The 98,691-nt window shown below is 70.6% G+C and carries 96 protein-coding genes; 61 read left to right on the top strand and 35 right to left on the bottom strand.

The genetic code is table 11. The annotated features are described in order from the left end of the window. The first annotated feature begins 202 nt into the window (after nt 1–202). Complete coding sequence (gene hutH, locus ACFWYM_RS34965; RefSeq protein WP_384846491.1) at nt 203–1,750, top strand: histidine ammonia-lyase; 1,548 nt, start codon at nt 203–205, stop codon at nt 1,748–1,750. Between the two features lie 232 nt (nt 1,751–1,982). Here hutH and ACFWYM_RS34960 read toward each other — a convergent pair whose 3' ends face one another. Then, complete coding sequence (locus ACFWYM_RS34960; RefSeq protein WP_384846479.1) at nt 1,983–3,458, bottom strand: APC family permease; 1,476 nt, start codon at nt 3,456–3,458, stop codon at nt 1,983–1,985. A 109-nt stretch (nt 3,459–3,567) separates the two neighbouring features. Here ACFWYM_RS34960 and ACFWYM_RS34955 point away from each other — a divergent pair, with 109 nt between their 5' ends. Then, nucleotides 3,568–4,755, top strand: a complete 1,188-nt coding sequence (locus ACFWYM_RS34955) for an ROK family protein (RefSeq protein ID WP_384846477.1) — start codon at nt 3,568–3,570, stop codon at nt 4,753–4,755. A gap of 157 nt (nt 4,756–4,912) precedes the next feature. Then, the gene (locus tag ACFWYM_RS34950; RefSeq protein ID WP_384846475.1) at nt 4,913–5,683 is read left to right on the top strand and encodes a hypothetical protein; all 771 of its coding nucleotides are present in this window, start codon (nt 4,913–4,915) and stop codon (nt 5,681–5,683) included. 52 nt (nt 5,684–5,735) lie between these two features. Here the strand turns inward: ACFWYM_RS34950 and ACFWYM_RS34945 are convergent, their stop codons facing one another. Continuing rightward, a complete protein-coding gene (locus ACFWYM_RS34945) occupies nt 5,736–6,068 on the bottom strand; it encodes a DUF3515 family protein (protein WP_384846473.1) in 333 nt (110 codons plus the stop codon). A 25-nt stretch (nt 6,069–6,093) separates the two neighbouring features. Then, nucleotides 6,094–6,489 (bottom strand): hypothetical protein, encoded by a 396-nt coding sequence (locus ACFWYM_RS34940; protein WP_384846489.1) that lies wholly within the window; start codon nt 6,487–6,489, stop codon nt 6,094–6,096. Nucleotides 6,490–6,593: 104 nt separating this feature from the next. Here ACFWYM_RS34940 and ACFWYM_RS34935 point away from each other — a divergent pair, with 104 nt between their 5' ends. The 5 genes from ACFWYM_RS34935 to ACFWYM_RS34915 all read left to right on the top strand — a co-directional run bounded on the left by ACFWYM_RS34935 (nt 6,594) and on the right by ACFWYM_RS34915 (nt 16,464). Next, nucleotides 6,594–7,013 (top strand): hypothetical protein, encoded by a 420-nt coding sequence (locus tag ACFWYM_RS34935; RefSeq protein WP_384846471.1) that lies wholly within the window; start codon nt 6,594–6,596, stop codon nt 7,011–7,013. 210 nt (nt 7,014–7,223) lie between these two features. Beyond that, complete coding sequence (locus tag ACFWYM_RS34930) at nt 7,224–8,492, top strand: Ig-like domain-containing protein (RefSeq protein ID WP_384846469.1); 1,269 nt, start codon at nt 7,224–7,226, stop codon at nt 8,490–8,492. A 163-nt stretch (nt 8,493–8,655) separates the two neighbouring features. After that, nucleotides 8,656–9,345: an ABC transporter ATP-binding protein gene (locus ACFWYM_RS34925; RefSeq protein WP_384846467.1), complete on the top strand. Its 690-nt coding sequence runs from the start codon at nt 8,656–8,658 to the stop codon at nt 9,343–9,345. 27 nt (nt 9,346–9,372) lie between these two features. Continuing rightward, the gene (locus ACFWYM_RS34920; RefSeq protein WP_384846465.1) at nt 9,373–12,834 is read left to right on the top strand and encodes a S8 family serine peptidase; all 3,462 of its coding nucleotides are present in this window, start codon (nt 9,373–9,375) and stop codon (nt 12,832–12,834) included. Nucleotides 12,835–13,053: 219 nt separating this feature from the next. Next, entirely contained in the window at nt 13,054–16,464 is a 3,411-nt protein-coding gene (locus ACFWYM_RS34915) for a S8 family serine peptidase (protein ID WP_384846463.1), read from the top strand. A gap of 4 nt (nt 16,465–16,468) precedes the next feature. On the opposite strand, the gene ACFWYM_RS34910 is transcribed toward ACFWYM_RS34915, so the two are convergent. Further along, nucleotides 16,469–16,870 (bottom strand): YybH family protein, encoded by a 402-nt coding sequence (locus tag ACFWYM_RS34910; protein WP_384846461.1) that lies wholly within the window; start codon nt 16,868–16,870, stop codon nt 16,469–16,471. Here ACFWYM_RS34910 and ACFWYM_RS34905 point away from each other — a divergent pair. From ACFWYM_RS34905 to ACFWYM_RS34895, 3 genes are all read left to right on the top strand, one after another. Then, entirely contained in the window at nt 16,869–17,321 is a 453-nt protein-coding gene (locus ACFWYM_RS34905; RefSeq protein WP_384846459.1) for a winged helix-turn-helix transcriptional regulator, read from the top strand. The genes ACFWYM_RS34910 and ACFWYM_RS34905 overlap by 2 nt on opposite strands. Next, nucleotides 17,318–18,124 carry a group II truncated hemoglobin gene (locus ACFWYM_RS34900; protein ID WP_384846457.1) on the top strand — a complete coding sequence of 269 codons (807 nt, stop codon included), beginning with the start codon at nt 17,318–17,320 and terminating at the stop codon, nt 18,122–18,124. Before ACFWYM_RS34905 ends, ACFWYM_RS34900 begins: the two co-directional genes overlap by 4 nt. A gap of 71 nt (nt 18,125–18,195) precedes the next feature. Then, nucleotides 18,196–18,708, top strand: a complete 513-nt coding sequence (locus tag ACFWYM_RS34895; protein ID WP_384846455.1) for a hypothetical protein — start codon at nt 18,196–18,198, stop codon at nt 18,706–18,708. A 42-nt stretch (nt 18,709–18,750) separates the two neighbouring features. On the opposite strand, the gene ACFWYM_RS34890 is transcribed toward ACFWYM_RS34895, so the two are convergent. After that, nucleotides 18,751–19,722, bottom strand: a complete 972-nt coding sequence (locus tag ACFWYM_RS34890; protein WP_384846453.1) for a helix-turn-helix domain-containing protein — start codon at nt 19,720–19,722, stop codon at nt 18,751–18,753. 117 nt (nt 19,723–19,839) lie between these two features. Between ACFWYM_RS34890 and ACFWYM_RS34885 the strand changes: the two genes are divergently transcribed. The 4 genes from ACFWYM_RS34885 to ACFWYM_RS34870 all read left to right on the top strand — a co-directional run bounded on the left by ACFWYM_RS34885 (nt 19,840) and on the right by ACFWYM_RS34870 (nt 22,633). Beyond that, the gene (locus ACFWYM_RS34885) at nt 19,840–20,922 is read left to right on the top strand and encodes an NAD(P)-dependent alcohol dehydrogenase (RefSeq protein ID WP_384846450.1); all 1,083 of its coding nucleotides are present in this window, start codon (nt 19,840–19,842) and stop codon (nt 20,920–20,922) included. A gap of 153 nt (nt 20,923–21,075) precedes the next feature. Further along, complete coding sequence (locus ACFWYM_RS34880; protein ID WP_384846448.1) at nt 21,076–21,420, top strand: DUF1330 domain-containing protein; 345 nt, start codon at nt 21,076–21,078, stop codon at nt 21,418–21,420. Between the two features lie 198 nt (nt 21,421–21,618). Continuing rightward, complete coding sequence (locus ACFWYM_RS34875; RefSeq protein ID WP_384846446.1) at nt 21,619–22,008, top strand: VOC family protein; 390 nt, start codon at nt 21,619–21,621, stop codon at nt 22,006–22,008. A 103-nt stretch (nt 22,009–22,111) separates the two neighbouring features. After that, complete coding sequence (locus tag ACFWYM_RS34870) at nt 22,112–22,633, top strand: helix-turn-helix domain-containing protein (protein WP_384846444.1); 522 nt, start codon at nt 22,112–22,114, stop codon at nt 22,631–22,633. Nucleotides 22,634–22,677: 44 nt separating this feature from the next. Here ACFWYM_RS34870 and ACFWYM_RS34865 read toward each other — a convergent pair whose 3' ends face one another. From ACFWYM_RS34865 to ACFWYM_RS34850, 4 genes are all read right to left on the bottom strand, one after another. Next, the gene (locus ACFWYM_RS34865; RefSeq protein WP_384846442.1) at nt 22,678–23,307 is read right to left on the bottom strand and encodes a ClpP family protease; all 630 of its coding nucleotides are present in this window, start codon (nt 23,305–23,307) and stop codon (nt 22,678–22,680) included. A gap of 5 nt (nt 23,308–23,312) precedes the next feature. After that, nucleotides 23,313–23,981, bottom strand: a complete 669-nt coding sequence (locus ACFWYM_RS34860; protein WP_384846440.1) for an ATP-dependent Clp protease proteolytic subunit — start codon at nt 23,979–23,981, stop codon at nt 23,313–23,315. Between the two features lie 267 nt (nt 23,982–24,248). Beyond that, nucleotides 24,249–24,914, bottom strand: coding sequence for a peptide-methionine (S)-S-oxide reductase MsrA (msrA, locus tag ACFWYM_RS34855; protein ID WP_384846438.1), 666 nt, complete (start codon nt 24,912–24,914; stop codon nt 24,249–24,251). 148 nt (nt 24,915–25,062) lie between these two features. Further along, nucleotides 25,063–26,178 carry a hypothetical protein gene (locus ACFWYM_RS34850; protein ID WP_384846436.1) on the bottom strand — a complete coding sequence of 372 codons (1,116 nt, stop codon included), beginning with the start codon at nt 26,176–26,178 and terminating at the stop codon, nt 25,063–25,065. Nucleotides 26,179–26,291: 113 nt separating this feature from the next. On the opposite strand from ACFWYM_RS34850, the gene ACFWYM_RS34845 reads away from it, so the two are divergent. Continuing rightward, nucleotides 26,292–27,464 (top strand): cystathionine gamma-synthase, encoded by a 1,173-nt coding sequence (locus ACFWYM_RS34845; protein ID WP_384846434.1) that lies wholly within the window; start codon nt 26,292–26,294, stop codon nt 27,462–27,464. Nucleotides 27,465–27,486: 22 nt separating this feature from the next. Here ACFWYM_RS34845 and ACFWYM_RS34840 read toward each other — a convergent pair whose 3' ends face one another. The 3 genes from ACFWYM_RS34840 to ACFWYM_RS34830 form a co-directional block, all read right to left on the bottom strand. Continuing rightward, complete coding sequence (locus tag ACFWYM_RS34840) at nt 27,487–27,738, bottom strand: hypothetical protein (RefSeq protein ID WP_384846433.1); 252 nt, start codon at nt 27,736–27,738, stop codon at nt 27,487–27,489. Between the two features lie 49 nt (nt 27,739–27,787). Then, complete coding sequence (locus tag ACFWYM_RS34835; RefSeq protein ID WP_384846431.1) at nt 27,788–28,270, bottom strand: sigma factor-like helix-turn-helix DNA-binding protein; 483 nt, start codon at nt 28,268–28,270, stop codon at nt 27,788–27,790. Nucleotides 28,271–28,490: 220 nt separating this feature from the next. Then, the gene (locus tag ACFWYM_RS34830; RefSeq protein ID WP_384846429.1) at nt 28,491–29,000 is read right to left on the bottom strand and encodes a MarR family winged helix-turn-helix transcriptional regulator; all 510 of its coding nucleotides are present in this window, start codon (nt 28,998–29,000) and stop codon (nt 28,491–28,493) included. A 147-nt stretch (nt 29,001–29,147) separates the two neighbouring features. On the opposite strand from ACFWYM_RS34830, the gene ilvA reads away from it, so the two are divergent. From ilvA to ACFWYM_RS34815, 3 genes are all read left to right on the top strand, one after another. Next, nucleotides 29,148–30,377: a threonine ammonia-lyase gene (gene ilvA, locus ACFWYM_RS34825; protein WP_384846427.1), complete on the top strand. Its 1,230-nt coding sequence runs from the start codon at nt 29,148–29,150 to the stop codon at nt 30,375–30,377. Nucleotides 30,378–30,568: 191 nt separating this feature from the next. Beyond that, nucleotides 30,569–31,594, top strand: a complete 1,026-nt coding sequence (locus ACFWYM_RS34820) for an ATP-binding cassette domain-containing protein (protein ID WP_384846425.1) — start codon at nt 30,569–30,571, stop codon at nt 31,592–31,594. Then, nucleotides 31,591–32,460 carry an ABC transporter permease gene (locus tag ACFWYM_RS34815; RefSeq protein WP_384846423.1) on the top strand — a complete coding sequence of 290 codons (870 nt, stop codon included), beginning with the start codon at nt 31,591–31,593 and terminating at the stop codon, nt 32,458–32,460. The genes ACFWYM_RS34820 and ACFWYM_RS34815 overlap by 4 nt, the downstream gene beginning before the upstream one ends. A 54-nt stretch (nt 32,461–32,514) precedes the next feature. Here ACFWYM_RS34815 and ACFWYM_RS34810 read toward each other — a convergent pair whose 3' ends face one another. The 3 genes from ACFWYM_RS34810 to ACFWYM_RS34800 form a co-directional block, all read right to left on the bottom strand. After that, nucleotides 32,515–32,976, bottom strand: a complete 462-nt coding sequence (locus ACFWYM_RS34810; RefSeq protein ID WP_384846421.1) for a hypothetical protein — start codon at nt 32,974–32,976, stop codon at nt 32,515–32,517. A 230-nt stretch (nt 32,977–33,206) separates the two neighbouring features. Further along, nucleotides 33,207–33,704, bottom strand: coding sequence for a transcription elongation factor GreA (gene greA / locus ACFWYM_RS34805; protein WP_384846419.1), 498 nt, complete (start codon nt 33,702–33,704; stop codon nt 33,207–33,209). Between the two features lie 202 nt (nt 33,705–33,906). Then, nucleotides 33,907–34,344, bottom strand: a complete 438-nt coding sequence (locus ACFWYM_RS34800; protein WP_384846417.1) for a DUF4307 domain-containing protein — start codon at nt 34,342–34,344, stop codon at nt 33,907–33,909. A gap of 147 nt (nt 34,345–34,491) precedes the next feature. Between ACFWYM_RS34800 and mca the strand changes: the two genes are divergently transcribed. Both mca and ACFWYM_RS34790 read left to right on the top strand, forming a co-directional pair. Then, on the top strand, nt 34,492–35,352 hold the full coding sequence (gene mca, locus ACFWYM_RS34795; protein WP_384846487.1) for a mycothiol conjugate amidase Mca: 861 nt from the start codon (nt 34,492–34,494) through the stop codon (nt 35,350–35,352). Continuing rightward, nucleotides 35,345–35,578: a hypothetical protein gene (locus tag ACFWYM_RS34790; protein ID WP_384846415.1), complete on the top strand. Its 234-nt coding sequence runs from the start codon at nt 35,345–35,347 to the stop codon at nt 35,576–35,578. The genes mca and ACFWYM_RS34790 overlap by 8 nt, the downstream gene beginning before the upstream one ends. A 130-nt stretch (nt 35,579–35,708) precedes the next feature. Here ACFWYM_RS34790 and ACFWYM_RS34785 read toward each other — a convergent pair whose 3' ends face one another. Further along, complete coding sequence (locus ACFWYM_RS34785; RefSeq protein ID WP_384846413.1) at nt 35,709–38,936, bottom strand: tetratricopeptide repeat protein; 3,228 nt, start codon at nt 38,934–38,936, stop codon at nt 35,709–35,711. A gap of 387 nt (nt 38,937–39,323) precedes the next feature. Between ACFWYM_RS34785 and ACFWYM_RS34780 the strand changes: the two genes are divergently transcribed. Beyond that, nucleotides 39,324–39,827 carry a nucleoside deaminase gene (locus tag ACFWYM_RS34780; RefSeq protein WP_384846411.1) on the top strand — a complete coding sequence of 168 codons (504 nt, stop codon included), beginning with the start codon at nt 39,324–39,326 and terminating at the stop codon, nt 39,825–39,827. A 118-nt stretch (nt 39,828–39,945) separates the two neighbouring features. Here the strand turns inward: ACFWYM_RS34780 and ACFWYM_RS34775 are convergent, their stop codons facing one another. From ACFWYM_RS34775 to ACFWYM_RS34760, 4 genes are read right to left on the bottom strand one after another with little or no spacing between them, the layout of a single operon-like run. After that, complete coding sequence (locus ACFWYM_RS34775) at nt 39,946–40,572, bottom strand: histidine phosphatase family protein (protein ID WP_384846409.1); 627 nt, start codon at nt 40,570–40,572, stop codon at nt 39,946–39,948. Between the two features lie 5 nt (nt 40,573–40,577). Next, nucleotides 40,578–42,365, bottom strand: a complete 1,788-nt coding sequence (locus ACFWYM_RS34770) for a carbamoyltransferase (protein ID WP_384846407.1) — start codon at nt 42,363–42,365, stop codon at nt 40,578–40,580. A gap of 1 nt (nt 42,366) precedes the next feature. Further along, the gene (locus ACFWYM_RS34765; RefSeq protein WP_384846405.1) at nt 42,367–43,434 is read right to left on the bottom strand and encodes an NAD(P)/FAD-dependent oxidoreductase; all 1,068 of its coding nucleotides are present in this window, start codon (nt 43,432–43,434) and stop codon (nt 42,367–42,369) included. Beyond that, the gene (locus ACFWYM_RS34760; RefSeq protein WP_384846403.1) at nt 43,431–44,417 is read right to left on the bottom strand and encodes a hypothetical protein; all 987 of its coding nucleotides are present in this window, start codon (nt 44,415–44,417) and stop codon (nt 43,431–43,433) included. Before ACFWYM_RS34760 ends, ACFWYM_RS34765 begins: the two co-directional genes overlap by 4 nt. 239 nt (nt 44,418–44,656) lie before the next feature. On the opposite strand from ACFWYM_RS34760, the gene ACFWYM_RS34755 reads away from it, so the two are divergent. Continuing rightward, entirely contained in the window at nt 44,657–45,127 is a 471-nt protein-coding gene (locus ACFWYM_RS34755; RefSeq protein WP_384846401.1) for an SRPBCC family protein, read from the top strand. A 30-nt stretch (nt 45,128–45,157) separates the two neighbouring features. After that, the gene (locus ACFWYM_RS34750) at nt 45,158–47,200 is read left to right on the top strand and encodes a thioredoxin domain-containing protein (RefSeq protein ID WP_384846399.1); all 2,043 of its coding nucleotides are present in this window, start codon (nt 45,158–45,160) and stop codon (nt 47,198–47,200) included. A gap of 66 nt (nt 47,201–47,266) precedes the next feature. On the opposite strand, the gene ACFWYM_RS34745 is transcribed toward ACFWYM_RS34750, so the two are convergent. From ACFWYM_RS34745 to ACFWYM_RS34735, 3 genes are all read right to left on the bottom strand, one after another. Then, nucleotides 47,267–47,917, bottom strand: a complete 651-nt coding sequence (locus tag ACFWYM_RS34745; protein ID WP_384846397.1) for a TetR/AcrR family transcriptional regulator — start codon at nt 47,915–47,917, stop codon at nt 47,267–47,269. A 2-nt stretch (nt 47,918–47,919) separates the two neighbouring features. Continuing rightward, complete coding sequence (locus ACFWYM_RS34740; protein ID WP_384846395.1) at nt 47,920–49,503, bottom strand: MFS transporter; 1,584 nt, start codon at nt 49,501–49,503, stop codon at nt 47,920–47,922. A gap of 145 nt (nt 49,504–49,648) precedes the next feature. After that, complete coding sequence (locus ACFWYM_RS34735) at nt 49,649–50,377, bottom strand: hemolysin III family protein (RefSeq protein ID WP_384846393.1); 729 nt, start codon at nt 50,375–50,377, stop codon at nt 49,649–49,651. 277 nt (nt 50,378–50,654) lie between these two features. Between ACFWYM_RS34735 and ACFWYM_RS34730 the strand changes: the two genes are divergently transcribed. Together ACFWYM_RS34730 and ACFWYM_RS34725 are read left to right on the top strand one after the other, a co-directional pair. Beyond that, nucleotides 50,655–52,469: a phosphoenolpyruvate carboxykinase (GTP) gene (locus ACFWYM_RS34730; RefSeq protein ID WP_384846391.1), complete on the top strand. Its 1,815-nt coding sequence runs from the start codon at nt 50,655–50,657 to the stop codon at nt 52,467–52,469. A gap of 197 nt (nt 52,470–52,666) precedes the next feature. Next, nucleotides 52,667–54,376 (top strand): Ig-like domain repeat protein, encoded by a 1,710-nt coding sequence (locus tag ACFWYM_RS34725; RefSeq protein WP_384846486.1) that lies wholly within the window; start codon nt 52,667–52,669, stop codon nt 54,374–54,376. A gap of 126 nt (nt 54,377–54,502) precedes the next feature. Here the strand turns inward: ACFWYM_RS34725 and ACFWYM_RS34720 are convergent, their stop codons facing one another. Together ACFWYM_RS34720 and ACFWYM_RS34715 are read right to left on the bottom strand one after the other, a co-directional pair. After that, entirely contained in the window at nt 54,503–54,916 is a 414-nt protein-coding gene (locus ACFWYM_RS34720) for a hypothetical protein (RefSeq protein WP_384846389.1), read from the bottom strand. A 90-nt stretch (nt 54,917–55,006) separates the two neighbouring features. Further along, entirely contained in the window at nt 55,007–56,218 is a 1,212-nt protein-coding gene (locus tag ACFWYM_RS34715; protein ID WP_384846387.1) for a pyridoxal phosphate-dependent aminotransferase, read from the bottom strand. A 213-nt stretch (nt 56,219–56,431) separates the two neighbouring features. On the opposite strand from ACFWYM_RS34715, the gene ACFWYM_RS34710 reads away from it, so the two are divergent. Both ACFWYM_RS34710 and ACFWYM_RS34705 read left to right on the top strand, forming a co-directional pair. After that, complete coding sequence (locus ACFWYM_RS34710) at nt 56,432–57,331, top strand: serine protease (protein ID WP_384846385.1); 900 nt, start codon at nt 56,432–56,434, stop codon at nt 57,329–57,331. Between the two features lie 166 nt (nt 57,332–57,497). Continuing rightward, nucleotides 57,498–58,331: a trypsin-like serine peptidase gene (locus ACFWYM_RS34705; RefSeq protein ID WP_384846484.1), complete on the top strand. Its 834-nt coding sequence runs from the start codon at nt 57,498–57,500 to the stop codon at nt 58,329–58,331. A 3-nt stretch (nt 58,332–58,334) separates the two neighbouring features. Here the strand turns inward: ACFWYM_RS34705 and ACFWYM_RS34700 are convergent, their stop codons facing one another. Both ACFWYM_RS34700 and ACFWYM_RS34695 read right to left on the bottom strand, forming a co-directional pair. Next, nucleotides 58,335–59,972, bottom strand: coding sequence for an amidohydrolase family protein (locus tag ACFWYM_RS34700; protein ID WP_384846383.1), 1,638 nt, complete (start codon nt 59,970–59,972; stop codon nt 58,335–58,337). Between the two features lie 331 nt (nt 59,973–60,303). Continuing rightward, nucleotides 60,304–61,668, bottom strand: a complete 1,365-nt coding sequence (locus ACFWYM_RS34695) for an amino acid deaminase (RefSeq protein ID WP_384846381.1) — start codon at nt 61,666–61,668, stop codon at nt 60,304–60,306. Nucleotides 61,669–61,798: 130 nt separating this feature from the next. Between ACFWYM_RS34695 and ACFWYM_RS34690 the strand changes: the two genes are divergently transcribed. The 5 genes from ACFWYM_RS34690 (at nt 61,799) to ACFWYM_RS34670 (ending at nt 65,938) form a co-directional block, all read left to right on the top strand. After that, complete coding sequence (locus ACFWYM_RS34690) at nt 61,799–62,848, top strand: sugar kinase (protein ID WP_384846379.1); 1,050 nt, start codon at nt 61,799–61,801, stop codon at nt 62,846–62,848. Beyond that, nucleotides 62,845–63,609 (top strand): IclR family transcriptional regulator, encoded by a 765-nt coding sequence (locus ACFWYM_RS34685; RefSeq protein WP_384846377.1) that lies wholly within the window; start codon nt 62,845–62,847, stop codon nt 63,607–63,609. Before ACFWYM_RS34690 ends, ACFWYM_RS34685 begins: the two co-directional genes overlap by 4 nt. Then, on the top strand, nt 63,606–64,016 hold the full coding sequence (locus tag ACFWYM_RS34680) for a RidA family protein (protein WP_384846375.1): 411 nt from the start codon (nt 63,606–63,608) through the stop codon (nt 64,014–64,016). Before ACFWYM_RS34685 ends, ACFWYM_RS34680 begins: the two co-directional genes overlap by 4 nt. Before the next feature lie 174 nt (nt 64,017–64,190). Further along, the gene (locus ACFWYM_RS34675) at nt 64,191–65,675 is read left to right on the top strand and encodes a GntP family permease (RefSeq protein WP_384846373.1); all 1,485 of its coding nucleotides are present in this window, start codon (nt 64,191–64,193) and stop codon (nt 65,673–65,675) included. A 38-nt stretch (nt 65,676–65,713) separates the two neighbouring features. Further along, nucleotides 65,714–65,938: a hypothetical protein gene (locus ACFWYM_RS34670; protein WP_384846371.1), complete on the top strand. Its 225-nt coding sequence runs from the start codon at nt 65,714–65,716 to the stop codon at nt 65,936–65,938. A gap of 68 nt (nt 65,939–66,006) precedes the next feature. Here ACFWYM_RS34670 and ACFWYM_RS34665 read toward each other — a convergent pair whose 3' ends face one another. Continuing rightward, nucleotides 66,007–67,377 (bottom strand): M14 family metallopeptidase, encoded by a 1,371-nt coding sequence (locus ACFWYM_RS34665; protein WP_384846369.1) that lies wholly within the window; start codon nt 67,375–67,377, stop codon nt 66,007–66,009. A 188-nt stretch (nt 67,378–67,565) separates the two neighbouring features. Here ACFWYM_RS34665 and ACFWYM_RS34660 point away from each other — a divergent pair, with 188 nt between their 5' ends. After that, on the top strand, nt 67,566–68,990 hold the full coding sequence (locus ACFWYM_RS34660; protein WP_384846368.1) for an Nramp family divalent metal transporter: 1,425 nt from the start codon (nt 67,566–67,568) through the stop codon (nt 68,988–68,990). Between the two features lie 103 nt (nt 68,991–69,093). On the opposite strand, the gene ACFWYM_RS34655 is transcribed toward ACFWYM_RS34660, so the two are convergent. After that, nucleotides 69,094–70,098 carry a chitinase gene (locus ACFWYM_RS34655; RefSeq protein WP_384846366.1) on the bottom strand — a complete coding sequence of 335 codons (1,005 nt, stop codon included), beginning with the start codon at nt 70,096–70,098 and terminating at the stop codon, nt 69,094–69,096. A 268-nt stretch (nt 70,099–70,366) separates the two neighbouring features. Here ACFWYM_RS34655 and ACFWYM_RS34650 point away from each other — a divergent pair, with 268 nt between their 5' ends. The 7 genes from ACFWYM_RS34650 (at nt 70,367) to ACFWYM_RS34620 (ending at nt 77,542) form a co-directional block, all read left to right on the top strand. Further along, the gene (locus tag ACFWYM_RS34650) at nt 70,367–71,323 is read left to right on the top strand and encodes a hypothetical protein (RefSeq protein WP_384846364.1); all 957 of its coding nucleotides are present in this window, start codon (nt 70,367–70,369) and stop codon (nt 71,321–71,323) included. Between the two features lie 124 nt (nt 71,324–71,447). Then, entirely contained in the window at nt 71,448–72,158 is a 711-nt protein-coding gene (cpaB, locus tag ACFWYM_RS34645) for a Flp pilus assembly protein CpaB (RefSeq protein ID WP_384846362.1), read from the top strand. Between the two features lie 42 nt (nt 72,159–72,200). Then, a complete protein-coding gene (locus ACFWYM_RS34640) occupies nt 72,201–73,823 on the top strand; it encodes a CpaE family protein (protein ID WP_384846360.1) in 1,623 nt (540 codons plus the stop codon). A gap of 179 nt (nt 73,824–74,002) precedes the next feature. Then, nucleotides 74,003–74,332 (top strand): TadE/TadG family type IV pilus assembly protein, encoded by a 330-nt coding sequence (locus ACFWYM_RS34635; protein WP_384846482.1) that lies wholly within the window; start codon nt 74,003–74,005, stop codon nt 74,330–74,332. 8 nt (nt 74,333–74,340) lie between these two features. Next, nucleotides 74,341–75,693: a CpaF family protein gene (locus ACFWYM_RS34630; protein ID WP_384846358.1), complete on the top strand. Its 1,353-nt coding sequence runs from the start codon at nt 74,341–74,343 to the stop codon at nt 75,691–75,693. Then, complete coding sequence (locus ACFWYM_RS34625) at nt 75,690–76,631, top strand: type II secretion system F family protein (RefSeq protein ID WP_384846356.1); 942 nt, start codon at nt 75,690–75,692, stop codon at nt 76,629–76,631. The genes ACFWYM_RS34630 and ACFWYM_RS34625 overlap by 4 nt, the downstream gene beginning before the upstream one ends. A gap of 20 nt (nt 76,632–76,651) precedes the next feature. Beyond that, entirely contained in the window at nt 76,652–77,542 is an 891-nt protein-coding gene (locus ACFWYM_RS34620; RefSeq protein ID WP_384846354.1) for a DUF5936 domain-containing protein, read from the top strand. 92 nt (nt 77,543–77,634) lie between these two features. On the opposite strand, the gene ACFWYM_RS34615 is transcribed toward ACFWYM_RS34620, so the two are convergent. After that, on the bottom strand, nt 77,635–77,964 hold the full coding sequence (locus tag ACFWYM_RS34615) for a response regulator transcription factor (RefSeq protein WP_384846352.1): 330 nt from the start codon (nt 77,962–77,964) through the stop codon (nt 77,635–77,637). Between the two features lie 265 nt (nt 77,965–78,229). Between ACFWYM_RS34615 and ACFWYM_RS34610 the strand changes: the two genes are divergently transcribed. The 5 genes from ACFWYM_RS34610 to ACFWYM_RS34590 all read left to right on the top strand — a co-directional run bounded on the left by ACFWYM_RS34610 (nt 78,230) and on the right by ACFWYM_RS34590 (nt 81,937). Next, entirely contained in the window at nt 78,230–78,958 is a 729-nt protein-coding gene (locus tag ACFWYM_RS34610; protein WP_384846351.1) for a hypothetical protein, read from the top strand. Nucleotides 78,959–78,993: 35 nt separating this feature from the next. Beyond that, nucleotides 78,994–80,268 (top strand): hypothetical protein, encoded by a 1,275-nt coding sequence (locus ACFWYM_RS34605; RefSeq protein ID WP_384846349.1) that lies wholly within the window; start codon nt 78,994–78,996, stop codon nt 80,266–80,268. Nucleotides 80,269–80,309: 41 nt separating this feature from the next. Further along, nucleotides 80,310–80,762, top strand: coding sequence for a hypothetical protein (locus ACFWYM_RS34600; RefSeq protein WP_384846347.1), 453 nt, complete (start codon nt 80,310–80,312; stop codon nt 80,760–80,762). 33 nt (nt 80,763–80,795) lie between these two features. Beyond that, a complete protein-coding gene (locus tag ACFWYM_RS34595) occupies nt 80,796–81,197 on the top strand; it encodes a hypothetical protein (RefSeq protein WP_384846345.1) in 402 nt (133 codons plus the stop codon). Nucleotides 81,198–81,370: 173 nt separating this feature from the next. Continuing rightward, nucleotides 81,371–81,937: a TlpA family protein disulfide reductase gene (locus ACFWYM_RS34590; RefSeq protein ID WP_384846343.1), complete on the top strand. Its 567-nt coding sequence runs from the start codon at nt 81,371–81,373 to the stop codon at nt 81,935–81,937. Here the strand turns inward: ACFWYM_RS34590 and ACFWYM_RS34585 are convergent. Further along, the gene (locus ACFWYM_RS34585; protein WP_384846341.1) at nt 81,903–83,111 is read right to left on the bottom strand and encodes a glycosyltransferase family 4 protein; all 1,209 of its coding nucleotides are present in this window, start codon (nt 83,109–83,111) and stop codon (nt 81,903–81,905) included. The genes ACFWYM_RS34590 and ACFWYM_RS34585 overlap by 35 nt on opposite strands. 120 nt (nt 83,112–83,231) lie before the next feature. Continuing rightward, nucleotides 83,232–83,633 (bottom strand): hypothetical protein, encoded by a 402-nt coding sequence (locus ACFWYM_RS34580; protein WP_384846339.1) that lies wholly within the window; start codon nt 83,631–83,633, stop codon nt 83,232–83,234. A gap of 122 nt (nt 83,634–83,755) precedes the next feature. Here ACFWYM_RS34580 and ACFWYM_RS34575 point away from each other — a divergent pair, with 122 nt between their 5' ends. Further along, nucleotides 83,756–83,995, top strand: coding sequence for a DUF397 domain-containing protein (locus ACFWYM_RS34575; RefSeq protein WP_384846337.1), 240 nt, complete (start codon nt 83,756–83,758; stop codon nt 83,993–83,995). A 27-nt stretch (nt 83,996–84,022) separates the two neighbouring features. On the opposite strand, the gene ACFWYM_RS34570 is transcribed toward ACFWYM_RS34575, so the two are convergent. Next, nucleotides 84,023–84,475: an ATP-binding protein gene (locus ACFWYM_RS34570; protein ID WP_384846335.1), complete on the bottom strand. Its 453-nt coding sequence runs from the start codon at nt 84,473–84,475 to the stop codon at nt 84,023–84,025. 202 nt (nt 84,476–84,677) lie between these two features. Between ACFWYM_RS34570 and ACFWYM_RS34565 the strand changes: the two genes are divergently transcribed. From ACFWYM_RS34565 to ACFWYM_RS34535, 7 genes are all read left to right on the top strand, one after another. Next, nucleotides 84,678–85,529, top strand: a complete 852-nt coding sequence (locus tag ACFWYM_RS34565; RefSeq protein ID WP_384846333.1) for a helix-turn-helix transcriptional regulator — start codon at nt 84,678–84,680, stop codon at nt 85,527–85,529. A gap of 10 nt (nt 85,530–85,539) precedes the next feature. After that, nucleotides 85,540–85,731, top strand: coding sequence for a DUF397 domain-containing protein (locus tag ACFWYM_RS34560; RefSeq protein ID WP_384846331.1), 192 nt, complete (start codon nt 85,540–85,542; stop codon nt 85,729–85,731). 74 nt (nt 85,732–85,805) lie between these two features. Further along, nucleotides 85,806–86,174: a hypothetical protein gene (locus ACFWYM_RS34555; RefSeq protein ID WP_384846329.1), complete on the top strand. Its 369-nt coding sequence runs from the start codon at nt 85,806–85,808 to the stop codon at nt 86,172–86,174. Nucleotides 86,175–86,435: 261 nt separating this feature from the next. Continuing rightward, nucleotides 86,436–86,723 carry a hypothetical protein gene (locus tag ACFWYM_RS34550; RefSeq protein WP_384846493.1) on the top strand — a complete coding sequence of 96 codons (288 nt, stop codon included), beginning with the start codon at nt 86,436–86,438 and terminating at the stop codon, nt 86,721–86,723. After that, nucleotides 86,720–87,328 (top strand): pilus assembly protein TadG-related protein, encoded by a 609-nt coding sequence (locus tag ACFWYM_RS34545; protein ID WP_384846327.1) that lies wholly within the window; start codon nt 86,720–86,722, stop codon nt 87,326–87,328. The genes ACFWYM_RS34550 and ACFWYM_RS34545 overlap by 4 nt, the downstream gene beginning before the upstream one ends. A gap of 32 nt (nt 87,329–87,360) precedes the next feature. Continuing rightward, nucleotides 87,361–87,960 carry a hypothetical protein gene (locus ACFWYM_RS34540; protein ID WP_384846480.1) on the top strand — a complete coding sequence of 200 codons (600 nt, stop codon included), beginning with the start codon at nt 87,361–87,363 and terminating at the stop codon, nt 87,958–87,960. A 4-nt stretch (nt 87,961–87,964) separates the two neighbouring features. Further along, nucleotides 87,965–88,687: an OmpA family protein gene (locus tag ACFWYM_RS34535; protein WP_384846325.1), complete on the top strand. Its 723-nt coding sequence runs from the start codon at nt 87,965–87,967 to the stop codon at nt 88,685–88,687. 119 nt (nt 88,688–88,806) lie between these two features. On the opposite strand, the gene ACFWYM_RS34530 is transcribed toward ACFWYM_RS34535, so the two are convergent. Beyond that, a complete protein-coding gene (locus ACFWYM_RS34530) occupies nt 88,807–89,802 on the bottom strand; it encodes a DMT family transporter (RefSeq protein ID WP_384846323.1) in 996 nt (331 codons plus the stop codon). A gap of 141 nt (nt 89,803–89,943) precedes the next feature. Here ACFWYM_RS34530 and ACFWYM_RS34525 point away from each other — a divergent pair, with 141 nt between their 5' ends. The 3 genes from ACFWYM_RS34525 to ACFWYM_RS34515 all read left to right on the top strand — a co-directional run bounded on the left by ACFWYM_RS34525 (nt 89,944) and on the right by ACFWYM_RS34515 (nt 92,151). Next, nucleotides 89,944–90,759, top strand: coding sequence for a class I SAM-dependent methyltransferase (locus ACFWYM_RS34525; RefSeq protein ID WP_384846321.1), 816 nt, complete (start codon nt 89,944–89,946; stop codon nt 90,757–90,759). Between the two features lie 35 nt (nt 90,760–90,794). Then, nucleotides 90,795–91,190 carry a winged helix-turn-helix transcriptional regulator gene (locus ACFWYM_RS34520; protein ID WP_384846319.1) on the top strand — a complete coding sequence of 132 codons (396 nt, stop codon included), beginning with the start codon at nt 90,795–90,797 and terminating at the stop codon, nt 91,188–91,190. A gap of 463 nt (nt 91,191–91,653) precedes the next feature. Beyond that, complete coding sequence (locus tag ACFWYM_RS34515) at nt 91,654–92,151, top strand: hypothetical protein (RefSeq protein WP_384846317.1); 498 nt, start codon at nt 91,654–91,656, stop codon at nt 92,149–92,151. Between the two features lie 21 nt (nt 92,152–92,172). Here ACFWYM_RS34515 and mgrA read toward each other — a convergent pair whose 3' ends face one another. Further along, nucleotides 92,173–93,210 carry an L-glyceraldehyde 3-phosphate reductase gene (gene mgrA, locus ACFWYM_RS34510; protein WP_384846315.1) on the bottom strand — a complete coding sequence of 346 codons (1,038 nt, stop codon included), beginning with the start codon at nt 93,208–93,210 and terminating at the stop codon, nt 92,173–92,175. A 107-nt stretch (nt 93,211–93,317) separates the two neighbouring features. On the opposite strand from mgrA, the gene ACFWYM_RS34505 reads away from it, so the two are divergent. The 4 genes from ACFWYM_RS34505 (at nt 93,318) to ACFWYM_RS34490 (ending at nt 98,511) form a co-directional block, all read left to right on the top strand. Continuing rightward, the gene (locus tag ACFWYM_RS34505) at nt 93,318–94,079 is read left to right on the top strand and encodes an isoprenyl transferase (RefSeq protein ID WP_384846313.1); all 762 of its coding nucleotides are present in this window, start codon (nt 93,318–93,320) and stop codon (nt 94,077–94,079) included. 342 nt (nt 94,080–94,421) lie between these two features. Beyond that, the gene (locus ACFWYM_RS34500; protein WP_384846311.1) at nt 94,422–95,744 is read left to right on the top strand and encodes a PhoH family protein; all 1,323 of its coding nucleotides are present in this window, start codon (nt 94,422–94,424) and stop codon (nt 95,742–95,744) included. Nucleotides 95,745–96,145: 401 nt separating this feature from the next. Next, nucleotides 96,146–96,901, top strand: coding sequence for a lytic transglycosylase domain-containing protein (locus tag ACFWYM_RS34495; RefSeq protein ID WP_384846309.1), 756 nt, complete (start codon nt 96,146–96,148; stop codon nt 96,899–96,901). A gap of 131 nt (nt 96,902–97,032) precedes the next feature. Next, nucleotides 97,033–98,511 (top strand): AI-2E family transporter, encoded by a 1,479-nt coding sequence (locus tag ACFWYM_RS34490; RefSeq protein WP_384846307.1) that lies wholly within the window; start codon nt 97,033–97,035, stop codon nt 98,509–98,511. Nucleotides 98,512–98,691 lie beyond the last annotated feature (180 nt).

Genomic DNA, 98,691 nt, shown 5'->3' with positions numbered 1-98,691 from the left:
AGATGTCCGCCCGCAGTACAGCACCCCACCCAAGCCAGTACTCATGTACCCGTCCGGCGCCCCCGGCTTTTCGAGGACGGACATACCGCCGCGTCCCCACCCCGACCCACCCACCAGCTCACCCGCACCCCCAGGTAAGAGGTCCGCACCCAACCCACCCGTGACACCCGGCGATTCAGTCCGTACGCTGCTGAATATGGATATGCACACTGTGGCCCTTGGGACGACCGGGACGACCGCGGCCGACGTCATCGCCGTCGCCCGCGACAACGCGCGCATCGAGCTGACGGACGAGGCCCGCTCCGCCCTCGCCGCCGCGCGCGAGATCGTCGACGCCCTGGCCGCCAAGCCCGAGCCGGTCTACGGCGTCTCCACCGGCTTCGGCGCCCTCGCCACCCGGCACATCGGCCCCGACCTGCGGGCGCAGCTGCAGCGCAACATCGTGCGCTCGCACGCCGCCGGGATGGGGCCGCGCGTCGAGCGCGAGGTGGTCCGCGCGCTGATGTTCCTGCGGCTCAAGACCGTCTGTTCGGGGCACACCGGAGTGCGCCCCGAGGTCGCGCAGACCATGGCCGACGTCCTCAACGCCGGGATCACCCCGGTCGTCCACGAGTACGGCTCGCTCGGCTGCTCCGGCGACCTGGCCCCGCTCAGCCACTGCGCGCTCACGCTCATGGGCGAGGGCGAGGCGGAGGGCCCTGACGGGGAGCTGAAGCCCGCCGGCGAGCTGCTCGCGGCGCACGGCATCGCCCCCGTGGAGCTGCGCGAGAAGGAGGGGCTCGCGCTCCTCAACGGCACCGACGGCATGCTCGGCATGCTGGTCATGGCGCTCGCCGACCTCGACACCCTCTACAAGTCCGCCGACATCACCGCGGCCCTCTCCCTGGAGGCCCTGCTCGGCACCGACAAGGTCCTCGCGCCCGAGCTGCACGCCATCCGCCCGCACCCGGGCCAGGCCGACTCGGCCGCCAACATGCTTGCTGTCCTTGCCGGTTCGGGGCTGACCGGCCACCACCAGGACGACGCGCCGCGCGTCCAGGACGCGTACTCGGTGCGCTGCGCTCCGCAGGTCGCGGGCGCGGGCCGGGACACGATGGCGCACGCCCGGCTGGTCGCCGAGCGCGAGCTGGCGTCGGCGGTGGACAACCCCGTCGTCCTGCCCGACGGCCGTGTCGAGTCCAACGGCAACTTCCACGGTGCCCCGGTCGCGTACGTCCTGGACTTCCTCGCGATCGCCGCGGCGGACCTGGGCTCGATCGCCGAGCGCCGTACCGACCGGCTGCTCGACAAGAACCGTTCGCACGGGCTGCCGCCGTTCCTCGCCGACGACGCCGGTGTCGACTCGGGCCTGATGATCGCCCAGTACACGCAGGCCGCCCTGGTGAGCGAGATGAAGCGGCTCGCGGTGCCCGCCTCCGCCGACTCCATCCCGTCCTCGGCGATGCAGGAGGACCACGTCTCGATGGGCTGGTCCGCCGCCCGCAAGCTGCGCACGGCCGTCGCTGATCTGACCCGGATCGTCGCCGTCGAGCTGTACGCGGCCACGCGCGCCGTCGAGCTGCGCTGCCAGTCGCCCGCCCTGACCCCCGCTCCCGCGACCCGCGCCGTGCTCGAAGCGGTGCGCAAGGCGGGCGTCGAGGGGCCGGGTCCGGACCGCTTCCTCGCGCCCGACCTCGCGCAGGCGGAGGAGTTCGTGCGAACGGGCGCCCTGGTCGCGGCGGTTGAGCCGGTGACGGGTCCGCTGGCCTAGGACCTGTCCGGTGGATCTTGCCGCGGTCGCGGGCTGTTCCACGCCGATCTGCGGCGTTGTCGTCGGTTGCCAACGCTCCGCGTTGTCGCCCTCCTCCGCCTTGCATCTCGACGCACCACAGCCCGCTCACCAGCGACGGACGGCACAGCTCGGAATCATGCGGCCTGATCCGCCGGACAGGCCCTAGAGCCGGGCGCCGCCCGCCCCGCCCCGGCCTCTCGGCGGGCAGGCCCTAGGCGGGGCTGCCCGCCTTCTCCGTGGGCGGTTCGGGCTCGAGGAACTCCTCGCTGATCTCCTTGGGCCCGAACGGCCACACCTTCTCGAACCGCGCCCACACCACGAACGCCGCGCAGCCCAGCGCCACCCAGGCCAGGGACCACTCGATGGGGTGGCGGCCCGGCGAGTTCTTGTCGGCGTACCCGTAGATGACGAGCCAGCCGACGAGGGCGACCAGGCTCGGCACCGGGTACAGCCACATCCGGTAGGGGCGGCGGAGCGTGGGCTGGCGCCTGCGCATGACGGTCACCGCGACGATCTGGGCGAGGGCCTGGACGATCACCATGACGGTGGTCAGGAGCTGGATCAGGGTGGCGAGGTCGGTGTGCCGCCCGATGAGGAAGCCGACCGCCGTCACCACGCCCATCGTCGCGAGCCCCAGCATCGGGAAGCGGTGGCGGGGGTGCAGCTTCGCGTACGGGCGGAAGAAGACGCGGTCGCGCGCCGCGTCGTAGGGCACCCGGGAGCCGCCGAGCAGCCCCGCGAAGACCGAGGCGAAGGCGGTGATGAGGATGAGGACGGTGACGACGTCGGCCGCGCCCTTGCCCCAGGTCTCCTCAAGTACCGCCGAGGCGACGGAGGTCGAGGCGATGTCGCCCGGGTCGGTCATCCGCTGCCAGTCGATGACGCCGAGCGTGCCGATCTGCAGCAGCAGGTAGATCGCCATGATGCCGAGGATCGAGAAGATGATGGAGCGGGGCAGGGCGCGGCCCGGGTTCTTGACCTCGGCGCCCATGTAGGCGGCGGTGTTGTAGCCGAGGTAGTCGTAGATGCCGATGGTCAGGCCCCCGGCGAAGCCGATCCAGAAGTGGTTGCTGGTCAGCTCGAAGGCGTGCGCGGGGTAGGTGAAGGCCCGGTCCGCGCTGAAGTGCGTGAACGCCGCGAGGATGACGAGGCTCACCGAGGCGATCATGACGACCCACATCGCGGTGGACAGTCGCGCGACGTGCTCGACGCCCCGCCACAGCAGCGCGACCACGAGCGCGATCACGCCGAGCCCGATGAGGTCGCCGGACGTCTGCCCCAGGTCCGGGGCCAGATAGCCCAGATACTGCACGAAGCCGACGATCCCGGTGGACATCGCGAGCGGGATGAACAGCATCGCCGTCCACACGAAGAGGAACGGCATGAGGCGGCCCGTCCGGTACTGGAACGCCTGCCGCAGATAGACGTAACTCCCGCCGGAGCCCGGCATCGAGGAGCCCAGCTCGGCCCAGATGAGCCCGTCGGCGAGCGCGAGCAGCGCGCCCGCGAGGAAGCCGATGACGGCCTGCGGACCGCCGAACGCGGCGACCATCAGCGGGATCGTGACGAAGGGGCCGATGCCGCACATCTGGCTCATGTTGATGGCGGTGGCCTGGAAGGGGCCCACCCGGCGGACGAAGCCGCTGCCCTTCTCCGCGGCGGAAGGAGGCTTTCCGGGTGCGGACATGGGGGCCTCCAGAAGCGGGGAAGGGGTGGGCGGCGACGCCTGGGCGATAAAGTTAAGGAGACTTACTATGTGCGTCAAGAGGGCGTGAATGACGTACGAGAATGGGCCGATGCCCGGCAATGACCACGGCGCCCGCGGCGGCGCGGAGCAGCGAACCTGGAACCGGCGGCGGCTGCGCGACACCAACGAGCGGCTGCTGCTCGACCGGCTGCGCGCCGCGGGGCCCGCGTCGCGTGCCCAACTCGCCCGCGACACCGGCCTGTCGAAGCCGACCGTGTCGAGTGCGCTCGCCGCACTGGAGGCCGCGGGCCTGGTCCGCGAGGCCGGCACGCACGCTCCCGAGCGCGGCCGCGTCGCCGTCCTGTACGCCCCCGACCCGGCGGCCGGGTACGCCCTCGGGGTGGACATCGGGCGCGGCTGGCTGCGGGTGGCCCTCGCGGACCTGGACGGGGACGTGGTGAGCCGGGCCGACGTGCGCAACAAGGCCCGTACGTCCGCGGCCCTCACCGACCTCGTGGTCGACACCTGCCACCGGGTGACCGACGAGTCCGGCGTCCCCGGGGGACGGGTCGCGCACGCGGTGGTCGGCACGCCCGGCGTCTACGACCCGGAGCGGCGCCGGGTCCGCTACGCCAACCACCTGCCCGGCTGGGGCCGGGCGGGCCTCTTCGACGGGATGAGCGAGCGGCTGGGCGTCCCCCTGGAGGTGCACAACGACGCGAACCTCGCGGCGCTCGGCGAGTACACCTTCGGGGTGGGCGCGGGCAGCCGCCTCTTCGCGTACATCATGATCGGCACCGGGCTCGGGATGGGTGTGGTGAGCGCGGGGCGCCTGTTCACGGGGGCGCACGGGGGTGCGGGGGAGATCGGGCTGCTCCCCTGGGGCGGGCGGGGGACGGGGCCCGACACCCTGGAGGACGCGGTCTCGGGGGTCGCGGTGGTGGAGTCCGCGCGCCGGTTCGGGCTCGTGGGCGGGCAGTTGACCGCGAAGGCCGTGTTCGAGGCCGCGCGGGCCGGGGACGCGGCGGCGGTCAAGGCGGTGGCCCTGGAGGCGGAGCGCATCGCCCACACGGTGGCGGCGGCGAGCGCGGTGCTCGACCCCGATCTGGTCGTGCTCGGCGGCGGCGTCGGCCACAGTGTGGACCTGCTGCTCGACCCCATGCGGGCGGCGCTGCGGGAGCTGACGCCGCTGCGGCCGCGCATCGTGCCGGGGGAGTTGGGGGAGGACGCGGTGGTGCTCGGCGCGGTGGCGACGGCGCTGGGGACGGCTCGGGACGTCGTGTTCGAGCGGAGGTGAGGGCCTCCTCCTGTGGAGGGGCCTCTTCCTCCCGTGGAGGGGCCGCTTTCTCCCTGGAGGGCCGCTTTCCCCCTTGAGGGGTGGGGTGTTGGGGAGTTGTTGGGGTGGGTGGGGATGATGGGGCGGCCGTGTCCCCCCGCCTGAGGAGCCAGTCACCGTGAAGAAGAGCACCCGCGTGCTTGCCGCGTCCGCCGCCGCCGTCGGTCTCGCCGCGGTGGTCGGATTCCCGGCCCACGCCGAGCCGGACGTGTACCGGGGCACCGGGTGGAAGATCCTGACCAACCAGGGCATCCAGTCGCTGAGCCCCGACCCGTACGTCATCAAGCTGGTCAAGCCCACCTCGTCGAACCGGCTTACCCCGGCGCGGAACAAGGCGGCGGAGGCGCAGCTGCGCAGGGATCTCAAGCGCTCGGCGGCACAGCTGACCGAGATCACGGGCACCAAGTTCACGGTGGCCAAGGGCTATCACCGCGCGGAGAGCTCCTGCGCGAGCGCCGAGCGCCACGTCATCGTGGTGGGCCTGCGCTGGCGCCCGTACCCCGGCCACAAGCGCGGCATGTCCCGGACCTGGCCGTGCGCGGCGAGCGCCAACCACAGCGCGTGGGGCGGCTGGATCTGGATCGACAGCGAGTACTGGATGCCGGAGATCTACAAGATCGACCCGTGGCGGTTCTCCAACCTGGTGAGCCACGAGCTGGGGCACGCGGTCGGCCTCGACCACCCGAACGTGGACGGGCGCGACGCGAACAGGACGGCCGACAAGTACGAGTGCACGACGAACAGCAGCAAGGACCTGCCGGTGCTCTGCTCGCCCAACGGGGGCTATGCGATGGGCAAGGGCGGGAGCGTGGCGCGGACGAAGGCGCACGCGGGGGAGTACACGAAGTGGGACAAGGCGGGGCTGCGGGCGCTGAAGAACAACTTCTAGCCGAAGAACGACTGCTAGCCGAAGAACAACTTCCAGCCGCACGCGTGGAGCTCTATACGCACTCGCGGACCTGGTGGATCGGCTCGACCAGGCGGCTCAGGTCGATCAGGACGGCGTCGGGGGCCGTGTGCCGGGTGTCCACGCGGACCTCGACGGCAGGTGAGCACCCGTATGTGATCAGGAGTTTGCTGTCCGCCCCGTCCTGCCGGGCGCGCCAGGCGCAGTCCACGCCGTCGACCTCGGAGCAGGGGTCGCCGGTGGGCAGGGGCATGGGCAGGCCGCAGCGGACGGTGACCGTGCCGTCGCCCCACACGGCGGCGCCGGAGGGCCCGGGACGGGGAGGGGGCGTGGACGGGGCCGGGGCCGGATCCGGATCCGGGGGCATGGTGGGTGAGGTCAAGTGGCGCCGGTCAGCGGGCAGTTGCCGAACCCGTCCGGCCGGTCCGGTCCCGGCGCACCGAGAACGCCACGAACCCCGCGCCCAGGCCCAGGAACGCCGTGCCGCCGATCACGTACGGGGTGGTGTCGACGCCCGTGCCGGTGTCGGCGAGGCGGCCGTCCGGCGCGGTCGCGGTCTGCTCGGTCCGCTCGTGGGCGGCCCGGCCCGAAGCCTCGTCCGAGGCGTCCGAGGCGCCCGAGGCGCCCGGGGCGTTGTCCGAGGCGGCCGCCACCGTGCGTACGCGCTGCTCGTGCTGTGCGGGCGAGTGCGTCGCCGTCGCGTTGGCGGACGGGACGAACCACATCGCTGCCAGGAGGGCCCCGGCGGCGGCGGTGGTGAGCAGCGATCGGCGTGCGGTCACGGAGATGGATCCCCCTTGTGGCGCTGGCGAATTGACCGTGAGGGCTGATGCTAGTGAAAGGCGCGGGTCGCGGGAAAGTCGCGGCTCAGGTGGGCCCTACGCTCCGGGACATGACTGGAGAAGACACGTCACGGTTTGTGCGGCTGCGCGTCGAAATGGTCGTCGAGGTGTGCGAGGACGGCGGCGGAAGCGGGGTGACCGGCGCCGCCCTGCGGCGGATCAGCGAGGACGAGCACATGCCCGCCGAGGAGCGCGCCCACGCCGAGGCCGCCGTGAAGGAGGACGAGGCCGAGGCGCTCGCCTATCTCGTCGACCCCTTCGACCTGGTGAGCGACATCCCGGGGGTGGAGCTCACCCAGGCGTCCTGGAGCAGCGAACTGATCGACTACGACCCCGATTCGCCCGACTGGGATCCCGACGAGGATGATGAGGGAGACGAAGGCGCGGTGGGGTACGCAGAAGAAGTAGCAGAGCAAGAAGACGCCGAAGAGCGGGAAGAGGCGCGAGGAGTGCGCTCGGGGTCGGTCTGAGTCATCCGTGAGGTGGATGTGACCCCAGGTGCGGAAACCGGCGCCTGGGGTTCCGTCGTCTCAGGGGTGCACGGCCGTCACCGGGGCATCGCACGACGTGGCGTTCCCCACATCTTCGGCAGTAATGGAACGGGATGATCCGGCAATGCGTTATGCGGGGTTGCGGGGACTCTCGGGGTTGGGGATTCGGCAACGATGGAGAAGCGTGTGATGACGGACAGTAGGCGCCCGCGCGGTCGGCGCACCGGTCGGCACAAGGGGATAGCGGCCGTGTCCGCCCTGGTCGGCGGCGTCCTGGTGCTCTCGGCCTGCAGCAGCGGCGACGGCGACGACGGCGGTTCCGGCGGCAAGGAGTCGCAGAACCAGGTCGACGAGGCCGCGGCCAAGAAGACCTCCGCCGCACAGATCAAGATCTCGCCGAAGAACGGCTCCGGCAACGCGAGCATCAACAGTGACGCCAAGGTCACCGTGAGCGACGGCACCCTGACCGACGTCACGATGAAGACCGACGCCGGGACCGTCGTCTCCGGGCAGATATCCGGCGACAAGAAGAGCTGGCAGCCCGCCAAGCAGCTGGAGCGGGCGACGAAGTACACCATCGTCGCCACCGCCAAGGACTCCGACGGCCGCAAGGCGCACGAGAACGCGTCGTTCACGACGGTCTCGAAGGCCAACAGCTTCATCGCGAACTTCACCCCGGAAGACGGCTCCACCGTCGGCGTGGGCATGCCGGTGTCGATCAACTTCGACAAGGCGATCACCAACAAGAAGGACGTCCAGTCCCACATCAAGGTCAGCTCCACCAGCAACCAGGAGGTCGTCGGCCACTGGTTCGGCGGCAACCGCCTGGACTTCCGGCCCGAGCAGTACTGGAAGGCCAACTCCACGGTCACGCTGAAGCTGGACCTGGACGGCGTCGAGGGAGCCGACGGGGTCACCGGCGTCCAGGAGAAGACCGTCACCTTCAAGATCGGGCGCAACCAGGTCTCGGTCGTCGACGCCAAGACCAAGACCATGAAGGTCACGCGGGACGGCAAGGTCGTCAAGACCATCCCGATCTCCGCCGGTTCGCCCGAGAACAAGACGTACAAGGGCCAGATGGTGATCTCCGAGAAGTTCAAGGAGACCCGGATGAACGGCGCGACGGTGGGCTTCACCGACGACGACGGCAAGGGCGAGTACGACATCAAGGACGTCCCGCACGCCATGCGCCTGTCGAACTCCGGCACGTTCATCCACGGCAACTACTGGGGCAAGGGCATCTTCGGCACGGCCAACACCAGCCACGGCTGCGTCGGCCTCCAGGACGCCAAGGGCGCGGGCGACAAGGGCACGCCGGGCGCCTGGTTCTACGACAACTCGATCACCGGTGACGTCGTCGACATCCGCAACACCGGCGACAAGACCGTCGCCCCGGACAACGGCCTCAACGGCTGGAACATGGACTGGGCGCAGTGGAAGGCGGGTTCGGCCGTCTGAGCCGCCCCGCTCCGAGCGCGCACGGGAAGCGGCCCGTACCGCGCCCCGAGCACGCACAGGAAGCGGCCCGCACCCCGACCGGGGTGCGGGCCGCTCGCGTTTCTCATCGCGCTCTCAGCGCCGCCTTACGCCTTCGTCATCGCGCTCTCCTACCTTCGCGGCCATGTACCAGCTCAGCGGCGTCACCAAGCAGTACCGCCGGGGCGAGGGCACGGTCGACGCGCTGGCGGGCGTCGACCTGGTCGTCGGCGACGGCGACCGGCTCGTCGTCCAGGGCCCGGCCGGAGGCGGCAAGTCCACGCTCCTCCAGGTGCTCGGCGGGCTCGACCGGCCCACGGCGGGCCGCGTCGAACTCGACGGGACCGACCTGGCCGCGCTGCCCGAGGCCCGGCTCAGCCGGGTGCGCGCCGAGTCGATCGGGTTCGTCTTCCGGTCCTTCGGGCTCGTCCCCACGCTCAGCGCCGAGGAGAACGTCGAGACGGCGCTCGTGCCGCTCGGCCTCGGGCCCGCCGCCCGCCGCGAACGGGCCGCCGACGCCCTGGAGTCGGTGGGCCTCGCGGAGCGCCGCCGCCGGCTGCCCGCCGAGCTCACCGACGGCCAGCAGCGGCGGGTCGCGATCGCCCGCGCCCTGGTCAAGCGCCCGAAGGTGCTGCTCGCCGACGAGCCCGCCGGCGATCTCGACCCGGCCACGCGCGACGAGGTCATGGAGCTGCTCGACGGCGCCTGGCGGGAGCTCGGACTGACCTATGTGCTGGTCACGGACGACCGTGAGATCGCCCGCCGGGTGCCGCGGGTCGTGACGGTCCGGGAGGGGCGGCTCCTCCTCACCACTGAACTTCTTCCTCACCACTGAGCGGAACTCACGCCCCACCGCGGACAGATGAAGGGGGACAACCCCGAAATCTCGTCTCCAGGGGGAGAGTTGCGCAGAGAAGTGAAGACAGCGGGCGGGGCGGCCGTCGCGGCAGCCGTGGCGGTGGCGCTGGCGGCGGGCACGAGCGGCTCGGCGTCGGCGGGGCCGGAGGCCGCGCGGCACATGGGCCATGGCGGCCAGAGCAGCCACAGCGGCCAGAGCAGCCACAGCGGCCAGAGCAGCTACGACAGCCACAGCAGCCACAGCAGCCATGCCGACCGCTCCCCGAAGTCCCACATCACCCTCATCACCGGCGACCGAGCCGTCCTCGACGGCACCGGCCGCCTCCTGCACGTCGAGCGGGCCAAGGGCCGTGAGCGCATGGCCGTGCACACACGAAGCGTTCAGGGCCACACGCTGGTGGTGCCCGCCGACGCGGCGCGGCTCATCGCGACCGGCAAGATCGACCAACGCCTGTTCGACGTGACGGAGTTGAGCAAGAAGGAGAACCGCGCGGCCCAGAAGGACGGCCTGAAGGTCATCGTCGGCTATCAGGGAGCGGCGCGCGGCACCGCGGCCAGAACGGCCCGCGCCCGGGTCGGCGCCGCCGGGGACACCACCGTCCGCCGCACCCTGAAGTCCCTGAACGCACAGGCCCTGACCACGCCGCGGCAGGACGCCGCCGAGCTGTGGCGGGCGCTGACGGCCGACGCCGGGCAGGGCGCGCGCACCACCGCCGCCGGCATCGGCCGCGTCTGGCTCGACGGCGTGCGCAGGGCGGCCCTCGACAAGAGCGTCCCGCAGATCGGCGCGCCCAAGGCGTGGGCGGCCGGGCTCGACGGCAAGGGCGTCAAGGTCGCCGTCCTCGACACGGGGGTCGACGGGACCCACCCGGACCTCAAGGGCCAGGTCGCCGCCGAGAAGAACTTCTCCTCGGCCGCCGACGCCAAGGACCGCTACGGCCACGGCACCCACGCCGCGTCCATCGCGGCCGGTACGGGGGCCACGTCGGGCGGGAAGTTCAAGGGCGTCGCCCCGGGGGCGAGGCTGCTGAGCGGCAAGGTGCTCGACGACGCGGGCTCCGGCGAGGACTCGCAGATCATCGCGGGCATGGAGTGGGCGGCCGACCAGGGCGCCGACATCGTCAACCTCAGCCTCGGCGGCGCGGACACCCCGGACCTCGACCCGCTCGAGGCGGAGGTGAACAAGCTCTCCGCCGACCGGGGGATCCTCTTCGCGGTCGCGGCGGGCAACGACGGCGGCGGGCCCGGGACCCTCGCCTCCCCGGGCACCGCCGACGCCGCGCTCACCGTCGGTGCCGTCGACGGCCGGGACCGGCTCGCGGACTTCTCGGGCCGGGGCCCGCGGCGGGGCGACGGCGCGGTGAAGCCCGATGTGACGGCGCCCGGCGTGGACATCACGGCGGCCGCCGCTCCGGGCAGCGTCATCGAGAAGGAGGTGGGCCAGAAGCCGAAGGGCTATCTGACGATCTCCGGTACGTCGATGGCCACTCCGCACGTCGCGGGCGCCGCCGCCCTGCTGAAGCAGCGGCACCCGAAGTGGACGGCCACCGAGCTGAAGGGCGCGCTCACCGCGTCCACCAGGCCGGGCGCCACGTACACGCCGTTCCAGCAGGGTTCGGGCCGCGTCGCCGTGGACAGGGCGGTCAAGCAGTCGGTGATTGCCGACCCGGTCTCCGTCTCCTTCGGCACGCAGCGCTGGCCGCACACCGACGACAAGCCGGTCACCAAGAAGGTCACGTACCGCAACGTCGGCAAGGACGACATCACGCTCTCCCTCGCGGTGAGCGGTCTGAACCCGAAGGGCGCCCCGGCCCCGGCCGGGTTCTTCAGGCTCGGCGCGAAGAAGGTCACCGTCCCGGCGGGCGGCACGGCCGCCGTCGATCTGACCGCGGACCCCGGGCGGGGCACGGGGCACGACGGCGTCTACTCGGCGTACGTCGTGGCGAGCGGCGGCGGGCAGACGGTGCGCACGACGGCCTCGGTCGACAACGAGATCGAGAAGTACGACGTGACCTTGAAGTTCCTCGGCCGCGACGGGCAGCCGACGCCTCACTACTCCACGGACCTGTACGCCGCCTCCGGCCTGGAGAAGGAGCGCAACTACTTCCCGTACGACAAGTCCGGCACCATCAGGATGCGCCTGCCCAAGGGCCATTACGTGATGGACAGCACGGTCAACGTCGACCCGAGGAACGCCGACAAGGGCGTGGACTGGCTGGTCCAGCCGAAGCTCGACGTGCGCGGGAGGACGACGGTCACCGTCGACGCCCGCGTGGCCGAGCCGGTCGACATCACGGCGCCGGTCAAGAACGCCAAGAAGGCGTGGGCGGAAGTCCGTTACTCGTACCTGGGCGGTTCCACGGGCCCGGACCTGAACACCTTCCGCAGCCTGCGCACCGCCCACCTCGGCCCGCCGGTCTCCGGCCTCGAAGTGCAGTGGCTCGGCGACTGGGTCACGGACGCGGACACCCAGTACTCCATGATCCTCGGCGGCCCCGCGAAGAAGCTCCCGACCGGCTACACCCGTCACCTCAGGGCCGCCGACTTCGCCACCCTCAAGGTGCGTATGGGCGCCTCGGCCCCGGGGGTGAAGGGCAACCTCTCGACCGCCGGGTACGTGGGCCGCGGGGGCGACGTCGCGAAGATGATGCCCGACCAGAAGCTGCCGCGCACCCGCACCGTGCATGTGTCCACCCTCGACAAGGCGCGCTGGGGCCTGTTCTTCGAGCAGACCGCGGGGCTCGACGAGAACGGCGACCCGGACGTCGTCGGCGGCTACGAGATGTACCCGCCGCAGCGCTTCGCGGCGGGCAGGACCTACGAGAAGACCCTCAACGTCGGGGTGTTCGGCCCCCGCGTCGACGCCGACAACGGCGTCTTCCGCACGGGCGACCTGCTCGGCGGCGACCTCCCGCTCTTCGCCGACGGCGAGAACCACGACGGCGGCTCCCGCACCACCTCGGCCAGAACGGTCCTGTACCGCAACGGCACCAAGATCGGCCAGAACGACGACCCGCTGACCGGCGAGGGCTTCGAGGTCCCGGCGGCGGACGCCGCGTACCGGCTGACGGCGACCGCGAAGCGCTCGGCGAAGGTGGCGACGGCCTCGTCGCGCGTCGACGCGAGCTGGACCTTCCGCTCCAAGAAGGCGGCCTCGGCGACGCTCCCGGTCTCCACGGCCCGCTTCACCCCGGCCCTGGACCTGGCGAGCCGGGCTCCGGCGGGTGTGACCCAGAAGGTGCCGGTGGCGGTCCAGGGCGCGGCGGCGGGCTCCCGCCTCAAGTCCCTTTCCGTGTACGTGTCCTACGACTACGGCAGGACGTGGAAGAAGCGCACGGTCACGGGCGGCAAGGTCTCCGTGCGGAATCCGGCGCAGGGCAAGGGGATCTCGTTCCGCGCCAAGGTCACGGACAAGAAGGGGAACAGGTCGACGGTGTCGATCTATAACGCGTACTACGGAAAGTAGAGATTGTCCCTGGCCCGCACCCCGATGAGGGTGCGGGCCAAGGAAATTGAGGGTGCATCACATTCAAGCCAGTTCGCGGGGAACTGGAATCATCCATGCCAATTCTGCACTTCTGTCTCACTATTGAGCAGATGTTCGCCCCTCGGCATACTGCGGGCTCCGAGGGGCGGGACCGCCCCTTCATCTCCAGGGGGAGACTTGCGCAGACAAGTGAACGGAATGGAGAGACTTCGGAGTGTCCGCAGAGCGTGTGCGGCCACCGTCGCCACGGCCGCGGCCGTGGCGCTCACCGCGGGCATGACCGGCCCGTCGTCGGTGGCCGCTGCCAGGGACACCGGCGCCGCCCCGGGCGGCGCGGCCCAGAAGACGACCCAGAAGACGCCCCAGGGCGAGCCCCGGAGCGGGGCGCGGGACGGGACCGTCAGGCAGCGCGTCACCCTGATCACGGGGGACCGCGTCGCCCTCGACGCGAAGGGCCGGGTCGTCGGCGTCGACCGGGCCGAGGGGCGCGAGCGCATACCCGTGCAGACCCGTCGCACCGCCGGGGGTCACACGCTGGTCCTGCCCTTCGACGCCCAGCGCCTGGTGGCCGCGGGACAGGTCGACCAACGCCTGTTCGACGTCACGGAGTTGAGCAGGAAGGCGAACCGGGTGGCCCAGAAGAAGGGCCTGAAGGTGATCGTCGGCTACCGGGGTGCGGACGCCGAGCGGGCGCGCGCGAGGGTACGCGCCGCCGGTGACACGACGGTGCGCCACACCCTGAAGACCCTGAACGCGGACGCCGTCATGACCTCCCGGCAGGACGCGGCCGACCTGTGGAAGGCCGTCACGAGCGAGAACGGCGACGGTGCCACGGGCGCCGCGTCCGGCATCGCGCACCTGTGGCTGGACGGGACGCGCAAGGCGAGCCTCGACAAGAGCGTGCCGCAGATCGGTGCCCCGAAGGCGTGGCAGGCCGGGTACGACGGCAAGGGCGTCAGGATCGCGGTCCTCGACACGGGTGTGGACGCGACGCACCCCGACCTCAAGGACCAGGTCGTCGCGGAGAAGAACTTCTCGACATCCACCGACGCCAAGGACCATTTCGGCCACGGCACGCACGTCGCCTCGATCAGCGCCGGTACGGGCGCGAAGTCGGGCGGCAGGTTCAAGGGGGTGGCGCCCGGCGCCAAGCTCCTGAGCGGCAAGGTCCTCAACGACGGGGGCTACGGCGACGACTCGGGGATCATCGCGGGCATGGACTGGGCGGCGTCCCGGCAGGCCGACGTCGTCAACCTCAGCCTGGGCGGCACCGACACCCCCGGCATCGACCCGCTCGAAGCGGCCGTCAACAAGCTCTCCGCCGACCAGGGCATCCTCTTCGCCGTCGCGGCGGGCAACGACGGCGCACCCGGCTCCGTCGGCTCCCCGGGCAGCGCGGACGCCGCGCTCACCGTCGGCGCCGTCGACGACAACGACAAGCTGGCCCCCTTCTCCAGCCAGGGCCCGCGCCTAGGCGACGGCGCGGTCAAGCCCGATGTGACGGCGCCCGGCGTGGACATCACCGCCGCCGCGGCCCCGGGCAGCGTCATCGACAGGGAGGTCGGCCAGAACCCGGAGGGCTACCTCACGATCTCCGGTACGTCGATGGCCACTCCGCATGTCGCGGGCGCCGCCGCGCTGCTCAAGCAGCAGCACCCCAACTGGAAGTACGCCGAGCTGAAGGGCGCGCTCACCGCCTCCGCGAAGGGCGGCCCGTACTCGGCGTTCGAGCAGGGCTCGGGCCGGATCGCCGTGGACCGGGCGATCAAGCAGAGCGTGTTCGCCGAGCCGGTGTCGGTGAGCCTCGGCACGCAGGCGTGGCCGCACACCGACGACAAGCCGGTCACCAAGAAGGCCACGTACCGCAACGTCGGCGCCAAGGACGTCACGCTCGACCTGACGGCGACGGCGACCGACCCCCGGGGCAAGCCGGCGCCCCCCGGCTTCTTCACCCTGGGGGCCAAGCGGATCACCGTCCCGGCCGGCGGCACGGCGTCGGTCGAGGTGACCGCCGACTCGAAGCTGGGCGGCACGGTCGACGGCGGCTACACGGCGTACATCGTGGCGAGCGGCGGCGGCCAGTCGGTGCGCACGGCGGCCGCGGTCGACCGCGAGGTCGAGTCGTACGACGTGACGCTGAAGTTCATCGGCCGCGACGGCAGGCCCGCGCCGTACTACGCGGCGTTCCTGCGCGGCATGTCCGGGCTCGGCGAGGGCCGGGAGTTCTTCCCGTCCGACGCGTCCGGCACCGTCAAGGTCCGGCTGCCCAAGGGCGGTTACCTCTTCGACACCATCGTCATCGGGGACCCGGCCGACGAGACCAAGGGCGCCGACTGGCTGGTCCAGCCGAAGCTGGGCGTCACCAAGGACGCCACGGTGACGGTCGACGCCCGCAAGGCCGAGCCGGTCGATGTCACCGTCCCCGACACGGCCGCGAAGCCGTCCTCCGCCGAGGCCACCTACTCCTACTTCGCCAACGAGAATTCGGGCCTCATCTCGACGGTCGGGCTCCGCTCCTTCGACTACTTCGGTACCGCGCACCTGGGCCCGCCCGTCGACGAGGGCCTTGCGCAGGCGTTCGGCGGTGCCTGGACGAAGGGCACGGACTCCGAGTACGACGTGGCGGTCGGCGGCCCGGTCAAGGAGTTCGCCACCGGCTACACCCGGCACCTGAAGGCGGCCGAGTTCGCCACCGTCAAGGTCGGCCTCGGCGCCTCCGTCCCGGGCAAGACGGGCGGCTTGTGGGCGTCCGGCGAGGTGGGCAAGGGCGCCGGGGTCATGACGGTCACCGAGCAGAAGCTCCCCGGTCCCCGCACGCTGCATGTGTCCACGCCCGACAAGGCCACGTGGGGCCTGGACTTCGAACAGTACGGCGGCCAGGGCCCGGACGGCCTCCCGCTGATCGAGGCGGCCTACACGCTCGGGGATCCGCAGACCTTCGAGCCGGGCCGGACGTACGAGAAGACGTTCAACGTCGGCGTCTTCGGCCCCCGGCTCGGCCCCGACATGGGCGTCTTCCGTGAGGGCGACCTCCTGGCCGGCTCCCTTCCGGTCTTCGCCGACGGGAAGGGCCACTCGGGCGGCTCCCTGTACGCGTCGGTGAAGACAAGTCTCTACCGCAATGGCGCCAAGATCGGCGAGAACGCGGATCCGCTGACCGGCCGCGCCGCCTTCAAGGTCCCGGCGGCGGACGCCGAGTACAAGCTGTCGACGTCCATCAAGCGGACCGCGCAGGTGGCGGCGGCCTCGACCCGGATCGACGCGAGCTGGACGTTCCGCTCGAAGAAGACGCAGCACGCCCAACTCCCGGTCTCCACCGTCCGCTTCACCCCGGCCCTGGACCTGGCGAGCCGGGCCCCGGCGGGCGCGACCCAGAAGGTCCCGGTGACGATCCAGGGCGCGGCGGCACAGGCGGGCAGCCTCAAGTCCCTCGCGGTGTACGTGTCGTACGACGCCGGGCAGACGTGGCAGAAGCACACGGTCGCGGGCGGCAAGGTCTCCGTGCGGAACCCGGCGCAGGGCAAGGGGATCTCGTTCCGCGCCAAGGTCACGGACAAGAAGGGGAACAGGTCGACGGTGTCGATCTATGACGCGTACTACGGCAAGTAGTCCGCTACTGCGGCACGTAGTCCGCGCTTCCGTCGCCGGCTGACGGCGCGGCGCCGAAGGGGCTGTCGATCACGTATCGCCAGTACCCGTCGGTGCCGCGCCGTGCCACGTCCGTGGCGGTGGCGCGCACGGCGCCCGCGATCTCCCAGTCGACGACGAGGAGCGCGATGTCACCGGCGACGTGCACCTGCCGCGGGCGCACGGAGATCGGCAGGCCGAGTCCGAGGAAGGGCGCGTTCGCCTCGGCGATCCGCGGGGACCCGTGCACCGTGGCCCCGGACTCGGGAACGAAGGCGGCATCCGCCTCGTACAGTTCGGCGACGGCCCGCGGATCGCCGCTGTTGAAGCGCTCGGCGAACGCGGTCGGGACGTCTTCGGCGCGGGCGGGAAGGGGAGTGGTCCTCATGGGGGACACGGTAGGAGGAGCCGTCGCAGCTCACCGAACGGTAAGCCGTGGGGCGGCCGGCCTGCCCGACGACCCCCGGGCCCGGGTCACGGCGCCCGACCCCGGCTGCCCGGTGGAGGTCACCCTGGCGGCGCTGCGCGGGCGGTGGACGACGCTCGTGGTGCGCGAAATGCTGCGGGGCGACGCCTACGCGTACAGCGAACTGGCGTCCGCCCTGCCGGAGTTGTCGGACAAGGTGCTCACGGAGCGGCTGGCCCAGCTGGTTTCGGCCGGAGCGGCCCGGCGCACCCGTACCCCCGGCTGGCCCTCCACGGTCACCTACGAACTCACGCCCCGGGGCCGCGACCTGGGCCCGGTCCTGCAGGCGCTGTGGGACTGGGGAACGAACAGCGCGGCGACGCCCCCTGCTGCTTCCCCCGCTCCCACGGAAGAGGACACCGACGCCCCATGACCACCACGCCCCCGCACACCGTCGAGTACATCCGCTACCGCATCCCCGCCGACCGCTCCGCCGAGTTCCTCGCCGCCTACACGCACGCCGCGGTCCCGCTCGCCGCGGCGCCGGAGTGCGTCGACTATGAACTGACGCGCTGCGAGGAGGACTTCGAGCACTACGTCCTGCGCATCACCTGGACCTCCACCAAGGACCACATGGAGGGCTTCCGCGGCTCGGAGCGCTTCAAGGAGTTCTTCGCGCACATCCGGCCGTACGTCGAGAACATCGAGGAGATGCGCCACTACACGCCGACGGCGGTGCGCGGCACGGGCGCGTCCACACCGACGCTGTTCGCCTGGGCGGGCGGCGCGGAGTCCTTCACCCGCCTCACCGGCATCTTCTACGAGAAGGTCCTGCGGGACGACCTGCTCTCCCCGCTCTTCGCGGACCTCCCGCCCGAGCACGCCGAGCACGTGGCGCTCTGGCTCGGCGAGGTCTTCGGCGGCCCCACGGCCTACTCGGACGGCCACGGAGGCAGCGGCGGCGACAGCGGCAGCGGTGGCCACGCACACATGGTCGCCCAGCACTTCGGCAAGTCCATCACGGAGCCGCAGCGCCGCCGCTGGGTCAACCTGATCCAGGACGCGGCGGACGAGGCGGGCCTCCCGACGGACGCGGAGTTCCGCTCGGCCTTCGTCGCCTACGTGGAGTGGGGCACCCGCCTGGCGGTCTACTTCTCGGGCCCCGACGCGACCCGCCCCACGGACCAGCCGGTCCCGGCGTGGAACTGGGGCGCGGCGCCGCCGTACCAGCCGTAGCGGCTGAGCTCCCGCCCTGGGCCCGCAGGGGGCACCGGGGGGCGGGTGACGGTCGCCGCTAGGGTCCCCGTATGGCAGAAGCGATAGCGGCCGCGATCACCGCGGCGGCGGGGGTGGGCGGCGCGCTGCTCGGCGCCCTGCTGCCGCAGCGCTTCAACGCGCGGGAGCGGGCCGCCGAGGCCCAACTCGCCGAACGGCGGCGGACGTTCGAGGAACGCAGGGCCGCGTACACGGCGATGAACCGTGCCTCGGAGCTGTTTCACACCCTCCTCAAGGACGCCCTGCACCGCCTCCGCGACGGCGTCTACACCGACGAGGACCGCACCCGCCTCGAAGAGGCCCGCCGGGACTTCCGGGACCGCTACGCCGAGGCCCAGATGATCGTCCCGGAACGGATCCTCGCGGCCTCGCGCGAGCTGAACAAGGTCCTCGCGGGCATGGACGCGGCGGCCAAGCGGATCGACCGCGGCATGCCGGCGGAGGGCGAGTCGGCGCAGGCCGCGCTGCTCGACCTCAAGGCGGCGGAGGTGCCGCTGGCGGGGATGCGGAGGCTGATGCGGGAGGACTTGGGGGTGCGGGACTGAGTCCTGGCCTGGTCCTGGGATGTGTCCGGTGCTGCGCGAAGGTCACGCCTGCCGCTGCTCCGCCCCCGCCCGGCTCGCGTCCGCACCCCAGCTGGACAGCAGCCGCAGCGCCTCCGCCGAGGACGAGTCCGGCTCCGCGTGGTACGTGATCAGGGACTGGTCGTGGTCGTCGGGCAGGCGCAGCGTCTCGAAGGAGAGCACCAGCTCGCCCACCAGGCCGTGGTGCATCCGCTTCACCCCGTGCCCCTTCTCGCGCACGTCATGGGTGGCCCACAGCGACCTGAACTCCTCGCTCTTGAGCGACAGTTCGCCGACGAGCGCGGCCAGCTGCGGGTCGTTCGGATAGCAGCCCGCGTCCATCCGCAGATGGCTGACGATGTCCGACGCCTTCTTGTCCCAGTCCACGAACAGGTCCCGCATGGCCGGGTCGAGGAAGCAGAGCCGCGCCCAGTTCCGCTCCTGCGCGGGCAGCGCGCCCCAGTCGCCGAAGAGCGCCGCCGCGAGCCGGTTCCACGCGAGGATGTCCGCGCGCCGCCCCACGACGTACGCCGGGACGCCCTCCATCGCGTCGAGCAGCTGCCGCAGCGCGGGCCGCACCTGCTGCTGCGGGCGCACCTGCTTCTTCTTCTTGTGCTGCGGCGGCTTCGCCAGATGTGTGAGGTGCGCGTGCTCGGCGTCGGTCAGCCGCAGCGCCCGCGCGATCGCGTCCAGGACCTCCACCGAGACATTGCGGCCGTTGCCCTGCTCGAGCCGGGTGTAGTAGGCCACCGAGACCCCGGCGAGCTGCGCCAGCTCCTCGCGGCGCAGGCCCGGGACCCTGCGGTGCCTGCCGAAGTCCGGGAGGCCGACGTCCGAGGGCTTCAGGCGGGCCCGGCGGGTGCGCAGGAACTCGCTGAGCTCGGCGCGGCGGTCCAGGGTTCCCGGGGTCGCGGGGGTGCCGGGGCTTTCCGGGGCCGCGGGGGTGCCGGGGCTTCCCGGGGTGCCCGGCGTGCCCGGGTTCTCGGTGGGCTTCATGACTTCCAGTATCCAAGGTCGTACGCCGTCGAACCTGACCCCACCAGTAGTAGGACCGCTGGTCGTAGGCAGAACGGAGACCTGGGTGACCGCCCGTGTCCTTGGCAGGCTCGACGCATGAGCACCTCGACGAACGCCACCACCCGCACCACCCCGAACACCCACGTCGCCGCCTGGGCGGCCCCCTCCGCCAAGGCCCCGCTGGAGCGCACCACCATCCCGCGCCGCCCGGTCGGCGCGACGGACGTGCGCATCGAGATCAAGTACGCCGGGATCTGCCACTCCGACATCCACCAGGCCCAGGACGGCTGGGGCGAGGGCATCTACCCGATGGTCCCCGGCCACGAGATCGCCGGTGTCGTGACGGAGGTCGGCCCCGCCGTCACCAAGTTCGCCGTCGGCGACCGCGTGGGCGTCGGCTGCCTCGTCGACTCCTGCCGCGAGTGCGACAACTGCAAGGCGGGCCTCGAGCAGCACTGCACCGGCGGCAACGTCGGCACGTACAACGCCATCGGCAAGGACGGCGAGCCCACCTACGGCGGCTACTCCACGCACGTCGTCGTGGACGAGGCGTTCACCGTCCGCATCCCCGACGGCCTCTCCCTGGACGTCGCCGCACCCCTCCTGTGCGCGGGCATCACCACGTACTCCCCGCTCAAGCACTGGGGCGCCGCCCCCGGCAAGAAGGTCGCCGTGATCGGCCTGGGCGGCCTCGGCCACATGGCCGTCAAGATCGCGCACGCGATGGGCGCAGAGGTCACCGTCCTCTCCCAGTCGCTGCGCAAGAAGGACGACGGCCTGAAGCTGGGCGCCGACCACTACTACGCGACCAGCGACCCGAAGACCTTCGAGGAGCTCGCCGGCTCCTTCGACGTGATCGTCTCCACGGTCTCCGCGCCGCTGGACTTCGGCGCGTACCTGGGGCTGCTCAGGACGGGCGGCGCCCTGGTGAACGTCGGCGCCCCCGAGGAGCCGGTCTCCCTCAACCTCTTCTCGCTCATCGGCGGCAACAAGACCCTCGCCGGTTCGATGATCGGCGGTATCGCCGAGACCCAGGAGATGCTGGACTTCTGCGCCGAGCACGGCCTCGGCTCCGAGATCGAGCTGATCCGCGCGGACCAGATCAACGAGGCGTACGAGCGGGTCCTCGCCAGCGACGTCCGCTACCGCTTCGTGATCGACGCGGCGACGATCAACTGACGCCGCCTGTCGGCCGGTTGGCCGGTCGGCCTGTCGGCTGGCCGGCCGGTCGGTTGATTACCGCCGAAGTAATCGACGGTCCTCCCGCACCAGGGCACGATCTCAGTCATCGGCACGGCGCCGACGGACTTCCCCGGTGCAGGAGGATCTGCCATGAGCGCGTACGTCATCTGCAACCTGTTCCCGACCACGATGAACGAGGACATCGTGACGTACATCGAGCGGGTCCAGGACACCTTCGGCCCGTACGGGGGCCGCTTCCTCGTGCACGGCGGCACGTCCGAGGTCGTGGAGGGGGAGTGGGCGGGCGACATGATCGTCGTCGAGTTCCCCGACATGGGCTCCCTGAAGGAGTGGTACGCGTCCGCCGCGTACCAGGAGATCGTGCGGCTGCGCACGGACCACATCAGGGGCAACATGATGTTCGTGGACGGTGTGGCCGAGGACTACGACGCGCGGCGGACGGCGGCGGCGCTGCGGGCGACGCTCGCGCGCTGACCGTAGGCCCGGTGGGTGTGAGCCCGGCGGCTGTGGGCCGGGTGGCTTGATCCGGTCTCCGACCAGGGGTCTAGGACGCGCGGAGCAAGGGGCGGGGACCGTTGGGAGGATGGCAACTCCCCGTCTCCGCCCTAGCGTTGTCGGTGCACAGCAAGCAGCAAGCAGCAAGCACAGTGGCCGCCGAAGGAGGCACGCACCATGTCCGTCGAGCTGAACCACACCATCGTCGCCGCCCACGACAAGAAGGCGTCGGCACATTTCGCCGCCGATCTGCTGGGCCTCGAAGTCGCCCCGCAGTACGGCCCGTTCCTGCCGGTCGTCACGGCGAACGGAGTCGCCCTCGACTACATGGAGGTGTCCGCCGACGAGCCGATCACGCCCCAGCACTACGCGTTCATCGTCGCGGACGAGGAGTTCGACGCGATCTTCGGCCGCATCAAGGACGCGGGCCTGACGTACTGGGCCGACCCCATGCACACGCGCGTGAACGAGATCAACACGAACGACGGCGGCCGGGGCGTGTACTGGGACGACCCGAACGGCCACGTCCTGGAGATCATCACGAAGCCGTACGGCAGCGGTTCCTGACCCCTTCTGCCGCCGGTCCCGCCATCGGGGTTTCGCCGGGGTTTCGCCGGGGGCGGAACCCTGATCACTGCCGTACGGGGGCCATGGCTCCTACCCTGAGAGGGTGACCAGCCACGCGCCGCACCAGTCGGGCTCGCCGGACCGAGCCGCCCGGATCATCCCCCTGCGCCCGGCCACCGGCCCGCGCCGACTGACCGGGAAGCCCTCGGAGGAACAGGCCGAGAAGCCTCCGAAGGAACCGCTCTGGCGGGACCTGGTGGGCGACGTCCTGCGCCGCGAACGGAAGGCGCAGAAGCGGACGTTGAAGGAGGTGGCCGAGGCCGCCCGCATCTCGATGCCGTACCTCTCGGAGGTCGAGCGCGGCCTCAAGGAGGCGTCGTCCGAGGTCCTGGCGGCCGCGGCCCAGGCGCTCGGCCTGAGCCTGGCCGACCTCCTGGGCCTGGTCCAGGGCGACTTGGTGAGCCTGGCCCAGGCGCGGTACGACCGCCGCGACCGTGCGGCGGCACCGCGTACGTCGGTGTCCCGCACGTCGCTCTCGCGCACTCCGCTCTCGCGCACCTCGGTGTCCCGCACACCCGTGTCCCGCTCCCGTCAGGGAGAGGTCAGGCTCTCGCTGGTGGCATGACGGCGGGCATGCCGACGGTGACTCTCAGGCGGCATACGTGCCGGTCAGGCGGCATACGTGCCGGCGGCGCCCCCGCCCCCCAACTGCCGCCTGCTGAGCACCTGATCGGCGACCCCGTACGCCACCGCCTCCTCGGCGGTCAGGATCTTGTCCCGGTCCATGTCGGCGCGCAGCGTCCCGGTGTCGTGCCCGGTGTGCCGCCCGAGCACCTCCTCGACCTGGGCCCGGATCCGCATCATCTCCTTGGCCTGCAGGCTGAGGTCGGACGCGGTGCCCTGTGATCCCCCGCTCGCGGGCTGCCCGAGCAGCACCCGCGCGTGCTCGAGCACGAACCGCCGCCCCGGGTCACCCCCGGCGAGCAGCACGGCCGCGGTGGAGGCGGCCTGCCCCACGCAGAAGGTGGAGATGGGGGCGCTGATGAAGCTCATCGTGTCGTAGATGGCCATCAGCGAAGTGAAGGACCCACCAGGCGAGTTGATGTAGATGGCGATCTCGCGCTCGGGGCTCTCGGACTCCAGGTGCAGCAGCTGGGCGATGACGACGTTGGCGACGCCGTCGTCGATCTCGGTCCCGAGGAAGATGATGCGTTCGTTGAGGAGCCGGCTGAAGACGTCGTAGGACCGCTCGCCCTGCGGGGTGCGCTCGACGACGTTGGGAATGGTGTAGCTGCCCATGGCTCTCAGACCCCCAGTCCGATACGCGGCTTGCTGCCCGCCGCGGGCCGCACATCGGCCAGCGACTCGACGACCCGGTCGACCATCCCGTACTCCTTGGCCTGCTCGGCCGTGAACCACCGGTCGCGGTCCCCGTCCCGCGAAATGGTCTCGGCCGTCTGGCCGGTGTGCTCGGCGGTGATCCGCTCGATGGTCGTCTTCGCGAACTCCAGGTTCTCCGCCTGAATGGCGATGTCGGCGGTCGTCCCGCCGATCCCCCCGGACGGCTGGTGCATCATGATCCGCGCGTTGGGCAGCGCGAACCGCTTCCCCGCGGTCCCCACGCTGAGCAGGAACTGCCCCATGCTGGCGGCGAACCCCATGGCCAGCGTGGAGACATCATTGGGAATGAGCCGCATGGTGTCGTAGATGGCGAGGCCCGCGGTCACGGACCCGCCCGGGCTGTTGATGTACAGGCTGATGTCGGTCCGCGGATCCTCGGCGGACAGCAGCAGCATCTGCGCGCACACCCGGTTCGCGGACACCTCGTCGACCTGGGTGCCGAGGAACACGATGCGCTGGGCGAGCAGTTGGGCCGCGAGATGATCGTCGAACCGAGAGGGCGCCGTGTCCCCGTCCTCGGCCCGCGGGCCGGACCCGCGTCCCCAGCCGCAATCGTCGATCAGTGGAGCCATCGCTACGGACCTCCTCCGCGCAGTGGGGCGGCACTGTCACCGCCACCGTCCCCACCACTGTCGACGCGGAGCGCCGCCACCGTAAGAGATCTCTGCTGGGGGCAGATCTGCTGTGGGCAGAGGAGAGCCGGCGCGGCAGACGCCGTAGAGGAGAACCGGCGCCTCTCCCGGGCGGCACAGCGGCGTACACCGTGCGGAAGGTGTGCGCCACGGGCGGCACGGAGGGGTGCCGGGTCCGCCACGACTCGCGGTCCGGCGCCGTCCCGCTCAGCCCTCGGCGGGCGCCACGCCGATCGGGCAGGTGACGCCCGTCCCGCCGATCCCGCAGTACCCCGCCGGATTCTTGTCCAGGTACTGCTGGTGATACGGCTCCGCAGGCCAGAAGGGGCGGTCCGCGGCGGGGAGCACGGCCGTGGTGATCTCGCCGTGGCCCGAGGCCGTGAGGACCTTCTGGTAGGCGTCGCGGGAGGACTCCGCGGCGGTCTGCTGGGCGGGGGAGTGGGTGTAGATCGCGGAGCGGTACTGCGTGCCCACGTCGTTGCCCTGGCGGAAGCCCTGTGTGGGGTCGTGGGACTCCCAGAAGAGCTTCAGGAGCTCCGGGTACGAGACGCGGGTCGGGTCGAAGACCACGCGGACCGCCTCCGCGTGGGCCGTCACGCCGGAGCAGACCTCCTCGTACGAGGGGTTCTCCGTGTAGCCGCCCTGGTAGCCGACGTACGTCGTCCAGACGCCCTCGGTCTCCCAGAACTTGCGCTCGGCGCCCCAGAAACAGCCGAGGGCGAAGTCCGCGACCTCCAGGCCGTCGGGGTAGGGGCCGAGGAGCGCGTTGCCGAGCACCGTGTGGCGGGAGGGCACCTCGAACTCGGGGGTGGAGCGGCCCTTCAGGGCCTCCTCCTGGGTGGGGAGCTGCGGGCTGCGGCGGCCGATGAGCATCGGGGTGTCCTCCGGAGGGGCTGCTTGGCTTGGCGTGGCACTACGTGCACGCATTTCAACGTTTTGGGGGTGGCGGGCATTCCGGAGGCCGTTTCGGGTGAGGGGGGCCGTCGACCGGCCCGCGCCACCGACCCGCGCCGCCGCATCCTCAGTGCGGCAGCGTCGCCGGGCTGCCCCCGTTCGCCTCGTAGCCGCCGACCGCGAGGGCCCGGTAGACCGCGTACTCCGCCGCCGGGTCCTCCGAGAGCGTCCAGGGGAGCGCGCCGACGTGGCCGTCCACCTGGAGCAGCTGGTTCATGGCCTCCGCCCAGCGCTCGCTGCGGACCAGGAAGAGGACCAGGAGGTGGCGTACGTGCGGGAGGACCGGGTCGTCGGCGCGGGCGGAGTGGACCGCGTAGAGGGCGCCCTCGACCGCCTTCGTCACGACCTCGCTCTGGTAGAAGCCGCGGACCAGGTTCACCTCCGGAAGGTGCTCGTGGACCGCGAAGAGGGGGAGGGCGGCGAGGAGCGAGCCCTGCGGGGCGCGGGCCGCGGCCGCCTCCGCGAAGTTGTACGCGAGGTCCCGCGAGCCGTGCCACTTCTCGCACCAGTAGTGCAGCGCCGCCAGATGCGCGCCCATGTGCGCGGGCGCGCGGTCGAGGATCTTCAGCCACAGCTGCTCGAACTCCTCGCGGGAGTACGCCAGTCCGCGCGCGATGGAGAGCTCGATGATGTACGGGATGGGGTCGCCGGGGGAGAGGAGAGCGGCCTGGGAGCAGGCTTCCTTCGCCTCCTCCAGGATGATGCGGAACTCGTCCGTCCCGCGCGTCGACGTGCGCCACGCCTGCTGGACCAGGAACTCCGCGTGCACCGCCGCGCCCCCGGCGTCCTTGGGCGCCTCCGCCCGCCAGACCCGCAGCCACTGCCCGCCGGGGGTGTCGCTGACCCCGCCGGGGCGCTGCTGGAGCTCCAGGGAGGCCGCGCCCGCGAACGCCTGGACGCGCTGCCAGCGGCGCTCGCCGTGGACCTCGGTGCCCGCGAGCAGCTGGGAGGCGGCCCGCCAGTCCTGGGTGCGCTGGACCAGGGAGAGCACTTCGAGGAGGTCGTCGTCCGGGCCGGGGACGCGGATGTCGAGGTCCTCCTGGCGCGTGAAGCCGTAGTTCGCCGGGTCCGCCGCGTCCGGGGAGCCCGGGGCGACCCGCCGGATCCCGCGCCTGCGCAGCAGGAACGGACCGAGTGCCGCCCCCATCAGAAGCACCGCCATCAGGACCCAGAGAATCTCCATGCCTCCAAGCGAACCAGACTGCTCGGACAATTGGCCAACCTGCGCCCCCGGAGCCCGCCCTTCCGCCGCCTCGCCCGGCGCGGGACGCCCCCGCCGCATTACGCTCTGGCCGCATGACCGATACGCACCGCAGCCAGAGCTCGCACCCCGGCCAGAGCTTCGAGACCGTCGCCATCCACGCGGGCAACACCGCCGACCCGCTGACCGGCGCCGTCGTTCCGCCCATCTATCAGGTGTCGACGTACAAGCAGGACGGCGTCGGCGGACTGCGCGGCGGCTACGAGTACAGCCGCAGCGCCAACCCCACCCGCACCGCCCTGGAGGAGAACCTCGCCGCGCTGGAGGGGGGCACCCGTGGGCTCGCCTTCGCCTCCGGACTCGCCGCCGAGGACTGCCTCCTGCGTACGCTGCTCAGCCCCGGTGACCACGTGGTCATCCCCAACGACGCGTACGGCGGCACGTTCCGGCTCTTCGCGAAGGTCGTCTCGCGCTGGGGCGTGGAGTGGTCCGTGGCCGACACCTCCGACCCCGCCTCGGTCCGGGCCGCCGTGACCCCCCGTACGAAGGCGATCTGGGTGGAGACCCCCTCCAACCCGCTGCTCGGCATCACCGACATCACCGCGGTCGCGCAGATCGCCAAGGACGCCGGGGCCCGCCTCGTCGTCGACAACACCTTCGCCAGCCCCTACCTCCAGCAGCCCCTCGCGCTCGGCGCCGACGTCGTCGTGCACTCCATGACGAAGTACATGGGCGGGCACTCCGATGTCGTGGGCGGTGCCCTCGTCGTCGACGACCCGTCCCTGGGCGAGGAGTTGGCGTTCCACCAGAACGCGATGGGCGCGGTCGCCGGGCCCTTCGACGCCTGGCTGGTCCTGCGCGGCATCAAGACCCTCGCCGTGCGCATGGACCGGCACAGCGAGAACGCCACGAAGGTCGCCGAGCTGCTCACCCGGCACGCGCGCGTGACGAACGTCCTCTACCCGGGCCTTCCGGAGCACCCCGGCCACGAGGTCGCCGCCAAGCAGATGCGGGCGTTCGGCGGCATGGTGTCCTTCCAGGTCGAGGGCGGCGAGGAGGCCGCCGTGGAGGTCTGCAACAAGGCGAAGCTGTTCACCCTCGGGGAGTCCCTCGGCGGTGTGGAGTCGCTGATCGAGCACCCGGGCCGCATGACGCACGCCTCGGTGGCGGGCTCGGCCCTGGAGGTCCCCGCCGACCTCGTGCGCCTCTCCGTGGGCATCGAGTCGGCCGACGACCTGATCGCCGACCTGCAGCAGGCCCTGGGCTGAACCCCCCTATCGGCAAAGGGTGTTACCAGCCCGTCACGGGTGGAGTCGTCTCCGACGGCGGCTCCACCCAGGGCTGAACGGTCGCCGCCCACACGATGAACGCCACGGCGGCGGCGAACAGCAGCAGCCACAGGATGCGCCGCAGCAGCGTCCGGCGCCGCAGGATGTGCCCTCCGCGCCGCACCGCCTCTTCGTAGAGCTCGGGCGGTACGGAGGGCGGGGCGGCGTCCAGGATGCGGCGGACCGCGCTCTCCTTGCGCTCGTGCTGGCTCATGAGGCCACCGCCTCCCGCACCGGAATGCCCATCCCCCGCGCCGGAACGCTCATGACGGTGCCGCCTCGCCCAGGGCCCGGCTCGGCGCGGGGCCGCGCGGCGGGTGCAGGACGGTGGCCATCGCGCGGGCGCAGACGGCCGAGACGCGCTCGGTGGGCAGCGCGAGGAGCGCCGCCGTCTGTTCCTCGGCCACCCCTTCGTAGAGCCGCAGCACGAGAACGAGCCGTTCCTGGGGGGACAGTCGCGCCAGGATCCCGCCGTGGCCCCGGTGCATCCGCCACGCGGCCCGCAGGAACCGGATGGCCAGCTGCTGGCGGGCCCGGTCGTACGGGTCCTCGCCGCGCAGCCGGTCCCAGCTCGCGTATGTGTGGGCGAGCGCGCCCGTGAGGAGGGCCCGCGCGCGTGGGTTGGCGTCCGGCGGCTCCGCGGTGAGGAGCGTCGCGGCATGCAGGAGCCGCCCTGCCGCGCCCGCGACGAACGCCTCGAACTCCCGGGCACGGCGGGCGTTCTGGGACGCCTGCCGTCTGCGCACCGCGCCTCCCGAAGGGGGACTTCGGTCTCATCTGAGGCCAGCCGCGGGGCCGGGTCAAGAGGCGGGAGGTGGCTGATTGTCCGCCGTGCGGACGGGCGACGAGCGGAATCCCGGCTTCAGTCACGGGAGGGGAGACCGGTGGTCGCGGAGGTGAGGGTTCCGCTCCGGCGCGCCACGCGCGGTGCGGAACCGGCGCCTCAGGCGGTGCGGAACCGGCGCCTCAGTCGGCCTGCGGCTCCACGACCGCCCCGCCGTGGGCGGACTGGCGTGCGGAGAGAGCGGAGTTGAAGCGCGTGAGGAGCGCGCAGAAGCTCTCGCGCTCCTCCGGTTCCCAGTCCTCGGTCAGCTCCGCCATGAGCGAGCGCCGCGACGAACGCACCTCGTCCAGGCGCGCCTGGCCGCGCGGCGACAGCTGGAGCACCACCGCGCGCCCGTCCTCCGGGTGCGAGGTGCGCTTGACGAGACCGGTGTCGACCAGCGGCGCGACCTGGCGGGTCACCGTCGAGGAGTCGATGCCCATGCTCGCGGCGAGCGCCTTGACGCCCATCGGGCCTTCCTTGTCCAGGCGGTTGAGCAGCAGATATGCCGCGCGGTCCATGGAGTTGCGGACCTGGCCGACGCCGCCGAGGCGGGTCTGCTCGGCACGGCGGGCGAAAACTGCCACCTGGTGCTGCAGGGTGTCGAGAAGGCCGGTGTCACTGGCGGTCGTCATGTCCGGAGTTGTGGGCATGGCCGTGGGCTCGCTTCATGGAGAGGGGCGTCGGTGTGGGGGACAGGGTACGCGGCCGGGGCGCCGCCCGTACCTGCGCTGCACAAACCAGTCTCGACCCGTGGTCCCGGGAGGAGCCACCCGGCGTGAACTGGGAGACTTGCCGTCATGAGCTACCGCACACGTGACTCCTTGCCGAAGGTGACCCTCGACGATGTGCGCGGTGCCCAGAAGATGCTCTCGGGCGTGGCCCGGATCACCGCCATGGCGAACAGCCACCACCTGTCCCAGCTGGTGGGCGCGCCCGTGCACCTGAAGTGCGAGAACCTCCAGCGGACCGGCTCGTTCAAGCTGCGCGGCGCGTACGTGCGGATCGCCGGCCTGATGCCGGAGGAGCGGGCCGCGGGCGTGGTCGCGGCGAGCGCGGGCAACCACGCGCAGGGCGTCGCGCTCGCCTCCTCGCTGCTCGGGGTGCGCGCCACGGTCTTCATGCCCGCGGGCGCCCCGCTGCCCAAGGTCGCGGCGACGCGCGACTACGGGGCCGAGGTCCGGCTGCACGGTCAGGTGGTCGACGAGACGCTGGCCGCCGCCGAGGAGTACGCGGAGAAGACGGGCGCCGTCTTCATCCACCCCTTCGACCACGCGGACATCATCGCGGGCCAGGGCACGGTCGGCCTGGAGATCCTGGAGCAGTGCCCGGAGGTGCGCACGCTGCTCGTGGGCGTCGGGGGCGGCGGGCTCGCCGCCGGGATCGCCGTCGCGGTGAAGACGCTGCGCCCGGACGTGCGCGTGATCGGCGTGCAGGCGAGGGGCGCGGCCGCCTACCCGCCCTCGCTCGCGGCCGGGCACCCGGTGTCGGTCGTGAACCCCTCGACGATGGCGGACGGCATCAAGGTGGGCCGCCCCGGCGACGTCCCGTTCGAGATCATCGAGGAGCTGCTCGACGGCGTCGTCACCGTCTCCGAGGACGCGCTGTCCAGTGCGCTGCTGCTCTGCCTGGAGCGGGCCAAGCTGGTCGTCGAACCGGCGGGCGCGAGCCCGGTGGCGGCCCTGCTGAGCGATCCGCACGGCTTCGAGGGCCCGGTGGTCGCGCTTCTGTCGGGCGGCAACGTGGACCCGCTGCTGATGCAGCGCATCCTGCGCCACGGCATGGCCGCGGCGGGCCGCTACCTGTCGCTGCGGCTGCGCCTCACGGACCGGCCGGGCGCCCTGGCGACGCTGCTCGGGGTGCTGTCCGAGGTGGACGCCAACGTCATCGACATCAGCCACGTCAGGACCGATCCGCGGCTCGGGCTCACGGAGGTCGAGGTCGAGCTCCAGCTGGAGACGAAGGGGCCCGAGCACTGCACGGAAGTGAGCGCGGCGCTGCGGAAGTCCGGCTACACGGTCATCGACTGACCGGGGCGGGCGGCTCTCCGAGGGCCCCGCACCTCGGATCTCTGAGGGCCCCGCACCTCGGAGAAAATCTCTTGTGAGACGCGATACATCGCGTTATAGTCAGTCGCGTCGGGCGGGCTGCCGCCGGGCGGGCAGAAGCGGACAAACCTAAGCTTTTCCTCGGAAGTAACCCAACTGCTGGGAGAACTCTCATGCCAGGCGCCATCTACGCGGAAGGTCTGGTGAAGACCTTCGGTGACGTCAAAGCGCTCGACGGCGTCGACCTCGATGTCCCGGAGGGCACGGTCCTCGGCCTCCTCGGGCCGAACGGTGCGGGGAAGACGACGACGGTCCGCTGTCTGACCACGCTCCTCACGCCCGACAGCGGCACGGCTCTCGTCGCCGGCATCGACGTCCTGAAACACCCCAACCGCGTGCGCCGCTCCATCGGCCTGTCGGGCCAATTCGCCGCGGTGGACGAGTACTTGACCGGCCGGGAGAACCTCCAGATGGTCGGCCAGCTCTACCAGATGAGTGCGCGGGACGCGAAGAAGCGGGCCGGTGAGCTGCTGGAGCAGTTCAACCTCACGGAAGCCGCCGACCGCAACGCGAAGACGTACTCCGGAGGCATGCGCCGCCGCCTCGACCTCGCCGCCGCCCTGGTGGTCAGACCACCCGTGATGTTCATGGACGAGCCGACGACGGGCCTCGACCCCCGTAACCGCCAGGCGCTGTGGGACGTGATCCGGGACCTCGTGGGCAGCGGCACGACCCTCCTGCTCACCACCCAGTACCTGGAAGAGGCCGACAACCTGGCGCACGACATCTGCGTCGTCGACCACGGCCGCGTCATCGCGCGCGGCACGTCGGACGAGCTCAAGGCCCGGACCGGCGGCGAGCGCGTCGAGATCGTCGTGCACGGCCGGGAACAGCTGCCGATCGCGGCGGAGGTGCTGCGCTCCTTCTCCAAGGACGGCGCGGACCCGGCGGTCGAGGAGCACACCCGCAAGCTCATCGCCCCGGTCGTCGGCGGCGCCAAGCTCCTCGCCGAGGTCATCCGCGAGCTCGATCAGCGCGGCGTGGAGATCGACGACATCGGTCTGCGCCGCCCCACCCTCGACGACGTCTTCATCTCCCTCACCGGCCACGCCGCGGAGAAGGAGGAGGACGACGGGGACGGGGCCGGATCCCAAGAGGCCACGTCCCAGGCCAAGTCCCAGAAGGAGGCGGCCAAGTGAGCGCCGTGACCGACACCGTGCCGAGCCTGGCCCCCGCCGGATCCGGTGGCATCGGCCAGTCGATCAGGGACTCCCTGGTCGTCGCCAAGCGCAACCTGATCCGCATGAGCCGGATACCGGAGATGGTCATCTTCGGCCTGATCCAGCCGATCATGTTCGTGGTGCTGTTCACCTACGTCTTCGGCGGGTCCATCAACATCCCCGGCGCACCCCCCGGGAACGCCCAGGCGTACCGCGAGTTCCTGATGGCGGGCATCTTCGCCCAGACCGTCACGTTCGCCACGGCGGGCGCCGGCGCGGGCATCGCGGACGACATGCACAAGGGCCTCATCGACCGCTTCCGCTCGCTGCCGATGGCACGCGGCGCGGTGCTCACCGGCCGCACCCTCGCCGACCTGGTGCAGACCGCCCTCACGCTGGTCGTGCTCGCGGTCGTCGCCCTGCTCGTCGGCTGGCGCACGCACGAGAACCTCGCCAAGGTGCTCGCGGGATTCGCCCTGCTGCTCCTGCTCGGCTACGCGTTCTCGTGGATCGGCGCGCTCATCGGCCTGTCGGTGCGCACCCCGGAGGCCGCCACCTCCGGCGGCCTGATCTGGCTCTTCCCGCTGACGTTCATCTCGAATGCTTTCGTGCCGGTCAAGGGCATGCCCTCGTTCCTCCAGCACGTCGCCGAGTGGAACCCCTTCAGCGCGACCGTCGCGGCGGCCCGCCAGCTGTTCGGCAACACCATCGCGGGCCAGCCCAAGTCACTGACCGGCGCCTGGCCCATGGAACAGCCGGTCCTGGCCTCGATCATCTGGTCCGTCCTGATCATCGTGGTGTTCCGGACGCTGGCGGTCCGCAAGTACCGCTCGGCTACGGCCTGACACACGCAAGAGGCGGGGCTCCGGGCCACCCCGGGGGCCCCGCCTCGCGCACGGTCAGGAAACGCAGTACTGGACGCTCCTGCTGCGCTTGAACTGGTGGGTCTTGCCCTTGTACTTGTAGTACGACAGGGACTTGTACGACCCACAGGGGCTCGCCTGGGCCGACGTCCAGAACAGGCCGGTGCGCCGCTTCTTCTTCGAGCAGGAGTTGGCCACCTCCAGGTCGGGTGTGTACGGGTGGGCCTGCAGCAGCGAGACGCAGGCCACCGCGCCCTTCGGCAGCTTGCCGCCCTTGTTGACCTTCGCCTGGGCGTAGATGCGCCACTTCCCGTTCTTCTTGTGCTTCTTCGGGTACAGCGGCGTCAGCTTGGCGGCCTTCTTGGCCTCCACCTGCTGGACAACGCTCACGCTGCCCTTGGACGGGGCGGAATCCTGCGCCGCGTTCGCGGTGGCGGCGCCGCCGGCGAGCAGTGCGACGGCCGTGGCGGTGGCCGCGAGGGAGTGTTTCATCTGCACGAGGTCGCAACTCCTTCTGCTGAGGGAGCGGGCCGGCTCGGGGCCGCCCCGCGCGGATCATCCTGGGGTCGGCCGCGCGGGCGCCGCCATTGGCTCTTCGTGCACTGCCTCAAGGGGCAAGGACGTCCGCGAGGGCCCGGACGAAGCCGCCGAAGGGGCCACGCACGCGGAAGCCCCCGGCACACACCGTGTGCCGGGGGCTTCCGCGTGAGGTCTGGTCCGAGGGGCGGTCAGCCCTGGTACGGCTTTGCCTCGAGGATCTTCACCGAGGCGAGCTTGCCGTTCGGCAGCTCGTACTCCGCGTCCTCGCCGATCTTCTTGCCGTTCACGCCGGAACCCAGCGGGGACTGCGGCGAGTACGTCTCGATGTCCGAGCTCGCGTACTCACGGGAGGCGAGCAGGAAGGTCAGGGTGTCGTCCTCGTCGCCGTCGAAGGCGATCGTGACGACCATGCCCGGAGCCACCACGCCGTCCGCGGCCGGGGCCTCGCCGACCTTCGCGTGCTCCAGGAGCTGGGTCAGCTGCCGGACGCGGAGCTCCTGCTTGCCCTGCTCCTCCTTGGCCGCGTGGTACCCGCCGTTCTCCCGCAGGTCGCCCTCCTCGCGCGCCGCCGCGATCTTGGTCGCGATCTCGGTGCGCGCAGGACCAGACAGGTACTCCAGCTCGGCCTTGAGCTGGTTGTACGCCTCCTGGGTGAGCCAGGTGACGTTCTCGCTGGTCTGGGTCACAGGTGCTCCTCGTAGGTACTGGGAATACAAAGCACGCCCTACCCAGAAGGATGTTCCCTCACGGGTGGGCGAAACCACGAGCCTAACAATTCAGGCGCGCGAGGGGGAGGACATAAGCCATCAGAAATACGTCAACGCAGGTGAGGCGGTATGTGGCCGCTGAGGAGCACGGGGCGGCAGCGGCGGCCCGGGGCTGACGGGGTCAGTCGGCGTGGCAGCCGAGCAGCTCGGCGGTGTTGCCGCGCCCCGTCGTGCGCAGGGTGACGACCTTGTCGACGCGGCCGGAGTCCTGGTCGAAGCGGAAGTCCGCGCGCCCCACCTCGGAGCCGTCCTCCGCCTGCGAGCGCACCGTGCAGTAGCCGCTCGCGTCGGCGTCCTTGCGCACCTCGAGGTGCACCTTCACGGCCTTGTCGGAGACCGCGTCGAACGTGATCACCTCGGCGCTGATCTTCGACGCGGCGACGTAGTGGTACGCGAACCAGCCGATCACCACGAGCAGCACCGCGCCGAGTGCGGCGCCCACGAGCTTCAGGGTGCGGTCGGCGCGCTCGTCCGAGGAGCGCCCGTAGCGGCCCTCGGGGCGCTGAGCGGGGATCTGCGCGGCCGAGCCGTCGAGGTCGCCGCCGCTGACCGCACTCATGATCGTCCTCCAGGACAGGGGGATGCCGGAATTTTCCGCCCCCCGGTTCCGTCACTATAGAAGCCGCCCGTTGCGTACTGACACTGAGGGCGCCCGTCACCACTTATCACCGCTGAGGATCTTGCCTTGACTGAGCAGCTGCGATTGATGGCCGTTCACGCCCACCCCGACGACGAGTCGTCGAAGGGCGCGGCCACCATGGCCAAGTACGTGTCCGAGGGGGTGGACGTGCTCGTCGTGACCTGCACGGGCGGCGAGCGCGGCGACATCCTGAACCCGAAGCTCCAGGGCGACACCTACATTCAGGAGCACATCCACGAGGTGCGCAAGAAGGAGATGGACGAGGCGCGCGAGATCCTCGGCGTCAAGCAGGAGTGGCTCGGCTTCGTCGACTCGGGGCTGCCCGAGGGCGACCCGCTGCCGCCGCTGCCCGAGGGCTGCTTCGCGCTGGAGGACGTCGACAAGGCGGCGGGGGAGCTGGTCAAGCAGATCCGCTCGTTCCGGCCGCAGGTCATCACGACGTACGACGAGAACGGCGGCTATCCGCACCCCGACCACATCATGACCCACAAGATCACGATGGTGGCCTTCGAGGGCGCGGCGGACGCCGAGAAGTACCCGGAGTCGGAGTTCGGCCCGGCGTTCCAGCCGCAGAAGCTCTACTACAACCAGGGCTTCAACCGCCCCCGCACCGAGGCGCTGCACCACGCGCTGCTCGACCGCGGCCTGGAGTCGCCGTACGGGGACTGGCTCAAGCGCTGGGACGAGTTCGAGCGGGTCGAGCGGACGCTGACCACGCACATCCCGTGCGGCGACTTCTTCGAGATCCGCGACAAGGCGCTGATCGCGCACGCCACGCAGATCGACCCCGACGGCGGCTGGTTCACGGTCCCGATGGAGCTCCAGAAGGAGGTCTGGCCCACCGAGGAGTACGAGCTGGCGAAGTCTCTCGTCGATACCTCCCTCCCCGAGGACGACCTCTTTGCGGGCATCCGCGACAATGCCTGATATGAGCGCGCGAGTAGATCTGGCACTGACGCACCTCGTCCCCCTCGCCAAGGAGGTCGACGACGACAAGGTGACCCCCGGCGTCCTGGGGTTCATCGTCTTCGCGGTGATGGCGCTGGCGGTCTGGGGCCTGATGAAGTCGATGAACAAGCACATGCGGAAGGTCGACTTCAAGGAGTCGTCGGACGCGACGGCCGCGGAGCCGGGCGCGGCGCCGCAGAAGTAGCGGCTCCGCCCGCCCGCGCCCGGTGGCGCGAGCGGGCCGAGCCGATAAGAGGCACTCTCATCCCGGCGAGCGAGGCATGGTCCCTCGCCACCGGGACTTCAAGGGGTGCCACATGCCGCACGGGCGCGTCCTAGGCCGGGCCCTCCGTTCCGCTGACGCCCATGACCTCCCGGGCGTGCCGGTCCGGCACCATCCCCAGGCGCCACGCCTGCCACCCGGCCTCCAGGTCCGCGCCCCGCTCCAGCATCAGCTGGTACGCCTCCACGTACGCGTCCAGCTTCCCGTCGCGCGTCGGGTGGCCGGAGCGGGCCAGTTCGGAGAGGTCCTCCAGGGCCACCGCCGTGCCCACCTCCGAGCCGCCCGGGGAGGCGAAGGGGAGGAGGGTGCAGCGCAGGAAGCGGGCCCAGTCGGCGCCCCGGTGGTCGCCGTACGAGGTGAAGAGCTCCAGGGCGTCGTCGCACAGGGCGAGGGCCTGGGCGGCGCGGGTGTTGCCCGCGTCGACCACCGCGAGCTCCAGGCAGGTCCACGCCTCGCCGTGGGCGACGCCGATGCGCTGGAAGTCGGCGCGGGCGTCCACCAGGAGCTGGCGGGCGAAGCCGGAGTTGCGCAACGAGCCGGTCTGGGCGGCCCGTTGGTCGCGGGTGACGCGGGCGGAGTGGTGGCGGGCGCAGGCCAGGCCGTAGACGTCGCGCATGCGCGAGAACATCGTCCGTGAGCGCTCCAGTTCGCGCACCGCCCGGTCCAGGTCGCCCGTCTCCTCCAGGGCCTGGCCCAGGTAGTAGGCCGACCACGCCTCGCCGCGCGCGTCCTCGTTGTCGCGGTGGCGGGAGACGGCATGGCGCAGGGACTCGGCGGCCGCCGTCGCGTCGCCGTCGACCAGGCGGGCCCGGGCCAGCTGGGTGAGGGCCCAGGCTTCGCCGCGGCCGTCGCGGGTCTTGCCGTACAGGCCGAGGGCCTCGCGCAGTTCGGCCTCCGCGCGGGGCACGTCGCCCAGGCGCAGACAGAGCTGGCCCAGCTGGAAGTGGGCCCAGGCTTCGCCGTGCATCGACTCGTTGGCCCGGTGCAGCCGCAGCGACTCCTCCAAGTGGGCCAGGGCGTCCGCCAGTTGGGAGCGGTCCCGCTCCACCGCGGCCAGGGCGTGCAGGGTCCAGGCGCGGTCGCCGGCGAGGGCCTCGGCGGACTGGAGGTCGAGGGCCTCGTGGAGGCGTTCCGCGGCCTCCGTGAGCTGGCCCTGGTGGTGGAGCGTGATGCCGAGGGAGCAGAGGGCGAGGGCCGCGCCCGCGTCGTGCCGGGCCTCGAAGTAGAGGTCGACGACGGAGGTGAGGGTCGTGCGGGCCTGGTCCAGCTCGCCGAGCTGGCGCGAGGCGATGCCGGTGCGCCACTGGACGGAGCGGACCAGGAGGCCCTGGTCGACCGCCTGCGTCAGCTCGCTGATCTCGCCGAGGCGGTACAGGTCGCCGCGCAGCAGGCAGTAGTCGCAGAGCGCGCCGAGGAGGCGCAGGACCGCGTCCTGGTTGACGCCCTCCGCGTGCCGCAGCGCCGCCGTGATGAAGCTCGACTCGTCGTCGAGCCAGCGCAGCGCGGCGTCCAGGGACGTGAAGCCATGGCCGTCGAACTGGCCCGCGCGCGTCGACATCTTGCCGTCGACGAGGCGGATCACCGCGTCCGCCAGCTCGCTGTAGCTGACGATGAGGCGCTCCTGGGCGGCGGTGCGCTCGCCCGGCTCCTCCTCGTCCAGGAGGCGGGCCTGCGCGAAGGCGCGCACCAGGTCGTGCAGGCGGTAGCGGCTGCCCCGTACGCGGTCGACCAGGCCCGCCCGGGAGAGCTCGGCCAGGTGCCGCTCGGCGGTCTGCGGGTCCCGGGTGTCGGTGCCGAGCAGCGCCGCCGCGGCCGCCGCCCCGAGCGAGGCGCGCCCGGCGAGGGCCAGGCGCCGCAGCAGCCGGCGGGCGGGCTCGGACTGGTCGGTGTAGCGCAGCCACAGCACCCGCTCGACGGGCCCGACCGCCCCGGCGGGGCCGTACGCCGCGAGGTCGGCGGCGAGCTCCCCGGGTGTGCGGGGGCCGAGCGCGGACCCGGCGATGCGCAGCGCCAGCGGGAGACCGCCGCACAACTCCCGTACGGAATCGGTGGCTTCGGCGTCGTACGGGGCGTGTGCCTCGGGGGCCGCCGACGCCGCGAGGAGCTCCTCGGCGCCCGCCGCGTCCAGCGCCTGGACCGGCAGGTGGTGCACCCAGGCGGCCAGGTCGTCGGGGAGTTCCAGGGCGTCACGGGCGGTGACCAGGACCAGGCTGTCGGAGCGCTCCGGGATCAGGGCGCGGACCTGCTCGGGGTCGCTCGCGTCGTCCAGGACGACGGTGACGGGCAGGCCGGTCAGCTGCTGGTGGTAGAGCTCGGCCAGGCGCCTGACCTGCTGGTCCTGGGTGGATCGCTCGCGGAAGAGGAGCTGCTCGCGGGGGGCGCCGAGGCGGTTCAGGAGGTGCAGGAGGGCGTCCCGGGTGGTCAGGGGCGGATCGTTCGGGCTGTCGCCGCGCAGGTCCACCACGCACGCGCCCCGGAACTGGTCCCGCAGCTCGTGCGCCGCCCGGACGGCGAGGGTGGTGCGGCCCGCGCCCGGTGCGCCGTGCAGCACCACCACCGTGGGCCGGGTGTCGGTGCTCGCCCGGGCCGCCCGCACCCACTGGCCTATCTGCCCGAGCTCGGCCCGCCGCCCCGAGAAGGGGCCCTCGGGCTGCGGCAGCTGGCCGAACGACTGCTCCAGGACGGCCCGGCGCCGCGCGGCCGCGCTCTTGTCGGTGCGGCGCAGCTGGGGCGCCGCCGCGGTCTTCGTCCCGGAGCTGGAGGCGAGGACCCGCTGCTGGTCGAAGAAGGGGCGCACACCGCGCACCTCCAGGGCCGTCAGCCACTGCAGGCGCAGCTGCTCGGGGCCGCCGGGCTGGCCCACCGCGCCCGCGTGGCGGCTGGCGGCGGGCAGATGCGCGGCGGCGACCTTGCCGACGGTCACGGCCGCGCCCACCACGCCGACGGCCGCCCCGGCGGCGAGGGCCGTCGAGCCGTCCGTGCCGAGCGCCACGTCGGCGACGCCCGCCGCGACCGCGGCAACGGCCGTCACCAGTAAGGGGGTTCCGGCCTTCTCCTTCGCGAACCGCTGCCCGAAGCCGATCTGTCCGGCCGCCGCCTCGTCCAGGGCCCTGGTGTACGCCTCGTACTCCTCGGCCGCGGTCTTCGCCATCTGGTCGAGCGCCCCGCGCGCCCGGGAGAGCAGCACCGGCCCGTCGACGCGCCCGCCCGAGCGGCGGACCTCCTCCTCCACCGCACGCACCAGAAGGCGCTCGGCTTCGGCCCGATGGCTCTCTCGCACAGGGTCCCCCTCCGACGTACACGACGCGTCTGGCCCCAAGTGTCCTGCGTGCGGGGCGGGGGCGCGAGGGCCTCCCTGTCTTGATCTTGCCGCCGGGCGGCGCCTTTTTGCCCGCCTTTGGTTCCGCAGGCAAAACCGTGCACTCGCTGAGGGTCACCTTTCATGTGAATCTACAAGCCAGGTCGGCCGACCAGTCACTTCCTTCATGGTTTCGGTGACTGACCCTCGGAGGGGGCGGGCGGGTGTACTTGCGTTATTCCGCGTTAACAGCATGTGAACGAAACACGTAAGGGACTTCGGTCTCCTGGCTCGAAAAGAACGACCCGAAACCGCGAACCCGCAGCGCGGCCCGGGGAATCCTCCACCAACCTCCGAAAAGGAGCGACAGTGACCGCGCACACCCTGGAAACGAGCACCCTCGAGCTCGAGCGCGCCTGGCTGGACAAGGCGATCAACCGTGCCGTCGAGAGTGTCAACAACGGAGGCGGTCCCTTCGGCGCGCTGATCGCCAAGGACGGCGAGATCGTCGCTCTTGAGAACAACCACGTCACCGAGAACCTGGACCCCACGGCGCACGCCGAGGTCAGCGCGATCCGCGCCGCCTGCAAGGCGCTCGGCACCTTCTCGCTCGAGGGCTGTGTCCTGATCACCTCGTGCGAGCCGTGCCCGATGTGTCTGACCTCCGCTCTGTGGGCCCGCGTCGAGCGCGTCTACTTCGCCGCCGACCGTGACGACGCCGCGGTGGCGGGCTTCGACGACCGCCGCTTCTACGACCTGCTCGAGAAGAAGTCGCCGGAGCTGTGGCCGATGTCGGTCGAGCGGATCGAGCTGCCGAACCGCACGGCGCCGTTCGACGCGTGGCTGGCCAAGACGGACCGCATCGACTACTGAACCGCCCCTTGAACTCTCTGTTGAGAGTGGCCTGTTGAGACGTGATGAGGCCGACGCCCGGTGCACGAACACCGGACGTCGGCCTCATTGCTTGCTCTTCAGGAGTGAGGTGCCTGCTTCACAGGTGTGACAGATGTGAGGTGTCGTTGAGGAAGCGCAGCGTGGCCTCGCCCGCCCCGTCGTACGTCACCTCCGACACCGAGGCCGCCGCGAGGTCCATCCGGAACAGCGTCCGCGGCGGTGCGCCGAGCGCGAGCCGGACCAGGGTGCGCAGCGGCGCCACGTGCGAGACGAGCAGGACCGTCCGGCCCGCGTGCTCCGCGAGCAGCTTGTCCCGCGCCCGCTCGACCCGGTGCGTCACGGAGGCGAAGCTCTCGCCCGTGCCGCCCGGCACCGCCGCCGGGTCCGCCTGCCACGCCGCGAACTCCCGCGGGTACCGCTCGCGCACCTCGGCGAACGTCAGCCCCTCCCAGGCGCCGAAGTCCGCCTCGCGCAGCCCTGCGTCGACCCGCACCTCCGGGCCGAGGCGGCGCGCCGCGGCCCCGGCCGTCTCCCGGCACCGGCGCAGCGGCGAGGACACCACGGCCTGGACGCCGAAGCGGGCCGCGAGCGACTCCGCCGCGGCGTCGGCCTGCCGGCGGCCCGTGCCGGACAGCGGCGGATCGTCTCCGCCGCTGCCCGAGAGCCGCTGGTGCGCGGTCAGCGCCGTCTCGCCGTGCCGCAGCAACAGCAGCGTCGTGAGCACGCCGCTCAGACCTTCGTGACGAGGTGGTTGCCGAGGACCAGGTGGTCGATCTCGGTGCCGAGGAAGCAGTTCAGCGCGTCGGCCGGGGTGCACACGATCGGCTCGCCCGCCACGTTGAACGAGGTGTTGATCAGGCAGGGGACGTCGGTCAGGGCCGTGAACCGGCGCAGCAGGGCCGCGAGGCGCGGGGTGTCCTCGTCGGTGATCGTCTGCACCCGGGACGTGCCGTCCACATGGGTCGCCCCGGGGATGACCTCGTGGAACTCCGGCCGCACCGGGAACACGAACGTCATGTACGGGGAGCGGGACTTGCGGCCCATCTCGAAGACCTTCGGCGCGTCCGACTCGATGACGAGCGGGGCGAACGGGCGGAACGGCTCCCGGTGCTTGACCTTCGTGTTGATGATGTCCTTGATGTCCGGGAAGCTCGGGTTCGCCAGGATGCTGCGGTGCCCCAGGGCCCGGGGGCCGTGCTCGACCCGCCCCTCGAACCAGCCGACGACGGCCTTCTCGGTGAGCAGCTTCGCCACCTGGTCGACGACCTCGTCGTCGCTCAGCCGGGTCCAGCGCACCCGCCCGTCGAAGTCCCGCAACGTCCGCTCGATCGCCGCGTCGTCGTACTCCGGCCCGAGGTAGGGGGTGACCCGCGGCGCGGGCTTCAACTCCCCCGTACGGTCGGGGTGGTTGACCCAGGCGTGCACCGCGGCGCCGATGACGATTCCCGTGTCGCTGGCGCCGAAGCTCACATCCATGTCGTCGAAGCGCGAACCCTCCAGCAACGGCGTGTTGTTGAGGCAGTTCAGCGCCACGCCGCCCTCGAACAGCAGGTGGTTCAGATCCGACTTCGCCTCCAGGGCGCGGACCTGGTGGCGGGTGACGACACCCAGCATCTCCTGGGCCGCGGCGGCCACCCGGGCCTGGTATTCCAGGGTGTCCTGCCGGGGGCCGAAGTACTCCTCGAACACGGGCTCGAGGCTGCGCGGGTCGTCCGTCTGAAGGGGCCGGGTGAAGGTGTAGCGCCCGTCCTCGTGCAGCTGGACCAGGTTCTCGACGAACGGGTTCACCGCCGGCGGATCGGCGTATCCGGCCAGGCCCATGACCTTGTACTCGTCGTTGTTGGGCACGAAGCCGAGGAAGCGCGTGATCGCGCCGAAGAGGAGCCCGATCGAGTACTCGGCGCCGATGGTCGACTCGTCGAAGACACGGATCCGGCCGTCGCGGACCTCGCCCAGCAGCGTGGAGAACCGCTCGGCGCGGCCGTCGCTGACGAGGAACGCGGCGTCCTTCCCGCCCGCCAGGTACCAGCCGGTCATGGCGTGTGCGAGGTGGTGCGGGACGAACACCACCTTGGCCGGGTCGGGGGTGAAGCCGGTGCGCGCGGCGAAGTCGGCGAGGACCGCCTCGGGGCTGACGACCTCGGCGAACAGCTTGCGCATGCTGCTCACGAGGTAGTCCCGTGCCGCGGGCTCCAGCGATGCCGCCGTGATGTCCGCGACGATCTCTTCCTCGACCTCGGCGGACCAGTTCCACGGAATGGCGATCAGGTCGAGGTCGGAGAAGTCCAACCCGGCTTGCTCAAGGCACCAGTTGACGGAGTTCACCGGGAAGTCGGTGGTCTTCTTCTCGCGGTTGAGCCGCTCCTCCTCGACGGCCGCGACCAGTTCGCCGTCCACGAGCAGCGAGGCGCCCGCGTCATGGCCGAGGAGATAGTGCTTCTCGGTTCCGACCGCGCCGAAGTGCTCGGCGAAGAAGTCCGAGACGCGGGTGAAGCCGTTCCACCCCAGGACCTTCATGTCAGTTGCCTTCCTTGCCGAGGTAGAGGTCGCGGACGAGCTCTCCGGCCGCGGGTGCCTGGCACAGTCCCTGGCCCGAGAACCCCGCCGCGTGGAGGAAGGGACGGGAGGAGTCGCGGCCGATGAGGGGGAGCCCGTCCGGACTGGCGTCGAGGGCGCCGCCCCAGCCGCGGCGCAGCCGGATGCCGTCGAGCGCCGGGTACGTGGTGCCGAGCTGCCGCGCGAGCCGCTGGAGCCAGGCGTCCCGGGACTCGCCCTCCTGGGGGCGGCCCATCCCGACGAGGACGCGGTCCTTCCAGGCGCGGATCCGCAGGCTGGAGGGGTGCAGCGTCATCGGCAGGGCGCCGGTCGGCTCCGCCGGGGGGTCCGTGAGGAGCAGCTCGATGGGCTCCGGGGCCACCGGGAGCCGGACGCCCGCCAGCGCGGCCACCTCTCCCGACCAGGCACCGGCCGCGCAGATGACGGTGCCGGCGAGGATGCTGCCCGCCGGGGTGTGGACCCGCCCGTCGGGGTCGATGCCGGTGACGGGGGTCTCCGTGCGCAGGACCGCCCCGGCCTCCTGGGCGGCCGCGGCGTAGCCGCGCACGATCGCGACCGGGTCGCAGGAGTACGCCTCGGGCGACCAGGCCGCCGCCAGGATCGTGCTCTCGTCGAGCAGCGGGTTCAGCTGCGCCGCCTCGGCCGCGGACACGAGCTGGACGTCCACGCCCGCGTCGCGCTGGGCGGCGTGGTCGCGGTGGAACTCCTCGACCTGCCGCTCCTCGGTGAACAGCACCATGAAGCCGACGCGCTCCAGACCGAGCGGGGTTCCGGTCCGCTCGGCGAAGGACCGGTACGCGGTCATGCTGCGCACGGCGAGGGCGCCGGTGCGGGCCTCGCCGGGGAAGTACGTCCGTACGACGTTCGCGGTGGACCCGGACGAGCCCGAGCCGAGCGTGCCGCGCTCAAGAAGGACCGTGCCGACCCCGGCCTCGGCGAGTTCGCAGGCGATCGCGGTGCCGATGACGCCGCCGCCGATGACGAGGGCGTCGGTGCGGTCGGGCAGGGCGCTGGGTGGCAGGGCGCTCATGAGGGCCGGACCGCCTCGGCGGCCTCGGTGGCCTCGGCGGAGCGCAGCTGGCGCAGGCCGTCGGTGGCGTCCCACGGGAACAGGTGCAGGTTCCAGCCGCCCAGGCAGTTGATGTAGAGCGCCAGCTGGCTGACCACGGCCAGGAAGTCGTCGCGGTCGAGGTCGTCGAGGCAGGCCAGGAAGCGCTGGGTGAAGGCCCACAGCTTCTCCAGGCCGCAGTAGCCGAGGAACTCGGCCGGGACGCCGACCAGCAGCCGGGTCATCTGGCGCAGCGAGTCCATCGGCATGTCCCCGACGGCGGCCCGGACCAGTCCGCCGTAGCTGGCGTAACCCAGCGGACGGGTCTCGCCGTTGACGAACAGCAGGGTGGGAAGGACCGTCTCGTACGACCCGGCGCCGGAGGGGATCAGGCCCCGGTGCAGGTCGTCGAGCTCGGGCGGCGCGGTCAGCCAGATCCGCTCCGTCTCCGCGTACACGTCCTGGAGCAGTCCGTCCGCGGCGGCGTCGGCGGCGGTCAGGCGCGGGATGCTGTGGCCGCCCGCCGTGCCCGCCTTGCGGACCTCGACCAGGATCTCCTTCTTCGTCGAGTAGACCGCGTCCCAGACCGCCTGCGCGGCCTCGTCCAGGGCGGGCAGGTCCGTGTCCCGGATCCGGCCCACGGGCGCCGCCGGCATCGGCTCGGTCAACTCGCCGTACTTGATGCCCAGATGCTGCAGCCCCGAGCAGAACACCGTGCCGTTGGGCGCGTCGCGCCGGTCGGCGATGCGCTCCGAGGGGTGTACGTACAGCAGCTTGGGGATCGGCACGTGGTGGTACAGGTGCCGGCCCGCCACGAGCGCGTGCCCCTGCAGGCTCCGGTAGGGCAGTGACTCCCACAGGGCGTCGGCCAACTCGGGGTTGCGGCCGTCCAGTTCCGCGGTGACGGTGATACCCAGATCAGGCCAGACGATCTCGATGTGCCGACCGGACAAAGACTCAGGCAAGGCTTTCCCTTTCGTACGTGCACAATTCCCGCTCGTTCGACGTGCGTTGAGGAGTAGACAGCCCGCCGGACGAGGCCAGCCAGTGACGGAAGGCACGAAGACTTGTCTCAGTCTGTGGAAGTTTTCATATCTTTCGGCCCTGGCCGGATCTGCGCCGTCGACGGTGTACTTCCTCGCACAAGTTGCGACGAAGCAAGGGGCTCCCCCGGGGGATTCGCCTTGCCTGAAAAGGAGTTCTCGTGGCGATCCAGCGGAAGCACACGATGTTCCACTCGACGATCGTCGAGGCCGACCCGGACACCGTCTGGTCCGTGGTCCGGGACGCCCTCCAGGTGGTGCAGATCGTGTCCGGGCCCGCGGCGAAGGACGTGGGCTGGGCCGACGGCGGCGCCGTGGAGCGGGTGCCGTCGCGGTACGACTTCACGCTGGTGTTCTGCGACGGCCTCGTCCAGCAGGAGGTCGCGGGCCGCAGCGAGGTGGACCGCTCCCAGACCTACCGCGCCATCGCCCCGACGACGGGCGTCGACGCCTACGTGGCCACCATCCGCGTACGGGAGATCACCAACGACCCGGCCCGCAGCTACTTCGAGTGGTCGCGCGAGCTGACCATCGCCGAGGACCACGACCCGGAGACCGTCGAGGGCATCATCACCATGATGGAGAAGCAGACCGACGCCATCCGTGACCACTTCGCGGCGCCGAAGAACTAGCGCCCGGACCAGTCGTGCGACGATGCCGGTATGAACCGACTGGCCGACTCGCAGTCGCCCTACCTGCTCCAGCACGCCGACAACCCGGTCGACTGGTGGCCGTGGTGTGACGCAGCCTTCGAAGAGGCCCGCAGGCGCGGGGTGCCCGTCCTCCTCTCGGTCGGGTACTCCGCCTGCCACTGGTGTCACGTCATGGCCCACGAGTCGTTCGAGGACGCGGAGACCGCCGCGCTCATGAACGAGAAGTTCGTGAACATCAAGGTGGACCGCGAGGAGCGGCCCGACGTCGACGCCGTCTACATGGAGGCGGTGCAGGCCGCGACGGGCCAGGGCGGCTGGCCCATGACGGTGTTCCTCACCGGCGACGCCGAGCCCTTCTACTTCGGTACGTACTTCCCGCCCGAGCCGCGCCACGGCATGCCGTCCTTCGCGCAGGTCCTGGAGGGCGTCCACCAGGCGTGGACGGGACGGCGCGAGGAGGTCGCCGAGGTCGCCGGGAAGATCGTGGCGGATCTGTCGGAGCGCCGCCTCGGCCTCGGCGAGGGCGGCCTGCCCGGCGAGGAGGAGCTGGCGCAGGCGCTGCTCGGCCTGGTCCGCGAGTACGACGAGACGCGCGGCGGCTTCGGCGGCGCGCCCAAGTTCCCGCCGTCCATGGCCGTCGAGTTCCTGCTGCGCCACCACGCCCGCACCGGCGCGGAGGGCGCCCTGCAGATGGCCGCCGACACCTGTGAGCGGATGGCGCGCGGCGGCATCTACGACCAGCTCGGCGGCGGCTTCGCCCGCTACTCGGTGGACCGCGAGTGGGTGGTGCCGCACTTCGAGAAGATGCTGTACGACAACGCCCTGCTGTGCCGCGCCTACGCCCACCTGTGGCGCGCCACCGGCTCGGAGCTCGCGCAGCGCATCGCCCTGGAGACCGCGGACTTCATGGTGCGCGAACTCCGCACGAACGAGGGCGGGTTCGCCTCCGCGCTCGACGCCGACAGTGAGGACGCGGCGACGGGCGCCCATGTCGAGGGCGCCTACTACGTGTGGACCCCGGAGCAGCTGCGCGAGGTCCTCGGCGACGCGGACGCCGAGCTGGCGGCCGCGTACTTCGGCGTGACGGCCGAGGGCACCTTCGAGGAGGGCGCCTCGGTCCTCCAACTGCCGCAGCAGGACAGTGAGTTGGCGGACGCCGGGCGGATCGGCTCCATCCGTGAGCGGCTGCTCGCCGCGCGCGCCGAGCGTCCCGCGCCCGGCCGCGACGACAAGGTGGTCGCCGCCTGGAACGGCCTCGCGGTCGCCGCGCTCGCCGAGACCGGCGCGTACTTCGGCCGCCCGGACCTGGTCGCGGCCGCGGTCGCGGCGGGCGACCTCCTCGTACGTCTGCACATGGACCCGCGGGCGCGGCTCGCCCGCACCTCGAAGGACGGCCAAGTCGCCGCCAACGCCGGGGTGTTGGAGGACTACGCGGACGTCGCCGAGGGCTTCCTCGCGCTCGCGTCGGTGACGGGGGAGGGGGTGTGGCTGGAGTTCGCCGGGTTCCTGCTCGACCACGTCCTGGACCAGTTCACGGACCCGGAGACTGGTGCCCTCTACGACACGGCCGCCGACGCCGAGCGCCTCATCCGGCGCCCCCAGGACCCCACCGACAACGCCACCCCGTCCGGCTGGACCGCCGCCGCCGGAGCCCTGCTCTCGTACGCCGCGCACACCGGCTCCGAGCCCCATCGCACCGCCGCCGAGCGGGCGTTGGGCGTCGTCACGGCCATCGGCCCGCGCGCCCCGCGCTTCATCGGGCACGGCCTCGCGGTCGCGGAGGCCGCCCTGGACGGGCCGCGCGAGGTGGCTGTGGTCGGGGCGATCGGCGGCTCGCTGCACCGGACGGCGCTGCTCGGCAGGGCGCCCGGCGCGGTGGTGGCGGCGGGGACCGCGGGCGGCGCGGACTCGGCCGAGCTGCCGCTGCTGGTGGACCGGCCCGAGGTGGACGGTGAGGAGACGGCGTACGTGTGCCTGAACTTCGTGTGCCACGCGCCGACGACGGACGCGGAGCAACTGGCCGAGCAGCTGGACCCGTTGAGCGGGAAGTAGCGAGAAGGAAGGGCGGGCTCAGTCAGTGAGCCCGCCTTCGGAGAGCCCGCCCTCGCACGGTCGGCCTTAGGAGAGCCCGCCCTCGAACGCCACCAGGACCCGGTCGACCAGGTCCCGCAGATCGTCCTTGTAGCCGTTCTCCCCCCAGTAGATCGACGCCTCCAGGAGCGCGCCGACGATGCCCATGCAGTACGCCCGGACCTCCAGGTCGTCGGGGCCGCGGCCGGTGCGGTCGGCCAGGACCTGGCACATCATGCGGCCGGTGACCGACATGGACTCCAGCATCCGGGAGCGCACCGCGGGCGAGTCGATCATCAGCTGGGTGCGGATCCTGGTCTCGTCCGTGCGGTCCATCTCCTCGTAGACGCTGAGCGTCACGGAGCTGCGGATGACGTGCCGCAGCGAGGCGAGGAACGGTTCGTCCGCGGGCCGGGCCCGCAACTGGGCCTCCATGAGCGGGTCGTACTCGTCGGTGAGCACGATGTCTTCCTTGGTGGGGAAGTACCGGAACACCGTGCTCGGCGAGACCTCCGCCGCCTCCGCGATCTGCTCGACGGTCGTCGCGTCGTACCCCTGCTCGGTGATGAGCCGGTACGTCGCCGTGCGGATCGCGACGCGGGTCTTCTGCTTCTTCCGCTCGCGCAGGCTCGGCTTCGGGGCGGCGGGAGCGGCTGCGGCGGAGTCGGGGGTGCGTGCGGTGGCGGCCATGTCGGTCATTGTCAGGCATCCAGCCGGGCCGCGGCCACGTCGGCGGCCGGGTCCGGCCCGTCGCCCGCAGCGGCGGCGGTGTCCTGCTCCCCGGCCTCGTCCTTCGGCAGCAGGGCCGCCGCGAGCAGCGCCGTGACCAGTGCGGCGACGCCGATGACCACCAGCGCGACGGTCATGCCGTGGATGTACGCGGAGTCGGCGGACGCCGCGAGCGCGTCGTTTCCCAACCGCCCGGCGACGAGGTGCGCGCCGACCACCGAGTCCCCGGCCGCGTCGGCGGCCTGTTCCGGGAGCCCGGCCACGTCGAGCCGGTCGCTGTACGCGCTCGCCAGGAGCGAGCCGAGCAGCGCGATGCCGAGGGCGCTGCCGACCTGGCGCACCGTGAGGAGCAGGCCCGAGCCGGAGCCCGCGCGGTCGGCGGGCAGCGCGTTGATGGCCGCGGTCATGGGCGGCACCATCGCGAAGCCGAAGCCGAGCCCGGTGATGGCCAGCCAGAGCGCGGCGAAGCCGTAGCCGGAATCGACGGTGGTGCGGGCGCCGAGGAACGAGGCGAAGGACAGCGTGACGAGGCCCGCGCTGATCACCCCGCGCGAGCCGAATTTCGCGACCAGCGGCGGCGCGCCCTTCGCCGCGACGAGCAGCCCGCCCATCATCGGCAGCAGCCGCACCCCGGTGCCGAACGCGTCGTAGCCCAGCACGGCCTGCAGATACTGCGGCAGCATGAACATCAGGCCGGAGAGCACGAACATCCCGAGCGTCGCGGCGAGGGTGTTGAGCAGGAAGCCGCGCCGGGCGAGCAGCGCCAGGTCCAGCAACGGCCGCACGCGCCCCCGCTCCCGTACGACCAGAAGAGCCACCAGCACCGCCGAGGCGCCGAACAGCGCGAGGCACAGCGGGTCGCCCCAGCCGCGGTGCGGGGCCTCGATGACCGCGTAGACGAGGGCGCCGAGCCCGCCGGCGGTGAGCGCCGTGGAGAGCGGGTCGACCCTGGGCGAGGACGGGTCGTGGGTCTCGGGCAGCAGGAAGAGGCAGGCGGCGATGCCGATGGCCACCATCGGGATGTTGATCAGGAAGATCGAGCCCCACCAGAAGTGGTCGAGGAGCCAGCCGCCGACGATCGGCCCGAGCGGGATGCCGAGCGCTGACGAGGCCGTGACCGCGCCGATGGCCCTGGCGCGCTCGGCGGGCGCGAACAGCGAGGGCAGCACGGACATCGCGAGCGGCATCACCAGGGCGCCGCCGACGCCCATCACGGCGCGGGCCACGATGACGGGCGCCACGTCCCCGGCGAGGGCACCGACGAGCGAGCCGGCGAGGAAGACGCCGAGCCCCACGATGAGCATCCGGCGCCGCCCGAAGCGGTCGCCGAGCATCCCGGCCGGGAGCATCAGGGCGGCGAAGACGACGACGTACGCGTCGGCCATCCACTGCTGCTGACCGGTGTCGGCGCCGAGCTGCTCGGCCATCGTCGGCAGCGCCACGTTCAGGATCGTCATGTCGAAGCCGAGCACCAGCATGCTCGCGACCAGGGCGCCCAGCGCCCACCAGCGACGGGGGTTCTGCTGCGCCTCGGCAGCCTGAGTGACAGTAGCCATGAAATGAGAGTAGCTCTCAAAAGATGGCGACTGTCAATGAGGCGATCCCCCTCGGGTGTCTCGGGCACACGAAAAGTGGCCGCGGCTCCGAGGAGCCACGGCCACCGAAGGGGCGTATGGAGAGGGGGGGAAGAAGGGGGAGGCGTCAGGCGTGCTGGTAGGCCACCAGTGAGATGCCCACGTAGTGGACGGCGAAGGCCGCGAGGGTCAGCGAGTGGAAGACCTCGTGGAAGCCGAAGAAGCGGGGGGAGGGGTTGGGGCGCTTGATGCCGTAGATCACGCCGCCCACGCTGTAGAGGAGGCCGCCGACGATCACCAGGACGAGGACGGCGATGCCGCCCGCGCGCATGAAGTCCGGCAGGAAGAAGACCGCCGCCCAGCCCATCGCGATGTAGCACGGCGTGTAGAGCCAGCGGGGCGCGCCGACCCAGAAGACGCGGAAGGCGATCCCGGCCACGGCCGCGCCCCAGACGCCCCAGAGCAGCCACTGCCCCTTGGCCTCGGGGAGCAGCAGCATCGTCAGGGGCGTGTACGTCCCCGCGATGATCAGGAAGATGTTGGAGTGGTCGAGTCTGCGGAGGACGCCGTCCATCCGGGGGCTCCAGTTGCCCCGGTGGTAGAGGGCGCTGACGCCGAAGAGCAGGCAGGCCGTCAGGGCGAAGATGCCGCAGGCGATGCGGCCCCGGGTGGAGTCCGCGAGTGCGGTGAGCACCAGGCCGGAGACGAGCACCGCCGGGAACATGCCGGCGTGCAGCCAGCCGCGCATCATCGGCTTCACCGGAAGCGGCTTCGCCGGATGCGGAAGGGGGAGCGCTGTCGAACCGGGGCCCGTGGCCGGGGAGTTCGTGATCGCGTCGGGGACGGGAGCGGTCATATGCGGCATCGTACCTACGGAACCGTAAGTTACACATCAGGCTGCCGTGAACGCAGAGCCTACAAGTGGCGAGCCTCACGTGGGCATCCCAAGGTAGCGAGTGGTGATGGTCACTTTGCTCAGGTGTGAGGCCCTCTGGACATATGCGCGGTACCGTCGGATGATCAAATGAGTGTGGTCGGTACCGGATGAGCGCCAATGATCGAGTACGTGAATGCGTCCGGACCGTGGCCCCCAAGGGGCACAACAAACAAAACCCCTCGCTTTAGGAGCAATCGTGGCGCGCGACATCGCGGCTCCCCCCACCAACCACCAGGGCCTCATCTCCTGGGTGAACGAGATCGCCGAACTGACCCAGCCGGACAGCGTGGTCTGGTGCGACGGGTCCGAGGCCGAGTACGAGCGCCTGGCAGAGGAGCTCGTCGCCAAGGGCACCTTCAAGAAGCTCGACTCGATCAAGCGCCCCAACTCCTACTACGCGGCCTCCGACCCGACCGATGTCGCGCGCGTCGAGGACCGCACCTTCATCTGCTCCGAGAAGGAGGAGGACGCGGGACCGACCAACCACTGGAAGGCCCCGGCCGAGATGCGGGAGGTTTTCGCGGGGGAGAAGGGCATCTTCCGCGGCTCGATGCGCGGCCGGACGATGTACGTCGTGCCGTTCTGCATGGGGCCGCTCGGCTCGCCGCTGTCCGCGATCGGCGTCGAGATCACCGACTCCGCCTACGTCGCCGTCTCCATGCGCACCATGACCCGCATGGGCCGGCCGGTCCTGGACGAGCTCGGCTCCGACGGCTTCTTCGTGAAGGCCGTGCACACGCTGGGCGCTCCGCTGGAGCCGGGGCAGGCTGATGTCGCCTGGCCGTGCAACAGCACCAAGTACATCTCGCACTTCCCGGAGTCCCGCGAGATCTGGTCGTACGGCTCCGGGTACGGCGGCAACGCGCTGCTCGGCAAGAAGTGCTACGCGCTGCGCATCGCCTCCGTCATGGCGCGGGACGAGGGCTGGCTCGCCGAGCACATGCTGATCCTCAAGCTCACCCCGCCGCAGGGCGAGTCCAAGTACGTGGCCGCGGCCTTCCCGTCCGCGTGCGGCAAGACCAACCTCGCCATGCTGGAGCCCACGATCTCCGGCTGGACGGTCGAGACGATCGGCGACGACATCGCCTGGATGCGGTTCGGCGAGGACGGGCAGCTCTACGCGATCAACCCGGAGGCGGGCTTCTTCGGCGTCGCGCCGGGCACCGGCGAGCACACCAACGCCAACGCGATGAAGACCCTCTGGGGCAACTCGGTCTTCACGAACGTCGCGCTCACCGACGACAACGACATCTGGTGGGAGGGCATGACGGAGGAGACTCCGGCCCATCTGACGGACTGGAAGGGGAACGACTGGACGCCGGAGTCCGCCACCCCCGCCGCCCACCCGAACGCGCGCTTCACCGTCCCGGCCTCGCAGTGCCCGATCATCGCGCCCGAGTGGGAGGACCCGAAGGGCGTGCCGATCTCGGCGATCCTCTTCGGCGGCCGCCGCGCCTCGGCGGTGCCGCTGGTGACCGAGTCCTTCGACTGGAACCACGGGGTCTTCCTGGGCGCCAACGTCGCCTCCGAGAAGACCGCCGCCGCCGAGGGCAAGGTCGGCGAGCTGCGCCGCGACCCCTTCGCCATGCTGCCGTTCTGCGGCTACAACATGGGCGACTACATGGCGCACTGGGTGAAGGTCGGTGCCGACAAGGACCAGGCGAAGCTGCCGAAGATCTACTACGTGAACTGGTTCCGGAAGAACGCCGACGGCAAGTTCGTGTGGCCCGGCTTCGGTGAGAACTCCCGCGTCCTGAAGTGGATCGTCGACCGCCTCGACGGCCGCGCGGAGGGCGTCGAGACGCCCATCGGCATCCTGCCGACGGTCGACTCGCTGGACACGAACGGCCTCCAACTGGCCGACGCCGACCTGGAGTTCCTGCTCACGGTCGACAAGGAGGTCTGGCGCGAGGAGGCCGCGCTGGTCCCCGAGCACCTCAACACCTTCGGCGACCACACGCCGAAGGAGCTGTGGGACGAGTACCGGGCGCTGGTGAAGCGACTGGGCTAGCCCCTTCCGCGTACGTGTCGTGGGCCCCGCACTGTTCTGTGCGGGGCCCACGACACGTTCGGACACATCCCGAACACCTTGCCTTCACAACACGCTCACATGTTTCAATGACCCCACACGGGGGGCCGCTGTTCGATGCGTGCCTCCAACTGAGCCTGTGGGGGGCCGAGTTGAAGAACTCTCAGCGGTTGAGACGGGTGACGGGCGCCGCGCTCGCGGTGGTCCTGGGGTCGGCCGGTCTGGCCGCCGTCGGGACGCCCGCCGCGTACGCGGCCACCGCGTCGGACGAGGTGGCGAAGCTGCCCGTCGGGTCGTTCGGGGCGATGGTGGTGGACTCCGCGCACGAGCGCGTCTACCTCACCGACGGCGGCAAGAGCAGCGGTTCGAGCCAGGTCCTGGTCTACAACTTCCAGGGCCAGAAGGCGGGTTCGCTCCCCACCGACAAGGCGGTCTCCGGGATGGCGCTCAGCGCGGACGGCGCGACGCTGCAGGTGTCGCAGTCCGACCGGATCCTGAGCTTCGACACGGCGACGCAGGCCAGGAGCGGCGCCGCGTTCACGTCGTACGACGTCACGTGCGGCCGTGAGCTGGCGGTGGCGGGCGGCAAGACGTGGTTCACGGAGACGCCGTACTACGAGCCGTACTGCGACCGGGCCGACAACAGCACGTCGCTCAACCAGGTCGGCGACCCCTACCCGGTCGGGACCGGCTGGAGCGCCCAGGGGCGGCTGAAGCTGGCGGCGGGGTCCGAGGCGCCGGACCGGCTCGTGATGGGGCAGTCGGGCGCGGGGGACACGGCGAACCCGTTCCTCACCACGTTCGACGCGAGCGGCGGGACCCTCGTGCGGGGCCCCCAGCGGCGGTTCGCGGACGCCGAGGGCAAGGGGGCGCTCGACCTGAAGGACATCGCCCAGAGCGCCGACGGCAAGCGGATCGCCCTGGCCGACGCGGCGTACGGGACGCGGCTGCTCGACGCCGCCGACCTGTCGGACGCCCCGGCCGGCTACCAGCCCCTGCCCGAGGGCGCGAAGTCCTCGGCGGTGGCGTTCAGCGGCGACGGGAAGTACGTGGCGCGGGGCGCCGCCGCCTCCGGCAGCACGCCCGATCTGCTGATCCAGCCGGCCGACCCGGCGGACGGCACGACGCCGCTGGAGTTCGCCTTCGAGAGCGAGCTCGACGGTGCGCGGGTGGTGCCGCAGGGGCTCGGCTGGGCCGAGGACGGCTCGCGGCTCTTCGCGGTGACCGCGGGCAGCGGCGGCTACTGGCTGCACGTCATCAAGCCGCCCGCCGCGCAGTACGACTCCCGCTTCACGGGCGCCCTGAGCACCTCGCCGTCGCAGCCCGTCGTCGGTGAACCCCTCGGTATCCGGGGCACGTTGGAGCTGTCCGGGCCCGCGCCCGCGGAGCCGGTGAAGGTCGCCGTGGTGCGCAAGGACGCCGACGGCACGCAGGAGGTGGCGGCCGCCAAGGTCGCGGCCGACGGCAGCTTCACCGTCCTCGACGTGCCGGACCGCGTCGGCGCGGCCACGTACACGCTGCGGTTCCTCGGCGATGTCACGCACCGCCCGGCCGAGGACGTCACGCTCACCGTGGACGTGGCGAAGGCCCCGACGGCGATCGAGCTGACGGCACCCGCCGAGGCGACCCGCAAGGGCGGCGTCGAGATCACCGGCAGGCTGACCGGCCAGGGCCGCGCGCTGCCGTCCGGGATCGCCCTGAAGGTGACCCGCACGGACCGCTCCGGCACGACGGGCGAGCTGACGGCGGCGCAGGTCGCGGCCGACGGCACGTTCAAGCTCAGGGACCTGCCGGGCAAGCGGGGCAGGACGGTGTACGAGGTGAGCTACGAGGGCGACGCGCTGCACGCGGGTTCGTCGGCGAAGGCGACGGTGAAGGTCACCGGTTAGTCCCTCTCGTAGGCGACGTGGCGCCTTCTTGTACGTGACGAGGGCCCCGCACAGAAGCGTGCGGGGCCCTCGTCACGTAGGGCACCCGGGCCGCGTGACTGCGGGTACGCGCGGCCCGAGGCCGTCTTAGGGGGCGCCCACCAGGTGGCTCGCGGCGGCGTGGGACTCCATGCGCTGGGCAGCCAGGATCGCCGCCCTCGTGTCGGCGCGGGACGCGGCCACGACCAGGGCGCGGCCCGCGAGGGCGTGGGCGCGCTGGTGCAGGGATGTGAGGTGCGGTTCGTGGATCGCGGTCACCACGGCGGAGCGGACCGGCGGCAGGCCCCCGCGCAGGCGGGCCACCTGGGACGCCAACTCCTCCGCGGCGGCGTCCAGTTCGGCCTCGGGTGCCAGGGCGCGGAGCTCGTCGGTGACGGCGAGCAGCGCGGCGAGGTGTCCGGCGAGCTGGATGTCCAGCTCCTCCTCGCGGGAGCGGTGCGGGAAGTTCGCGGACGTGTCGGCCATCGAGTGGACCGACTTGGTGCGGATCGGCTCGTACATGGGATGGCCTCCAAGCTGTCGTGGAGACATCCTAGCTTAGATTCTGTCTAAAGTTGAGTCCGGTCCGGAGATGGTCGCGTACGCAGGGCGTTATGGCTGGCCGTAGCCGTCGAGGAACTTGCCGATCCGCGTCACCGCATCCGTGAGGTCCCGCGCCGACGGGAGCGTCACCACGCGGAAGTGATCCGGCTCCGGCCAGTTGAACCCCGTGCCGTTCACCACCATGATCTTTTCGGCCCTGAGCAGGTCAAGGACCATCTGGCGGTCATCCTTGATCTTGAAGACCTTCGGGTCGAGCCGGGGGAAGAGGTACATCGCCCCCTTCGGCTTCACGCAGGTCACGCCCGGTATCCGGGTCAGCAGCTCGTACGCCGTGTCGCGCTGTTCGAGCAGGCGGCCGCCCGGCAGGACCAGCTCGTTGATGGTCTGGCGGCCGCTCAGGGCGGCGACCACCCCGTGCTGGCCCGGCATGTTCGCGCACAGGCGCATATTGGCCAGGATGGTGAGCCCCTCGATGTACGAGGACGCGTGCGCCTTCGGGCCCGAGATGGCCAGCCAGCCCACCCGGTAGCCCGCGACCCGGTACGCCTTCGACATGCCGTTGAAGGTGAGGGTGAGCAGGTCGGGGGCGATCGCCGCCGTCGGGGTGTGCGTCGCGCCGTCGTAGAGGATCTTGTCGTAGATCTCGTCCGAGCAGACCAGCAGGTTGTGGCGGCGGGCGATGTCGGTGAGGCCGCGCAGCATCTCGTCGCTGTAGACGGCGCCCGTCGGGTTGTTCGGGTTGATGATCACGATCGCCTTGGTGCGGTCGGTGACCTTCCGCTCCACGTCGATCAGGTCGGGCATCCAGTCGGACTGCTCGTCGCAGCGGTAGTGCACGGCGGTGCCGCCGGAGAGGGAGACGGCGGCCGTCCACAGGGGGTAGTCGGGCGCCGGGACGAGGACCTCATCGCCGTCGTCGAGGAGGCCCTGCATCGCCATCACGATCAGCTCGGAGACGCCGTTGCCGATGTAGACGTGCTCGACGTCGGTCTCCACGCCCTGCGTCTGGTAGTTCATGACGACGGCGCGCCGGGCGGCGAGCAGGCCCTTCGCGTCGCCGTAGCCGTGCGCGCTGCCGACGTTGCGGAGGATGTCCTCCAGGATCTCCGGCGGGCACTCGAAGCCGAAGGCGGCGGGGTTGCCGGTGTTCAGCTTCAGGATGCGATGGCCGGCCGCCTCGAGCCGCATGGCCTCTTCGAGTACGGGGCCCCGGATCTCGTAGCAGACGTTGGCGAGCTTCGTTGACTGGATGACCTGCATGTCAGCGAGCTTACGGCCGGGTAACGCGGGCCGTCTCGTGTTCTCGGCCACTTCGGGGACCGTGCAGTTGAAGGGGGGAGCGCCACAGTGACGACGGCCGTCTCAACTGTCGAGATTTCAGGGCCTCTTGCCCTCACACCACACTGCCCCAAGAATGCGCATGACAAAACCGAAGAAACTTCGGCCACATAGCCATCAGAGGGGACCCCCCACATGAAGAAGCCTCTCGCCGGTGCCGCCTTTGCCGTCCTCCTCATAGGAGGAGCGATGGCGGCCCCCGCGACCGCCGCCGGTCAGAGCGACGCACCGGCGCCCGCGAAGCAGCACACGGCCCAGCAGAAGCAGCAGCAGAAGCCCCAGCAGAAGAAGCCCAAGGCCAAGGCCGTCGACTTCGCCGGGACCGTGGCGCTCAGCAACTGTTCCGGCTCCGTCGTCCGCGTGCCCGACTCCAAGCCCGAGGACCCCGCGCTCGTCATGTCGAACGGCCACTGCCTGGAGTCCGGCTTCCCCGGCCCCGGCGAGGTCGTCGTCGACCAGCCCTCCTCGCGCTCCTTCACGCTGCTCGACTCCAGCGGCGGCGACGCCGGGACGGTCAAGGCGAGCAAGGTCGCGTACGCCACCATGACCGACACCGACGTGTCGCTGTACCAACTCACCAGCACCTACGCCGACATCGAGAGCAAGTACGGCATCAAGGCCCTCGAGCTCAACGCCGCGCACCCGGAGCAGGGGAAGGCGATCACCGTCGTCTCCGGCTACTGGAAGAAGATGTACAAGTGCAGCGTCGACGGCTTCGTCTACAACCTCAAGGAGGGCCAGTGGACCTGGAAGGACTCGGTCCGCTACACCCCTGACTGCCAGACCATCGGCGGCACCTCGGGCTCCCCGGTCGTCGACGACGCCACCGGCAAGGTCGTGGCCGTCAACAACACGGGCAACGAGGACGGCCAGGAGTGCACGGACAACAACCCGTGCGAGGTGGACGAGAACGGCAAGGTGACGGTGCGCAAGGGCATCAACTACGCCCAGGAGACGTACATCATCGTGCCGTGCATCGGGGCGGGCAACAAGATCGACCTCGGCCGTGAGGGCTGCACGCTGCCCAAGCCGTAGGTCATGGGCCATCGGTCATGGGCCATCGGTCATAGTCCGTAGGCCGTACGTCTGAAAATGGTGGGGGCGCGCCGTGGGCGTGCCCCCACCCTCTTGTCGCGCCGTGTCCCGCCCCCAAGAATGCGCATGCCAACTCACGAGGTATGGGGGGTACTTGATGAAGAACATGAAGTACGCGTTCGCGGGCGGAGTCTTCGCCCTTGTCCTCGCCGGGACGGGGATGGCCGCGCCCACCGCCGCGGCCGACGCCAAGCCCGTCAAGCCCAAGGCCGTCGACTTCGCCGGGACCGTGGCGCTCAGCAACTGCTCCGGCTCCGTCGTGCGCACCCCGCAGTCCCAGGCCGGCGATCCCGCGCTCGTCCTGTCGAACGGGCACTGTCTGGAGACCGGCTTCCCCACCGCGGGTGAGGTCATCGTCAACCGGCCCTCGACCCGCACCTTCAAGCTCCTGAACGGCGCCGCGAACCAGGTCGCCACGCTCAAGGCGAGCAAGATCTCGTACGCGACGATGACGGACACCGACATCTCGCTCTACCAACTCACCAGCACCTACGGCCAGATCGAGAAGAAGTACGGGATCAAGGCCCTGGAGCTGGAGAGCAAGCACCCGGTGCAGGGGCGGCCCATCACCGTCGTCTCCGGCTACTGGAAGAAGACGTACGCGTGCGACATCGACGGCTTCGTCTACCGCATGAAGGAGGGCGAGTGGACCTGGAAGGACTCGGTCCGCTACACCTCCGCCTGCCAGACCATCGGCGGCACCTCCGGCTCCCCGGTGATCGACCGGACGACCGGCAAGGTCACGGCGGTCAACAACACGGGCAACGAGGACGGCGAGCGCTGCACGCTCAACAACCCGTGCGAGGTGGACGAGAACGGCAAGGTGACGGTGCGCAAGGGCATCAACTACGCCCAGGAGACGTACCTCATCGTGCCGTGCGTGGGCCCGAAGAGCGTGATCGACCTGAAGCGGCCCGGCTGCGTGCTGCCCAAGCCGTGACGGTCACCTGACCTGCTGCTCGCCGGGGGTGCGGCGCACCGACCTGCCCGCCAGGACGTCCGTCCTGCGCCCGTCCTCGATGACGAACTTCCCGTCGACGAGGACGTGCGGGATGCCGGTGGGCAGGGTGCGCGGCGCCTCGAAGGTGGAGCCCGCCGCGACGGTCTCCGGGTCGAAGAGCACCAGGTCGGCCCGGTAGCCCTCGCGGACCAGGCCCCGGTCCGGCAGGCGCAGGCGCGCGGCCGGGCGCGAGGTGAGGTGCGCGACGGTCTCCTCCAGGGAGAGGACGCCCAGGTCGCGCGCGTAGTGGCCGAGGTAGTGCGGGAACGTGCCGTACGCGCGCGGGTGCGGCTTGAAGCCCTGGAGGATGCCGTCGCTGCCGCCCGTGTGCACCGGGTGCCGCATGATGGCGCGGACGTTCTCCTCGTGGCCGACGTGCTGGAGGATCGTCGAGCCGAGCCGGTCGTTGATGAGCAGACGGCGGGCGGTGACCCAGGGCTCCTCGCCGCGCATGGCGGCGGACTGCGCGAGGGTCTTGCCCACGCAGGAGGCGAGCCCGGGGTCGCTCACGCCGGAGATCTCGATGGTGTCCCACTCGATGGGCACGCCGTGGCAGCCGTCGGCGCCGATGACCTCCATGTGGTGGCGGATCCGCTCGGCGGTCGCGTCGTCGCGGAGCCGGTCCAGGATCGCCTCCGGGCCGCCCTCGCTCGCCCAACTGGGCAGCATCGCCACGAGAGTTGTGCAGCCCGGGGTGTACGGGTAGGTGTCCAGGCTGATGTCGGCGCCGCCGGCGAGTGCCTCGTCGAGGAGGGCGAGCAGGTCGGGGGCCTTCCCCTTGTTCACGCCGAAGTTCATGGTGGCGTGGGCGAGGTGCAGGGCGCAGCCGGCCTCGCGGGTGAGGGCGACCATCTCCTCGTACGCCTCCAGGGCGCCGGCGCCGTAGGAGCGGTGGTGCGGGCAGTAGTAGCCGTCGTAGGCCGCGACGACCCGGCAGAGCTCGGTGAGTTCGGAGTCCTTGGCGTACATGCCGGGGGTGTACGTGAGCCCGGACGACATCCCGACGGCGCCCTGCTCCATGCCCTCGGCGACGAGCTGCTTCATGCGGGCGAGCTCCTCGGGGGCCGCCTCACGGTCGTCCCAGCCCATCGCGTACATGCGGACGGTGCCCTGGGGGATGAGGTAGGCGGCGTTGACGGCGATGCCATGGCCGCCGTGGGCGGTGTCGAGGGCGTCCAGGTAGCCCCCGACGGTGCGCCAGTCGAAGTCGATGTCGTCCCCGTTGCCGTTCCAGCCGGTGATGGCCTTGCGGACCTCGGAGAGGGTGCGGTCGTCGGTGGGGGCGTAGCTGACGCCGTCCTGGCCGAGGACTTCGAGGGTCACTCCCTGGGCGGCCTTCGCGCTGTGGTCCGGGTCGCGGAGGAGGGCGAGGTCGCTGTGGGCGTGCATGTCGATGAAGCCGGGGGAGAGGGCGAGCCCCTGGGCGTCCTGGGTCCGGGCCGCCGTGGGGCGGGGGCCCGGGTCCCCTTCTCTGTGGATCCGGGTGATCCGGCCCTCGTGGACGAGTACGTCGGCGCGGTAGGAGTCGTCTCCGGTGCCGTCGATGACGCGGGCGTCTCGGATGACCAGGTCCGGGTCCATGGGGTGCCTCTTTCTGCGCTTGTTTCTGCGCTTGCTGCGGGCCGGTTGGGGGCATCCGGCCCGCGGCCGGATTGGATTCCCACCCGCACCACCCGTGCGGATCCGTTGTCGGGTGCGGGTGGCCTGGGCGGGGGCTGATCGCCGTCGGCGTCTGCGGGACGTGGCAGGAGGTGTGCGGGGGTTGGGTGAGCGGGCGAGGGCTGGCTTGCCCGTGCGTCGCCGGTGAACGGGTGGGTGGGTGGGAGAGGCCGCCGCGGAGCGGCGGAGAAGGGGGCCCGCCCGGGAGGGGGAGACGGACCAAGAGGGGTGCCCACCCCCCCCACCGCAAGGGTCAGAAGTACGTGCGGATGTACTCCGAGACCGTGCCGTCCGACTCGACCAGGGGGATCAGCTTCCACTTGTCGAACGCCGTGCACGGGTGCGAGAGACCGAGGCCGACCCAGTCGCCCACCTCCAGGTCCGCCTCCGGCGTCGTCCGCAGCCAGGCGTGCTGGTCGGAGAGTCCCGTCACGCTCACCCCCGTCGCGGCGCGCTCCGCCCCGTCCCGCCGTACGACCTGCGCCTCCGGCAGGTCCAGGTCGTACGCCGCGTCCCGCTTGCCCGCGTTGAGGAACGCCTGCTCCGGGGACGGGCGCGAGACGACCTGGGCCCAGAGGCGCAACGCCGGCTGCAGGGCGCCCTCTTGGGGCACCCGGTTGAAGGGCGTCAGGTGCCGGTAGTGGCCGTCGTCGTGGGACACGTACGCGCCCGAGCGGAGCAACTTCAGGACGGGCGCCGAGAGTTCGGGGATCTCCGCGAACTCGTCCGCCACCGCGTCGAACCAGGCGCTGCCCCCCGCGCTGACCACGATCTCCCGCAGGTCCGCGAACCGGTTCGCCTTGTCGAACTCCATCAGGAGGGCGACGAGCCGGCGCAGCCACGCGTGCACGCGCTCCGGGGTCGCGTCCGGGACCTCGCCCTCGTAACCTGCGACGCCCACCAGGCGGAGCGTGTCCGCCGCCGCCACGGCGTCGGCGATCTCGAAGCACTCCGCCTCCGTGCGGACGCCCGTACGGGCCCCGTCGCCCGCGGCGAGTTCGACCACGACGTCGACGGGGCGGCGCGCGCCCGCCTCGCGCAGCGCGGCGTCCATCAGGGCCACGCCCCGCACCGAGTCCACGTAACAGATGAAGCGGAAGCCGGGGTCGGCGTCGAGCTCGGCGGCGAGCCGGCGCAGGGCGGCCGCGTCGACGAGTTCGTTGGCGAGGAAGACGAAGGGGACGCCGAACGACCGTGCCACGCGCACCTGGTGGGGCACCGCGAGCGTGATGCCGACCGCGCCGTGCGCCAGCTGGCGGGCGAAGAGCTCGGGGGCCATCGACGTCTTGCCGTGCGGGGCGAAGGCGAGGCCGTGCCGGGTCGCGTACTCCTCCATCAGCGCGAGGTTGTGCTCCAGGCGCTCGGCGGAGAGGGCGAGCACGGGCGTGGTGAAGCCGCCCGTGAAGAGGTTGCGGCGCTGGGCGGCGAGCTCGCCGACGGTCAGTCCCTCGGCGTCCGGCGGGAGGGCCTTGAAGCGGTGGTCGATCCGCTCCCGGGACAGTCGGGACAGGGCCTCGGTGCCCGCGGATTCGACGGCCTCGGCGGCTGCGGATTCGACGGCCTCGGTGCCCGCGGCTTCGGCTGCTGAATCGACGGACTCGGCGTGCTCGGCGGCCATGCGGCGCCTCCTCGAAAAGGTGCGTTGCGTAATGTGCAACGGTCATTGCGTATGTCGCTTACTGCTGTCTAACATCCGAGCCAACGCCGGGTCAACGGACCCGGAAGCCCGGTGAGGAGTGGAATCGGACGTGACCGCACACGGTGAACTGGGCGACGTGGACGTCGTCGCGCTAGGCGAGTCCATGGTCACGTTTCTGCCCTCCTGTCCCGGCCGCCTCGCCGACGTGCCCTCCTTCGAGCGCGGCATCGGCGGCGCCGAGTCCAACGTGGCCTGCGTCCTGGCCGCCGCCGGACACCGCACCCGCTGGGTCTCCCGGGTCGGCGCCGACGGCTTCGGCGACCACCTCGTCGAGGCCGTCGCCGCGTACGGGGTCGACATCTCCGCCGTGCGCCGGGACCCGGACCGGCCGACCGGCATCTACTTCCGTACCGCCGGGGACCGCGCCACCGACGCACACGAGGTCGCCTACTACCGCGCCGGATCCGCCGCCTCCGCGATGTCCACGGAGTCGGTCCCGGACGCCGCGCTCTGGTCGGGCCGCGCGCTCCACCTCTCGGGCATCACGCCCGCCCTCTCGGCGGACTGCCTGGCCCTCGTCCGCCACCTGTGCGCCCGCCCCGCACGCGACTCCCTCCTCTCCTTCGACGTGAACCACCGGCCGGGCCTGTGGCCCGACGGCGGCGAGAGGGTCCTCCTCGACCTGGCCCGCGGCGCCGACCTCGTCTTCGTCGGCGAGGACGAGGCCGCCGACGCCTGGGGCGTCACCGGCGGGCCCGACGCCGTCCGCGCCGCCCTGCCCGAGCCGCGGCTCCTCGTCGTGAAGCGGGGAGCCGAGGGCGCCGTCGCCTTCGACGGAGACGGCGACGGCGACGACACGCGGTACGAGGAGCCCGCGCCGCGCGTCGACGTCGTCGCCGCCGTCGGCGCCGGGGACGCCTTCGCCGCCGGATTCCTGTCCGCGACGCTGCGCGGCCTGCCCGTCGCGCAGCGCCTGCGCCACGGACATCTGATGGCCGCCGCCGCCCTCACCGTCCCCGGCGACCTCGCCACGCCCCCCGCCCGCGACCACACCGACCGGCTCGCCGCCCTCGACGCGGACTCCTGGGAGAGACTGCACCTCGGCCCCGGCTGGACGGCAGCCGACCACGAGGCCGCGCAGGAGGTACGTACGCCATGAGTCAGACCGTCGACCGCGCCCTGTCCATCCTGCCGCTGCTCGCGGAGGGCCCCGCCGACCTCGGCCAGGTCGCCGACCGGCTCGGCGTGCACAAGTCCACGGCCCTGCGCCTGCTGCGCACCCTCCACGAGCACGGCCTGGTCTTCCGCCAGTCCGACCAGCGCTACCGCCTCGGTGCGCGCCTGTTCGCGCTCGCCCAGGAGGCCGTCGAGAACCTCGACGTGCGCGAGATCGCCCACCCCCACCTCCTCGCCCTGAACGAGAAGTGCGGCCACACGGTCCACCTCGCGGTCTACGAGGAGCAGGAGGTCCTCTACATCGACAAGGTGGAGAGCCGCTACCCGGTGCGGATGTACTCGCGCATCGGCAAGCCGGTCGCCATCACGGTCGCCGCCGTCGCGAAGCTGCTGCTCGCCGACTTTCCCGAGGCCGAGCGCCGCGCCATCGCGGAGAAGCTCGACTACCCCACCTACACGTCCCGTTCGACACCCAACGCCGCTGCCTTTCTGCGGGAGTTGGACAAGGTGCGCGAACAGGGCTGGGCCACCGACCTCGGTGGCCACGAGGAGTCCATCAACTGCATCGGGGCCCCCATCCGCGGTGCGGACGGCCGCGTCGTCGCCGCCATGTCGGTGTCCGCGCCGAACGTCGTCGTCACGGCCGAGGAACTCCTCACCCTCCTCCCGCTGGTGCGCCGCACGGCGGAAGCCATCAGCCGGGAGTACTCCGGCAAGTCACCCCTGAAGGAAGAACACTCATGAGCGAGAAGACCGCCCTCACCCCCGCCACCCACACCACCCCGCCCGCGAAGTTCTCCCACGGCGTGAAGAAGGGCAACATCCTTCAGGTCGCCGGACAGGTCGGCTTCCTCCCGGCCGAGGAGGGCAAGGCCCCCACGCCCGCCGGTCCGACGCTGCGCGAGCAGACCCTGCAGACCTTCGCCAACGTCAAGGCGATCCTCGAAGAGGGCGGTGCGACCTGGGACGACGTGATGATGATGCGCGTCTACCTCACGGACGTGGACCACTTCGCCGAGATGAACGAGATCTACAACTCCTACTTCGAGGAGCAGGGCCTGAAGGCCCCCGCCTCCGCCCGTACGACGGTCTACGTCGGCCTCCCGGCGGGCCTGCTCATCGAGATCGACGCGCTCGCCGTCCTGAGCTGATCACTCAGCTGACGCGTCCTCAACCATCCACCCCCAGCCAGCCGTTCGTCGTCACGGCACGGTGCCTCGCCCTCCCCCAAGCTCTCGGCTTCGCTCGAGCAGGGAGGTACCCCCTTTGGCGCCGTGCCGCGATCCCCCCTGCCCCGAAAGCCCCATGCACTTACGAGGTCCCACATGTCCCCGCTGCTCCCGCTCGCCGCCGCGCCCGCCCCACCAGAGCCAGTCCACACCGGCGGAATCCTCACGCTCATCGACGGCACGGCAGGTCTCCTGGCCGTCGCCGCGCTCGGCATCCTCCTGCTGCTCTTCCTGATCATCAAGGTCAGGCTGCAGCCCTTCGTGGCGCTGCTCGCGGTCTCCATAGTCGTCGGCCTCTCGGCCGGTCTCTCCGTCACCGAGCTCTTCGGCACGGTCCAGAAGTCCGACGTCACCTCGGTCATCGAGTCCGGGATGGGCGGCATCCTCGGCCATGTGGCGATCATCATCGGCCTCGGCACGATGCTCGGCGCGATCCTCGAAGTCTCCGGCGGCGCCGAGGTGCTGGCCTCCCGCCTGCTCGGGCTCTTCGGCGAGAAGCGCGCCCCGCTCGCGATGGGCATGACGGGTCTGATCTTCGGTATCCCCGTCTTCTTCGACGTCGGCATCTTCGTCCTCGCGCCGATCGTCTACGCGGCCGCCAAGCGCAGCGGCAAGTCGATCCTCCTGTACTGCCTCCCGCTGCTCGCGGGTCTGTCCATGACCCACGCGTTCCTGCCCCCGCACCCCGGACCGGTGGCCGCGGCGGGCCTCCTCAAGGTCGACCTCGGCTGGGTCATCCTCATGGGCATCGTCTGCGGCATCCCCGCGGTGCTCGCCGCCTGGGTGTTCTCCGCGTGGATCGGCAAGCGCATCTTCGTGCCCGTCCCGCAGGACATGGTCGAGGCCGCGGACGAGGCGAAGGCGGCGGTCGTGGCGGAACAGCGGGCCGCGGGCGTCGAGCCGACGGAGAAGCCGGTCCCCCTCGGCACGGTCTTCGCGATCATCGGCACGCCCCTGGTCCTCATCCTCCTGGCCACGTTCTCCTCGATCGCCTTCGACCCGTCGACCGGCCGCTCGGTCATCGAGTTCTTCGGCAGCCCCTTCGTGGCCCTGACGATCGCCCTCCTCATGGCCTACTACTTGCTGGGCATCCGCCGCGGCTGGTCCCGCAAGTCCCTTGAAACGGTGTCCACTTCATCGCTCAAGCCGGTCGGCAACATCCTCCTGGTGGTCGGCGCGGGCGGCATCTTCGGCGCCGTCCTGAAGGCGAGCGGCGTGGCCAAGGCCCTCTCCGACACCTTCCACGACGTGGGCCTGCCGGTCATCGTCCTGGCCTACCTGCTCTCCCTGATCCTGCGCGTCGCCCAGGGCTCCGCGACGGTCGCGATCGTCACGACGGCGGGCATCGTCGCCCCGCTCCTCGCCGAGGGCGACTACTCCCAGGCGTTCGTGGCCCTCGTCATCATGGCGATCTCCGCGGGCTCGATCTTCGCCTCGCACGTCAACGACGGCGGCTTCTGGATGGTCGCCAAGTACTTCGGCATCTCCGAGCGGGACACGCTGAAGTCGTGGACGGTGCTGGAGTCGGTGCTGTCGGTGGCCGGGTTCGCGGTCGCGGCCGTGGTCAGCCTGTTCGTCTAGCCACTTTCCGTACGGCGGTGGCTCGTTACACTCCTGCGATGGCTGAGATGAAGTGCACGCACTGTGGCGCCGCGGAGCTCGAACCGGGCTTCGTGGAGGACTCCGGACAGAACGCCACCGGATACGCGCGCTGGGTCCAGGGCGCCCTGGAGCGCGGGATATTCGGCGGCGCGAAGCGGATGGGCCGGCACCGCTGGCAGATAGACGCGCACCGGTGCCGGATGTGCGGGCACTTGGAGCTGTTCGCGGTGCAGCCGGTCTGAAATTCGCGGTGCGGCCGGTCTGAAAGAGGACACCCCCGGTCACAGGGCCGGGGGTGTCCGCGTGGGCATCAACTCTTGCAGTACTGCTGCTCCTTGCCGATCGAGCGGTACATGCAGTCCGCGTTCTCCAGGAGCTGGAGCACCGCGTCCCGGTTCCGGCTGGTCTCCCGCTCGATGACCTCGTCGGGCGGGTAGAAGCCGCCGGCGCCCGAGGACGTCGGGTACATCTCGAAGGTGTAGCTGAAGATCTTCTGGTTGCCCCAGAGCCAGTCGTCGATCGTGCCGTCCGTGATGTACAGGTCACTGGACTGCTCGGGCGTGTAGCCGTTGCTCGCGGCCATCTTCTTTCCGACCGCCGCGTGCGCGTCGCGGTCGTCCTGGGTGAGGCCGGGGGCCGTGTCGTTGTAGGTGTAGCCGTAGGGCCACAGGACGAGCTCGCTGTAGGTGTGGAAGTCGATGCCCGCCTTGATCTGCTGCTTGCCGCCGACGACCCGGCTGCGCACGAAGTCCGCGACGACCTTGACCTCGGGGGCGGACTCGCCCGCCTTGCCGCGGTAGGTCTCGGACCCGGGGGTGCCGGAACTGCCGCCGCAGCAGCCCCACTTGTAGTTCCAGTTGCGGTTCAGGTCGGTGCCGGTGGCGCCGCCCGAGTTGGGCTGCCGGTTCAGCCGCCAGCTGCGGTAGCGGCCGGTCGCGATGTCGTACTCGCCGCCGTCCGGGTTCACGTCCGGGACGATCCAGATCTCGCGCTCGTCGAGCATCTTCTTGACCCGGGCGTCGGTCGAGTAGCCCGCGCCGAGCTCGCGCATCAGATACAGCGCCATCTCCACCGTCAGGTGCTCACGGGCGTGCTGGTGGTGGGTGAAGAGGACCTCGGGCTCGTTCTCGTCGGTGGCCACGTTGTCGCTGATCTTGATCGCGATGATGTCCCGGCCCTCGTACGACTTGCCGATGACGCGCTTGGACATCAGGTTCGGGTACTGCTGGATGCGCTGGTTGATCTCGGCCGTCGCCTCCGCGTAGTTGTGGTACTTGGAGTCGGCGGGCGGGAAGTCCTTGGCCCCGACCTGCTTGCCGTCGGTGCGGGCCGGGGGCGCGGGCAGCGCCGTGAGCCGGTACCCGAGCGAGCGCAGCTTCCTGGCCTGGGCCGCGCTGGCCGAGACGACGACGGAGTGCGCGTCGGACTCGTCGATGGAGACGCCGGTGGAGGCGATCACCGTGCGGGCGGCGGGAGTCGAGGGCCCCGCGATCTCGTACTGCCGGGTCTGCGTACTGGCAGTGTCGGCGTCGGTGTCGGCATCGGCGCCGGACGCCGGTGTCGCGGTGCGGTCCGGGGGCGAGGCGGTCGCGACGGTGGCGGTGACCGGGGCGGCCAGGGCCAGGGCGATGAGGGCGGCGAGGGTGGTGGTGCGCCGTCTGCCGCGTATGCGGAGTCGCATCAGTTCTCCAAGCTCTCCGTGGTGCGGAGTTGGGTGTGGAGTGTGGGGGTGGAGCGGGGGGTGGCTCCGTGCGACGTGCGTGGTGCGGTGGCGCTCAGGATGATGGGGTGGCATGGACCGGTCAAGATGGGGGATCGGCCATGCTCCTACCTCTTGTGCACCAGCGGTCAGTGCGCTTTCTTGATCGCATGGCTGATTCCACGGGTGGCGACATCGGTACGGGGGACACGGGCGCTACGGGAGCTGCGAGCTCTACGGGCGAGGGCGGCACCGGCACCGGCGCCGGCACCGTGCGGCTCCGCAAGGCGAGTTGGAAGTACGTCGGGCCGGGCATCGTCGTGGCCGCGACCGGCGTCGGGGCGGGTGACCTGGTCGCGACGCTGATCGCGGGCAGCAAGTTCGGCTACACGCTGCTGTGGGCCGCGATCATCGGCTGTCTCGTCAAGATCTCCCTCGCGGAGGCGACCGGCCGCTGGCACCTGGCCACCGGCCGCACCCTCTTCGAGGGCTGGCGCAGTCTGGGCCAGTGGACGACGGTCTACTTCGCGATATACGTGGTGATCTGGGGCTTCGTATACGGCGCCACGGCGATGTCGTCGAGCGCCCTGCCCCTGGTCGCACTCTGGCCGAGCGGCCCGGGGATCAAGACATGGGCCATCATCTGCGGCGTACTCGGCCTGGCCTTCGTCTGGTTCAACCGATATGCGGTCTTCGAGAAGGCCATGACCGTCGTCATCGGCATGAAGTTCCTGATCGTCGTGTACGTAGCGATCAGGGTCGCCCCCGACCTCGGCGACGCGCTCGCGGGCCTCGTCCCCTCCCTCCCGGACGACTCCCTCCTCTACACCCTGGGGCTGATCGGCGGCGTCGGCGGCACGATCACCATGGCCGCGTACGGGTACTGGGTGAACTCCAAGGGCTGGACCGACATCACCTGGCTCAAGGTGATGCGCCTGGACAACCGCGTCGCGTACATCACGACGGGCGTCTTCGTGGTGGCGATGCTCATCATCGGCGCCGAACTCCTGCACTCCGCCAACATCGCGCTCACCACCGGCGACAAGGGCCTCGTCCAGCTCGGCGACGTCCTGGAGGACCGCTTCGGCGGGACCACGGCGAACCTGTTCCTCATCGGCTTCTTCGCCACGTCGTTCGGCGCGCTGATGGGCGTGTGGCACGGGGTGAGCCTGATGTTCGCGGACTTCGTGGAGCGGATCCAGCGTGAGCGCAAGGGCAAGCGCGAGGGCAAGCGGGAGGGCGACGGCGGCGACGTGGCCCTCGGCACTCCGGACGAGATGGTCGCGGAAGTGGCCGCGGGCAAGCGCGAGAAGTCCCTCCCCTTCCGCGCATACCTGCTCTGGCTGACCTTCCCCCCGATGATCCTGCTCTTCCAGAACCAGCCGTTCCGCCTGGTCATCATCTACGGCGTCCTGGGCGCGGCCTTCATGCCCTTCCTGGCCCTGACCCTCCTCTGGCTGCTCAACACCTCACGCACGCCGAAGCAGTGGCGCAACGGCTGGCTGAGCAACGGGATGCTGGCGGCTGCGGGACTGCTGTTCCTGGTGCTGTGTGTGCAGCAGATCAGGGATGTGGACTGGGGGAGCTTCTTCTAGGGGCGGGATCGGCTTTCGGGGACACGCTTTCGGGACACACGGCAGCGCCGCCGGGGGAGCGGCGGCGCTGCGGTCTTTCGGTGTGTGGGGGAGGCTTACGGGCTTACGGCAGCCCGTGAACGTGCGGCCCGACGGCCTTGGACCAGGCGTTACCGTTCGCCGCGTCCCAGTTGGTGGACCAGGTCATGGCGCCGCGGATGCCCGGGTAGGTCTTGGAGGGCTTGAAGGAGCCGCACCCGGTCCCCTTGGCCAGACAGTCGAGAGCGTCGTTGACGACGGACGGCTCGACGTATCCGGACCCGGCGCCGCGGGTGGAGGCGGGGGTACCGATGCCTACTTGTGAGGGATCGAGTCCGCCTTCCAACTGAATACAGGCAAGAGCGGTAAGGAAGTCCACCGTCCCCTGGCTGTAGACCTTGCCGTCGCAGCCCAGCATCGAACCGCTGTTGTAGTACTGCATGTTGACGACGGTGAGGATGTCCTTCACGGCGAGGGCGGTCTTGAAGTACTCGGCGGAGGTGGACTGCATGTCGATGGTCTGCGGGGCCATGGTCAGAACGAAGCCCGAACCCGCTTTGCTGCCGAGGGATTTGAGGGCCTGCGACATGTATGTCGAGTTGAGCCCGTTCTCCAGGTCGATGTCGACGCCGTCGAACCCGTACTCCTGCATGAGCTTGTAGGCGGAGTCGGCGAAGGCGGAGGCGGAGGCGGAGTCATTGACGCTGACGGCCCCCTTCTCCCCTCCGACGGACAGGATCACGGACTTCCCGTCGGCCTGCTTGGCCTTGATGTCGGCCTTGAACTGGTCGACGGTGTAGCCGCCGAGCCCGGCCGAGTCGAGGTTGAAGGCGAGCTGTCCCGGCGTACCGGTGGCATCGGCGAAGGCGACGGCGACGATGTCGTAGTCACCCGGCACGTCGCTCAACTTCTGCACGGTGGCACCGTTGTTGAAGTTCTGCCAGTACCCGGTCACGGCGTGCTTCGGCACGGCCCGGGTCTCGGCCCCGGCGGTGGGGGCACCGGTGGTGAAGAGCCCGGTGAGGGCGAGGGCAAGAGCGGTGAGGCCGCCGGCTATGGCTGCGCCTGTTCGTCTCCGTACGCGGTGCACTGGTGCCTCCGGGGGTGGTGGGGGGAGTGGGGGAGGAGGAGTTACGTGTCGTGCGTGTACACGGCTGTGCGTGCGTCACGGTGGCCACCGCTGGGTGCATGGGGCTTGCTTGGTCGAGCAATCTGGTCCAGACCAATTGACTTGTCAAGACCTCTGGCAGCGCCGGAACAGGCCGACCTCGAAGTGAACAGTGGGAAGTTGGGTGTTGAGGTGGCTGCCCGCTGGATATGGTGCGAGCAGAAACGCACGTCGACCGGGGGGTGTCCGCATGCCGACCGCGATAGCCGTCACCGGCCCCGACCTCGTGCTGCCGTCGCCCGACCGGCACACCCCGTCCGCGGCCGTCCTGCAGTCCGCCGTCGCCGCCGCGCGCGATCCGCGGGGACACGCCCAGGATTACTCCCTGGACCGGGCGATCACCGAGATGCACACGCTCATCGAGCACCACGGATATGTGATCGTGCTCTGTCCGGCCTCCGCGCCCGCGCCCGTCGTGCAGCGCTTGCACGCCGTCCGGTCCGTTCTCGAGAGTGACCGGATCGCCCTGCTCCGGCCCGAGCTGCCGCCGCTCGGGCTTGCCGTACTCGCCCTGCAATTGCGGCAGTTGTCCATTTGTGACTTCAGCCCCGGCGTTCTCGCCTGTGCCGGGCGGCTGCTCTCCCATTACATCTACGCGGGCGCCCTGCTCGGCTCCGTCGCCAAGCTCGACCGGGTTCCCGTAAGCCTGCAGTCGCACGCCAAGTCGTGGGTGCCCGGTGCCCAGTTCGCCGTGCTCGCCACGCCCCGGCCCGAGCTGGTGAGGGTGAATGGGAAGGGGGGCGGGGACGCCTGCCCCGCCGGGCCCGGGTTCGCCACCCGGCTGCTGTACGCGCAGGGGCAGCTCGCTCCGGACTGGGTCGCCGTGACCCTCGCCTCGAAGTGGAACGTCCAGGGTGTCAGTGATGTCCGGTTGCCCGTCGAGTCGTCGCGGTGGTGGGCCACCGGCAAGGTCGTCGAGTTCGCGGCCGCGATTCCGGATATTTCTGTGCTCTATCAGCTGGTGTCGTCGGTTCGGAGAGAGGAGTGCCACTGGTGCGGCCTCGAACTCATCGGTGACCGCTGCGCGTTCTGCGCCGCGCCGCTGCCCCCGCCGGGCGAGCGCCCCACCGCTTCTCCCGTCACCGCCTCCGGCCCTGCCTCCGTCCTGCCCGCCTCTCGGGACGCCCTGCCCCGCGGCGTGACGTAACACCCCTCACTCCTCGCATACGCGAGCCCGAAGCACGCCTCACCCCCTTCACCGACCGTAACCGCCACCACACGTCCCCAGCACATGTCCCCAGCCCGCGTCCCCGATCGAGGTAGTACGGCCCATGAACTCACGCCAGCGCCGCGGCGTCATCCTGCTGGTCCTGTCGGTCCTGACCGCGTTCGGCGCGTTCGCGGGCGTCCTCTCGGTGATCCGCGACGTGAACTCGAAGGTGGGGCCGGAGGTGGCGGCGTACCGGCTCAAGGAAGACATCGCGCCCTACAAGGAGCTCACGGCCGACCAGTTCGAGAAGACGGAGATGCCGGAGCGGTGGCGCTCCGGCACGGCAGTCACAGACCTGCGGCAGATCCGCGGAAAGATCGCTGTCACCCAGCTGCGCAAAGGTTCCCTGCTGCAGACCGACATGATCGTCAAGCGGCCCGAACTCGCCGCCGGGCAGCAGGAGATCGCGATCATGATCGATGCGTCCACCGGTGTCGCGGGCAAGGTCACGCCGGGCTCGAAGGTCAACATCTACGCCACGTTCAAGGCCGAGAACGACAAGACCAAGGACCAGTCCAAGGTCATTGTCGCGAACGCCCGGGTCATCGATGTCGGCAAGCTCACCCCGTTCGACCCGGAGCAGGACGACCGCACCCGCCGCAAGCAGACCGACGGGGTGCCGATCACCTTCGCGCTGGACACCGCCGATGCGCAGCGCGTCGCGTACGCGGAGTCGTTCGCCACCCACGTGCGGCTCGCCCTCGTCGGCGGGGGCGGGTCGACGAACGTCCCGCCCGGCGACCGGACGTACACCCTCGACGAGGACAAGTAGGAGGCGCGGCATGCCCAGCGCAGCACTGGAAGGAGACGGTTCATGACCACCCGCATCCTCCCCGCCATCGCCGACGTCGACGCCGGCCGCGCCCTCTCCAGCCTCATCGGGCAGCTCCCCGACGTCGAACCCGCCCTGCCCGTCGCCGACTCCACCACCCTCATCGACACCCTCGCCGGCCTCGCCGCCGAGTCCGTCGAGGAGCTGCCCGAGGTCGTGCTCGTGCACGAGCGCATCGGGCCGGTCCCCGCGCTCGACCTCATCCGGGACCTGGTGCTCCGCTTCCCGGCCGTCGGCGTCGTCCTCATCACCGCCGACACCAGCCCCGCCCTGCTCACGGCCGCCATGGACTCCGGTGCCCGCGGCATCGTCGGGTTCCCGCTCGCGTACGACGCCCTCGCCGAGCGCGTCCAGGCCGCCGCGGCCTGGTCCGCCGGGATGCGGCGGCACCTGGGGACGGCGGGCACCGACCTCGTCCCCGGCGGGCACGGAGTCGGCGGCCGCGTCATCGCCGTGACCGGCGCGAAGGGCGGCGTCGGCACCACCCTCACCGCCGTCCAACTCGCCCTCGCCGCCCACGCGTCCGGCCACTCCGTCGCGCTCCTCGACCTCGACCTGCAGTCCGGCGACGTCGCCTCCTACCTGGACGTCCAGTTCCGCCGCTCCGTCGCCGACCTCGCGACCATCCGCGACATCACCCCGCGCGTCCTCCAGGACGCCGTCTTCACCCACGAGTCCGGCATCGGCCTGCTGCTGGCCCCGGCCGACGGCGAGCGCGGCGAGGAGGTCACCGACCGCGTCGCCCGCCAGACCCTCAGCGCGCTGCGCGGGCGCTACGAGGTGGTGATCGTCGACTGCGGTACGTACGTGACGTCCGCGACCGCCGCCGCCATCGAGACCGCCGACCAGGCGCTGCTGCTGCTCACCCCGGACGTGGTCGCGGTGCGCGCCGCCAAGCGCATGGTGCGGATGTGGGACCGGCTCCAGATCCGCAAGGCCGAGGAGACGATCACGGTCGTCAACCGCCACGCGCGCGCCGTCGAGATCCAGCCATCCTTGGTGCAGCGGGTCACCGGCACGAGGGTCGCCAAGTCCACGGTCCCGGCCGCCTTCAAGGAGCTTCAGGCCGCCGTGGACGCGGGCCGCATGCAGGACCTCGACGGCAAGTCGAGCGTGAAGCAGGCGCTGTGGGCCCTGGCGGGGGAGCTGGGCCTCGGCCCCGACCAGTCGGGCGCGAGCCCCGCGGGTCCCGCGAACCCCCCGGGCACCAAGCGCGCCCTCGCTCTCCGCCGCCGCCCCGCCGCCCTGGAGCGCGGGGCCGGCGACGACCGCGGCGCGGTCACCCTCGAGTTCGCGGGCATGTTCCCGCTGCTCCTGGTCGTCCTCACGATCCTCTGGCAGTGCGCCCTGTACGGCTACACGTACTCGCTCGCGGGCAACGCGGCGGACGAGGCGGCCCGCGCGGCCACGGTGGGCAACTCCTGCGCGGCGGCCGCCCAGAAGCACCTGCCCGGCGCGTGGAAGGGCGCGGCGGTCTCCTGCACGGAGGAGGGCGCGGTGGTCAAGGCGCGGGTGGATGTGAAGGTTCCGCTGTTCTTCCCCGGGTTCGACGCGGGGTGGAGGGTGAAGGCGGAGGCGGGCGCGGCGAAGGAGAGCGACGAATGAGCGCCGGGGCACTCCAGCCCGTCCGGCGTTTGAGGACGAGGCGCGCAGCGCCGACAGGGGGCAAGGGGCGAAGCCCCATGAGCAGGCGGCCCCAGAACGGGGTCCAGGGGCGCAGCCCACAGTTTCGGGAAGGGGCGGGCCTGGGGCACAGCCGCCGTTGGCGCGACGACGGCGTCTCCATGCTCGAGTTCGCCGGCTTCCTCCCCATCCTCCTCCTCGTCGGACTCGCAGCCATCCAACTCGGCCTCGTCGGCTACTCGGCCAACCAGGCAGGCTCAGCAGCCCGCGCGGCGGCCCGCACCGCCGGCCAGGGCGACGACGGCACCGCCGCGGGCTACGCCGCCATGGACGGCGGCCTGACCGCCGAGATCACCACCAGTGACAACGGAGACACGACCACCGCCACCGTCAAGGTCCACGTCCCCACCCTCCTGCCCTTCGTGGACAGCGACTGGTCGGTCACCCGCAAGGCCACGATGCCCAACGACGACACCGAGCAAGGGGGTTGAGCCGAAGAATGAGCCTGCGATCCCGCGTCACCACTCCATCGACGGGCCCCGTAGCCCCCAGCCGCGACGACGGCCTCGTGGCCGTCTACCGCGCCAAGCTCCTCGAGGAGATCGACCTCGCGGAGATGTCCTCGCTCGCGGCGGCGGACCGCCGCGCCCGGCTGGAGCGCGTCCTCGGCCACATCATCAGCCGCGAGGGCCCGGTCCTCTCCTCCGCCGAGCGCGCCCACCTCATCCGCCGCGTCGTCGACGAGGCCCTCGGCCTCGGCGTCCTCGAACCGCTCCTCGCGGACGCCTCCATCACCGAGATCATGGTGAACGGCCCCGACGCGATCTTCGTCGAGCGGGCCGGAAGGGTCGAGCAACTGCCGATCCGCTTCGCCTCGAACGACCAGCTCATGCAGACGATCGAGCGCATCGTGTCGACGGTCAACCGCCGTGTCGACGAGTCGAATCCCATGGTCGACGCCCGCCTCCCCACCGGCGAGCGCGTCAACGTGATCATCCCGCCGCTCGCCCTGACCGGCGCCACCCTCACCATCCGCCGCTTCCCGCGCGCCTACACGCTCCAGGAGCTGATCGGACTCGGCTCGCTCGACGAGCACATGGTGATGCTGCTCTCGGCGTTCGTCCGCGCCCGCTTCAACATCATCGTCAGCGGCGGCACCGGCTCCGGGAAGACGACGCTGCTCAACGCCCTGTCCGGGCTGCTCCCCGCCCACGAGCGCATCATCACCATCGAGGACTCCGCCGAACTCCAGCTCCAGCAGGACCACGTGATCCGCCTGGAGTCCCGTCCCCCGAACGTCGAGGGCAAGGGCCAGATCACCATCCGCGACCTGGTCCGCAACAGCCTCCGCATGCGCCCCGACCGCATCATCGTCGGCGAGGTCCGCGGCGGCGAGACCCTCGACATGCTCCAGGCCATGTCGACCGGCCACGACGGCTCCCTCGCCACCGTCCACGCCAACACCGCCGAGGACGCCCTGATGCGCCTGCAGACCCTCGGCTCGATGTCCGAGGTCCAGATCCCCTTCGAGGCGCTGAAGGACCAGATCAACTCGGCCGTCGACGTCGTCGTGCAGCTCACCCGGCACGCCGACGGCTCCCGCAAGATCGCCGAGATCGTGCTGCTCGTCTCGCAGGGCCGCCAGCAGTTCCGTATCGCGCCCGTCACCCGCTTCGTGCCGCGCCCGCTGGGCCCCGACAGCTCCGCCCGCGCCGTGCACGGCTACTACGAGCACCTGCCCCTGCCGCGCGCCGTCGCCGAGCGCCTGTACGTGGCGAACGAACCGGTGCCGCCCGCCTTCGGCGTCGCGGAGGCCATCGACGTACTGAACACAAGGGAAGCCATCGGATGAACGACCCGACCCTCCTGGCCCTCGGCGCCACGGTCCTGACGGGCACCCTCGCCGTCGCCGGAGTCCAGACGTACGCGTCCGGGCGTGCCCAACGCCAGGCGTTGGAGGACCGGTTGACGGCGGACCTCGGCGCGGGGGCCGGGGCCTCCCGGGGGCGCCGGTTCGCGGGCGTCGACCGGCGGCTGCGCCGCACCCGGCTCGGCCGCGCCATCCACCTGCGTCTGTCCGCGACCGGACTCGACCTCACGGCGGGCGAGTTCTTCGTGTACGTGGTGTCGGTGGTCGTCGCGCTCTGGCTGATAGCGGCCGCCACCCTGGCGCCCTTCTTCGGGCCGATCGCGGGCGTCGTCGCGGTGTGGAGCGCGGTCGTCTTCCTCAACTGGCAGCGCCAGAAGCGCATCGAGGCGTTCATCGCGCAACTCCCCGACGTGGCCCGCATCCTGGCCAACGCGACAGCGGCGGGTCTCGCCCTGCGCACGTCCCTGGCGATGGCGGCGGAGGAGCTCGAAGCCCCGGCGGGCGAGGAACTCTCCCATGTGGCCCACCAGTTGACGATGGGCCGGTCCGTGGACGACACCCTCGGCGAGCTCGCCGAGCGCCTCCCGTCCCGCGAGCTGATCGTCCTCGTGACGACCCTCGTCCTCGCCAACAAGGCGGGCGGCTCCGTCGTCAACTCCCTGCGCAACCTCACGCAGACCCTGGAGGACCGCAAGGAGACCCGCCGCGAGGTCCGCACCATGCTCTCGGAGGTCAACGCGACGGCCTTCACCGTCCCGCTCCTCGGCCTCGGTTCGCTCCTCCTGATCAACTCGTCGAACGAGGGCGCCCTGGCCCGCGTCACCGGCTCCCCGGTCGGCCAGCTCCTGATCCTGATCTCCCTCGGCCTGTACGCGGTGGGCTTCTTCGTGATCCGCCGCCTCGGCAAGATCGAAGTCTGAGAAGGGAGTCGGGTACCGAAATGCTGGCTCTAGGACTCGCCGCCCTGATGGCCCTGGCCGTCGCGGGCATCTTCCAGGGCGTGCGCATGTACCGCGCGGACGCCAAACTCCCCTCCGACCTCGCGGTCGCCCTGGAGGTCGGCGCGACCCGCGTCTCCGCACCCTCCTCGGCCGTGGACCGCCTGGGCATGCGCTTCGCGCCGCTCATCCTCCGCCTGATGGGCCCCAAGCGGGTCGACGCCAAGCGCCGCAAGATCGACCAGGCGGGCAACCCCGGCGGCCTGACGATCGACCGCTACGCCGCCCGCCGCGCGGTCTACGGCGTCTTCGGCGTCGTCCTCGGCCTCGTCTTCCTCACCAACGGCCAACTGCTCTTCGCCGTGCTGACCTTCGCCTTCGGGCTGCTCGCCGCGGACGCCCTGATCTGGCAGGCGATCCGCGAGCGCCGCGAGGTCATCGACCGCACGCTCCCCGACTTCCTCGACGTCCTCGCCGTCGTGGTCTCCGCGGGCCTCGGCTTCCGGCAGGCCCTGGACCGCGTCGCGGAGAAGTACGAGGGGCCGTGGGCCGACGAACTCCGCATCACCCTGCGCCAGATGGACATGGGCGTCAGCCGCCGCCAGGCGTTCGACGAACTGCGCCGCCGCAACGCCTCCGAGCAGGTCTCGCAGTTCGTCTCCGCCCTCCAGCAGGGCGAGGAGCTGGGCTCCCCGATCGCGGAGACCCTGATCCAGCTCGCCACGGACATGCGCCGCACCGACGCCCAGAACTCCCGCCGCCGCGCCGCCAAGACCATCCCCAAGGCGACGATGGTCACACTGGTCTTCATGCTCCCCGCGACGATGATCCTGATCGCGGCGGGCATGTTCCTCGGCTCGGGCTCGGACTTCGGCTCGATCCTGAACCGCTAGCGGTACGCGGGCTTCAGTCGTACGCCTGCACGGCACAGCGAGACGTCCCCGTGCGACCAGGATGCAACCAACGCTCACATCGGCGGTGGGTATCAGGCCACGGAACTGAGCACGTCCTCCGGCTCCTCCTGCGCCCGCGCACACCCCTCGTCCTCGCACAGCGCCTCATGCAGCAGTACGGAGACCACCGCGGCCGACAGCCGCGACGGCAGCTCCAGCTTGTCCAGGACGCGTGCGGTGTGCGCCTTCACCGTGCGCTCCGAGATCCCCAGCGCTCTGGACAGCTGGCGGTTGCTCATCCCTGTCCCCAGCAACAGCAGCACCTGGCGCTCGCGGTCGGTGAGCCGGTCGAGATGGACGGTCTCAGCGATCGGATCGCTGCCGGGAGTCCGGTACGGGCAAGGATCGGCCGACTTCTGCAAACGGGCATTGAGCACATGTCCCCCATGTTCTGCAAACCGCAAACCCGTCCGTGAGAGTCACGACGGGCGCCTGCGCCGGCACCGCTGGGCGGAGCGGCGGCAGACATGGATCAACGTATCCGACGGCACTGACAACACCTTCCCATCCGGCCAGTTGCCCTTTTGGGCAGTGCCTCGTGGGCCACTGCCCGAAGATCCAATACCGTGGCTCGTTCTGCGTCTCTACGTTCAACTCGTCACTGAAACACGGAACCGAGGAGACGAAATGCGCATCCGCAACATTCGCACCGCCACGGTGGCCACTCTCGCCGCCCTCGCTGTCGCCGCGCCCGCCGGTGCCGCCTTCGCCGACAGCCACGCCGCCGCGGACGCCGCCGCCAAGCCGAGCAAGCTCACGGTCAAGAGCTACAAGTCGTACCTGGTGAAGCAGCGCACCCCCGCGGCGAAGAAGACCCTGGTGGCGTTCCGCGCGCTGCCGAAGGGCAAGCAGGCCACGTTCGTGAAGCAGCTGCAGAACCGCGAGGCGTACGTGGCGCTCGCGGGCTCCACCAAGGGCAGCGTCAAGACGGGCAAGCGCTCCTCCTCGGTCAGCGTGAACAAGGCCGTCACCATCACGCGTTCGACGAAGGTCGTCAGTGGCCCGGGCAAGGCCCCCAAGGCCATCTCGTACCGCCTGACCGAGAAGATCTTCGGCATCCCGGTCACCAGCGAGCAGATCACGGTCAAGTACCAGCTCGCCACGAAGGGCAAGGCCAAGAAGGTCGTCAAGGCGTCCGCGGCCGCCAAGGTCGTCAACACCAACGCCGCCATCGGCATCTCCAGCCCGAAGGTCGTCAAGGTCCACGCGAAGGGCGCCTTCGTCACCGCCAAGGCCACCTTCCGCGCCACCCCGCAGGTGAAGTCGTTCGGCAAGAAGGTCGTCAAGGACGCGACCATCCGCGCCTCCCACACCAAGGCCGGTGCCTACTGGTCCGCCACCCTCAACAACCGCTGATCCTCGGCTGATCCGGAGCACGGAGCACACACCCCATGCCAACCACCCCTGAAAACCAGGGTGTTCCCAGCACCCCGCGCATCAGGCGCGTTCCCCGCGCTGTCGCGCTGACGGTGCTGCCGCTGGCCCTGTTCGCCGGGACGGCGGTCGCCTCGGCCGCCGCCTCGGCGGACAGCGCCGCGCCGCAGGTCACGTCGGCGTCGAAGGCGGTCTTCGTCCTCGACGCCGACAGCGGCAAGTTCGGCGCGCCGTCGGCGAGTTCGCGGTCCGCGTCCACCTCGGCGGCCAAGCCGGGCAAGCTCACGCTCGCCGCCTCGTACAACGGCAAGGCCACGGACAGCCAGATCCTGTCGGCCGGCAAGCAGAAGGTGATCGCCGACACCACGCTCGCCTCGTCGCCGAACAAGAACGAGCGTGCCGCCTGGGCCGCGTCGTCGAAGTTCGTCGACCTGTCCTGGCCCGACCTCGGCGCCAAGCACTACGCGGTCTACCGCGACGGCGTCAAGATCGCGGACACGGCCGCGCACAGCCTGCGCGACTCCGGCGTGACGGCGGGCAGCGAGGCCGACTACAAGATCACCGGCGTGGTCGACGGCCTCGGTCACACCTGGGGCCTGAGCGCCACGGTCCCGGCCGAGGACGACGCGGCCACGCTCGCGTCGACGGCCGAGCAGATCGAGGCGAAGGCGAAGAAGTACAGGTACACCACGGTGGTGTGGCGCTCCTTCATCCGGCAGAAGTGGGCGACCGTCCCGAAGGCGCTCTCCGGCATCTCCGGCTGCAAGTACACCAAGGGCTACAAGTACCGGGGCGACAACCGCGGCTTCTCCAGGTCGGTGAAGGGCCCGTCGTTCCGCGCGGGCGTCCGTGGCTCGGTGTCCTGGCGCGTGTCGAAGTACACGCTGTACCCGAAGACCGGCTGGACGAAGGTCTACAAGAACAACGGCAAGTTCGTGGCCAAGCGCAAGGCGTCCACGAAGAAGATCGACTTCAGGACGATGACGCGGTTCAACGGCAAGACCCGCGCCGTGCGCGCGCGGATCGAGGCCACGGACCCGTTCTGCCCCTCCGGCGGCATCCGCAGGGCGGGCATCGGAGTCACCTACGACGCGCGCCTCGCGCGCAACGGCGACTTCTACGTCTCGGGCAAGTACCGCAAGGCACCGGACCACGAGATGTACATCTACGGCTACACCAGCAAGAACCGGCACAGCACGAAGACCGTTCACCAGTCGCGGAACAAGAGCCTCCTGTGCCTGTCCCAGCCGGCCTGTGAGCGTGGCACGATCGGCAACAGCGGCGGCTACTAGCCCGCTGAGCACCACTGTTGCCACTGACAGGAGATCCCCCCATGTTCACTCCCTGGCGCAGCGCCGCCCTCTACGCGGCCGTGATCACCGCGGGATCAGCGGCGATCGGAGCACTGGTGGAGGCGGCGTGGCTCCTGGCGTCGGGACCACGGACGGCGGAGTGGGGGACGATGCTCATCGTCTCCCATTACCAACTGGCCTTTCTGCCCTTGGTGTTCGTGGCCCTGACGGTGGCCCGCAAGGTGTGCGCGGCGCTGCCCCGCTGGCGGGTGATAGTCACCGACTGTTCCCTGTACGGGCTGACGCTGCTGCTCGCCGCCTTCCTCGTCACGCTGCCCGACGGCGTGACCGAAGCGGCGGACGCACCCTTCGTGGTGGGGTTCCTGGCGATGTTCAACCTCCAAATCCCGGCGGCTCTCCTGCTGTCGGGCTGGGCGTCGGGCCGGCTGACGCTGGCGATGCGCGCCCGGGAACGAACCTTCACCTTCGGGTGATCGACAGACACAACGACACAACGGGGCTTTTTGATGAAGCACATGGGCCGGATAGCGAAGTCCGCCGGAGTGGGTGCGGCGGTGGCCGCTCTCACCCTGAGCGCCACGAGTGAGGCGCTGGCCGCGGGCGGCCGGTGGGACGACACCTGGACGACCAAGGGCCGCACGCAGGTGACGAAGGCCCACCACGTCAGCAAGGGCAAGCACTTCCTGCACTTCGGCGTCAAGGGCAACGGGAACCGCTCGTTCAAGGCCGTGGCGTACCGCGTCGTGGGCAAGAAGGGCGGCGGCAACGACGTCGCGGTGCAGAAGGTCGAGTGGAAGGACTACGGCTCCGAGCGCGTGGCCGACTGGAAGCGGTACACGGCCGGCAAGTACTACATCAAGTTCAAGTACTCGGTGAAGAACAAGAAGGCGTACGGCGGCATCGGCTGACTCCGCCGACCCCGCCAACTCCGCCCGGAACTCCGCCCAGCCGCTGACCACGCGCGGCTGGGCGGCTCCTTTGAGGGGCCCGCCAACCACACGCGGGCCCCCTTCTTCCTCTCCGCAGGCCCCCTCTTCCCCTCTGCAGGCTCCCGTTTCCCCCTCTGGCAGACTCTCGGATCATGAAGACGAAGACACTGACGCTTCGCACGGCCGCCGCCGTCTCCCTCCTGGCCCTCGTGTGCGGCTGCTCCTCGGGCGGCGCGGCGGACAAGGGGAAGCGGACCGGCCCCCTGAAGTCCTACGCGCCCGCCGACCGCAAGCAGGCCCCGGCCTGGTCGGGCGAGACGGTGGACGGCAAGAAGATCGACCTCGCCGCCGACTACCGGGGCAAGGTCGTGGTGGTCAACGCGTGGGCTTCCTGGTGCCCTCCGTGCCGCCTGGAGGCCCCGGGCCTCTCCCGCTTCAACAAGGAGATGAAGGACAAGGACGTCGCCGTGGTCGGCATGAACGCCGACGCGAACGTCGCCAGCGCCCGCTCCTTCGAGAACGACAAGAAGCTCTCCTACCCCAGCCTGCACGACCCGGCGGGCCGCAAGCTCCTCCAGATGCCCAAGGGCCTGGCGAATCCCACGACTTACCCCTACACGCTCTTCTTCGACCGCAAGGGCCGCATCGCGGCGTCGTACATCGGCGCGATCTCGGAGACGAAGGTCAACGACATCGTGAAGCCACTGACGAAGGAGTGACGGCGGCGCCACCGTCACTGGGGGCCGCCTGCTCCACTGCCCGCCCTCTGACCCCTCTGACGGGCGCGAAGCGGGGAAGCAACAGCAGGACGAGCCCTCCGGCGCTCGCGGCCATCAGCCCGAGGACGATCCACAGCGCCCCGTCGTTGGCGGAGACCGCGACGGTGCCGAAGGCGAAGAGCGCCGACCAGAAGTACATGATGAGCACCGCGCGCGGGTGGGAGTGCCCGATGCGCAGCAGCCGGTGGTGCAGATGCCCCTTGTCGGCGGCGAACGGCGACTGCCCGCGCCAGCTCCGGCGTACGACGGCGAGCACGAGGTCGGCGAGAGGGAGAGCCAGCACGGTGAGGGGCAGCAGCAGCGGGATGTAGACGGGAACCATCGTCTGGGTCGCGTTCCGGGTGCTCCCGGTGACCTGCACGAGCAGATCGGGGTCGACCTGCCCGGTGACGGATATCGCGGACCCCGCGAGCACGGTCCCGATGAGCATCGACCCCGAGTCGCCCATGAAGATCCGCGCGGGATGCAGGTTATGGGGCAGGAACCCGAGGCACATCCCCACCAGGACGGCGGAGAAGAGCGCGGCGGGCTGGGCGGCCTCGATCCCGTACCCGTACCAGAGCCGATACGCATGCATGAGAAACGCGGCGGCAGCGATGCACAACATCCCCGCGGCGAGCCCGTCAAGCCCATCGACGAAGTTCACGGCATTGATGGTGACGACGACCAACGCGACGGTGAGCAGGGCCCCTTGGGCCTCATTCAAGTAGACGGTCCCATACCCCGGCACGGGCAGCCACAGGATGGTGAGCCCCTTCAGGACCATGATCCCGGCGGCGAGGATCTGCCCGCCCAGCTTGATGAGGGCGTCGAGCTCGAACTTGTCGTCCAGCACACCGATGAGCCAGATGACGGCGGTCCCCGCGAGCAGGGCCTGCGGCTGCCCACCGCCAAAGACACCCTCGAGCTCAGGCAGCCCCCTGGCGACCACAAGCCCCGCACACAGCCCGCCGAACATCGCGATGCCGCCGAGCCGCGGGGTGCGCACCTTGTGCACATCGCGCGCGCGGATCTCCGGGGCGGCCCCGATGTGCAGAGCGAACTTCCGCACCGGTTCGGTGAGTAGATAGGTGACGGCTGCGACCAGGCACAGGGTCAGGAGATAGTGCCGCACGAGTCCTCGTCCGGGGTAGCTGGGTGTAGGACTCACACAGTAAATGGCCCGCAAACGGCCGTACACACGGGGATCACCCCCGTCGTGGACGGGGGTGATCCAGGGCGGTGGTGCGATCGGTCAGCTCACGCGCACCTGGGCGTCGCGCGCCTTGTGCCAGCCGGTGTCGAACTTGGTCACGTCCCCTCCGCAGTCCCTGTAGTGCTTCTTCAGGCCGCTGGGCACGAACTTGATGTCGGCATAGACGCACCGGCTGTTGTTCTTGGTGTCGTTGAGAGACACCCCGATCACCTTGCGCTTGCCGGGCTTCTTGCACTCCTTGTACTTGAGGTATCCACCGGTGACCGTGATCTTCCGCACGCCGGAGCAGCGGGCCGCGCTCGTCACGTCGTCGGCGCTCTGCACCGCGGCGCTCGCCGTCTGAGGCGTGCCGGAGAGCGCCTGCGCGCCCCCGGCCGGAAGCGCGAACGCCGCCGCGCCCAGAGCGGCGATGCTCACGACGCCCATACGGATCTTCTTCATGAGATGTCCCCCTGTGTGGTGGGCTGTGCCATCGACATCAGGGAATCGGATCTCGGGCACACGGCAGAAGGCGTTTCGGTTCTCGCCGAAACAGGGGTCAGGCGGCGGTACGGTGCCGTCCCATGACTGACAGCACTCCGGCCGACCTGACCTGGGTCCGTGCCGCCCCCGAGGGGGAAGAGGGCCCGGGCCCCTGGATCGAGATGGCCTTCGGCGACGGCGAGGGTGACGACGCCCCGGTCTATCTCCGTGAGACCGGCGACCCCACCACGATCGTCACCACGACCCGCAAGAAGTGGAATGCCTTCGTACTGGGCGTCCAGGCGGGGGAGTTCGACCACTTCGTGGAGGGTGTCGAGTAGGCGCGGTCCGGGAGTCCGGGAGCCCCCTCATTCGTGCTGTGCGCACTCGGCCCACAGGAGCTTGCCGCCGTGCGAGGTGGGCGCCTCGCCCAGGAGGTAGGCGCCCCACGCGTCGGAGCAGGCGCGCACGAGGTGCAGGCCGCGTCCGTTCACGGCGGTTCCGGGCGTGCCCGGTGGCGGCATGACGGTGCCGGGCTCACCGTCGCCGAAGCCGGGCGGGATGCGGGGGTTGGAGTCCCATACGGCGACGCGCACGCGCCGGGGTGCGCTGGAGCGGAGGCGGAGTGCGTAGGGGCCGTCGGTGTGGAGGTGGGCGTTGGTGAGCATCTCGGAGGCCAAGAGCTCGGCGGTGTCCGTGAGTTCGGGGAGGTCGTGGGTGGCGAGGATCGCGCGGAGGGTGGCGCGGGCGACGCCTGGGGCGCGGGGGTCGTGGGGGAGCTGGAGGGTGTAGGCCCAGGGGGCGGATACGGTGGGTTGCATGGAAGTCTCCGTGTGTGAGGGGGAGTTGGCGGGTGCGCTGCGATGCCCGGTGACCAGGTCGCTCCGTCGAGCGGGGTGCTTCCGGGCGGTGGCCTGGGTCACACAGTAGAGCTGCGCAAATTACATTTGCTCGAAATTCGTGAAGTACAGTGCAGAACCCCTCGTGTGGGTGACGAACTGGGCTGTCTTTAGGAGGAGTTGCATGGCCGGAAGGTCAGCCCCAACGGTCCGCCGGACCCGTGTTGCCACCGAGTTGCGGAAGCTCCGGGAGCAGGCGGGCGTGACCGCCACCGAGGCCGCCCGCACCCTGGGGACCAGCCAGGGACAGCTCAGCAACGTCGAGTCCGCTCGCTTCGGAGTGAGCGGAGCCCGCGTTCGCGCCATGGCTTCCGCCTACGGCTGCTCGGACACCGCCTTCATCGCTGCCCTCGTCAACATGGCCGAGGGGCGCACTCGCGGCTGGTGGGAGCAGTACCGCGACATCCTCCCAGCGGCGCTGCTGGACCTCGCCGAGGTCGAGCACTACGCCACGAGCTTGCGTACCGCCATCACCGTGCACATTCCGGGGCTGCTCCAGACCGTCGACCACGCGCGCGAGCTGTTTCGCCAAGTGGTCCCCGAGTTCTCGCCGCCGGAGGTGGAGCACCGGGTGTCGTTCCGCATCAAACGCCAGGACGTCCTCTTCAGGGACTCGCCGACTCCCTACCTGGCGATCATCCATGAAGCGGCCCTGCGCATGCAGTTCGGTGGAGCCGCCGTAGCCAAGGGGCAGTTGGGGCACCTGCTGGAGATGAGTGAGCGGGACCACGTCACGCTCAAGGTGATCCCGTTCGCGGCCGGCTCATTCCCTGGCTCGGGCCAATCACTGTTCTACTCCACCGGTCAGGTACCTCGCCTGGACACGGTCCATCTCGACCAGTCGCACGGTCCTGCATTCCTGGATGCCGAGGCCCAGTTGGAGATGTACCGCGTACTCCTCGGCAAGCTGGAAGCGCTGGCTCTCGGACCCGTCAAGTCACGGGATCTCATCCACAACCTGGTCCATGACCTGTGAAGGAGACTGCATGTCCGCCCACGCTCACCCATGGCAGAAGTCGTCGTACTGCGGACAGGGCGACTCCTGCGTGCACGTCGCGGCAGATGGCGCTGGAACGGTCCACATAACCGAAAGCGCCGACCCCGCCCACTCCATACTCACCACCACCCCCGAAGCCCTTGCCGCCCTGCTCCGCGCGGCAAAAGCCCCCAAGGGCTGAGCTGTTGGGGACCTGTTGGCGCCCGCCCCTACGGTCTTGTCGACCGGTTCGGCTCACAGACAATAGGGGTCCCTTTGCGACACAAGCTTGCCTCGGCACTCGGTGCGACCGTCATGATGGGCGCCCTGATCACAGGGGGCGCCGCCACCGCCAACGCCGCCCAGCCAGAGGCACGTTCGGCCGCTGCCTGCTCGGGCTATCCGTACGAGAAGGCTGACGAGAGCGTAAAGATCCGCAAGTCGAAGAAGGCCAGTGCGACGGCCGTCGGCCTGCTGCCCAAGGGGGCGAAGGCCAAGAAGCTCAAGTGCAATGTGCAGTACGGCGGCTACTTCAAGGGCTGCGACCCCAACGCCGGCGCCACATGGCACCACAAGTGGTGGTACATCTCGTACAAGGGGATCAAGGGCTACGTTCCGGCCCTCTGCACCACGTTCTCCAAGTAGAACTGCCGTAACGGCCGACGGCCCCGCCTCTCATCGAGGCGGGGCCGTTCCGGTTGCGTGAAAACCCTTCGCACGTGCAACCCGCTGTGGCACAGTCGAACGAGCGCGTCAGGTGGCCGTCGAAAGTGGGGGTGGGACAGGTGAGGGACGCGACAAGAGGGCTGGACAGAGGGGTTGAATCAGGCCAACATCTGGCTGTGTCCAGGAGTTCGTTCTTTGGACCCTCTTACGCGGAGTCACTTCTCGGCTACGTTGCCGTAGTTGAGTGCGGCACTTGGCGGGCCGGACGGGATGGAAGAAGGGGTCACCGTGGCGCAGGACCTGACGCTGAGAGCGGCTGTTGGCATCCAGCGAGCCCTGGGGAAGTGGACTCGAACCGTTGCTGCGCGGATGCGGGGCGGGGAGCGGGACCGGGGGGCCGGGTTTGTGGAGTATGCGGGGTTGATGATTCTGATTGCCGGGATCTTCACTCTGATCGACGGGCTGGGCCTGGACGGGTTGATCTCCGGCGCGATCCTGGATGCGGTCAACGACGTCATTGGTGGATGACACTCAGGGACCTGCGCAGCGACAGAGGATCAACCCTCCCTCTCTATATTTGGATGACGGGGATCCTGCTCTTCGTTGCGTTCGCCTTCTTCGCGTTCGCTCAAGCGGCATCGGCTCGCAATGGTGCTCAATCGGCCGCTGATGCCGCCGCCTTGGCCGCTGCGCAGGATTCTCGGGACGAACTCATGGACGGTCTCGGGCTGGCCATCGGCGAGGGTGACGACTGGCTCGATTGGCTGGCAGGCGACAAGTTCGAGGGCGATGGTGCCCAGGAGGCCGCTGACGCGCTGGCCGCCGACAACGATTCCGCCGTGACTGCCCTTGAGGCTGCGGAAGTTGACGGCTACCCCGGTTGGCGAGCAGAGATCGAGACCAACTACACCGTTGGCGACTCGATTATCCCCGGTACGGAGAGCAAGCACGCCAAGGCTCATGCCACCGCCGTCATCAAGCCACGGTGTGACGTCGCAGAGGACGAAGACCCCCAGAAGGCCGTGAAGTTCACCTGCGACGGCGGCGAGTCCTTCGACTTCGATCCGGATGACTTCGACCCGGATGACCTCCCGGAAGCGTCCGTCCTTTTCTCCGTGCACCTGGCCGACTGATGAGCGAACAACAAGAGAAGGAAGCCGCATCAATGAACCTCCGGCGCGCCTTGAAGATACGCAGGGCAATGACCGCTGCGGCGATCACGACCGGGCTGGTCCTCACGGTCGCTGGCTGTGGCGGTGGTGGTGGGAGTGATGACAAGCCCGACAAGGAGTCATCGTCCAACTCCTCCCAGAGCAAGGGCTCGGACGACAAGGACTCGCAGGATCCGGCTGCCGACTCCGACAAGGTGCTTGCCGAGGTGAAGGGGGAGCAGGGCCTGGACCTCAAGATCACCTCGGCCAAGCGGGATGAGGGCGGCTTCGTCACTGTCGAAGGCAGCGTGACGAACGGCGGCAGCAAGGCGTGGGTGGGCGCCAGTTGGCGAGGTGACGAGCGCGAACTCGCGAAGAACGGCGGCTCTCTCGCAGGCGCCAGCCTTGTGGACGCCACCGGCAAGAAGAAGTACCTCGTCCTGCGTGACACGCAAGGTGGCTGCCTGTGCACAAAGTTCACCGGGGGAGTCCTGTCGGGGCAATCCGTCGATTGGTTCGCCCAGTTCCCCGCACCCCCTGAGGGGACCAACAAGGTGAGCTTCCAGGTCGGGGCCATGCCGCCCGCCTCCATAGAACTCTCCGAGGGCGAGTGACCCCATGCCACACCCCCGCCACCGCACCCTCACCACCACCCTGACCCTCCTGGCCGCCCTGGCCCTCCCCCCAGCCGTCGCCCACGCGGACGACCCGACGAGCGACGACCCCAGCGCACCCCCCGGCTCCACCGCCTCCTCCCCGCCCCCCAAGGTCGACCCCACGAGCCCCGGCCTCAAGCTCGCCGACGGAGCGACTCTCGCGCCCGCCAAGGTGCTGGACATCAAGTCCGTCGTGGAGGACCTGTCGGGCGACGAACGCCGCGAGGACACCAACACGGACGTGAAGTTCGCCCTGCAAGCAGAGGTCCTGTTCCCCAAGGACAGCGCCAAGCTGAACCCGGAGGCGAACGCCCGTATCAAGGCGATCGCCGAGGAGGCCAAGGCCCAACAGGCCACGGACGTACGGGTCTTCGGCTTCACGGACGACCTGGGCAGCTACTCCCACGGCAAGAAGCTCTCCCGCCAGCGCGCCGAGGCCGTGCACGAGCAGCTGAGCAAGTACCTGGGCCCCAGCGTCACGTATGCCGTGCGCGGCTACAGCGAGGACTATCCGATCGCGGACAACACCTCCGAGGAGGGGCGGAAGAAGAACCGCCGCGTCGAGGTGTCCTTCCCGCGCGGAGCGAGCGGCAGCAGCACCGGGAGTACTGGAAGTACCGGGAGCACTGGAAGCACCGGCAGCACCGGAAGCTCTGGCGGCACCGCCGACGGCTCCGCGGAATAGCCACCCCCAGAACCAAGCCCTCGACCCGGCCGCCGCGGGGGATTTGGCGGGCCGGGCCGAGGGGTGCGGCGCCCTCCGGGGGAGGCCGCCGCAGCTCAGGGGGGAGAGGGGGGAGAGGGTCAGCGGGCCGCGGGGCCCGCGAGGACCTGGTCCGAGGCGGTGCGCAGCGCGTACCGGGCGGAGATGTCGATCGGCCGGACCTCGATGAGGGCCGCGACGGTCGCCGCGGTCGCCGCCTCCGTGGCCCCCAGGGTCCCCGTGGCCGTCGCCGGGAGCGCCGAGTCCGCGTTGCGTCCGGCCGTCAGGAGCACCAGGCCGCCCACCGTCACCGCACCGAAGACCAGCGCGAGCAGCGTCCCCGCCGTGCCGTACCGGAAGGTCTCGCCGAAGAGGCTGAGGCCGACCACCGCGGCGACGACCGGGTTGACCACGGTGACGACCGCCAGCGGAGTGGCGAGCCCGGCACCCTCGTACGAGGACTGGCAGAGCAGCGTCCCGCCGACGGCGAGCACGACCATGACCGCGATGCTCGGCAGCTGACCGATGAGGCCGGGGCCCCAGGTGAACTCGTCCGCGACCATCTTGGTGAAGACCGACGCGATACCGAAGGCGACTCCGCCCGCGGCGGCCAGCAGGGTCGCCCGCAGCACCGCGTTCCCCTTCATGGCCCGCGCGGCGATCACCAGCACCGCGATCAGCCCGAAGGTGACGGCCGACAGGGAGACCCGCTCCGCGCCGCCGAGGGTGGAGGTCGCGGCGCTGCCGGTCAGGGAGAGCAGACCCGCGAGCCCGGCCGTCGCCATCCCCGCGCCCTTCCACGCGGTGGCCCCGGCCCTGCGGCCCACGAAGACCGCCGCCATCGGCAGCGCGAAGACGATGGTCAGCGCGCCGAGCGGCTGGACCAGGCTGAGCGGGCCGCAGGCGAGGGCGACCACGTGGAGGAGGGCGCCGAGGCCGTTGAGCCCGATCGCGATCCACCAGGCGGGGCGCCGGACCGGCGCGGCGGAGCCGGCCTCGGAGGCGCTCGCCGCCACCTGCTCCTGCATGATCGCGCCGCCCGCGTAGGCCACCGCGGAGACGAGGGAGAGGAGCACTGACAGGGCGAGGGCACTCATCGGGGGCTCCTTCTCAACGGTCTTCGTACGGTGTTCTTCGTTGCGAACACTGTACGCGTTGCGCACGGCGTACGCAAGCTTCGTACGATGTTCGCGAAAACGCGCACGTCGTACGCACCGCCTCGGTGAGACGATCAAGGAATGACGCATGACCCGCGGCCCACCCCCCAGTCCGCCTCCCAGTCCGCCCGTCAGCCCGCGCCCCGCTCCTTCGACGACCTGGTCAGTGAGGCCGAGGCCGCCTCGGTCGACGGCTGGGACTTCTCGTGGTTCGAGGGCCGGGCCACCGAGGAGCGCCCGTCGTGGCGGTATGCGGAGTCGATGGGGGAGCGGCTCGCTCAGGCGTCGGCCTCGCTCGACATCCAGACGGGCGGAGGAGAAGTGCTCGCCGGGGCGTCCCGCATCCCGGCGCTCGCCGCCGCCACCGAGGGCTGGCCGCCCAATGTTGCGAAGGCGTCGCGGCTGCTCGCGCCCCGCGGGGTCGTCGTCGTGGCGTCCCCGGAGGACGCCCGACTCCCGTTCGCGGACGGCACGTTCGACCTCGTCACCAGCCGTCACCCGGTGCACGCCCACTTCGACGAGATCGCCCGCGTGCTCGCCCCCGGCGGCACCTACTTCGCCCAGCACGTGGGCCCGGCCAGCGTGTTCGAGCTCGTCGAGTGCTTCCTCGGTGAGCAGCCGGCCGCGGTGCGCGGCGCGCGCGACCCGGAGGAGGAGCGGGCGCGGGCCGAGGCCGCGGGCCTGGACGTCGTCCGCCTGCCCGCCGAGCGCCTGCGGATCGAGTTCCACGACATCGGCGCCGTCGTCCACTTCCTGCGCAAGGTGATCTGGATGGTGCCCGGCTTCACCGTCGACGCCTACCGGCCGCGGCTGCGCGAGCTGCACGAGCGGATCGAGGCGGAAGGCCCCTTCGTCGCGCACAGCACGCGCCATCTTTTCGACGCCCGCAAGCGTTGAGCGGTCAAGTGGCAGTCTCAGGGGAGGGGTTGGGGATGGGGAAGCAGCACATCGCGGCCAAGGGGCCGTACGCCTGCGGGCTCGACGCCGCCATGGACGTCGTCGGCGGCAAGTGGAAGCCGATGATCCTGTGGGCGCTGCACGCGGGACAGGCGCTGCGCTTCGGTGAGCTGCGGCGGAACATCGCGGGCGTCACGGAGAAGGTCCTGATCCAGCAGCTGCGCGAGCTGGAGGCCGACGGCATCGTGCACCGCGAGGTCCACCAGGAGGTCCCGCCGAAGGTCGAGTACTCCCTCACCGATCTCGGCCAGTCCCTGAACGCGGCGCTCGGGCCGCTCGGACTGTGGGGCGACGCACACATGGAGACGCTGATCGCCAACAAGGGCCGGGCGGCCAACCGGGCAATCAAGAGGAAAACGGTCATCTCGTAGCCCTCGAAGGGCCCTTGATTCCGCATCGTTATCAAGACTGGGTCGATCCGCCCCTAAGCCTCACGTAAGTTCAGACCAAGGCGAATTCGCGTCAGCAAAGTGATGCCGCGCAGTGGAGGGGGCTGCGCGGCCTCGCGCCGTCAAGCGCGTGTTCGTCGCCGGGGTCACCCCTGGGAGGGACCGCCCCGCGCGGGCCAAGAACCGTCCGCGGGGCCGAAATTCGCTGGAAGAGCGGGCTCGCGCGGTCGCCGCGCGATTTCGGAGCGTAGTTGCGGCACGCCGATGCACGCAGCATCACTTACGAAGGGTTATGGTGGAAACCCCCCCTCGGGCCGGTCCGTCTCCCCCCCACGGACCGGCCCGTTTTTTGTGCCCGCGCATCGGCTCCGTGCCAGGGGTGTTCCCGGGGCGGCGCCCAACCCCTCTTGGCGTGGATTCCGATCTTCCGGATACGGTCAGGGACATGTCGAACCAGTTCCCCCCACCGCACCACGATCCGCAGGCCGATCCGCAGGTCAACCCGCACGCCAACCCCCAAGCGGGGCTTCCCACTTACACCGGTCCTGCCCAGGAACCGGGCTACGGTTTCGCGCCGGTGCCGCAGTCGATGCCGGGCAACGTGCGTGCCGCGCAGATCGTCCTGTGGGTCCTCGCCGGGCTCACCGTCCTCGGCACTGTCGCGATCGCGGCCATGGGGGACGCGGCTACGGCGGGCGCGGCCTTCGGCGTGAACATCTGCCTCTTCGTGGCCGCCGGGTTCGCCTTCACCTTCAAGACCGCGGGCCACGGCATCCGCGTCACGTGCATCGTGCTGACCAGCGTGCAGATCGCGTTCGCGCTCGGCGGCGCGGCCGGCGGCAACGCCGGTGGGCTGCTGCCGCTGCTCGGCTCGATCGCCGTCGTGGTGCTGTTGAGCCTGGGCAGCGCGGGCGCCTGGTTCAAGCGCCCGCGCACCCCCTGAGGCCCCTGACCGGGCAGGGGATCAGGAACGCCCGGCCCAGATGTTGGTGCCGGGCGTCGACACCGCGAACGTGTCGATCTCGGCCAGCTCCGCCTCCGTGAGCTTCGCGCCGGACAGCGCCGCGACGTTCTCCTCCAGCTGCTTCACGCTGGACGCCCCGATGAGCGCCGACGTCATCCGCTCGTCCCGCAGCACCCAGTTGAGGGCGAGCTGGGCGAGCGACTGGCCGCGGCGGGCGGCGATGTCGTTCAGGCCGCGCAGGCGGCGCAGCACCTCGTCGCTCAGGAGGTTCGGGTCCAGGGACTTGCCCTGGGTCGCGCGCGAGCCCTCGGGGATGCCCTTCAGATACTTGTCGGTGAGCAGGCCCTGGGCGAGCGGGACGAAGGAGATGCAGCCCATGCCCTCGGCTTCGAGGGTGTCGAGCAGCCCGTCGTCCTCGGTCCAGCGGTTGATCATCGAGTACGAGGGCTGGTGGATGAGGGGGCGCACCCCCATCTCCCGCAGCAGGCGCGCCGCTTCGGCGGTCTGCTCGCTGTTGTACGAGCTGACACCCACATAGAGGGCCTTGCCCTGCTGGACCGCGGAGGCCAGCGCGCCCATCGTCTCCTCGAGCGGGGTGTCCGGGTCGAAGCGGTGCGAGTAGAAGATGTCGACGTAGTCCACACCCATGCGCTTGAGCGAGGCGTCGAGAGACGACATCAGGTACTTCCGCGAACCCCACTCGCCGTACGGGCCGGGGTGCATGAGGTAGCCCGCCTTGGTCGAGATGACCAGTTCGTCCCGGTATGCCGCGAAGTCCTGCGCAAAGATCTTGCCGAAGTTGAGCTCCGCCGAGCCGGGCGGCGGGCCGTAGTTGTTCGCCAGGTCGAAGTGGGTGACGCCCAGGTCGAAGGCGCGGCGCAGGATGGCCCGCTGGGACTCCAGGCTCTTGTCGTCGCCGAAGTTGTGCCACAGGCCGAGCGAGATCGCCGGCAGTTTCAGGCCGCTGCGGCCCGTGCGCCGGTACTCCATCGAGTCGTAGCGTTCAGGAACCGCGCGGTACAGAGACGTGTCGTTCATGGGTACGAAGCTACGTCAGACCGGGGCCACCCCCGGGCCGAGGGCCGCCCGTTCAGCGGTAGGGTGTCGCCCTCGGGGACCGCCGTCTGCATGGAGGGGCTGAACACGTGAACCTGCGCGACCTGGTGTACGGACTTTACGCACGCCGGGTGGAGGGCCGTCTCGACCACGACCAGGTGCCGAAGCACATCGGTGTCATCCTCGACGGCAACCGGCGCTGGGCCAAGGCGTCCGGGGGCACCACCGAGCAGGGCCACCAGGCGGGCGCGTACAAGATCGAGGAGTTCCTCGGCTGGTGCGCGGAGACGGACGTCGAGGTCGTCACGCTGTGGATGCTGTCGACGGACAACTTCGACCGCCCGGAAGAAGAGCTGACGCCGCTGCTCGGCATCATCGAGGCGACCGTCCGCTCCCTGGCCGAGGACGGACGCTGGCGCGTCCACCACGTCGGCACCCTCGACCTGCTGCCCGCCCGCACCCAGACGGTGCTCAAGGAGGCGGAGGAGGCCACCGCCGCCAACCGCGGAATACTGGTCAACGTCGCCGTCGGCTACGGCGGGCGCCAGGAGATCGCCGACGCGGTCCGCTCGCTGCTCCTCGAAGGAGCCGAGCAGGGTGCCTCGTTCGAGGAGCTCGCGGAGCGCGTCGACGTCGACCTGATCTCCAAGCACGTCTACACGAGCGGCCAGCCGGACCCCGATCTGGTGATCCGAACGAGTGGAGAGCAGCGCCTGTCCGGCTTCATGCTCTGGCAGTCGGCTCACTCTGAGTACTACTTCTGTGAAGTCTTCTGGCCCGCCTTCCGCAAGGTCGACTTCCTTCGGGCGCTGCGTGATTACGCCGCGCGCCACCGTCGCTACGGGGGATGACCATCCCCGCGGGGCTGGGGTCGGGGTAACCAAGAGTTAACCAACGCGCCGTCATATGCCATGGCATGGCTGCGCTTGTTCGAGGGAATAAGCCCTCCAGGTCGACGTCCGGCAGTTCCAGGTAGGGACGTCGCATCTCAGCGGACGGCACGGGGCCGTCCGCCCGGGAGGCCCTTTGCACCAGGACGACCGCGCGGGAAGCGACTTCCCCGCCGGGACTCGGGAGGGCCGGATCTCGGCCCGTGCGGTGGGGCCGCAGACCGGCTGGAGTTCCTCCCGCCCGCACCCGGCCCAGCATCCCTCTGTCGCTCCCCGACCTCATCCGAGGGGGTACGTCCTTCCGTGGTGACCAGCACAAAGCGCCGCATGCCCGACAGGCGCACTTATGTTCTCGACACCAGCGTCCTGCTGGCCGACCCGAACGCCCTGACCCGCTTCGACGAGCACGAAGTCGTGCTCCCCGTCGTCGTGGTGACGGAGCTGGAGGCCAAGCGGCACCATCCGGAGCTCGGCTACTTCGCCCGGCAGGCCCTGCGCCTGCTCGACGACTTCCGTATCCGGCACGGTCGCCTCGACGCCCCCATCCCCATCGGGGACCTGGGCGGATCCCTGCGTGTCGAGCTCAACCACTCCGATCCCGGCGTGCTCCCGGCCGGCTACCGATTGGGGGACAACGACTCCCGGATCCTCGCCGTCGCCCGCAACCTCCAGGCCGAGGGGTACGACGTCACCGTCGTCTCCAAGGACCTGCCGCTGCGGATCAAGGCGTCGTCGGTCGGGCTGCTCGCGGAGGAGTACCGCGCCGAGCTCGCCATCACGGACTCCGGCTGGACCGGAATGTCCGAACTGACCCTTTCCGGCGAGCAGGTTGACCTTCTCTTCGAGGAGGAGAGCCTGTACGTGCCGGAGGTCTCCGAGCTGCCCGTGCACACCGGGCTCACCATCCACTCGGAGAAGGGCAAGGCGCTCGGCCGCGTCACGGCGGAGGGCAACGTCCGCCTCGTGCGCGGGGACCGGGACGCCTTCGGACTCAAGGGGCGCAGCGCCGAGCAGCGGGTCGCCCTCGATCTGCTCCTCGACCCCGACGTCGGGATCGTGTCGATGGGCGGGCGCGCGGGCACCGGCAAGTCGGCGCTCGCGCTCTGCGCCGGGCTCGAGGCCGTCCTGGAGCGCCGTCAGCACCAGAAGGTGATGGTCTTCCGGCCGCTGTACGCGGTGGGCGGGCAGGAGCTCGGCTATCTGCCCGGCACCGAGGCCGAGAAGATGGGGCCGTGGGCGCAGGCCGTCTTCGACACCCTCGGCTCGGTCGCGGGCAAGGAGGTCATCGAGGAAGTGGTGGCGCGCGGGATGCTCGAAGTGCTCCCGCTCACCCATATCCGCGGGCGCTCGCTCCATGACGCCTTCGTGATCGTGGATGAGGCCCAATCCCTGGAGAGGAACGTTCTTCTGACCGTTCTGTCCAGGATCGGGGCGAACTCCCGTGTCGTCCTCACTCATGACGTCGCCCAGCGCGACAACCTCCGAGTGGGCCGGTACGACGGGGTAGTTGCCGTCGTCGAGAAGCTGAAGGGCCATCCGCTCTTCGCCCATGTCACGCTCACGCGCTCGGAGCGGTCGCAGATCGCGGCCCTGGTGACCGAAATGCTGGAGGACGGCCACATCTGACGTACTCCGGCCCGCTCGGTCCCACTTCACAGTGGTTACGCGGGAGTTGGCGCCGCCCGGCGAAGCGAGAGAGCTTAGCCGGGCGGCGTCTTCGCGTTCGCCGCTTTCCGGAAAACTCCTGGGGCAAACGGGGTGTGAGCTTTCACACGCAACGGAGAATTGCCTTGCGGCGTCCGGCTACGGCAGAGTCTCAGTCCTGTCAGGCCCCGCATACGACACACCTGTGCCCCCAGCGGCACTGCAACTCATGCACCACAGAACTTCATAGTGACCGTCGTATGCCGCCCGAGCACCAAGCGGCGCTCCCGTAACGGGAGTTGTCCACCGGGCCCGTGCCTCCCGTGACCGAGCAATAAGTGGAGGCCAGCGTCAGGGGCACGATTGCGTCCGCGAGGTCACCTATGCGGGCGACGCTGGAAGGAAACCGTGTGAGCCGGATTTCGGTCCGGGGATTCGCAGTGGCCTCGGCCACGGCGGTCACCACCGTCGGCGCAGTCGTGGGCGTTGCCTCGGGCAACACCCAGCACTCGAGCTCGAACGACCTCGAGGCAACGGCGAGCGACGCGACTCTCCTCGCAGACATACCCGCGGGCCAGCAGGCCCAGGTGCAGGGCGCGTCCCTGTCGCAGCAGGCCGACGCACAGGCCGCGGCTGCCGACACGGCCGCCAAGAAGACTGCGGCGGAGGCAGCGCGCAAGCAGGCGGCCGAAGACGCGATCGCGAAGCAGAAGGCCGCGGCCAAGGCGGAGAAGGAAGAAGCCGCCAAGAAGGCCGAGGAGAAGAAGGAGCGTGAGGAGGCCGCAGAGACCAAGGCCAGCCGCTCCTCCTCGCGGGACGCCTCCGACTTCGCCAAGCAGAGCTCGTACTCGGTCGCGCAGGTCCAGGCGATGGCACGGCAGATGGTCCCCGCGGACCAGTTCCAGTGCTTCAGCAACATCGTCAACCACGAGTCGACCTGGAACTACAAGGCCAGCAACCCCAGTTCGGGTGCCTACGGCCTCGTCCAGGCGCTGCCCGGTTCCAAGATGGCGTCCGCCGGCGCCGACTGGCAGACCAACCCGGCCACGCAGATAAAGTGGGGCCTCGGCTACATGAACGACCGGTACGGCAGCCCCTGCGGTGCCTGGAACTTCTGGCAGGCCAACAACTGGTACTGAGCCCCACCCGGCTCGTGCCGCGCTCAACCTTTCGAGGCCCCTCACCGTCCTTCGGTGAGGGGCCTCGCCCGTGTACGGTTCAGGAGCGCCAGGGGGGAGCAGTGGGGACAGACGGGGGTAGAGGACGGATCATGTCGCGAATTCCAGGGTGGCTCGGCCGGATCGGCGCGGGCCTGACCCGGATGGGAGAGCGGTTGGACGAGGCGGAGGCCGAGGTGGAGGCCGAGACCTCACCCGACGGCAAGTCCGCCCACCGGGCCGACGGCTCGGGTAGGTCCGCCCACCGGGCCGACGGCTCGGACCCGGCCGACTCACACCCCTCGGCTGCCACCACCACCTCCACCCCCGGCGCCGCTTCTCCCTCCGTCTCCGCCTCCGCCTCCGATGAGGCGGGCTCCGACGGGCAGGTGCCCGCGCCGCCCCAGTACGCGCCCGCCATAGCGGCCAGGCCCGACCCCGTCGCGGCCGTGCCGTGGGGGATGCGGGTCGCGGCCGAGGCCGGGTGGCGGCTGCTCGTACTCGCGGGCACCGTCTGGGTGTTGATGAAGGTCATCAGCGCCGTGCAGCTGGTGGTGCTCGCCTTCGTCGCGGCGCTCCTCATCACCGCGATGCTCCAGCCGACGGTCGCCCGCCTGAAGAACCTCGGCCTGCCCCGCGGCCTCGCCACCGCCGTCACCGCGATCCTCGGCTTCGTGGTGATGGGCCTGGTCGGCTGGTTCGTGGTGTGGCAGGTCATGGAGAACATCGACACGCTCTCCGACCAGGTCCAGAGCGGCATCGACGATCTGCGCAAGTGGCTCCTCAACAGCCCCTTCCATGTGACGGAAGACCAGATCAACGAGATCGCGAAGTCGCTGCGCGAGGCGATCGGCGCGAACACGGACGAGATCACGTCGGCCGGTCTGGAGGGCGTGACGGTCATCGTCGAGACGATGACGGGCATTCTGCTCACGATGTTCTCGACCCTCTTCCTGCTGTACGACGGGAAGCGGATCTGGCAGTGGGTCCTCAAGCTGGTCCCGGCGGCGGCGCGGCCGGGGATCGCGGGGGCGGGGCCGCGGGCGTGGCGGACGCTGACGGCGTATGTGCGGGGCACGGTGATAGTGGCCCTGATCGACGCCATCTTCATCGGGCTGGGGATCTACTTCCTCGGCGTCCCGATGGCTGTGCCGCTGGCCGTCTTCATTTTCCTGTTCGCCTTCATCCCGCTGGTGGGCGCGGTCATCTCCGGTGCCCTTGCCGTGGTGGTCGCGCTGGTCACGCAGGGCGTGTTCGTGGGCGTCATGACGCTGGTGGTCGTGCTCGCGGTGCAGCAGATCGAGGGGCACATCCTGCAGCCGTTCATCCTGGGGCGGGCCGTGCGGGTGCATCCGCTGGCCGTGGTGCTCTCGGTGGCGGCGGGTGGGCTGGTCGCCGGGATCGGTGGGGCTGTGGTGGCGGTGCCGTTGGTTGCCGTGACGAACACGGTTGTGGGGTACCTGCGGGCGTATGCGCGGGAGGCGGCGCTGAAGCAGGCGCCGCAGCCGCGGGGGGCCACGGCGGTGGAGGTCGCGCCGGTGGAGCCGGCGCCGTCTTCTTCTTCGTCCTCGGGCGCGGGGAGCGGGGGCTGAGCCCTCGCCTCCGGCGGTTCCTCTTCCCCAGTCCCGCCCCTTCCCGAATCCGCCGACTCCGTCGGCCCTGGGGTACCCGATATCGCCTTAAGGGCTCGTCCTCAAACGCCGGACGGGCTGAGTGGTTCCAGCCCGTCCGGCGTTTGAGGACGAGGCGCGTTCAGCGCCGATGGGGGTCTA

The organism is Streptomyces sp. NPDC059009, from assembly GCF_042740175.1.
Taxonomy (GTDB): Bacteria; Actinomycetota; Actinomycetes; order Streptomycetales; family Streptomycetaceae; genus Streptomyces.
The sequence above is the reverse complement of the archived record's forward strand: the minus strand, read 5'-3'. Positions and strand labels throughout refer to the sequence as shown.

Bases quoted from the DNA above. Each gene is read 5' to 3' on its own strand.
- hutH (WP_384846491.1), top strand. From the start codon at position 203: ATGCACACTGTGGCCCTTGGGACGACCGGGACGACCGCGGCCGACGTC.
- ACFWYM_RS34960 (WP_384846479.1), bottom strand. From the start codon at position 3,458: ATGTCCGCACCCGGAAAGCCTCCTTCCGCCGCGGAGAAGGGCAGCGGC.
- ACFWYM_RS34955 (WP_384846477.1), top strand. From the start codon at position 3,568: ATGCCCGGCAATGACCACGGCGCCCGCGGCGGCGCGGAGCAGCGAACC.
- ACFWYM_RS34945 (WP_384846473.1), bottom strand. From the start codon at position 6,068: ATGCCCCCGGATCCGGATCCGGCCCCGGCCCCGTCCACGCCCCCTCCC.
- ACFWYM_RS34935 (WP_384846471.1), top strand. From the start codon at position 6,594: ATGACTGGAGAAGACACGTCACGGTTTGTGCGGCTGCGCGTCGAAATG.
- ACFWYM_RS34930 (WP_384846469.1), top strand. From the start codon at position 7,224: ATGACGGACAGTAGGCGCCCGCGCGGTCGGCGCACCGGTCGGCACAAG.
- ACFWYM_RS34925 (WP_384846467.1), top strand. From the start codon at position 8,656: ATGTACCAGCTCAGCGGCGTCACCAAGCAGTACCGCCGGGGCGAGGGC.
- ACFWYM_RS34920 (WP_384846465.1), top strand. From the start codon at position 9,373: ATGAAGGGGGACAACCCCGAAATCTCGTCTCCAGGGGGAGAGTTGCGC.
- ACFWYM_RS34915 (WP_384846463.1), top strand. From the start codon at position 13,054: ATGGAGAGACTTCGGAGTGTCCGCAGAGCGTGTGCGGCCACCGTCGCC.
- ACFWYM_RS34905 (WP_384846459.1), top strand. From the start codon at position 16,869: ATGGGGGACACGGTAGGAGGAGCCGTCGCAGCTCACCGAACGGTAAGC.
- ACFWYM_RS34910 (WP_384846461.1), bottom strand. From the start codon at position 16,870: ATGAGGACCACTCCCCTTCCCGCCCGCGCCGAAGACGTCCCGACCGCG.
- ACFWYM_RS34900 (WP_384846457.1), top strand. From the start codon at position 17,318: ATGACCACCACGCCCCCGCACACCGTCGAGTACATCCGCTACCGCATC.
- ACFWYM_RS34895 (WP_384846455.1), top strand. From the start codon at position 18,196: ATGGCAGAAGCGATAGCGGCCGCGATCACCGCGGCGGCGGGGGTGGGC.
- ACFWYM_RS34890 (WP_384846453.1), bottom strand. From the start codon at position 19,722: ATGAAGCCCACCGAGAACCCGGGCACGCCGGGCACCCCGGGAAGCCCC.
- ACFWYM_RS34885 (WP_384846450.1), top strand. From the start codon at position 19,840: ATGAGCACCTCGACGAACGCCACCACCCGCACCACCCCGAACACCCAC.
- ACFWYM_RS34880 (WP_384846448.1), top strand. From the start codon at position 21,076: ATGAGCGCGTACGTCATCTGCAACCTGTTCCCGACCACGATGAACGAG.
- ACFWYM_RS34875 (WP_384846446.1), top strand. From the start codon at position 21,619: ATGTCCGTCGAGCTGAACCACACCATCGTCGCCGCCCACGACAAGAAG.
- ACFWYM_RS34865 (WP_384846442.1), bottom strand. From the start codon at position 23,307: ATGGGCAGCTACACCATTCCCAACGTCGTCGAGCGCACCCCGCAGGGC.
- ACFWYM_RS34860 (WP_384846440.1), bottom strand. From the start codon at position 23,981: ATGGCTCCACTGATCGACGATTGCGGCTGGGGACGCGGGTCCGGCCCG.
- msrA (WP_384846438.1), bottom strand. From the start codon at position 24,914: ATGCTCATCGGCCGCCGCAGCCCGCAGCTCCCCACCCAGGAGGAGGCC.
- ACFWYM_RS34850 (WP_384846436.1), bottom strand. From the start codon at position 26,178: ATGGAGATTCTCTGGGTCCTGATGGCGGTGCTTCTGATGGGGGCGGCA.
- ACFWYM_RS34845 (WP_384846434.1), top strand. From the start codon at position 26,292: ATGACCGATACGCACCGCAGCCAGAGCTCGCACCCCGGCCAGAGCTTC.
- ACFWYM_RS34840 (WP_384846433.1), bottom strand. From the start codon at position 27,738: ATGAGCCAGCACGAGCGCAAGGAGAGCGCGGTCCGCCGCATCCTGGAC.
- ACFWYM_RS34830 (WP_384846429.1), bottom strand. From the start codon at position 29,000: ATGCCCACAACTCCGGACATGACGACCGCCAGTGACACCGGCCTTCTC.
- ilvA (WP_384846427.1), top strand. From the start codon at position 29,148: ATGAGCTACCGCACACGTGACTCCTTGCCGAAGGTGACCCTCGACGAT.
- ACFWYM_RS34820 (WP_384846425.1), top strand. From the start codon at position 30,569: ATGCCAGGCGCCATCTACGCGGAAGGTCTGGTGAAGACCTTCGGTGAC.
- ACFWYM_RS34800 (WP_384846417.1), bottom strand. From the start codon at position 34,344: ATGAGTGCGGTCAGCGGCGGCGACCTCGACGGCTCGGCCGCGCAGATC.
- mca (WP_384846487.1), top strand. From the start codon at position 34,492: ATGGCCGTTCACGCCCACCCCGACGACGAGTCGTCGAAGGGCGCGGCC.
- ACFWYM_RS34790 (WP_384846415.1), top strand. From the start codon at position 35,345: ATGCCTGATATGAGCGCGCGAGTAGATCTGGCACTGACGCACCTCGTC.
- ACFWYM_RS34770 (WP_384846407.1), bottom strand. From the start codon at position 42,365: ATGAAGGTCCTGGGGTGGAACGGCTTCACCCGCGTCTCGGACTTCTTC.
- ACFWYM_RS34765 (WP_384846405.1), bottom strand. From the start codon at position 43,434: ATGAGCGCCCTGCCACCCAGCGCCCTGCCCGACCGCACCGACGCCCTC.
- ACFWYM_RS34750 (WP_384846399.1), top strand. From the start codon at position 45,158: ATGAACCGACTGGCCGACTCGCAGTCGCCCTACCTGCTCCAGCACGCC.
- ACFWYM_RS34745 (WP_384846397.1), bottom strand. From the start codon at position 47,917: ATGACCGACATGGCCGCCACCGCACGCACCCCCGACTCCGCCGCAGCC.
- ACFWYM_RS34740 (WP_384846395.1), bottom strand. From the start codon at position 49,503: ATGGCTACTGTCACTCAGGCTGCCGAGGCGCAGCAGAACCCCCGTCGC.
- ACFWYM_RS34735 (WP_384846393.1), bottom strand. From the start codon at position 50,377: ATGACCGCTCCCGTCCCCGACGCGATCACGAACTCCCCGGCCACGGGC.
- ACFWYM_RS34720 (WP_384846389.1), bottom strand. From the start codon at position 54,916: ATGTACGAGCCGATCCGCACCAAGTCGGTCCACTCGATGGCCGACACG.
- ACFWYM_RS34715 (WP_384846387.1), bottom strand. From the start codon at position 56,218: ATGCAGGTCATCCAGTCAACGAAGCTCGCCAACGTCTGCTACGAGATC.
- ACFWYM_RS34710 (WP_384846385.1), top strand. From the start codon at position 56,432: ATGAAGAAGCCTCTCGCCGGTGCCGCCTTTGCCGTCCTCCTCATAGGA.
- ACFWYM_RS34705 (WP_384846484.1), top strand. From the start codon at position 57,498: ATGAAGTACGCGTTCGCGGGCGGAGTCTTCGCCCTTGTCCTCGCCGGG.
- ACFWYM_RS34700 (WP_384846383.1), bottom strand. From the start codon at position 59,972: ATGGACCCGGACCTGGTCATCCGAGACGCCCGCGTCATCGACGGCACC.
- ACFWYM_RS34695 (WP_384846381.1), bottom strand. From the start codon at position 61,668: ATGGCCGCCGAGCACGCCGAGTCCGTCGATTCAGCAGCCGAAGCCGCG.
- ACFWYM_RS34685 (WP_384846377.1), top strand. From the start codon at position 62,845: ATGAGTCAGACCGTCGACCGCGCCCTGTCCATCCTGCCGCTGCTCGCG.
- ACFWYM_RS34680 (WP_384846375.1), top strand. From the start codon at position 63,606: ATGAGCGAGAAGACCGCCCTCACCCCCGCCACCCACACCACCCCGCCC.
- ACFWYM_RS34675 (WP_384846373.1), top strand. From the start codon at position 64,191: ATGTCCCCGCTGCTCCCGCTCGCCGCCGCGCCCGCCCCACCAGAGCCA.
- ACFWYM_RS34670 (WP_384846371.1), top strand. From the start codon at position 65,714: ATGGCTGAGATGAAGTGCACGCACTGTGGCGCCGCGGAGCTCGAACCG.
- ACFWYM_RS34665 (WP_384846369.1), bottom strand. From the start codon at position 67,377: ATGCGACTCCGCATACGCGGCAGACGGCGCACCACCACCCTCGCCGCC.
- ACFWYM_RS34660 (WP_384846368.1), top strand. From the start codon at position 67,566: ATGGCTGATTCCACGGGTGGCGACATCGGTACGGGGGACACGGGCGCT.
- ACFWYM_RS34650 (WP_384846364.1), top strand. From the start codon at position 70,367: ATGCCGACCGCGATAGCCGTCACCGGCCCCGACCTCGTGCTGCCGTCG.
- cpaB (WP_384846362.1), top strand. From the start codon at position 71,448: ATGAACTCACGCCAGCGCCGCGGCGTCATCCTGCTGGTCCTGTCGGTC.
- ACFWYM_RS34640 (WP_384846360.1), top strand. From the start codon at position 72,201: ATGACCACCCGCATCCTCCCCGCCATCGCCGACGTCGACGCCGGCCGC.
- ACFWYM_RS34635 (WP_384846482.1), top strand. From the start codon at position 74,003: ATGCTCGAGTTCGCCGGCTTCCTCCCCATCCTCCTCCTCGTCGGACTC.
- ACFWYM_RS34630 (WP_384846358.1), top strand. From the start codon at position 74,341: ATGAGCCTGCGATCCCGCGTCACCACTCCATCGACGGGCCCCGTAGCC.
- ACFWYM_RS34625 (WP_384846356.1), top strand. From the start codon at position 75,690: ATGAACGACCCGACCCTCCTGGCCCTCGGCGCCACGGTCCTGACGGGC.
- ACFWYM_RS34620 (WP_384846354.1), top strand. From the start codon at position 76,652: ATGCTGGCTCTAGGACTCGCCGCCCTGATGGCCCTGGCCGTCGCGGGC.
- ACFWYM_RS34610 (WP_384846351.1), top strand. From the start codon at position 78,230: ATGCGCATCCGCAACATTCGCACCGCCACGGTGGCCACTCTCGCCGCC.
- ACFWYM_RS34605 (WP_384846349.1), top strand. From the start codon at position 78,994: ATGCCAACCACCCCTGAAAACCAGGGTGTTCCCAGCACCCCGCGCATC.
- ACFWYM_RS34600 (WP_384846347.1), top strand. From the start codon at position 80,310: ATGTTCACTCCCTGGCGCAGCGCCGCCCTCTACGCGGCCGTGATCACC.
- ACFWYM_RS34595 (WP_384846345.1), top strand. From the start codon at position 80,796: ATGAAGCACATGGGCCGGATAGCGAAGTCCGCCGGAGTGGGTGCGGCG.
- ACFWYM_RS34590 (WP_384846343.1), top strand. From the start codon at position 81,371: ATGAAGACGAAGACACTGACGCTTCGCACGGCCGCCGCCGTCTCCCTC.
- ACFWYM_RS34580 (WP_384846339.1), bottom strand. From the start codon at position 83,633: ATGAAGAAGATCCGTATGGGCGTCGTGAGCATCGCCGCTCTGGGCGCG.
- ACFWYM_RS34575 (WP_384846337.1), top strand. From the start codon at position 83,756: ATGACTGACAGCACTCCGGCCGACCTGACCTGGGTCCGTGCCGCCCCC.
- ACFWYM_RS34570 (WP_384846335.1), bottom strand. From the start codon at position 84,475: ATGCAACCCACCGTATCCGCCCCCTGGGCCTACACCCTCCAGCTCCCC.
- ACFWYM_RS34565 (WP_384846333.1), top strand. From the start codon at position 84,678: ATGGCCGGAAGGTCAGCCCCAACGGTCCGCCGGACCCGTGTTGCCACC.
- ACFWYM_RS34560 (WP_384846331.1), top strand. From the start codon at position 85,540: ATGTCCGCCCACGCTCACCCATGGCAGAAGTCGTCGTACTGCGGACAG.
- ACFWYM_RS34545 (WP_384846327.1), top strand. From the start codon at position 86,720: ATGACACTCAGGGACCTGCGCAGCGACAGAGGATCAACCCTCCCTCTC.
- ACFWYM_RS34540 (WP_384846480.1), top strand. From the start codon at position 87,361: ATGAACCTCCGGCGCGCCTTGAAGATACGCAGGGCAATGACCGCTGCG.
- ACFWYM_RS34535 (WP_384846325.1), top strand. From the start codon at position 87,965: ATGCCACACCCCCGCCACCGCACCCTCACCACCACCCTGACCCTCCTG.
- ACFWYM_RS34530 (WP_384846323.1), bottom strand. From the start codon at position 89,802: ATGAGTGCCCTCGCCCTGTCAGTGCTCCTCTCCCTCGTCTCCGCGGTG.
- ACFWYM_RS34525 (WP_384846321.1), top strand. From the start codon at position 89,944: ATGACGCATGACCCGCGGCCCACCCCCCAGTCCGCCTCCCAGTCCGCC.
- ACFWYM_RS34520 (WP_384846319.1), top strand. From the start codon at position 90,795: ATGGGGAAGCAGCACATCGCGGCCAAGGGGCCGTACGCCTGCGGGCTC.
- ACFWYM_RS34515 (WP_384846317.1), top strand. From the start codon at position 91,654: ATGTCGAACCAGTTCCCCCCACCGCACCACGATCCGCAGGCCGATCCG.
- mgrA (WP_384846315.1), bottom strand. From the start codon at position 93,210: ATGAACGACACGTCTCTGTACCGCGCGGTTCCTGAACGCTACGACTCG.
- ACFWYM_RS34495 (WP_384846309.1), top strand. From the start codon at position 96,146: ATGCGGGCGACGCTGGAAGGAAACCGTGTGAGCCGGATTTCGGTCCGG.
- ACFWYM_RS34490 (WP_384846307.1), top strand. From the start codon at position 97,033: ATGTCGCGAATTCCAGGGTGGCTCGGCCGGATCGGCGCGGGCCTGACC.